Annotated in this window: 106 protein-coding genes and 1 riboswitch (2 of these 107 cut by a window edge); of the genes, 70 read left to right on the plus strand and 36 right to left on the minus strand. The window is 53.8% G+C overall.

Annotation, left to right across the window (positions count from 1 at the left end; translation table 11 throughout):
• The 6 genes in view from AC6CHM_RS10535 to lpxK are tightly spaced (at most 45 nt apart) and all read left to right on the plus strand, a layout consistent with a single transcriptional unit that may run on beyond the window.
• A protein-coding gene (locus AC6CHM_RS10535; protein WP_336440546.1) for a TldD/PmbA family protein crosses the window boundary here: on the plus strand, window positions 1-198 show its final stretch. Its footprint begins 1,146 nt before the window's first position; 198 of the gene's 1,344 nt are visible here — the last part of the coding sequence; its start codon lies off the left edge, out of view; the stop codon is at window positions 196-198.
• Entirely contained in the window at window positions 185-994 is an 810-nt protein-coding gene (locus AC6CHM_RS10540) for a 3'(2'),5'-bisphosphate nucleotidase CysQ (RefSeq protein ID WP_307283013.1), read from the plus strand. The genes AC6CHM_RS10535 and AC6CHM_RS10540 overlap by 14 nt, the downstream gene beginning before the upstream one ends.
• A 45-nt stretch (window positions 995-1,039) precedes the next feature.
• Window positions 1,040-1,288: a DUF4170 domain-containing protein gene (locus AC6CHM_RS10545; RefSeq protein ID WP_115055200.1), complete on the plus strand. Its 249-nt coding sequence runs from the start codon at window positions 1,040-1,042 to the stop codon at window positions 1,286-1,288.
• 43 nt (window positions 1,289-1,331) lie between these two features.
• Window positions 1,332-2,093 (plus strand): DUF374 domain-containing protein, encoded by a 762-nt coding sequence (locus AC6CHM_RS10550; protein WP_115055271.1) that lies wholly within the window; start codon window positions 1,332-1,334, stop codon window positions 2,091-2,093.
• Complete coding sequence (gene waaA / locus AC6CHM_RS10555; RefSeq protein WP_354342439.1) at window positions 2,090-3,412, plus strand: lipid IV(A) 3-deoxy-D-manno-octulosonic acid transferase; 1,323 nt, start codon at window positions 2,090-2,092, stop codon at window positions 3,410-3,412. Before AC6CHM_RS10550 ends, waaA begins: the two co-directional genes overlap by 4 nt.
• Window positions 3,409-4,440: a tetraacyldisaccharide 4'-kinase gene (lpxK, locus tag AC6CHM_RS10560; RefSeq protein ID WP_354342438.1), complete on the plus strand. Its 1,032-nt coding sequence runs from the start codon at window positions 3,409-3,411 to the stop codon at window positions 4,438-4,440. The genes waaA and lpxK overlap by 4 nt, the downstream gene beginning before the upstream one ends.
• Here the strand turns inward: lpxK and AC6CHM_RS10565 are convergent.
• The 3 genes from AC6CHM_RS10565 to mutL form a co-directional block, all read right to left on the minus strand.
• Complete coding sequence (locus AC6CHM_RS10565) at window positions 4,435-4,887, minus strand: hypothetical protein (RefSeq protein ID WP_336440543.1); 453 nt, start codon at window positions 4,885-4,887, stop codon at window positions 4,435-4,437. The genes lpxK and AC6CHM_RS10565 overlap by 6 nt on opposite strands.
• Window positions 4,884-5,120: a DUF2093 domain-containing protein gene (locus tag AC6CHM_RS10570; protein WP_498173094.1), complete on the minus strand. Its 237-nt coding sequence runs from the start codon at window positions 5,118-5,120 to the stop codon at window positions 4,884-4,886. The genes AC6CHM_RS10565 and AC6CHM_RS10570 overlap by 4 nt, the downstream gene beginning before the upstream one ends.
• Before the next feature lie 96 nt (window positions 5,121-5,216).
• Window positions 5,217-7,079, minus strand: a complete 1,863-nt coding sequence (gene mutL / locus AC6CHM_RS10575; protein WP_498173095.1) for a DNA mismatch repair endonuclease MutL — start codon at window positions 7,077-7,079, stop codon at window positions 5,217-5,219.
• Between the two features lie 147 nt (window positions 7,080-7,226).
• Here mutL and AC6CHM_RS10580 point away from each other — a divergent pair, with 147 nt between their 5' ends.
• Window positions 7,227-8,417: an acyl-CoA dehydrogenase gene (locus AC6CHM_RS10580; protein ID WP_337353648.1), complete on the plus strand. Its 1,191-nt coding sequence runs from the start codon at window positions 7,227-7,229 to the stop codon at window positions 8,415-8,417.
• Window positions 8,418-8,434: 17 nt separating this feature from the next.
• On the opposite strand, the gene tolA is transcribed toward AC6CHM_RS10580, so the two are convergent.
• Window positions 8,435-8,869 (minus strand): cell envelope integrity protein TolA, encoded by a 435-nt coding sequence (tolA, locus tag AC6CHM_RS10585; RefSeq protein ID WP_498173100.1) that lies wholly within the window; start codon window positions 8,867-8,869, stop codon window positions 8,435-8,437.
• 5 nt (window positions 8,870-8,874) lie between these two features.
• Window positions 8,875-9,213 (minus strand): protein tyrosine phosphatase family protein, encoded by a 339-nt coding sequence (locus AC6CHM_RS10590; RefSeq protein WP_336440539.1) that lies wholly within the window; start codon window positions 9,211-9,213, stop codon window positions 8,875-8,877.
• A 129-nt stretch (window positions 9,214-9,342) separates the two neighbouring features.
• Between AC6CHM_RS10590 and AC6CHM_RS10595 the strand changes: the two genes are divergently transcribed.
• The 9 genes from AC6CHM_RS10595 (at window position 9,343) to pbpC (ending at window position 25,818) form a co-directional block, all read left to right on the plus strand.
• Window positions 9,343-10,239 carry a LysR family transcriptional regulator gene (locus AC6CHM_RS10595; RefSeq protein ID WP_498173102.1) on the plus strand — a complete coding sequence of 299 codons (897 nt, stop codon included), beginning with the start codon at window positions 9,343-9,345 and terminating at the stop codon, window positions 10,237-10,239.
• A 102-nt stretch (window positions 10,240-10,341) separates the two neighbouring features.
• Window positions 10,342-10,815, plus strand: coding sequence for a formate dehydrogenase subunit gamma (locus tag AC6CHM_RS10600; RefSeq protein WP_498173103.1), 474 nt, complete (start codon window positions 10,342-10,344; stop codon window positions 10,813-10,815).
• The gene (locus tag AC6CHM_RS10605) at window positions 10,812-12,368 is read left to right on the plus strand and encodes a formate dehydrogenase beta subunit (RefSeq protein ID WP_498173105.1); all 1,557 of its coding nucleotides are present in this window, start codon (window positions 10,812-10,814) and stop codon (window positions 12,366-12,368) included. The genes AC6CHM_RS10600 and AC6CHM_RS10605 overlap by 4 nt, the downstream gene beginning before the upstream one ends.
• A gap of 9 nt (window positions 12,369-12,377) precedes the next feature.
• Window positions 12,378-15,254 (plus strand): formate dehydrogenase subunit alpha, encoded by a 2,877-nt coding sequence (fdhF, locus tag AC6CHM_RS10610; protein WP_354342428.1) that lies wholly within the window; start codon window positions 12,378-12,380, stop codon window positions 15,252-15,254.
• 2 nt (window positions 15,255-15,256) lie between these two features.
• Entirely contained in the window at window positions 15,257-16,192 is a 936-nt protein-coding gene (fdhD, locus tag AC6CHM_RS10615) for a formate dehydrogenase accessory sulfurtransferase FdhD (RefSeq protein WP_498173107.1), read from the plus strand.
• Window positions 16,185-16,433 (plus strand): formate dehydrogenase subunit delta, encoded by a 249-nt coding sequence (locus AC6CHM_RS10620; protein ID WP_115055188.1) that lies wholly within the window; start codon window positions 16,185-16,187, stop codon window positions 16,431-16,433. The genes fdhD and AC6CHM_RS10620 overlap by 8 nt, the downstream gene beginning before the upstream one ends.
• 49 nt (window positions 16,434-16,482) lie before the next feature.
• The gene (locus tag AC6CHM_RS10625) at window positions 16,483-18,138 is read left to right on the plus strand and encodes an OFA family MFS transporter (RefSeq protein ID WP_498173111.1); all 1,656 of its coding nucleotides are present in this window, start codon (window positions 16,483-16,485) and stop codon (window positions 18,136-18,138) included.
• 157 nt (window positions 18,139-18,295) lie between these two features.
• Window positions 18,296-23,734 (plus strand): alpha-2-macroglobulin family protein, encoded by a 5,439-nt coding sequence (locus tag AC6CHM_RS10630; RefSeq protein ID WP_498173113.1) that lies wholly within the window; start codon window positions 18,296-18,298, stop codon window positions 23,732-23,734.
• A complete protein-coding gene (gene pbpC / locus AC6CHM_RS10635) occupies window positions 23,734-25,818 on the plus strand; it encodes a penicillin-binding protein 1C (RefSeq protein WP_115055185.1) in 2,085 nt (694 codons plus the stop codon). Before AC6CHM_RS10630 ends, pbpC begins: the two co-directional genes overlap by 1 nt.
• Before the next feature lie 39 nt (window positions 25,819-25,857).
• Here pbpC and AC6CHM_RS10640 read toward each other — a convergent pair whose 3' ends face one another.
• The 6 genes from AC6CHM_RS10640 to AC6CHM_RS10665 form a co-directional block, all read right to left on the minus strand.
• A complete protein-coding gene (locus AC6CHM_RS10640) occupies window positions 25,858-26,046 on the minus strand; it encodes an RcnB family protein (RefSeq protein ID WP_498173115.1) in 189 nt (62 codons plus the stop codon).
• Window positions 26,047-26,349: 303 nt separating this feature from the next.
• A complete protein-coding gene (locus AC6CHM_RS10645; RefSeq protein WP_498173116.1) occupies window positions 26,350-27,606 on the minus strand; it encodes a D-amino acid dehydrogenase in 1,257 nt (418 codons plus the stop codon).
• A 416-nt stretch (window positions 27,607-28,022) separates the two neighbouring features.
• Window positions 28,023-28,232 carry a cold-shock protein gene (locus AC6CHM_RS10650; protein ID WP_091881096.1) on the minus strand — a complete coding sequence of 70 codons (210 nt, stop codon included), beginning with the start codon at window positions 28,230-28,232 and terminating at the stop codon, window positions 28,023-28,025.
• A 326-nt stretch (window positions 28,233-28,558) separates the two neighbouring features.
• Window positions 28,559-28,831, minus strand: coding sequence for a hypothetical protein (locus tag AC6CHM_RS10655; protein ID WP_115055182.1), 273 nt, complete (start codon window positions 28,829-28,831; stop codon window positions 28,559-28,561).
• 50 nt (window positions 28,832-28,881) lie between these two features.
• Entirely contained in the window at window positions 28,882-29,079 is a 198-nt protein-coding gene (locus AC6CHM_RS10660) for a hypothetical protein (protein WP_115055266.1), read from the minus strand.
• Window positions 29,080-29,205: 126 nt separating this feature from the next.
• Window positions 29,206-29,346, minus strand: a complete 141-nt coding sequence (locus AC6CHM_RS10665) for a hypothetical protein (RefSeq protein ID WP_307283087.1) — start codon at window positions 29,344-29,346, stop codon at window positions 29,206-29,208.
• A gap of 761 nt (window positions 29,347-30,107) precedes the next feature.
• Here AC6CHM_RS10665 and AC6CHM_RS10670 point away from each other — a divergent pair.
• The 3 genes from AC6CHM_RS10670 to AC6CHM_RS10680 all read left to right on the plus strand — a co-directional run bounded on the left by AC6CHM_RS10670 (window position 30,108) and on the right by AC6CHM_RS10680 (window position 33,417).
• On the plus strand, window positions 30,108-31,034 hold the full coding sequence (locus AC6CHM_RS10670; protein WP_336440530.1) for an NAD-dependent epimerase/dehydratase family protein: 927 nt from the start codon (window positions 30,108-30,110) through the stop codon (window positions 31,032-31,034).
• Window positions 31,035-31,191: 157 nt separating this feature from the next.
• Window positions 31,192-32,661 (plus strand): Ppx/GppA phosphatase family protein, encoded by a 1,470-nt coding sequence (locus AC6CHM_RS10675; RefSeq protein WP_498173120.1) that lies wholly within the window; start codon window positions 31,192-31,194, stop codon window positions 32,659-32,661.
• A 45-nt stretch (window positions 32,662-32,706) separates the two neighbouring features.
• Entirely contained in the window at window positions 32,707-33,417 is a 711-nt protein-coding gene (locus AC6CHM_RS10680; protein ID WP_115055179.1) for an RlmE family RNA methyltransferase, read from the plus strand.
• A gap of 3 nt (window positions 33,418-33,420) precedes the next feature.
• On the opposite strand, the gene AC6CHM_RS10685 is transcribed toward AC6CHM_RS10680, so the two are convergent.
• Window positions 33,421-34,824, minus strand: a complete 1,404-nt coding sequence (locus AC6CHM_RS10685) for a DHA2 family efflux MFS transporter permease subunit (protein ID WP_115055178.1) — start codon at window positions 34,822-34,824, stop codon at window positions 33,421-33,423.
• A gap of 190 nt (window positions 34,825-35,014) precedes the next feature.
• Between AC6CHM_RS10685 and AC6CHM_RS10690 the strand changes: the two genes are divergently transcribed.
• The 4 genes from AC6CHM_RS10690 (at window position 35,015) to AC6CHM_RS10705 (ending at window position 40,570) form a co-directional block, all read left to right on the plus strand.
• A complete protein-coding gene (locus tag AC6CHM_RS10690) occupies window positions 35,015-35,998 on the plus strand; it encodes an MBL fold metallo-hydrolase (protein WP_115055177.1) in 984 nt (327 codons plus the stop codon).
• A 197-nt stretch (window positions 35,999-36,195) separates the two neighbouring features.
• Window positions 36,196-37,701 (plus strand): IMP dehydrogenase, encoded by a 1,506-nt coding sequence (guaB, locus tag AC6CHM_RS10695; protein WP_115055176.1) that lies wholly within the window; start codon window positions 36,196-36,198, stop codon window positions 37,699-37,701.
• Between the two features lie 20 nt (window positions 37,702-37,721).
• Entirely contained in the window at window positions 37,722-38,258 is a 537-nt protein-coding gene (locus AC6CHM_RS10700) for a DinB family protein (protein ID WP_307283102.1), read from the plus strand.
• Window positions 38,259-38,383: 125 nt separating this feature from the next.
• Window positions 38,384-40,570: a mechanosensitive ion channel family protein gene (locus AC6CHM_RS10705; protein ID WP_498173121.1), complete on the plus strand. Its 2,187-nt coding sequence runs from the start codon at window positions 38,384-38,386 to the stop codon at window positions 40,568-40,570.
• 2 nt (window positions 40,571-40,572) lie between these two features.
• Here the strand turns inward: AC6CHM_RS10705 and AC6CHM_RS10710 are convergent, their stop codons facing one another.
• Complete coding sequence (locus AC6CHM_RS10710; RefSeq protein ID WP_498173122.1) at window positions 40,573-41,631, minus strand: SDR family oxidoreductase; 1,059 nt, start codon at window positions 41,629-41,631, stop codon at window positions 40,573-40,575.
• Window positions 41,632-41,751: 120 nt separating this feature from the next.
• On the opposite strand from AC6CHM_RS10710, the gene AC6CHM_RS10715 reads away from it, so the two are divergent.
• Both AC6CHM_RS10715 and AC6CHM_RS10720 read left to right on the plus strand, forming a co-directional pair.
• Entirely contained in the window at window positions 41,752-42,651 is a 900-nt protein-coding gene (locus AC6CHM_RS10715) for a LysR family transcriptional regulator (protein WP_498173124.1), read from the plus strand.
• Window positions 42,652-42,737: 86 nt separating this feature from the next.
• On the plus strand, window positions 42,738-43,163 hold the full coding sequence (locus AC6CHM_RS10720) for an MAPEG family protein (protein WP_498173127.1): 426 nt from the start codon (window positions 42,738-42,740) through the stop codon (window positions 43,161-43,163).
• Between the two features lie 2 nt (window positions 43,164-43,165).
• Here AC6CHM_RS10720 and AC6CHM_RS10725 read toward each other — a convergent pair whose 3' ends face one another.
• Window positions 43,166-44,095, minus strand: a complete 930-nt coding sequence (locus tag AC6CHM_RS10725) for a hydrogen peroxide-inducible genes activator (RefSeq protein ID WP_115055170.1) — start codon at window positions 44,093-44,095, stop codon at window positions 43,166-43,168.
• A 135-nt stretch (window positions 44,096-44,230) separates the two neighbouring features.
• Here AC6CHM_RS10725 and katA point away from each other — a divergent pair, with 135 nt between their 5' ends.
• The 5 genes from katA (at window position 44,231) to guaA (ending at window position 50,075) form a co-directional block, all read left to right on the plus strand.
• Window positions 44,231-45,727, plus strand: coding sequence for a catalase KatA (gene katA, locus AC6CHM_RS10730; protein ID WP_354342406.1), 1,497 nt, complete (start codon window positions 44,231-44,233; stop codon window positions 45,725-45,727).
• Window positions 45,728-45,848: 121 nt separating this feature from the next.
• The gene (locus tag AC6CHM_RS10735; RefSeq protein WP_115055168.1) at window positions 45,849-47,138 is read left to right on the plus strand and encodes an RsmB/NOP family class I SAM-dependent RNA methyltransferase; all 1,290 of its coding nucleotides are present in this window, start codon (window positions 45,849-45,851) and stop codon (window positions 47,136-47,138) included.
• Window positions 47,139-47,176: 38 nt separating this feature from the next.
• Window positions 47,177-47,635, plus strand: coding sequence for a TspO/MBR family protein (locus tag AC6CHM_RS10740; protein WP_498173130.1), 459 nt, complete (start codon window positions 47,177-47,179; stop codon window positions 47,633-47,635).
• 1 nt (window position 47,636) lies between these two features.
• Window positions 47,637-48,275, plus strand: coding sequence for a 5'-methylthioadenosine/S-adenosylhomocysteine nucleosidase (locus AC6CHM_RS10745; RefSeq protein WP_115055166.1), 639 nt, complete (start codon window positions 47,637-47,639; stop codon window positions 48,273-48,275).
• A 237-nt stretch (window positions 48,276-48,512) separates the two neighbouring features.
• Window positions 48,513-50,075, plus strand: coding sequence for a glutamine-hydrolyzing GMP synthase (guaA, locus tag AC6CHM_RS10750; protein WP_115055165.1), 1,563 nt, complete (start codon window positions 48,513-48,515; stop codon window positions 50,073-50,075).
• On the opposite strand, the gene AC6CHM_RS10755 is transcribed toward guaA, so the two are convergent.
• The 3 genes from AC6CHM_RS10755 to AC6CHM_RS10765 all read right to left on the minus strand — a co-directional run bounded on the left by AC6CHM_RS10755 (window position 50,017) and on the right by AC6CHM_RS10765 (window position 52,236).
• On the minus strand, window positions 50,017-50,259 hold the full coding sequence (locus AC6CHM_RS10755; protein ID WP_498173134.1) for an ester cyclase: 243 nt from the start codon (window positions 50,257-50,259) through the stop codon (window positions 50,017-50,019). The genes guaA and AC6CHM_RS10755 overlap by 59 nt on opposite strands.
• Window positions 50,260-50,359: 100 nt before the next feature.
• Window positions 50,360-51,133 (minus strand): LytR/AlgR family response regulator transcription factor, encoded by a 774-nt coding sequence (locus AC6CHM_RS10760; protein ID WP_115055150.1) that lies wholly within the window; start codon window positions 51,131-51,133, stop codon window positions 50,360-50,362.
• Window positions 51,130-52,236, minus strand: coding sequence for a sensor histidine kinase (locus AC6CHM_RS10765; protein ID WP_498173137.1), 1,107 nt, complete (start codon window positions 52,234-52,236; stop codon window positions 51,130-51,132). The genes AC6CHM_RS10760 and AC6CHM_RS10765 overlap by 4 nt, the downstream gene beginning before the upstream one ends.
• A gap of 211 nt (window positions 52,237-52,447) precedes the next feature.
• Here AC6CHM_RS10765 and AC6CHM_RS10770 point away from each other — a divergent pair, with 211 nt between their 5' ends.
• On the plus strand, window positions 52,448-53,095 hold the full coding sequence (locus AC6CHM_RS10770; protein ID WP_307283136.1) for a response regulator transcription factor: 648 nt from the start codon (window positions 52,448-52,450) through the stop codon (window positions 53,093-53,095).
• Window positions 53,096-53,127: 32 nt separating this feature from the next.
• On the opposite strand, the gene AC6CHM_RS10775 is transcribed toward AC6CHM_RS10770, so the two are convergent.
• Window positions 53,128-53,661, minus strand: a complete 534-nt coding sequence (locus tag AC6CHM_RS10775; RefSeq protein ID WP_115055148.1) for an invasion associated locus B family protein — start codon at window positions 53,659-53,661, stop codon at window positions 53,128-53,130.
• Window positions 53,661-57,026, minus strand: coding sequence for an autotransporter domain-containing protein (locus AC6CHM_RS10780; protein ID WP_498173141.1), 3,366 nt, complete (start codon window positions 57,024-57,026; stop codon window positions 53,661-53,663). The genes AC6CHM_RS10775 and AC6CHM_RS10780 overlap by 1 nt, the downstream gene beginning before the upstream one ends.
• 1,199 nt (window positions 57,027-58,225) lie before the next feature.
• Between AC6CHM_RS10780 and AC6CHM_RS10785 the strand changes: the two genes are divergently transcribed.
• The 16 genes from AC6CHM_RS10785 (at window position 58,226) to derI (ending at window position 75,032) form a co-directional block, all read left to right on the plus strand.
• Entirely contained in the window at window positions 58,226-59,188 is a 963-nt protein-coding gene (locus AC6CHM_RS10785) for a sugar-binding transcriptional regulator (protein WP_370878857.1), read from the plus strand.
• A gap of 94 nt (window positions 59,189-59,282) precedes the next feature.
• Window positions 59,283-60,725 carry an extracellular solute-binding protein gene (locus AC6CHM_RS10790; RefSeq protein WP_115055144.1) on the plus strand — a complete coding sequence of 481 codons (1,443 nt, stop codon included), beginning with the start codon at window positions 59,283-59,285 and terminating at the stop codon, window positions 60,723-60,725.
• 146 nt (window positions 60,726-60,871) lie between these two features.
• Window positions 60,872-61,741, plus strand: coding sequence for a carbohydrate ABC transporter permease (locus AC6CHM_RS10795; RefSeq protein ID WP_115055143.1), 870 nt, complete (start codon window positions 60,872-60,874; stop codon window positions 61,739-61,741).
• A 10-nt stretch (window positions 61,742-61,751) separates the two neighbouring features.
• Window positions 61,752-62,609 (plus strand): carbohydrate ABC transporter permease, encoded by an 858-nt coding sequence (locus AC6CHM_RS10800; protein ID WP_307283147.1) that lies wholly within the window; start codon window positions 61,752-61,754, stop codon window positions 62,607-62,609.
• Window positions 62,610-62,613: 4 nt separating this feature from the next.
• Complete coding sequence (locus tag AC6CHM_RS10805; RefSeq protein ID WP_115055141.1) at window positions 62,614-63,726, plus strand: ABC transporter ATP-binding protein; 1,113 nt, start codon at window positions 62,614-62,616, stop codon at window positions 63,724-63,726.
• Window positions 63,723-64,847 carry an ATP-binding cassette domain-containing protein gene (locus AC6CHM_RS10810; protein WP_115055140.1) on the plus strand — a complete coding sequence of 375 codons (1,125 nt, stop codon included), beginning with the start codon at window positions 63,723-63,725 and terminating at the stop codon, window positions 64,845-64,847. Before AC6CHM_RS10805 ends, AC6CHM_RS10810 begins: the two co-directional genes overlap by 4 nt.
• Entirely contained in the window at window positions 64,847-66,397 is a 1,551-nt protein-coding gene (locus tag AC6CHM_RS10815; RefSeq protein WP_498173143.1) for an FGGY-family carbohydrate kinase, read from the plus strand. Before AC6CHM_RS10810 ends, AC6CHM_RS10815 begins: the two co-directional genes overlap by 1 nt.
• A gap of 17 nt (window positions 66,398-66,414) precedes the next feature.
• Window positions 66,415-67,455 (plus strand): 2-hydroxyacid dehydrogenase, encoded by a 1,041-nt coding sequence (locus tag AC6CHM_RS10820; RefSeq protein ID WP_498173144.1) that lies wholly within the window; start codon window positions 66,415-66,417, stop codon window positions 67,453-67,455.
• 10 nt (window positions 67,456-67,465) lie between these two features.
• On the plus strand, window positions 67,466-68,140 hold the full coding sequence (locus tag AC6CHM_RS10825) for a class II aldolase/adducin family protein (protein WP_307283159.1): 675 nt from the start codon (window positions 67,466-67,468) through the stop codon (window positions 68,138-68,140).
• Window positions 68,137-69,651: a glycerol-3-phosphate dehydrogenase gene (locus AC6CHM_RS10830; RefSeq protein ID WP_354346892.1), complete on the plus strand. Its 1,515-nt coding sequence runs from the start codon at window positions 68,137-68,139 to the stop codon at window positions 69,649-69,651. The genes AC6CHM_RS10825 and AC6CHM_RS10830 overlap by 4 nt, the downstream gene beginning before the upstream one ends.
• Window positions 69,648-70,697 (plus strand): class II aldolase/adducin family protein, encoded by a 1,050-nt coding sequence (locus AC6CHM_RS10835; RefSeq protein WP_498173146.1) that lies wholly within the window; start codon window positions 69,648-69,650, stop codon window positions 70,695-70,697. The genes AC6CHM_RS10830 and AC6CHM_RS10835 overlap by 4 nt, the downstream gene beginning before the upstream one ends.
• Complete coding sequence (locus AC6CHM_RS10840; protein WP_498173147.1) at window positions 70,694-71,974, plus strand: FGGY-family carbohydrate kinase; 1,281 nt, start codon at window positions 70,694-70,696, stop codon at window positions 71,972-71,974. Before AC6CHM_RS10835 ends, AC6CHM_RS10840 begins: the two co-directional genes overlap by 4 nt.
• Window positions 71,971-72,819 carry a TIGR01459 family HAD-type hydrolase gene (locus AC6CHM_RS10845; RefSeq protein WP_498173148.1) on the plus strand — a complete coding sequence of 283 codons (849 nt, stop codon included), beginning with the start codon at window positions 71,971-71,973 and terminating at the stop codon, window positions 72,817-72,819. Before AC6CHM_RS10840 ends, AC6CHM_RS10845 begins: the two co-directional genes overlap by 4 nt.
• 7 nt (window positions 72,820-72,826) lie before the next feature.
• Window positions 72,827-73,771, plus strand: coding sequence for a sugar phosphate isomerase/epimerase family protein (locus AC6CHM_RS10850; RefSeq protein ID WP_498173149.1), 945 nt, complete (start codon window positions 72,827-72,829; stop codon window positions 73,769-73,771).
• Entirely contained in the window at window positions 73,768-74,568 is an 801-nt protein-coding gene (locus tag AC6CHM_RS10855) for a triose-phosphate isomerase (protein WP_498173150.1), read from the plus strand. Before AC6CHM_RS10850 ends, AC6CHM_RS10855 begins: the two co-directional genes overlap by 4 nt.
• Before the next feature lie 26 nt (window positions 74,569-74,594).
• Complete coding sequence (derI, locus tag AC6CHM_RS10860) at window positions 74,595-75,032, plus strand: D-erythrulose-4-phosphate isomerase (protein WP_337353672.1); 438 nt, start codon at window positions 74,595-74,597, stop codon at window positions 75,030-75,032.
• Between the two features lie 189 nt (window positions 75,033-75,221).
• Here the strand turns inward: derI and dhaL are convergent, their stop codons facing one another.
• From dhaL to AC6CHM_RS10885, 5 genes are all read right to left on the minus strand, one after another.
• A complete protein-coding gene (gene dhaL, locus AC6CHM_RS10865; protein ID WP_337353673.1) occupies window positions 75,222-75,860 on the minus strand; it encodes a dihydroxyacetone kinase subunit DhaL in 639 nt (212 codons plus the stop codon).
• 3 nt (window positions 75,861-75,863) lie between these two features.
• On the minus strand, window positions 75,864-76,871 hold the full coding sequence (locus AC6CHM_RS10870; protein WP_307283185.1) for a dihydroxyacetone kinase subunit DhaK: 1,008 nt from the start codon (window positions 76,869-76,871) through the stop codon (window positions 75,864-75,866).
• 31 nt (window positions 76,872-76,902) lie between these two features.
• Window positions 76,903-77,376 (minus strand): 6,7-dimethyl-8-ribityllumazine synthase, encoded by a 474-nt coding sequence (locus AC6CHM_RS10875; RefSeq protein ID WP_115052168.1) that lies wholly within the window; start codon window positions 77,374-77,376, stop codon window positions 76,903-76,905.
• A 93-nt stretch (window positions 77,377-77,469) separates the two neighbouring features.
• Window positions 77,470-77,619: riboswitch (FMN riboswitch) on the minus strand.
• A 100-nt stretch (window positions 77,620-77,719) separates the two neighbouring features.
• Entirely contained in the window at window positions 77,720-78,196 is a 477-nt protein-coding gene (locus tag AC6CHM_RS10880) for an SRPBCC family protein (RefSeq protein WP_498173153.1), read from the minus strand.
• Complete coding sequence (locus AC6CHM_RS10885) at window positions 78,193-78,549, minus strand: ArsR/SmtB family transcription factor (RefSeq protein WP_498173155.1); 357 nt, start codon at window positions 78,547-78,549, stop codon at window positions 78,193-78,195. Before AC6CHM_RS10885 ends, AC6CHM_RS10880 begins: the two co-directional genes overlap by 4 nt.
• A 182-nt stretch (window positions 78,550-78,731) precedes the next feature.
• Between AC6CHM_RS10885 and AC6CHM_RS10890 the strand changes: the two genes are divergently transcribed.
• Entirely contained in the window at window positions 78,732-79,895 is a 1,164-nt protein-coding gene (locus AC6CHM_RS10890; RefSeq protein ID WP_115052165.1) for a YbfB/YjiJ family MFS transporter, read from the plus strand.
• Window positions 79,896-80,235: 340 nt separating this feature from the next.
• Entirely contained in the window at window positions 80,236-81,486 is a 1,251-nt protein-coding gene (gene sbmA / locus AC6CHM_RS10895) for a peptide antibiotic transporter SbmA (protein WP_354346873.1), read from the plus strand.
• Window positions 81,487-81,506: 20 nt separating this feature from the next.
• Here the strand turns inward: sbmA and AC6CHM_RS10900 are convergent, their stop codons facing one another.
• Window positions 81,507-82,544, minus strand: a complete 1,038-nt coding sequence (locus AC6CHM_RS10900) for a polysaccharide deacetylase family protein (protein ID WP_498173158.1) — start codon at window positions 82,542-82,544, stop codon at window positions 81,507-81,509.
• A gap of 140 nt (window positions 82,545-82,684) precedes the next feature.
• Between AC6CHM_RS10900 and AC6CHM_RS10905 the strand changes: the two genes are divergently transcribed.
• From AC6CHM_RS10905 to AC6CHM_RS10950, 10 genes are all read left to right on the plus strand, one after another.
• Window positions 82,685-83,266, plus strand: coding sequence for an NnrU family protein (locus AC6CHM_RS10905; RefSeq protein WP_115052162.1), 582 nt, complete (start codon window positions 82,685-82,687; stop codon window positions 83,264-83,266).
• Between the two features lie 111 nt (window positions 83,267-83,377).
• Entirely contained in the window at window positions 83,378-84,058 is a 681-nt protein-coding gene (locus AC6CHM_RS10910; RefSeq protein WP_307283208.1) for a tetratricopeptide repeat protein, read from the plus strand.
• A gap of 24 nt (window positions 84,059-84,082) precedes the next feature.
• Window positions 84,083-85,558 (plus strand): ribosome biogenesis GTPase Der, encoded by a 1,476-nt coding sequence (gene der, locus AC6CHM_RS10915; protein ID WP_115052160.1) that lies wholly within the window; start codon window positions 84,083-84,085, stop codon window positions 85,556-85,558.
• A gap of 148 nt (window positions 85,559-85,706) precedes the next feature.
• Window positions 85,707-86,906 carry a cell wall hydrolase gene (locus AC6CHM_RS10920; RefSeq protein ID WP_498173160.1) on the plus strand — a complete coding sequence of 400 codons (1,200 nt, stop codon included), beginning with the start codon at window positions 85,707-85,709 and terminating at the stop codon, window positions 86,904-86,906.
• Between the two features lie 514 nt (window positions 86,907-87,420).
• On the plus strand, window positions 87,421-88,305 hold the full coding sequence (locus AC6CHM_RS10925) for a bifunctional helix-turn-helix transcriptional regulator/GNAT family N-acetyltransferase (protein WP_498173161.1): 885 nt from the start codon (window positions 87,421-87,423) through the stop codon (window positions 88,303-88,305).
• 406 nt (window positions 88,306-88,711) lie between these two features.
• Window positions 88,712-89,122 carry an AtpZ/AtpI family protein gene (locus tag AC6CHM_RS10930; protein WP_307283218.1) on the plus strand — a complete coding sequence of 137 codons (411 nt, stop codon included), beginning with the start codon at window positions 88,712-88,714 and terminating at the stop codon, window positions 89,120-89,122.
• Between the two features lie 48 nt (window positions 89,123-89,170).
• Window positions 89,171-89,923 carry a F0F1 ATP synthase subunit A gene (locus AC6CHM_RS10935; RefSeq protein WP_115052157.1) on the plus strand — a complete coding sequence of 251 codons (753 nt, stop codon included), beginning with the start codon at window positions 89,171-89,173 and terminating at the stop codon, window positions 89,921-89,923.
• 67 nt (window positions 89,924-89,990) lie between these two features.
• A complete protein-coding gene (locus AC6CHM_RS10940; protein WP_008125314.1) occupies window positions 89,991-90,218 on the plus strand; it encodes a F0F1 ATP synthase subunit C in 228 nt (75 codons plus the stop codon).
• Between the two features lie 86 nt (window positions 90,219-90,304).
• Window positions 90,305-90,955, plus strand: a complete 651-nt coding sequence (locus AC6CHM_RS10945) for a F0F1 ATP synthase subunit B (RefSeq protein WP_115052156.1) — start codon at window positions 90,305-90,307, stop codon at window positions 90,953-90,955.
• An 11-nt stretch (window positions 90,956-90,966) separates the two neighbouring features.
• A complete protein-coding gene (locus tag AC6CHM_RS10950; RefSeq protein ID WP_115052155.1) occupies window positions 90,967-91,452 on the plus strand; it encodes a F0F1 ATP synthase subunit B in 486 nt (161 codons plus the stop codon).
• 397 nt (window positions 91,453-91,849) lie between these two features.
• Here the strand turns inward: AC6CHM_RS10950 and rnhB are convergent, their stop codons facing one another.
• Window positions 91,850-92,509 (minus strand): ribonuclease HII, encoded by a 660-nt coding sequence (gene rnhB / locus AC6CHM_RS10955; RefSeq protein WP_498173164.1) that lies wholly within the window; start codon window positions 92,507-92,509, stop codon window positions 91,850-91,852.
• A gap of 120 nt (window positions 92,510-92,629) precedes the next feature.
• A complete protein-coding gene (locus AC6CHM_RS10960; protein ID WP_498173165.1) occupies window positions 92,630-93,787 on the minus strand; it encodes a PA0069 family radical SAM protein in 1,158 nt (385 codons plus the stop codon).
• A 102-nt stretch (window positions 93,788-93,889) separates the two neighbouring features.
• Between AC6CHM_RS10960 and AC6CHM_RS10965 the strand changes: the two genes are divergently transcribed.
• Window positions 93,890-94,426 (plus strand): glycosyltransferase family 2 protein, encoded by a 537-nt coding sequence (locus AC6CHM_RS10965; RefSeq protein WP_115052152.1) that lies wholly within the window; start codon window positions 93,890-93,892, stop codon window positions 94,424-94,426.
• Here AC6CHM_RS10965 and moaB read toward each other — a convergent pair.
• The 6 genes from moaB to AC6CHM_RS10995 form a co-directional block, all read right to left on the minus strand.
• Window positions 94,423-94,971: a molybdenum cofactor biosynthesis protein B gene (moaB, locus tag AC6CHM_RS10970; RefSeq protein ID WP_307283244.1), complete on the minus strand. Its 549-nt coding sequence runs from the start codon at window positions 94,969-94,971 to the stop codon at window positions 94,423-94,425. The two genes, AC6CHM_RS10965 and moaB, sit on opposite strands and share 4 nt — an antisense overlap.
• Before the next feature lie 2 nt (window positions 94,972-94,973).
• Window positions 94,974-95,858, minus strand: coding sequence for a 4-(cytidine 5'-diphospho)-2-C-methyl-D-erythritol kinase (locus AC6CHM_RS10975; RefSeq protein ID WP_440806881.1), 885 nt, complete (start codon window positions 95,856-95,858; stop codon window positions 94,974-94,976).
• A gap of 5 nt (window positions 95,859-95,863) precedes the next feature.
• Window positions 95,864-96,049: a hypothetical protein gene (locus AC6CHM_RS10980; protein WP_115052149.1), complete on the minus strand. Its 186-nt coding sequence runs from the start codon at window positions 96,047-96,049 to the stop codon at window positions 95,864-95,866.
• Window positions 96,050-96,132: 83 nt separating this feature from the next.
• The gene (locus AC6CHM_RS10985) at window positions 96,133-96,990 is read right to left on the minus strand and encodes a S49 family peptidase (RefSeq protein ID WP_498173167.1); all 858 of its coding nucleotides are present in this window, start codon (window positions 96,988-96,990) and stop codon (window positions 96,133-96,135) included.
• Window positions 96,991-97,061: 71 nt separating this feature from the next.
• Window positions 97,062-97,835 (minus strand): methyltransferase, encoded by a 774-nt coding sequence (locus AC6CHM_RS10990; protein ID WP_115052147.1) that lies wholly within the window; start codon window positions 97,833-97,835, stop codon window positions 97,062-97,064.
• 3 nt (window positions 97,836-97,838) lie between these two features.
• Complete coding sequence (locus AC6CHM_RS10995; protein WP_115052215.1) at window positions 97,839-98,060, minus strand: putative signal transducing protein; 222 nt, start codon at window positions 98,058-98,060, stop codon at window positions 97,839-97,841.
• 259 nt (window positions 98,061-98,319) lie between these two features.
• Between AC6CHM_RS10995 and AC6CHM_RS11000 the strand changes: the two genes are divergently transcribed.
• The 4 genes from AC6CHM_RS11000 to glyS all read left to right on the plus strand — a co-directional run bounded on the left by AC6CHM_RS11000 (window position 98,320) and on the right by glyS (window position 104,665).
• Window positions 98,320-99,336: a polyprenyl synthetase family protein gene (locus tag AC6CHM_RS11000; RefSeq protein WP_307283260.1), complete on the plus strand. Its 1,017-nt coding sequence runs from the start codon at window positions 98,320-98,322 to the stop codon at window positions 99,334-99,336.
• Between the two features lie 135 nt (window positions 99,337-99,471).
• Entirely contained in the window at window positions 99,472-101,274 is a 1,803-nt protein-coding gene (locus AC6CHM_RS11005; protein ID WP_440806873.1) for a tetratricopeptide repeat protein, read from the plus strand.
• A 161-nt stretch (window positions 101,275-101,435) separates the two neighbouring features.
• Window positions 101,436-102,371 (plus strand): glycine--tRNA ligase subunit alpha, encoded by a 936-nt coding sequence (locus AC6CHM_RS11010; RefSeq protein WP_370878858.1) that lies wholly within the window; start codon window positions 101,436-101,438, stop codon window positions 102,369-102,371.
• Complete coding sequence (gene glyS / locus AC6CHM_RS11015; RefSeq protein WP_498173170.1) at window positions 102,371-104,665, plus strand: glycine--tRNA ligase subunit beta; 2,295 nt, start codon at window positions 102,371-102,373, stop codon at window positions 104,663-104,665. Before AC6CHM_RS11010 ends, glyS begins: the two co-directional genes overlap by 1 nt.
• A gap of 41 nt (window positions 104,666-104,706) precedes the next feature.
• Here the strand turns inward: glyS and AC6CHM_RS11020 are convergent, their stop codons facing one another.
• On the minus strand, window positions 104,707-105,078 hold the full coding sequence (locus AC6CHM_RS11020) for a hypothetical protein (RefSeq protein ID WP_115052142.1): 372 nt from the start codon (window positions 105,076-105,078) through the stop codon (window positions 104,707-104,709).
• Between the two features lie 183 nt (window positions 105,079-105,261).
• On the opposite strand from AC6CHM_RS11020, the gene AC6CHM_RS11025 reads away from it, so the two are divergent.
• The 3 genes from AC6CHM_RS11025 (at window position 105,262) to AC6CHM_RS11035 (ending at window position 108,463) form a co-directional block, all read left to right on the plus strand.
• A complete protein-coding gene (locus AC6CHM_RS11025; RefSeq protein WP_442958556.1) occupies window positions 105,262-106,254 on the plus strand; it encodes an L-threonylcarbamoyladenylate synthase in 993 nt (330 codons plus the stop codon).
• Window positions 106,251-107,666 (plus strand): FAD-binding oxidoreductase, encoded by a 1,416-nt coding sequence (locus AC6CHM_RS11030; protein WP_307283268.1) that lies wholly within the window; start codon window positions 106,251-106,253, stop codon window positions 107,664-107,666. Before AC6CHM_RS11025 ends, AC6CHM_RS11030 begins: the two co-directional genes overlap by 4 nt.
• 224 nt (window positions 107,667-107,890) lie before the next feature.
• Window positions 107,891-108,463 (plus strand): DUF6101 family protein, encoded by a 573-nt coding sequence (locus AC6CHM_RS11035; RefSeq protein ID WP_115052139.1) that lies wholly within the window; start codon window positions 107,891-107,893, stop codon window positions 108,461-108,463.
• 11 nt (window positions 108,464-108,474) lie between these two features.
• Here the strand turns inward: AC6CHM_RS11035 and ubiA are convergent, their stop codons facing one another.
• Window positions 108,475-109,470: a 4-hydroxybenzoate octaprenyltransferase gene (gene ubiA / locus AC6CHM_RS11040; protein WP_307283274.1), complete on the minus strand. Its 996-nt coding sequence runs from the start codon at window positions 109,468-109,470 to the stop codon at window positions 108,475-108,477.
• A 138-nt stretch (window positions 109,471-109,608) separates the two neighbouring features.
• Between ubiA and purD the strand changes: the two genes are divergently transcribed.
• Window positions 109,609-110,886, plus strand: a complete 1,278-nt coding sequence (purD, locus tag AC6CHM_RS11045) for a phosphoribosylamine--glycine ligase (RefSeq protein ID WP_498173172.1) — start codon at window positions 109,609-109,611, stop codon at window positions 110,884-110,886.
• Window positions 110,887-110,891: 5 nt separating this feature from the next.
• Here purD and AC6CHM_RS11050 read toward each other — a convergent pair whose 3' ends face one another.
• On the minus strand, window positions 110,892-112,082 hold the full coding sequence (locus tag AC6CHM_RS11050) for a glycoside hydrolase family 25 protein (RefSeq protein WP_498173175.1): 1,191 nt from the start codon (window positions 112,080-112,082) through the stop codon (window positions 110,892-110,894).
• A gap of 186 nt (window positions 112,083-112,268) precedes the next feature.
• On the opposite strand from AC6CHM_RS11050, the gene AC6CHM_RS11055 reads away from it, so the two are divergent.
• Window positions 112,269-114,044: an acyl-CoA dehydrogenase family protein gene (locus AC6CHM_RS11055; protein ID WP_498173177.1), complete on the plus strand. Its 1,776-nt coding sequence runs from the start codon at window positions 112,269-112,271 to the stop codon at window positions 114,042-114,044.
• A 10-nt stretch (window positions 114,045-114,054) separates the two neighbouring features.
• Window positions 114,055-114,691: the 5' portion of a crotonase/enoyl-CoA hydratase family protein gene (locus tag AC6CHM_RS11060; protein WP_498173179.1), read on the plus strand. The gene runs 116 nt beyond the window's last position; only the first 637 of its 753 coding nucleotides appear in the window; it begins with the start codon at window positions 114,055-114,057; its stop codon lies beyond the right edge, outside the window.

The following is a 114,691-nucleotide window of genomic DNA, read 5'->3' on the forward strand; positions in this document are numbered from 1 at the left end:
ACCGGCCAATATAGCCGTGGCGCTAGCGGATACTGGATTGAAAACGGTGAGCTGTCTTACCCGGTAAGCGAGGTAACACTGGCATCGAATTTGAAAGAAATGTTCCTTAATTTAACGGTAGCCAATGATATTGATCGCAATTTCAGCGTTGCCAGCCCAACGCTCCTTATAGAAGGCATGACTCTTGCCGGAAAATGACCAAAACAGAGCAGATCTTGACCTGATTCGTGAGGCAGCAATAGGCGCTGGCCGCGTAGCCCTGTCCTTTTATGGGCAATCGCCCCAGATATGGCTCAAGACCGGTAATTCCCCTGTTACCGAAGCGGATCTTGCCGCGGATAAATATCTCAAGGATGTGCTGCTGACCGCACGGCCTGATTATGGCTGGATATCTGAAGAGACGCTTGATGAGCGTATAGATTCACCCAGGCAACGCTTTTTCGTTGTCGATCCAATAGATGGAACCCGTGCTTTCATAGAAGGTGTTGATGTTTGGTGCGTCAGTGTCGCCGTCATTGAGAATGGCCGTCCGGTGGCGGGCGTTCTTGAGTGTCCGGCTCGTCATGAGACGATAAGTGCCTTGCCGGGTGAGGGCGCTGATCAGAACGGCAGTCCCATCCATGCCCAGGCGGAAAGCCGGCCATTCAAAGTTGCTGCGCCGGGAGGATTTCTCAATAAGCTGCCGGAATCATTTCTTGGCTCTATTGAACGCGCCCCTCATATAGCGTCGCTTGCCTATAGGCTGGCGATGGTAGCGCGGGGCGACCTTGCTGGGACCTTCGTAAGACCGAACTCCCATGATTGGGATCTGGCGGCTGCCGATCTCATTTTGTCTGAAGCGGGCGGCAATGTCTTGACAGCAAAAGGCAAAGCACTCACCTACGGTCTGCGCAATACTCAAAGAGGCGATTACCGGCACGGCGCTTTGGTTGCGGCAAGTGGTCTACTAATGGATAACATGCTGAACATTGTAGCGGACACTGCCTTCGGTTAAACAGACTGACATCTTCCAATCTGGCAAATCATCTGGATAATAATTATGAGCGAAGAAACCTCGGATACAAAACAACTGCTGCATCTGGTTTTCGGCGGGGAGCTTAAGAAGTTAGGCGGCGTCGAGTTCCGCGATCTCGACAATCTCGATATTGTCGGAATTTATCCGAACTTCGAAACCGCACAGCGCGCCTGGAAATCCAAAGCACAGCAAACAGTCGATAATGCGCATATGCGTTATTTCATCGTCCATATGCACAAGCTGCTTGATCCGGTAACGGGCAAATCAGGTTGATCGTGTGACACGACAAAACGATGAAATGCCGACCAGCGAAATTATGTTAGCTTCCAAATCTTCGCCTAAGAAGAAAAACGGGTTGCTGAAGCGGTTCTGGCGTTCTGTCCGTGGTCCTTTGGCAAATTCGCCGGTTGTGCGGACGATGATAGTTTGGCTTATTACCCAGTTTTTCCGGCTGGTGAATGCTACAAATCCTCGGCTCGCCGGTTCGTCTGATGTCGAAGATATGAAGCGTGGCGGCGAACCTTTTATTGCGGTTGCATGGCACGGCCAGCATTTGATGGCACCGTTTCTCATGCCCCGCAATGTCCGGTTTGTTGCAATGTTTTCGCGCAGCAAGGATGCCGAATTGAACGCGCGCGTCGCTGAAAGTTTCGGTGTTGAGATCATTCGCGGTTCAGGCGGTAGGGACCGCGCAAAGGGGGCTGAAAAAGGCGGTGCACGTGCATTGCTTGCCCTAAAAAAGGCATTGAAGGATGGCAAGACTGCTGCAATGATTGCTGATATCCCCCATGGTACGCCTCGCCAATCAGGCATAGGCGTTATTCTGCTTGCAAAATTATCGGGCCGTCCAATTCTCCCAATTTGCTACCTGACCTCGCGACGGAAAGTTCTTGAAAAGAGTTGGGATAAGACAACTGTTCCATTGCCTTTCGGCAAGTCAGGACTGATTGTCGGAGATCCGATTTTCGTTCCCCAGGATGCTGATGATGCCATGCTTGAAGCTAAGCGCGTTGAACTGACGGACAGCCTGAATGCGAATACGCTTCGTGTTCATACACTGGTGGATGGCGCGATATGAGTGAGAAGTGGGCCAGATTGGCACTCAGCACCTACCGGTGGGCGGGTGCTATAATTTTCCCCGTAGTGGGAGCCTATGTTGCTTTCCGTGCGAGCAAGGGCAAGGAAGAGCGCGGTCGTCAAGGCGAGCGTTATGGTGTTGCCAGCGTGGCTCGACCCTCTGGACCATTGGTCTGGGTTCATGCCGCCAGCGTTGGCGAAACATCGGCTGTCACGCCATTGGTCGAAGCAATCGTCGAAATGGGCATCCATGTCGTCTTGACCACCGGCACGGTGACTTCGGCGAAAATGGTTCAGGATCGTCTTGGGGATCGTGTCATTCACCAGTATGTGCCACTTGATCTCAAGCCTGCGGTTGATCGTTTCCTGACCCACTGGCAGCCTGATCTTGCGGTAATATGCGAGTCTGAAATATGGCCGATGACGATCCTCGAGCTTGGAACAAGGCGTGTGCCGCAGGTTCTCGTTAATGGACGCCTGTCGGACCGTTCCTTCGCGGCGTGGAACAAGCGTGCATCGATCGCAGAGGCGTTGTTTGAAAATCTCGCTCACGTTGTCGCGCAGTCAGATGTTGATGGTGAGCGGTTCCGTACGCTTGGCGCACGACCGGTGACAGTATCAGGCAATTTGAAGGTTGATACGGCCGTTCCGCCGGTGGACAATTCGCAATTGGTCGCACTTCAAAAGATGATCGGCCCGCGCAAGACATGGGCTGCCATCTCTACGCATCAGGGCGAAGAGGAAATCGTCGCTCAGGTGCATCAAATGCTCAAGGCCCGGCATCGCGACTTACTGACGATCCTGGTGCCCCGGCATCCGGATCGCGCTGCTGAGGTAGCAGCTCTGATAGAAACGATGGGAATGAAGGTTGCATTGCGCAGCCGAAATGATCCGATCGATGCGGACACAGATATATTCATAGGCGATACAATCGGCGATATGGGTCTTTATCTGCGGATGGCAGAGATTGCCTTCGTCGGCCGCTCACTGACTGCGCAAGGTGGCCAAAATCCTCTTGAACCGGCTATGCTGAAATCGGCCATTCTCTCGGGTCGCAATGTGCAGAATTTCCGTGACTCCTATCAACGCTTGATCAAAAATGGCGCTGCCAAACTTGTACGCGACAAGGATATGCTGGCAGGGGCGGTAAACTACCTGTTCAACAATCCGGCAGAACGGCAGATTATGATTGATGCGGGGCTGAAGACAGTCGAGGACATGCGCGGATCACTGTCGCGAACCATGACAGCCCTTGAGCCCTATTTGCAGCCTTTGGTGCTGCAGGCTCGACTCTCCAATCGCGAAAGCGCTTGGAAATGACGTCAGAAGCGCCTCCATTCTGGTGGGAAAAGCCGGATTGGCGTGCGCGAGCCTTGAGTCCTCTTGCCAACATATACGGCGCAGTTGCCGGTCGCCGTCTTCGGCGCGCCAAGCCGCCATCCGTCTCTGTTCCGGTGCTATGCGTCGGTAATTTTACTGTTGGCGGTGCGGGCAAGACACCAACATCGATTGCTCTGGCCAAAGCAGCGACCTCAATGGGCCTGAAGCCAGGAATTGTATCGCGTGGCTATGGCGGTGCATTTTCCGGCTTGCACAAAGTCGACCCGGATAAAGACAGCGCGCGCCATGTTGGCGATGAGCCGATTCTGCTGGCGCGTCATGCACCCGTTGTCGTGTGCGCCGACCGCGTGGCTGGCGCGAAAGCGCTTATCGCGTCGGGTTGTGATTTCATCATCATGGATGATGGTTTTCAGAGTGCCCGCCTGCATTTTGACTATGCGCTTATGGTGGTCGATGCGGGCCGGGGAATTGGCAACGGGAAAGTCCTGCCTGCCGGGCCGCTACGAGCACCGCTCACGGACCAATTGGTCCGAACCGATGCCTTGCTCAGAATAGGCACTGCCAGCGGTGCCGACCAGCTTGTTCGCAGCGCTGCGAGGGCGGCAAAACCGATTTATGAGTCTGTGCTTCAACCACAAAACATTGCGCAGATAAGCCAGGGGCGCTTATTGGCTTTTGCTGGCATCGGCGATCCGTCCAAGTTTTTCAGGACCTTGCACGAAGCCGGACTAGATGTGGCACAGACCAAATCCTTTCCAGATCACCATCCCTATACGGATGAGGACGCTGCTGATTTGATGAAGGACGCAGCCAAAGACCAGCTTACCTTGATCACGACCGCAAAGGATCATGTCAGATTGTTTGACGGAAGTGCTGTGACCAAGGAATTGGCGAGGCAAACACTCGTTCTGGATGTGGAACTTCTTTTCAGCCATCCGCAAACCGCGCATAATATTATTCGCGATACAAGGGAACGCGCCAAGGCGCGCATCCTTAAAACTCTATAGATAGTTGCGCGTTCTGACCCTTGGCGGTGCTTCTCTTACGGGTATGTCGAGATTACGTCCGGTCGTTTGACTATATTGTCGATCATTGGTGAACGTTACCCTGCCATATTGGCGCATTTCAACGGCAAGCGAAATGCGGGGAGCGGCATGACTCGCGGGAATCTCTATCTCATAGGCAATCGGGAAATAGCCATTGCGATTCAGGGTAAAGCTTGTCGCGCCGATCTTTGGCATGGAACCTGTTACGCCACCTGTCGCATCATAAGCCGTTATGAAAACAACGGTGCTTGCACCAAGCCGGGCATAAGGCGGTCCCTGCAAATAACCGCGAATAGTCTTGGTTGGTCCGCTATAGGTCGGCGGCTCCTTGCTGGTGGCACAACCGCTAATGGTAAGGCCAATGCCGATGAGCGAAAGCAGAAGGGTTCGACGATTATACACGCTCAAGCCTTATTCCGCTGACGCAGGTCAGGATTTTTCTGCAATTCCCGATTGAAAGAAGTATGTGCGTCCACATAGGGCTCCTGTCGCGCGACGCTCCAGTACCTCAATTCATCAATAGCAATCTTTTCCCCAGTGACGGCGCACAGGACATAGGCCCCCGGAGACAGGACTTGAAAGTCACCGTCTAGATAGCGAATTTTGGCTTCGCGAGAGCCGGGGCCTTCAAATCGGTTCATTGCATTTATTCCAGTTCGTTCATTTACCGCTATTTACGGCTTTGCGACTTTCGCGGTCAAGGTCTGCCTGAATGGTTCCATAGAATGGAAAACGCTTTAGCGCCGGCCAAACAGCCGTTCAATATCCGTCAACTTCAGTTCAATATAGGTCGGGCGTCCGTGGTTGCACGTACCTGAACCCGGCGTTGCCTCCATTTGACGAAGTAACGCATTCATCTCGTCGGGCTTAAGCCGCCGTCCAGCCCTGACTGAACCGTGACACGCCATGGTAGCAGCCACGTGGTCGAGTATGGCTTTCAAGCCATCCGACGTGTCGTGTTCTGCAATCTCATCTGCAAGGTCTCGCACCAGCTTTTGCGTATCGATCTCGCCCAGCATGGAGGGGGTTTCGCGAACGGCGACAGCACCAGGGCCGAAAGCTTCCAGACCAAGCCCGAAGCGTTGCAGCGTTTCAGCATGGGCAACAAGCCGCCCCACATCTTCCTCGGGAAGATCGACAATCTCCGGGATAAGCAGCATCTGCGCCGCCAAAGGACGTGAGTGCAGAGCGCTTTTTAAAGCCTCATAGACGAGACGTTCATGCGCTGCATGCTGGTCAACAATAACGAGGCTGTCGTCAGTTTGTGAGACGATATAATTTGCGTGAACCTGTGCCCGGGCAGCGCCGAGCGGCATGGCAAGCAATTCTGGCGAAGCACTGATCGTGCTGGCGCGGGCATCAGCGCTTAGAGCGGCAGCGCCATCATAGAGGAATTCCTGCACGGTTTCAGCAAACCCGTTGCCGTGACTCGAGGCGCTGGCGACACTCTCAAAAGGACGGAACGGCGATTGCTGCACCGAATAGTTCAGATTACCGGGAGAGACAGTTTCCTTGCCCCATATTGGCGCTGTTGAGCGAGGTTCGAATCCGCCGCCAGGTCGAAAAGAGTGCAGCATGGCTTCCGCACCCGTGGTCGCCGCCCGAATACCGGATTGCCCGAGCGCTTCCCGTATTGCTCCAACTATCAAGCCGCGAACAAGACCAGGATCGCGAAATCGCACATCGGCTTTTGCTGGGTGGACATTCACATCGACGAGTTCCGGATCGAGATTGAGGAAAAGAACGACAAGGGGGTGACGGTCGCGCGACATAACATCCGCATAAGCTCCGCGAATTGCGCCCCATATCTGCTTGTCGCGAACCGGGCGGCCATTCACATAGGCGAATTGATGAAGGCTATTTGCACGATTAAAAGCAGGAATACCGGCAAAACCGCTTAGCCGAACGCCATCGCGCATTGCATCAATGCCTATGGCATTTTCTGGAAACTCTTTGCCCAACACTTGCGAGATTCGCTCCAGCATCCCCTCTGAGCCAACCCCCGTTGCGGCCATTTCAAATGGTGTCCGGTCGCTCCCGGTCATGGAAAAGCGAATATGCGGAAAGGCGATGGCAACACGTTTGACCACATCGCTGATCGCAGAGGCTTCAGCGCGGTCCGTTTTCATGAATTTGAGGCGTGCGGGTGTGGAAAAGAAAAGATCCCGCACCTCCGCGATTGTTCCGCCGTTCATGCCCGTCGGGCGCGGGCCGTCCATGCGCCCGCCATTAACGGCGATCTCAAATCCAGAATCGGCATCGGCCACACGCGACTTTAGTGACAATCGCGAAATTGAACCAATGGAAGGAAGTGCTTCGCCGCGAAAACCAAGCGCTCTGATATCGTGCACATTATCGGTCAGTTTCGACGTGCAATGGCGGGAAACCGCCAATGAAAGTTCATCGGCGGGAATGCCAGAACCATTGTCAATTATGCGGATAAGGTTCTTTCCACCGCCCGCAGTGACAATATCAATGCGTGTTGCGCCGGCATCGATTGCATTCTCAACGAGTTCTTTCACCACGCTGGCTGGCCGCTCGATAACTTCGCCCGCCGCGATCTGATTGATGATTGTTTCGGTGAGATGTTTAATGGCCATTACACAGATATAGTGGATTCGGCTGCGTATCGAAATGCGCAAATCATGCGCGTCGCTCATCATCCAAGCAAATTTTAGCAATGCCGCGATCTGGTCACCGGTGCGGATTTGATGCTAGGTCTTGTCGCCTATTTGAGGAGAATACCTATGGCAAACTCCAAGCCATCCTTTGTCTGGACGGATCCTTTTTTGTTGGAAGACCAACTGACAGAAGACGAAAGGATGATTCGCGACAGCGCGCGTAGCTTTGCCCAAAGCGAACTTCAGCCGCGAATCGAGGAAGCCTATATCCAGGAAAAGACTGATCCTGAATTATTCCGCCTTATGGGACAATCAGGATTGCTCGGGGTCACTTTGCCGGAGGAATATGGCACGGCAGGTGCGTCATATGTTGCCTACGGACTTGTTGCCCGCGAGGTGGAGCGTGTGGACAGTGGTTATCGGTCGATGATGAGCGTGCAGTCCTCCTTGGTCATGTATCCTATTTATGCCTATGGTTCGGAAGAACAGCGCAAGAAATATCTGCCGAGATTGGCGTCCGGTGAATGGATTGGTTGCTTTGGATTGACAGAACCGGATGCAGGCTCCGACCCGGCGGGTATGAAGACCCGTGCGACCAAAGTTGCGGATGGCTATAGTATTTCCGGCTCGAAGATGTGGATTTCAAATTCCCCTATTGCCGACGTTTTTGTAGTTTGGGCCAAGTCCGACGCGCATGACGGCCAGATCAAGGGATTCGTGCTGGAGAAAGGCATGAAGGGGCTTTCCGCACCAAAGATTGACGGCAAGCTTTCCCTTCGCGCTTCGATCACCGGCGAGATTGTCATGGATGGCGTTATTGTTGGAGAAGAACAGTTGCTGCCGAATGTGGCTGGTCTGAAAGGTCCATTCGGATGCCTTAATCGCGCACGCTATGGTATTTCCTGGGGTGTCATGGGCGCCGCTGAAGATTGTTGGCAGCGCACGGTACAATATGGCCTCGACCGCAAGCAGTTCGGTCGTCCACTGGCTGCAACACAGCTTTTCCAGAAGAAGTTTGCCGATATGCAAACCGAAATTGCGCTTGGTTTGCAGGCTTCATTGCGCGTTGGCCGTCTCATGGACGAGGACCGCATGGCGCCGGAAATGATCAGCCTGGTTAAACGCAATAATTGCGGCAAGGCTTTGGACATCGCGCGCATGGCTCGCGATATGCATGGCGGCAATGGAATCCAGATCGGCTATCATGTCATGCGGCACTCGCAAAATCTCGAAACGGTGAATACTTATGAAGGTACGCACGATGTGCATGCTCTCATTCTGGGTCGTGCACAGACCGGCATTCAGGCGTTTTTCTAGTCAGTGAAAACCGGCAATTACAGCGAAGACGGCTGAAAGTTGAGTATAATCGTTCGAAGGTTTTCATAAGAACCGGGATTAGCTTTTACCGTTTTGAAGGGTGCGCAGCGCTTGATGGCGCGCACGGCGCTTAGAGCAAGCTGTTTGCCTATGGTGCCCTTTCCGGTCTTCAAAACTTTGGGGTCTTTGAGTAGCGTCCCGTCTTTCCCGACGCTAACAGCTACCTTTATTTCTGGCAGAGTATCGCCCCGCTTGAAGATGGGCTGAACCCAGCACGCCTGAATCTCTTGCTTCAACCGATCTTCGACAGTGCCGCTCGCCAACGGCATTGGAGCGCTGTTTTCCAGCATATTATCTATATTGTCGGCAGAAAATGGTTTCTCCTGTGCGCTGCCAGCAACAACGGGCAGCGTCATAAAGAAGACCACAGTCAGCGTGCCGAACAGGCGCACCAACTCTAACCCTTCTGCTGTTGCACAATCCCGTAAATATTGGTTGAGCGGGCGCCTGAGCGACAATAGGCGAGAACCGGGCCTTCAGCTTGTTCAAGCGCGGAAGCCATAGCATCGACATCATCTTGCGTTAGCTGTCCGGCTATAATCGGCACGTAATAAACGGGAATACCGGCCTTTTCTGCGACTTTGGCGATCTCTGCAAAATCTGGCTGGTCTGGTGACTCGCCATCCGGCCGATTGCAGATGAGCGCGCCGTAGCCAGCGGCAACGATATCGCGAACGTCGTCTGGTGAAATCTGACCCGTCACGGCGTAGCGATCGTCAATCTGACGAATATCCATTTTCATGTCCTTGGAAATCGTGGATGTTGAGCGCAACATACATCAAACAAAACTCTTTGCCAGACCAAAGCGGCCCAGCATTAGAAGGCTTGCTCATTTGCTCTAGAGTCTTTGTGGAGGAGAGTCTGGATGATCGACAAGTTGGAATTTTTTATCGCATTGGCTCGCCATAAGCATTTTGGCCGCGCTGCGGAAGAATGCGGTGTGACACAGCCGACGCTTTCAGCAGCAATTCGTCAGCTTGAAAATACGCTGGGCGCTGTTCTTGTTCAGCGCGGCTCGCGGTTCAATGGTTTGACATCCGAGGGTCAGCGCGTGCTCGAATGGGCGCGGCGAATTGTTGGCGACACGAAAACAATGCGTGAAGAAATCCGCGCAGCGCATTTTGGACTGGCCGGACACCTGAAGATTGCCGCCATTCCAACCGCATTGGCCATGGTGTCCAAGCTCACCACGCCTTTCAGAGAGAAGCACCCCCATGTCACCTTTTCCATTACGTCGCGAACATCATTGGAAGTCTTGACGCTGCTCAGTAATTTCGAGATCGATGCCGGTATTAGTTATCTTGATAATGAACCTCTCGGGCGTGTGACCTCGGTCCCGCTTTATTCCGAGCGCTATCAATTGATTACTGCAGCGGGCAATACCTATTCGGACAGGACGTCCGTCACATGGGCCGAGGTGGGTCAACTGCCGCTATGTTTGCTTACGAAAGATATGCAGAACCGCCGGCTTATCAACAAGCACTTGCAGGATGCTGGCGTGGAGGTTCACCCGACACTCGAATCCAATTCGATGATTGTCCTCTTTTCCCATATCCGCACCGGAAAATGGGTTAGCATCATGCCGCTTAACCTCTCTGAGACCTTGGGTTTTGCCGAGCCAATCCGGTCCATTCCGATTGTGGAGCCGGATGCGCGTCATTTGGTGGGTTTGGTCACGGCAGATCGGGAGCCTCACACGCCGCTTGTATCAGCCCTCCTTCATGAGGCACGCGCTTTGGCACTCACAATGGAAGTTTTTTGATAGAAGTATTCTATCGTTCAACGAGACAATGATATTGATTATATATCAGTTTTTTGATCTGTTCTAAGTCACGAGGAGAAATTAGGGAGGGCGCTGCACAAAATGCAGAGCGCAAGTACCAATATCGCAGCTAGAGCGATAGGCATTATCGATCAATTCAAGGGCAAAGAAGGGCCGCTATTGCCCATCTTGCACGAGTTGCAGGGTGAGTTTGGTTATGTGCCACAGGAAACGCTTCCTTTGATCGCACATGCCCTCAATATTTCCCGTGCCGAAGTTCACGGCGTATTTTCATTTTATCATGATTATCGCGATCATCCAGCTGGCCGACATGTCCTGAAGCTTTGCCGGGCTGAAGCCTGTCAATCAATGGGCAGCGATGCATTGGCGGATCGCGCGCGCCAATTGCTTGGCATTGACTGGCATGGCACCACGACAGATGGCGCGGTAACGCTCGAACCGGTTTACTGCCTTGGCCTGTGCGCCTGTGCGCCTGCCGCGATGCTGGATGGCGAAGTTATTGGTCGCCTGGACGCTGAGCGCCTCGATGAAATTGCTGCGGAGGTGCGACTATGAGCATCACCTTCTATGTCCCGCGTGATTCCGGTGCCTTGGCACTCGGTGCTGAAAAAGTCGCAAAGACGCTCGAAAACGAAATCACCGCACGCAAGCTGGATGCAAAAATCATACGCAATGGATCGCGTGGCATGTACTGGCTTGAGCCGATGGTCGAGGTCGAAACGCCCGCCGGCCGTGTAGCCTATGGGCCGGTCAAGGCCTCTGACGTTGCAGCCTTGCTCGATGGCGGGTTGGCCGAGGGCAGGGTGCATCCGCTTTGGCTTGGTCTTACAGAGCATCTCCCGTTCTTGTCCAAACAGACACGCCTGACATTTGCGCGTTGTGGCATCACTGATCCAGTCTCGCTTGATGATTATCGCGCCCATGATGGCTTGAAGGGGCTGCAGAACACTCTGACCTTATCGCGGGCCGAGATCGTGGCTCAGGTAACCGAATCCGGATTGCGGGGACGCGGAGGTGCTGGCTTTCCGACCGGCATCAAATGGAAAACGGTGCTCGATACTTTGGCACCGCAAAAATATATTGTCTGCAATGCGGATGAGGGCGATAGCGGCACTTTTGCTGATCGTATGATCATGGAAGGCGATCCCTTTGTTCTCATCGAGGGCATGGCGATTGCCGGCATCGCTGTTGAGGCGACCAAGGGCTACATCTACATTCGTTCTGAATATCCGCATGCCGTTGCAGTAATGAATGAAGCCATCGAAGTTGCGCGGAAGGCTGGAGTACTGGGAGCCTCTGTGCTCGGTTCGTCATATGCTTTCGATATCGAGGTTCGCGTCGGCGCCGGGGCCTATGTCTGCGGCGAAGAAACGGCTTTGCTTGAAAGTCTTGAAGGGCGTCGCGGTATCGTACGCGCCAAGCCACCGCTTCCCGCGCATAAGGGCCTGTTTGGCAAACCTACCGTCATCAATAATGTGATTTCCTTAGCCTCGGTGCCTGTCATCATGGACAGGGGTGCGGCGTTCTACAAAGATTTCGGCATGGGCCGCTCACGTGGCACCATTCCGCTGCAAATAGCTGGCAACGTCAAATATGCCGGTCTGTTTGAGGCTGCCTTTGGTCTTACTCTTGGTGAGATCGTGGATGATATTGGCGGCGGCACTGCCACGGGCCGTCCGGTAAAAGCGGTGCAGGTCGGCGGTCCACTGGGTGCTTATTTCCCACGTTCGCTTTTCGACACGCCGTTTGACTACGAAGCCTTTGCAGCCAAGGACGGTCTTATCGGTCACGCCGGATTGGTCGTCTTTGACGACAGTGTCGATATGCTGAAACAGGCACGCTTTGCCATGGAATTCTGCGCTGTGGAATCCTGCGGCAAGTGTACGCCATGCCGTATCGGTTCTACCCGCGGCGTTGAGGTTGTGGATCGCATTTCAGCCAATATCGAGCCGGAAAAGCAAATCGCGGTTCTCACTGATCTTTGCAATACGATGAAATTCGGCTCGCTCTGTGCCTTGGGCGGTTTCACGCCTTATCCCGTTATGAGCGCTCTTAATCATTTTCCTGAAGATTTTCGCCCGGCCCCCGTTGCCGTTGCGGCGGAATAGGAGTTCACCATGTCACTGGTTCACGAGATCGACTACGGCACGCCAGCTTCCCTTTCGGAGAAGATGGTCACGCTTACCATCGACGGCAATGAGGTGACGGTTCCCGAAGGAACTTCCCTGATGCGTGCTGCGATGGAAGCAGGCATTCAGGTGCCGAAACTCTGCGCCACCGATATGGTTGATGCATTTGGTTCCTGCCGTCTTTGCCTGATTGAAATCGAAGGCCGCAACGGTACTCCGGCTTCCTGCACCACGCCTGCAATGGAAGGTCTGGTGGTCCATACGCAGACCAAGCGCCTGAAGGATATCCGCAAAGGCGTGATGGAGCTTTATATCTCCGATCATCCGCTCGATTGCCTGACTTGCGCTGCCAATGGCGATTGTGAGTTGCAGGATATGGCAGGTGCGGTGGGGTTGCGCGATGTTCGCTATGGTTACGAAGGCGACAACCATGTTTTCACCAAGGCAGAGGGCGTCGCCAATGATCGCTGGATGCCTAAGGATGAAAGCAACCCCTATTTCACCTATGATCCGGCGAAATGCATCGTTTGTTCGCGCTGTGTCCGTGCCTGTGAAGAAGTGCAGGGCACATTTGCACTGACGATTGAGGGCCGTGGTTTTTCCAGTCGCGTTTCTCCGGGCATGCACGAAAAATTTCTGGATAGTGAATGTGTTTCCTGCGGTGCCTGCGTGCAGGCATGCCCTACCGCGACACTGACGGAAAAATCGGTCATCCAGATAGGACAACCCGAGCACTCCAAAGTCACGACCTGCGCCTATTGTGGCGTTGGCTGCTCGTTCAAGGCAGAAATGCGTGGTGAGGAACTTGTTCGCATGGTTCCCTACAAGGATGGCAAAGCCAATCGTGGTCACTCCTGCGTCAAAGGCCGCTTTGCCTATGGTTATTCCACACACAAGGATCGCATTCTCAACCCAATGATCCGCGAGAAAATTACAGATCCTTGGCGCGAAGTGAGCTGGGACGAGGCATATAAGTACGTCGCTAATGAATTCCGCCGTCTGCAATATCAATATGGGCGCAATTCCGTTGGCGGCATCACTTCGTCCCGCTGCACCAATGAAGAAACATACCTCGTACAAAAGTTGGTCCGCGCCGGTTTCGGCAACAATAATGTCGATACCTGCGCCCGTGTCTGCCATTCGCCAACCGGCTATGGTCTCAAGACAACCTTTGGTACATCTGCCGGTACGCAGGATTTCGACAGCGTTGAGCATACGGATGTCGTTATGGTCATTGGTGCAAATCCGACCGATGGTCATCCTGTCTTCGCCTCGCGTCTGAAGAAGCGTTTGCGCAAGGGCGCAAAACTCATCGTCGTCGATCCACGCCGGATTGATCTGGTGCGCTCTCCCCACGTCTCTGCAGCCCAACATCTGCAACTGCGCCCGGGCACGAATGTCGCTGTGGTCACATCGCTGGCTCATGTGGTTGTTACAGAGGGTCTTTTCGACGAAAAGTTCATTCGCGAGCGTTGCGATTGGGAAGAGTTCCAGGATTGGGCCGCTTTCGTCTCTAGCCCGGAACATAGCCCGGAAGCCATTGAAGAACTGACAGGTGTGAACCCGCAAACCCTGCGCGAAGCAGCACGCCTGTTCGCCACTGGTGGCAATGGAGCCATCTATTACGGCCTTGGCGTAACAGAACATAGCCAAGGTTCTACTACGGTCATGGCCATCGCCAATCTGGCAATGGCAACCGGTAATATCGGCCGCAAGGGCGTCGGCGTTAATCCGCTGCGCGGTCAGAATAATGTGCAGGGTTCCTGCGACATGGGTTCGTTCCCGCATGAACTTCCCGGCTACCGCCATGTTTCCGATGAATCGACACGAGATATTTTTGACAAGCTGTGGGGCGTCAAAATTCAGGACGAGCCGGGCTTGCGCATTCCAAACATGCTGGATGCCGCCGTCGACGGCACGTTCAAGGGCATTTACATTCAGGGTGAAGACATCCTGCAGTCAGATCCCGATACGAAACATGTTGCTGCCGGTCTGGAAGCAATGGAATGTGTAGTCGTCCATGACCTGTTTTTGAACGAAACCGCAAACTACGCCCATGTGTTTCTGCCGGGTTCTACATTCCTCGAAAAGGACGGCACTTTTACCAATGCCGAGCGCCGGATTAACCGGGTGCGTAAAGTGATGAGCCCGCTCAATGGCTATGCGGATTGGGAAGTTACACAAAATCTTGCCAAAGCGATGGGCCTCAATTGGAACTATACCCATCCGTCACAGGTCATGGATGAAATTGCCATGACCACACCCAGTTTTGCTGGTGTCAGTTATGAGCTGCTTGAAAAAGAAGGTTCGGTTCAGTGGCCGTGCAATGAAAAGGCCCCTCTTGGTACGCCAATCATGCACATTGATGGCTTTGCACGGGGCAAGGGCAAGTTTATCCGCACGGAATATGTTGCCACTGATGAGCGGACGGGACCGCGTTTCCCGCTTTTGCTCACCACGGGCCGTATTCTGTCGCAATACAATGTCGGCGCACAAACACGCCGCACAGACAATGTCATGTGGCATGAAGAGGACCGATTGGAAATTCATGCGCATGATGCGGAAAATCGCGGCATCCGTGATGGCGATTGGGTGAAGATCAGCAGCCGGTCCGGCGAAACCACCTTGCGCGCGCTTATTACGGATCGTGTCTCGCCCGGCGTGGTCTACACGACCTTCCACCATCCCACGACGCAGGCAAATGTGATCACGACCGACTTCTCCGACTGGGCAACAAACTGTCCGGAGTATAAGGTTACTGCGGTTCAGGTCGGTGCGTCCAACGGACCAAGCGATTGGCAGGTTCAATATGATGAACAGGCCCGCCAAAGTCGCCGGATCAAAATACTCGACGCGGCAGAATAAACGTGGAACAGCGCCCCGCACGCCAACTCGTACCGCGGATCACTCGCCGCTTGAATGGCGCAGTCGCCAGCTATGCCAGCGGCGACCGTGCCGTGCCGGAAGAGACACCGGTCGCCTTCAGCTATAACGGCACGACCCATGCGGTCATGATGGCAACCCCTTCTGACATGGAAGATTTTGCCGTTGGTTTCAGTCTTTCCGAAGGCATTATCTCGCGGCTTGAACAGATCGATGAAATCAACATTGAAGACCATGCTGAAGGCATTGATATCCAGATCAGGCTTGCAGGCGAGGCAGGGCAGGATTTGAGTGATCGCCGCCGCCGCATGGCGGGGCCCGTTGGTTGCGGTCTTTGCGGAATTGAATCAATCGAGCAGGCATTGAAACCGGTCTCCTCCGTCGACAAGGTGAAATTGGAACTGGCACCAGATGACATTGCGCAAGCAGTAAGACTGCTTTCAGAAATACAGCCTCTTCACAAGGAAACGGGAGCTGTTCATGCCGCTGGTTTCTATCAACCGGGAAAAGGCATTGTAGCGGCGCGTGAAGATGTCGGAAGACACAATGCGCTCGACAAATTGGCTGGCAATCTGTGCCGCTCGCGCATTGAAGGCAGCAGCGGTGCTATTGTGATAACCAGCCGGGTTTCCATTGAAATGGTCCAGAAGGTAGCGATCATTGGTGCTTCAGTATTGATTGCGGTTTCTGCCCCGACAGCGCTTGCTATTCGCACGGCCCATGCCGCCGGACTAACGCTCGTTGCCTTGGTTCGCGGCGATGAATTTGATGTGTTTACGCGCCCGGAACGTATCCCGGTCGCCGCAGCGCAAATCGGCTCCGACACAGATGAAAAGCCGCAGCGGCCGCATCTCAATCCCGATCCTGCTGCCTCGACTCTTATACAAAGTCCAACTGTTAGATTGGTGCAATATGGATAGTGAAAGCCATAAAACCACGGCGGAAAAACTGGTCTATATGGCCAATCAGATTGCAACCTTCTTTCACTCTCAACCGATGGATGAGGCAGCGGCGGGTGTTGCCGAGCATATCAACCACTTCTGGGAACCGCGCATGCGCCAGCAGCTTTTCGACATACTGGAACAGCCGGACAACGGTCTGGATCCCTTGGTCCTTGAAGCTGCAAAGCAGATACGCAAGCCGGGCACCGTTTCGGCCTGATCCAACTTAATCGCTTGTTTTCTAATGCAAACCTTGGGAGGGGCATTGTATGTCTGCAATTGACCAAACAGCAGGAGGTTCGGTAGGAACCGCTGGAATTCTCGACCGCGAGCGCATTGTCGCCAAGGCGGGTTTCAATCGATGGCTCGTCCCGCCAGCCGCTTTGGCAATTCATTTATGTATCGGCATGGCCTATGGATTCAGTGTTTTCTGGCTGCCATTGTCCCGCTCGATCGGGATTGAACAATCCGTCGCCTGTGCTGATCTCAACCTTGTAACGGCTCTCTTTACGACCAGTTGTGACTGGCGTGTCAGCGATCTCGGCTGGATATACACGCTGTTCTTTGTGCTCCTAGGCTGTTCCGCAGCAATTTGGGGCGGTTGGCTGGAGCGCGCAGGCCCTCGCAAGGCGGGTCTTGTTTCAGCCCTCTGCTGGTGCGGCGGCATGGTCATAGCAGCCATCGGCATCATGACACATCAATTGTGGCTGATGTGGCTTGGCGCAGGCGTTATCGGCGGTATCGGCCTTGGGCTTGGCTATATTTCTCCGGTGTCGACCTTGATCAAATGGTTTCCGGATCGACGCGGCATGGCAACAGGCATGGCGATCATGGGCTTTGGTGGCGGTGCGATGATCGGAGCGCCACTGGCCAATCTTCTGATGAATTACTTCAAGACACCGGAATCTGTTGGCGTTTGGCAGACTTTGCTTGTCATGGCTGCCGGCTATTTTATCTTCATGATGTGCGGCGCATTTGGCTATCGTATCCCACCTGCAAATTGGCGCCCGGAGGGCTGGACCCCGCCCGTTAACGGCAAGGCCATGATTACCACGCGTCACGTCCATTTGCGGGATGCGCACAAGACCAAGCAATTCTGGCTCATTTGGGCCGTACTATGCCTCAACGTATCGGCTGGCATCGGCGTGATCGGCATGGCTTCGCCAATGCTTCAGGAGATATTTGCAGGCAAGCTGATTGGCTTTCCCGATGTCAGTTTTACGCAACTGGACGCATCGCAAAAAACTGCGGTCGCAGCTATTGCGGCTGGTTTTACCGGTTTGCTTTCACTGTTCAACATTGGCGGGCGCTTCTTCTGGGCGTCACTTTCCGACCGTCTCGGCCGTAAGGCAACCTACTACACCTTCTTTGCGCTGGGCATAGCGCTGTATGCCTTGGCACCAACCGCAGCACATATGGGTAGCCAGGCGCTGTTTGTTGCTATTTTCTGCGTGATCTTGTCGATGTATGGCGGTGGCTTTGCTACTATACCGGCCTATCTCGCCGATATATTTGGAACGCAGTTTGTGGGAGCTATTCATGGCCGCTTGCTGACCGCTTGGGCGACTGCCGGTATCGTGGGACCCGTCGTGGTCAATTACATCCGTGAATTCCAGATCAGTGCGGGTGTCCCGCGTGATCAGGTCTATGATCGAACAATGTATATCCTGGCTGGCATGTTGGCGCTCGGTTTGGTAGCTAATCTGTTCGTGCGGCCATTGGCAGACAAATGGTTCATGTCGGATGCAGAAGTTGCTGCGCTACAGGCCAAGACAAAGGTCGTGGAAGCGGGCACAAGCGGATCATTCGGCATAGGTCATGGCGGTCTCGACGCAAAGGCGGCAATTGCCTGGGCAGCTGTTGGTATCCCGATCTTGTGGGGTGTTTGGGTTACCATCAAACAGGCCATCATTCTCTTCCAGTGAGCAATTGCTCCAGCTCGAAGTAAAAAGGCCCTTCGGGACCTTTTTACTGTAACAATGTCATAGATTTCAGCCGTAAGTTGCATGGTCTGTTGACAAGTCACGACGAAGTTTAAAGAGTGCCCAACATCAGGATCAGTAGTGGCGTTGGGAGGACGATATGTCTGTGCGCGCAAGGTTTGGGCTTCTTGCTCTTCTCCTCACATTTTTTACCTCCATCTTACCCGTGGGGGCCGCGGAGATTAACCGCGATATCGTCACTACGAAGGACAGCGATTATTTCGGGTTTGATCTGCGCACGGAAGAAGATGTTACGCTGGATCAATGCGAAACCGTCTGTCTTGCAGATCAGGCGTGTAAAGCCTTCACCTACAATCCCAAGGTAAAGTGGTGCTTCCTGAAATCAGACTTCAAGGAGCTCAAGAGCTTCCCGGGTGTCTTTGCCGGAAAGGTCGTGGAGACCTCAGTCGAACCGGATATTGGCGCCGCTCCTAAAGTGCAGTTTGTTTCGGAGCAGTTCATCACCGATGCACGTGAGATCAAAGCCAATCTGTCGGCAACCGATGCTCAAAAAGCGATGGGTTTTGACAAGCTTATCGAGCTTGCAAGAAACAGCGCAGTTCCTACCTCCCTCGAGAACTATATAGCAGCTTTGTCGCTCGCACCCGGCAATGAAGACATATGGCTGGAGCTTGCAAAAGCTGGAAATGTTGGAGGCGATCGCTACAGGGGTGGTCAGTCTGCGTTAGCTGCTTTTAATGCCTATCAATTGTCACGCACCACACAAAGCCGCGCAGAAGACCTTTCCGTCTTGGGAACGTCCCTGGAGATTGCGCAAAATTACCGGGCGGCAATCAATGCCTATAAGGCAAGCTTGGAACTGGTTGAAGCAAAGACAGTTCGGGCAGCACTCAATGATCTGCAGGCGCGTCAGGGCTTCCGCGTGGTCAATCACACGATTGATGCTGACAGTGCGACAGCACGTGCCTGCGTTCAGTTCTCAGAACCATTGGTAAAAATGGGGACGGATTACACGCCCTTCGTCACACTGAACGGCGTGCCGGCCAAAAGCGTTGAAGCCAAGGGTAGTGAAATCTGCGCCGAAGGTCTGACGCATGGTGAGCGCTACAAGCTCGCGTTGCGTGCCGGTCTTCCTTCATCGGTGGGTGAATCTTTGGAGCGGCAAGTCGACCTTGATATTTACGTCAAGGACCGCACAGCCATGGTTCGGTTTACGGGTGACAGTTTCGTTTTGCCCAGCACGGCCCGTCGCGGCATTCCTATTGTGTCTGTCAATACCAGCAGCGCCAAGCTGAAACTCTACCGCATCGGCGATCGCGGTATTGCGCCTTTGCTGACGAGTTCGCAATTCCTTACGCAATTGGAAGGTTACAGCGCTCAAAGACTGCAGGACGAGGCGGGTGAAGCCATTTGGGAAGGCACGATTGATATTCAGACCGATTTGAACAAGGACGTTGTCACCAGCTTCCCTGTCGATGAGGCCTTGCCGCAGCGCAAGCCCGGCGTTTATGTGCTAACTGCCGTATCACCTGAAGCAAAGCAGGATGATTGGGCAGCGCTGGCAACCCAATGGTTCGTCGTTTCAGATATTGGTTTGTCGACATATACAGGTACTGATGGTCTGAACGTATTTGTGCGCTCGCTTGCCAGTGCCCAGCCGCTTATCGGCGTTGAATTGCAACTGCTCGCCAAGAACAACGAAATCCTTGGTACAGCGACAACCGATACGGATGGTCGTGCAACGTTCAGTGCGGGGCTAATGCGCGGCACTGCAGCCATGGTTCCCGCCGTGATCACCGCCCGCAACGGTGATGCCGATTATGTCTTTCTGGACATGACCCGAGCCGGTTTCGACCTTTCGGATCGCGGTGTTACGGGCCGCGCGGCTCCTGGCGCTATCGATATTCTGGCTTGGACCGAGCGTGGCATCTACAGGGCAGGTGAAACGGTCCACGTTTCGGCTCTCGCGCGTGACAACGCTGCAAATGCTATCGAGAAACTGCCACTCACTTTCGTATTCAAGCGTCCAGATGGCGTAGAAGACCGCCGAATGGTTAGTGATGGAGAGAATTTGGGCGGCCACACGCTGGATCTGGCTTTGCAGGCCAATGCCATGCGCGGCACGTGGACGATGCAGATATTCACCGACCCAAAGCGGTCTTCAATTGCGGAAAAGCAATTCATGGTCGAGGATTTCGTGCCCGACCGTATCGAGTTCGATCTGACAAGCGACGCCAAATCATTGGAGATCGGCCAGCCCGCATCTGTCATTATTGACGGGCGCTATCTATACGGCGCTCCCGCTGCGGGTTTGTTTGCGGAAGGCGAGGTCATTCTTAAGCCCACGCGCGAAAGAGAGGATTTCAAAGGTTACTTCTTCGGGTTGGCCGACGAACAGGCAAGTGAACCAATAACCGTGCCGATCGAAGCTGCCGAAGCATTGGACGAAAACGGCAAGGCGACGTTTGACGTGACCATTGCCGATGCTCCTTCGACAACACAATTATTGAATGCAAATGTTGTTGTACGATTGAAGGAAGCAGGCGGACGCGCTGTTGAGCGTTCATTGACGCTGCCAGTCAAATCCGAAAGCTCGATGATTGGGATCAAGCCGGAGTTTTCCGGCGATCTCAGCGAGAATTCCGTTGGCAAGTTTAACGTCATAGCGCTTGATGCAAATGGGCAGAAGCAGGCCATGCAAGGTTTGTCATGGAAGCTGCTGAGCGTCGAGCGGAACTATCAGTGGTATCGCGACGGCAGCTCGTGGAAGTACGAGCCTATTTTGTCGACCAAGCAGGTTGCCAATGGCACAGTTGATGCCACCACGGATGGCGGGGCGATTTCAGTTCCCGTGACATGGGGACGTTTCCGGTTGGAAGTGGAAACAGCCGCTGCGGATGGTCCCACATCAAGCGTCGAATTCGACGCTGGTTACTATGTTGAAGCCGCATCGACGGAAACACCTGACGGCCTCGAAATTGCGCTGGACAAGGAGCAATATGCGCCTGGTGATACCGCCAAGCTGAAAGTTTCCTCGCGTTTCGCGGGCGAATTGCTGGTGACAGTCGGCGCTGAAAGCCTGCTGGCAACGACCAGAGCCAGCATTGGTGCGGAAGGCGGCGAAGTTGATATTCCTGTCACCGCCGATTGGGGTGCAGGAGCCTATGTCACGGCCACGTTGTTCCGTCCGGGCGATGCACAGGAAACGCATATGCCCATGCGAGCCATCGGTATTAAGTGGCTGAATGTGAATCCCGGCGATCGCAAGCTGGCAGTCAAGCTTGAAGCTCCGGAAAAAACCGAGCCACGCCAACCACTCAACATCGCATTGCAGGTTGCAGGCGCTGGCGCAAATGAGAACGCATTTGTTTCCGTGGCTGCAGTGGATGTCGGAATTCTTAATCTGACTCGTTACGAGGCTCCTGATCCTGATAACTGGTATTTTGGCCAGCGTCAGCTTGGGCTCGAAATCCGCGATCTCTATGGGCGTCTGATTGATAGTTCGCAGGGCGCAACAGGGAAACTGCGTACCGGCGGCGACGGCGCTCAAATGCCGATGCAGGGTAATCCTCCAACTGAAAAGCTCGTCGCATTCTTCTCCGGGCCCATAAAGCTTGATGCGGAAGGTAAGGCGAACGTCAGTTTTGATATCCCGCAGTTCAATGGCACGGCGCGGGTCATGGCTGTCGCCTGGTCCAAATCCGGCGTTGGGCATGCCACCTCTGACGTGATTATCCGTGACCCGGTGGTAGTGACAGCAAGCCTGCCAAAATTCCTGACGCCTGGCGACAAAGCATCCTTGCGGCTTGATATAGCCAATACCGACGCGCCTGCTGGTGAATATCAGGTGCAGGTCACCGGCAATCCTGCCGTCGAGGTAGAGCAGCCCGGCGTATCGCAGGCGATCAACCTGACCGCTGGCGGCAAATTCGACCTTACCTTGCCGCTTGTTGGCGTTCATCCCGGCGATGGCGTTGTCTCGGTGAAACTGTCAAATACCGCCGGCATGTCGCTTGAACAAACGCTGAATCTTCCGGTTCGTCCAGCAACATTGCCGATGACTGTGCGCAAGCCAATCAAGCTTGCACCCAATGCCAGTGTCAAAGTGGACAGTGAATTGCTTGCCGGGAGTATCCTGCAGGGCGCTTCGGTTAGCCTCAACGTTACACGATCAACGGCGTTCGACATTCCTGCTCTGCTGATGACGCTTGATCGCTACCCTTATGGCTGCGCCGAACAGACCACCAGCCGCGCCTTGCCTTTGCTATATATGAGCGAACTGGCAAAGAAATCGGGTATAGCTGATGATGGCGATGTTCAAAAACGCGTTCAGGAAGCCATATACCGCGTGCTTGCCTATCAGTCTTCGTCCGGCAGTTTCGGCCTGTGGAGCCCAGGTTCGGGCGATCTTTGGCTCGATGCCTATGTCACGGATTTCCTGACACGAGCACGCGAACAGAAATATGACGTGCCGGAACAGGCGTTGGTTCAGGCGCTGGATAATCTCCAGAATTCGTTGAGCTATGACGTGAATGTCAAGGATCAAGGAAATGAAATAGCCTATGCGCTCTACGTATTGGCCCGCAATCGCAAGGCCGCAATCAGCGATCTTCGCTACTATGCCGATACGATGCTTTCGGAGTTTCCGACGCCCCTTGCAAAAGCACACATAGCTGCTGCGCTTTCGCTTTATGGCGATGGTCAGCGCTCGCAAAGCATTTTCACCGATATTGTCGGTAAGACATCGTTGTTGAGCAATGTCAGCCTGGTGCGCTCCGATTATGGTTCATCCTTGCGTGATGGCGCTGCCGTTCTTGCTCTGGCAGCCGAGAGCCGCCCGGTTCCGGCTATCATTCCGCAACTGTCAAAAATCGTTGCTGAACAATGGGAAAGCGCTCGGTACACCAGCACCCAGGAACAGACATGGATGCTCCTTGCTGCGCGTGCAATTCAAGACGGAGACAGCGATCTGAAGCTCGATATTAACGGTGTAGCCCATGCAGGTAGTTATGCGTCGCAGCTTACAGGCGAAGAACTGATTGCGTCGCCCGTGACAGTTACGAACACCAGCTCCGCTCCGCTTTCCGCAGTTGTCACTACGGTTGCTGCACCGTCGCAGCCCCTGCCGGCGGGCGGTGATGGGTTTAATATTGAACGCACCTATTACACGCTTGATGGTAGCGAGGCCAACGTCACAGAGGCCAAGCAGAATGAGCGCTATGTCGTTGTTTTGAAGATAACAGAGAACAATAGATGGCCCTCGCGTGTTCTGGTTACGGATCTGTTGCCCGCTGGTTTTGAGATCGACAATCCCGGCTTGGTCAATAGTGCCAGCTTGACCAATTTTGACTGGATAGGTGAGGTCGAGGCGGCTCACACGGAGTTCCGTAGTGATCGTTTCGTTGCTGCGTTTGATCGGGTCGCCAGCGATAATAGCGAAATTACGCTTGCTTACGTTGTTCGCGCCGTCACACCGGGCAATTACAGCCATCCTGCCGCTAGCGTCGAAGACATGTATCGCCCGCAATTTTCTGCCCGCACTGCCTCTGGCCGCATGGAGGTCGTCGAAGCACAATAATGCTTACGTGGCGGACATTCTGCATCGGCGTTTCTGCCAATCTTGTATTGGCGACCCTGTTGGCCTTTGGACTCGACGCGGCGGATCATGCGTTCCCGCCGCCTCTTGAAAAAGCGCGCGAGGTCTCAACTGAAGTGGTTGACGCGGATGGCCAGTTGTTGCGTGCCTTTGCAACTACTGAAGGCCGGTGGCGACTGGGTACAAAGACCAAGGATGTTGACCCGCAATTTGTGCGCATGCTGATTGCCTATGAGGATCAGCGCTTCATGGACCATCGGGGCGTTGATCCTCTGGCCTTGGGACGGGCTGCCTTCCAGCTGGTCACCAATGGACGCATCGTCTCTGGTGCGTCTACCTTATCAATGCAGGTTGCCCGGCTTATCGAGCCTCGTGAAGGCCGGTCGCTTACGGCAAAGTTTCAGCAAGTCGTGCGGGCGTTGCAGATCGAGCGCCGCTTAAGCAAATCGCAGATTCTCGATCTCTATCTGACGCGCGCTCCTTACGGAGGTAATCTTGAAGGCGTTCGCGCGGCAAGCTTGAGCTATTTCGGCAAGGAACCACGTCGCTTGAGCGTTTCGGAAGCAGCATTGCTGGTTGCCCTGCCGCAATTACCGGAAAAGCGAAGGCCAGACCGTAATGCTGGTGCGGCGACAAATGCGCGAGAACGCGTTCTCAAACGCATGGCGGTGGAAAAAATTGTCGGGGAGGGCGAGGCTGAACGCGCAGGCTTGATCCCCGTCTCCTCCCGCCGTCTGCAACTCCCCGCCCTTGCAGCTCACCTTGCAGAAGCTGCCGCAAAAAAAGAACCGCAAGTCAAACGTCATCAGACCACCCTGCGCCGTAAGGTTCAGGAGGGACTGGAAACTGTTGCGCGTGATGCAGCTGTGAAGCTCGGTCCGAAACTGTCTGTCGCCATGGTGATGGCTGATGCCCGCACTGGCGAAATCGTTGGAGAAGTTGGTTCCGCCGATTATTTTAATGCCAGCCGTTCGGGCTGGATAGATATGACGCGCATCAATCGTTCGCCGGGATCGACGCTGAAGCCCTTCATTTATGGGCTTGCCTTTGAAGATGGTCTGGTCAGCCAGGAAACGATGATTGAAGATCGTCCCACAGACTTTTTCGGCTATCGGCCGCGCAATTTCGATATGAGCTATCAAGGTGATGTCAGCGTCAGGCAGGCATTGCAATTGTCGCTGAATGTGCCAGCGGTGCGTCTGCTCGATGTGGTTGGGCCAACGCGTTTGATGGTTCGTTTCCGCCGCGCTGACGTGCGTCCGGTTCTGCCAGCCAATGAGGCCCCCGGATTAGCAATTGGACTTGGCGGCGTCGGTACGACGTTGAAAGATCTTGTCCAGCTCTATGCTGCGCTGGCCAATCAGGGCAGGCCAGTACAGTTAGGGGACGGTATCCGGGAAAAGCCCGCGGTCATTGAGGGTGAGCCTTTGCTTGAACCTGTCGCTGCCTGGCATATTGCCGATATCCTGTCCGGCGTCATGCCGCCTTTGGGCGCGGGCCAGCGTGGCATCGCGTACAAGACTGGTACAAGCTATGGTTATCGTGACGCTTGGTCAGTGGGCTTTGATGGGGCTTATGTACTTGGTGTTTGGGTAGGGCGGCCGGATAATGGGGCTGTCCCGGGCATAACAGGGTTCGCCTCCGCAGCGCCTATCCTGTTTGAGGGTTTTGCCAAATCCGGCATTGCAATAACGCCTTTGGCCCGTGCACCGGCTGGAGCAGCGCGAGTTGCACAGGCGGAATTGCCCATAAGTCAACGCCGGTTTTCCATGACGCCAAGCGGGCTTCTCGCCTCTTCAACACGGGAACCCGCGCCGCAGATAATTTATCCACCGGAAGGTGCGCGAGTCGATCTTGGTGCCAAGCACGGAGGCCAGATAAACCCGCTCATATTGAAGCTGCAAGGCGGCAGAGCGCCGTTCCGTTGGCTGGCCAATGGCAAGCCTTTGCCGGATATGTCGCGCAGACGGGTCAATCAATGGACGCCGGATGGTGGAGGATATTCGACTTTGACGGTTGTCGATTCGATGGGGCGGGCGGCTACTGTTCGCGTTTTCATAGACTGAAAAAGCGGCGCTGGAGGTCGCCGCTTTTCAGTCTTCTGTTTATCGGGCTTGAACCAGCGCCGAAATGATGCCGGATGTAATGCCGATCAGCACGTAATTATCGTCAGCTCTTACCCAGTGATAACCACGTGGCGGGGTCCGCAGGTGATAGCGATGATAGTCGCGCACCACGTTGCGACGATAGCTTGACGGTAATGCATGACCGCGCGACCAGCGTGTTTTCTTCACAACGACCTTCTTGGTAACGATGCGCTTTTTGACGACATGTTCGCGTTACTGGTCGTAATGGCGACCTTGGTCGTGTCGCTGCTGGGCGAAAGCTGCGGGCGTGGCTAGAAGTGATATGGCAATTGCTGCCAGAGCGATTTTTTTCATTTTCGTTTCCTCGTGAGCTGCATGGTTTGGGAAAGACCATGACTATTCAGACACGCAATGGTTGTATCTCTGGCGAGATGAACGAAAACTGAATGTGAACCTAAACAATTTGTAATGTTTTAAAGCACTTAGTGCGGATTGAACGTGGTCTTAACATCAGCCGTAGCGGCTGATGTTAAGTGGCGATGGGTCGACATCCGGGGATTTGCCAGATACCAGATCGGCAAGAACGCGGCCCGACCCGCATGCCATGGTCCATCCTAGCGTCCCATGGCCGGTATTGAGATAAAGATTGGAATATTTTGTCCCGCCGCCGATGATTGGCGGGCCATCGGGCGTCATTGGGCGCAGGCCTGTCCAGAAACTTGCTTTTGAAATATCGCCGCCCTTGGGGAACAGATCGCCGACCGAATGAGCCAATGTTCCCCGGCGTGCTTCGCGCAATGTCAGGTCATAGCCGGAAATCTCAGCAGTGCCGCCGACGCGAATACGATCACCAAGGCGAGTGATTGCAACCTTGTAGCTTTCATCCATGACGGTCGAAACCGGCGCGCCAGCAGGATCGGTGATCGGAACGGTAATGGAATAGCCTTTCACCGGATAGACGGGAATATGCACCCCGATGCGACGTAGCAGGAAGGGAGAGTAGCTGCCAAACGCGATCACATAGGCATCAGCGGTCAGTTCTTCTGTTTCCGTCGAAACACTGGCGATCTTGTTCGTGCTCGTATTAATGGACGTGATCGTCGTGTTGAACCGGAAGGTCACACCCGCTTCGGCACAACGCGCCGCCAGCTTTTCGGTAAACATCTGGCAATCACCCGTTTCGTCGCCAGGCAATTGCAAGCCGCCGACAAACTTTCCGCGCACATTGGCCAATGCGGGCTCGGCTGCAATGCAGCCTTCTGGGTCAAGCAGATTATAAGGCACGCCAAACTGCTTCAGAACATCAATATCACCGCTGGTGCCATCATATTGGCTCTGGGTGCGGAAAAGCTGCAGCGTCCCTTGCGTGCGCTCATCATAGGTGATGCCGGTTTCTTCGCGAAGCGCCTTGAGACTATCGCGGCTATATTCTGCAACAGGCACCATCCGAGCCTTATTGCGCGCATAGCGTGCAGATGTGCAGTTGCGCAGCATTTTTGCCAGCCATAACGCCATGTAGGGATCGAATTTCGGCCGCACGACGAGCGGGCCAAAATGCATCAGCATCCATTTGATGGCTTTTACCGGGACACCGGGACCTGCCCAAGGTGATGAATATCCCGGTGAAATTTCTCCGGCATTGGCAAAGCTGGTTTCCTGTGCGGGTCCCGATTGGCGATCCACCACCACAACTTCATGTCCTGCCTGCGCAAGATACCAGGCCGACGTGACACCGACGACGCCACTGCCAAGGACGAGAACTTTCATGAATGGGAACTCCTTCGAACCACACATCAGCCGCGAAAAGCAGGCTGTCAAACCGAATCGTACCTTGTGGGTTAGAACGCAGTCTTTCCAGTGTTTTCTTGGTGCTTGCGCTGAAATGTCATGGAGAATGCAGCCTTTTCCCAGGATGCCCAGAGTTTGCGGCGTCAAGCGCGTTGAAGTGGGGCAACACGGTGCAAAGCTGGCGAGACGCTTGGGTTCATAAACCTGTCCATCGCGGATGTGACCGCAAATTCTGCGTGAGGCAATGACGGTTGAACAAAGTCTGCCGACCGTAGCTATAAGGCCGCTAGAAATCCAGGCAAAATAAAAGGCCGGGAAAACCCGACCTTCTCAAATTCATCTTTGCTATCAGTGCCAGTACATCCGTGGTCAAAGACCGCGAAGACGAATTATAATCAACCAGCCTGAAGCTGATCAGCAGTCATCTTGCCGGACTTGTTGTCACGAACCAATTCGAAGCTGATCTTCTGACCGTCATTGAGGCTGCGCATACCAGCGCGCTCAACTGCGGAGATGTGAACGAACACGTCTGCCGAACCGTCATCAGGTTGAATGAAGCCGAAGCCCTTTGTGGAATTGAACCACTTTACTGTTCCAGTGCTCATGATGAACCCTTTCAATGGAAATATCTTAATACAGGGCACGACGCGCCATGCAGTTTTTAGCTCGATTTTTGAAGAAGGATCTTTCAGAGCGCCTGAGACGCAATAAAACTGTTAACTAACTACCAAATACCGATATCACACATATAAGGCGAAGCACCTGTTTCGTCAATGCGGACCGCCAGAAATAAATATAAAGACTTTGCCAAGCCTAATATATCAATTAGCACATAAGAATTTTAACTGAAAACTATTTCTCGATTTCTGCGTGCAGAAAATCACAAATAGCTCCTTCAGTCTCGGCCTTCAGGTGCTCTGGCAGGCAGTAACTACTTGGCTTTTGTCGCCCGGGAGACTTTCGCCTTGGCTTTGGATTTAGGCGCTGCTTTTGGCGGTTGCGCCGCAAGTTCGGCTTCGTCGGCAGCTTCTTTCGCAAGACGAAGCGCTTTTAGCCGAGCTGTCTTGCTCTCCCACTTATTGGTCTCATCATTGATGATGGCGGAGGCGGCAGCTGTGGTAGCCAGACTTTTCTGCTCTGAGGGGCTGAGCACCCGCTTCGGGCGCACACCGACTTCGGGCAATTGTTTTGGACTATGTTTCATCGTGTCTCACATTGTTAGCTTACAATAATGACACGCGACGGCTGCCAAGTCTATCTTACAATCTTTTGACCGGACGGCCGCCATCCCCTGGCGAAACCATATGACATTGCCAAAGCTGCATATTCGATTTCGCGCAAAAGAAAGTCGCGCTCAGCTAAAAGAGCAGCCACGGTCGCCCTTGCATCACCCTGATGATAAGCGAGAGCTTCATCAATTTCATCCTCTGGTTGTCTCAAGATGGCGTTCATAGGAATCTCCTTTTCAAAAATACTGCCACAACCGAACATATTTGAAAAGGATTTTGTTCTCCTTTTGTTCCATAAAATGAGAACGTGCCGGAACATGGTTTGCCATGTTGGCCGGCACATATTGATTCAAGCTTTCGGCTTGCCCTTAGGCGTGGTTGCCTCTGCCTTTTTCATCATCGAGCTAAAAGGAACTTCTGCTTTCGCTGCGACCTTTTCCTTTTTTGGCTTGCGCGTTTCTTTGTTGCTGCGTTGCTGACCCTTGGCCATGGTGCCTCCTACCGGTTATACCAGGATACTTCACGGAATCAGTCGTTTGGAATGAATTGGCGGCCGAAACCTCTGACGCCGCGAAAAGCCAAGCCTGGCCAAAAGACGATTTACAATACAGAAGCTTAGAGGTTTAATTCGGGCGTGTCACGGGCTCAGTTTTTGATTGCGGCAGCCCTGCCGCTCTTATTTGCTCAATTTAGGAATATTATTACGGATTGAGCATAAGCAGCAGTGCAATAAACACAGCAAATATTGCAAAATTGAACCAAAAATTGGCTGTTCGTGAGTACATTTTCGATCTCCTGCCTAGCCGCGCCGGGAGCATGCGCTTAACCCGATGCGGAGCGTTCAGCCTATGATAACGCCCACTACGCCAGACTTGTTCCAGCTTTGCGGAGCCGGCGGAGTTTCAGACCGAACAAAAGTCGAACCAATTAGCCATACAATGATTAAAAATATCACAGCGATTGCAGCCAAGAACAATAATCCAGTTAATTGTACTGGCTGCTGGTCATTATCGAGCATGGGATTCGTCTCAAAATTGTGACAATGGTCTAATACAACTTATGCGCGAATTATCAATCAGAACATCTGTCAATCTTCAGGATCAAAAGCACTGCCTTTTGATATTTGGCCTCGTACAACGTGATTGAAAATCATTTGTTCCGATGAGGTATTGGAACATGAGTTAAAATTACTGACTTCTATTGCTCGTTCTATTTTGCTCTTAATAGGAGTTCTTGAAAGGGATGAATCACATGGCTTCGGCTACTGTTCTTGTTACCGGGGCCACGGGCTTTGTCGGAACTGAGCTTGTTCCGCTTTTGCTGGCATCGGGATATCGGGTGGTTGCCGCTGTGAGAGACGGAGCAACGGGTGTCGTTGCCGGAGTAAAAACTGTTCGTTTGCCAGTTCATGATGAGCCCGACGCCGCTTTCGAGACTATTCTGGATGGCGTCGATCATGTGGTTCATCTGGCAGCCATTGCGCATACAAGGCTGGAAAATGGCGCTGAAATATACAATGCAGTAAACCATGTTCTTCCAGCCAGACTGGCGAAGGCCGCGGATAAAGCCATTACAGGCAAGTTCATTTTCATGTCATCAATAAGGGCGCAATGCGCCAATATTGCTCAGGGTGTCGTGCTTGAATCAGATGATCCACAGCCCACTGACGATTACGGGCGGGCGAAACGACACGCAGAAATCGACATAGCCAAATTCATGCCCCGGCGAAACTATACGATATTGCGGCCAGTCCTGGTTTACGGTGCCGGTGTAAAGGGCAATCTGGCGGCTTTGATAAAACTTGCGGCATTGCCGATCCCGCTTCCATTCAAATCCCTCGCCGGCAAAAGGTCTCTTGTTCATCGTTCGTCACTTTGTGACGCTGTAATTCATTGCCTCAATCAACCAAAAACCGATGGCGGAACCTTCATCGTCGCCGATAGTAGCCCGGTCACAGTTGCGCAGATACTTGTCGCCCTGCGTCGGGGTGTCAAAAGAAACCCCTCATTGTTCACATGTCCTGTCTGGATCATGGATATTGCGGCACGTATCACGGGGCAGCGCGATCGTTGGGCCACGTTGAACGGCGACCTTGTTGCCAGTTCAATGCTGTTGCAATCCACGGGGTGGAAGGCAGTAGAAAATACCGAGGGCGAGATTGAAAAACTGGCTGGCTGAACGAGCCAAAAGGTGCGATGCGAGCCTTCTCGACAGTTAGGCGGTAAAACGTCTCTTGGATATTCGCCAATCCGTGTTACATTATCTCCAACATTAATTGAAAAGCGCCTTGCTTTGCGTCCTTCGATGGTTCGCGCGGTGCTCAAAGGATAAAAGAGTGAAAGACCCCGAACTGGGTGCCTCATTGGCGCCGCATGGGGCGTCTGGTGGAATCAATGTGCCAAATGGTGCAAGTGATTCTGCCAAGAACGGGTCCGGACAACATGGTAATCCCGTGCAAGAGGTACAGGGTAGCCTTTCCGGTTCCGAAGAACGGCGCTTCGACCCGAACCCCAAGAAACGTGCGCGCCGCAGACGGCGTGGCAAGTCAAAGCAGGCTCCTGTTTTGGCGGAGAATGCCGTATCGACGGCTGCATCTGCGCCCGCCGCTGTCAGTCCAGCGGCCGCAGCCGCCAAACCAGCTAAAAAGCGACGGCCAAATCGCTTTCGCCGTCGTGGGCGCGCAGGCAATAAAGGCCCTGTGCAGAGCGCTGAAGCCAGCGTGGTCACCTTGCAAGTTCAGCCATCGGTAGCGGCACAGCCTGTAATTCAAGATGCGGTCCGTAAAGACAACCGGCACTCAGGAGCCGCGCTCTATGCCGCGCTGGATCTGGGTACGAATAATTGCCGGTTGCTCGTTGCTTCTCCCACGCGCCCCGGCCAGTTTCGGGTCGTGGATGCGTTTTCCCGCATCGTTCGTCTGGGCGAAGGGCTTGGCGCCACAGGCCGGCTGAACGAGAACGCAATGAATCGTGCCATTGAGGCATTGAAAGTTTGCCGGGACAAGCTTGATAGCCATGATGTGCGGCGTGCGCGCCTGATTGCAACCGAAGCCTGCCGACAAGCTTCAAATGGTGAAGAGTTTTTGGCGCGGGTAAAGGATGAAACGGGACTCGATCTCGAAATCATCAATCGCCAGACTGAAGCCCGGCTCGCTGTTTCCGGTTGCGGCACATTGGTCGAGCGGGAGACTGACGCGGTGGTCCTGTTCGACATTGGTGGCGGATCTTCCGAAATCGCATTGATTGACGTTTCCGAGCGTCGCTCACCCCGGTTGGCGGAGCACATCATAGCCTGGACCTCGCTGCCGGTTGGCGTGGTAACACTGGCGGAGCGCTTTGGCGGCCGCGACGTGACGACGGATAATTTCGCGGTCATGGTCGATCACGTTGCTGAACTCATCAATGAATTTACAGAGCGTCACAAGCTTGGCGATCTGGTAAAAAGCCAGAATTTCCATTTGCTTGGAACGTCCGGCACCGTAACGACGCTGGCCGGTATTCATCTCGGACTGGAGCGCTATGATCGCCGCCGTATTGATGGCATCTGGATGCAAAATGACGATGTGACTGAAATGACGAGCAGACTATTGTCGTGGAGTTTTGACGAGCGTGTCGCAAATCCTTGCATTGGTGCTGATCGTGCTGATCTTGTACTTGCCGGTTGCGCAATTCTGGATGCCATCCGCAATGTGTGGCCCAGCCAGAAATTACGCGTTGCGGATCGTGGCCTTCGCGAAGGTATTTTAACCGAACTCATGTCGCGCGATGGCGCGTGGCGCAATCGCTGGCTTCGTCCCAGCGCATAAGCAAGATTAGGCGCGATTGATATAGCGCGGAAAACAGGGGCCCAGATGGCTAAGACGACAACAGGCGGACGCGGCGGCACAGGCACGCGCGGGCTGCACACCAAGATCAAGAAGAAGGCCGGGACGATCAAGGAATCCTCGCGCCGTTGGCTTGAGCGCCACATTAATGATCCCTACGTCCAGCGATCAAAGGCTGATGGCTATCGGTCGCGCGCCGCGTATAAACTCATCGAAATCAATGATCGTTACAAGATCTTGAAAAAGGGTCAGCGCATTATCGATCTCGGCGCTGCTCCGGGCGGATGGAGCCAGATAGCTGCTTCCATCGTGGAATCGCCCGCACATCAGCCGACAGTCGTTGGCATTGACTATCTGCATATTGATCCGCTGCCGGGTGTTACCTTGCTTGAGATGGATTTTCTCGACGACGCTGCACCGGAAAAACTGATTGAAGCTTTGGGTGGGGAGCCCGATATCGTGATGTCTGATATGGCAGCTCCAACAACGGGCCATCGCCGTACCGATCATATCCGTACAACGCACCTATGCGAAGTTGCCGCCGATTTTGCGGTGTCTGTTCTGCGCCCGGGTGGCCACTTCCTGACCAAGACCTTTCAGGGCGGCACGGAAAATGAGGTACTGACACTTCTCAAGAAGCACTTCAAATCCGTGCATCATGTCAAGCCGCCAGCTTCCCGTGCAGAGTCGGTCGAACTTTATCTTTTGGCCCGAGACTTCAAGGGCAGAGACGTCTGATTGCTATTCGGCAGGCGAAACAACCTTGATTCGTGGCCGATGGCCGGAAACCTCCGCCCCGGCGTCCGCTTTCAAGCCGCGAAATGACAGGCAAGCAAGTCCGGAAACCGCGGCAACGATAAAGAATGCCGTATGAAAGTCTGATAGTTGCAGCGGCCCTCCATGCAACTTTGTAGACACTTCAAGAATGCCGCCAGCGACAGCAACACCCAGGGCTATCGAAATTTGCTGTGCGACAGAACTGATTGGAGTGGCCTGACTGGTCTGTTCATTGGGAATATCCGCATAGGCCAGCGCATTTGTTCCGGTGAAAAACAGCGAACGGAAAAAACCGCCGGCGAGCAATAATAGGATCATCAGCCAATAGGGCGTTGCCGGCGTGAAAAGCCCGTTGACCGCGATAAAGACCGCCGCGACGACGGACCCATACATGAGCGAGTTGCGAAAACCGGTCTTGGCGTAGAACCATTTTGTCACAAGCTTCATGCTCATCGCTCCCAAAGCTGACACGAATGTAATCATGCCTGACTGGAAGGGCGTCATGCCGAAGCCGATCTGAAACATGAGCGGCAGCAGGAAAGGGACAGCGCCAACGCCAATACGAAACAGGCTGCCACCAACGATGGATGCCCGGAACACCTGGTTTTTGAAAAGATCGAGCGCCAGCAAAGGCTCTGGCTTGTTGCGCGCGTGAAAAAGATAAAGAACGGTAGATACAAGTCCAACGGCAAGTGTTGTCAGCCCTACCCATGAGGGCAGCGCAGGCAGGCTGACAACCGACAACCCAAATACGACACCGGAAGCGGCGATTCCGCTCAAAAAGAAACCGATAACATCAAGCGGCCGCCGTACCAGTGTTTCCACGGAAGGCAGGTAGCGTGTGGCAAACCAGATCCCGATTATTCCAATCGGCACGTTGATCAGGAAGATCCAGTGCCAGCTGAAATAGGTCGTGAGAAAACCTCCGACGGGCGGGCCCAATAGCGGTCCGATCAGCGCAGGCATGGTCAGCCACGCCATTGCCCCCACAAGCTCATTGCGCGGCGTTGATCGCACAAGAACGAGACGCCCCACCGGTGTCATCATTGCGCCGCCGACGCCTTGAAGAAAACGCGATACGACAAAGGCCAGCAGCGAATTTGATACCGCGCAGGCGATGGAACCGAGAACAAACACCACGATCGCGGCACGAAACACGTTTTTTGCACCGAACCTGTCTGCCATCCACCCGCTTACGGGGATGAAAACCGCAAGCGAGACGAGATAGGCCGTCAATGCCAGCTTCAGTGCAATGGGGCTCGTCCCAATGTCCGCCGCGATGGCTGGCAGGGATGTCGAAATAACAGTCGAGTCCATCTGCTCCATGAAGAGGGCGACGGCGAGGACGAGTGGAATGACACGGTTCAAAATCTAATCCAGTTCTCAAAGCATTGAGAAAGCGGGTCCGGCGCTGGACAACAGCTCATGAGCGATGCGATAGCACCGGCATTGCTGGTGCTCAAGCCGCGATCAAACAGAAGTGATCTACGCATGTCTTTGTTTTTGGTCTTTCCGCGCTACAACCTGAAAAGCATTCGCACCTCAAGGAGATTGATCCATGTCGACATTTGAGATTTCGCGCCGCGATCTGTTTCTGGCTTCCACTGCGATGGCTGGAGGACTGGCATCAGCCAGTATTATGGGCACCGCTGAAGCTGCCGTGCCGCATTCGGATATACAATCCCCCGGCTTCAAGCGTTTCAAACTTGGTGACTTTGAAATAACCACCTTGCTTGACGGTTTGCGCCCGGGAGACGGGCCTCATCCGACTTTCGGAGCCAATCAAACCCAGGAAACAGTTGCAGAGCTTATGCGCAATAATTTTCTGCCGGAGACCAAGTTCGTCAATGGCTTCACCCCTGTCTTGATCAATACCGGTTCTGACGTCGTGTTGGTTGATACCGGTTTTGGCGTTGGCGGGCGTGAAAATGGTCTGGGCCAGTTGGAAAACAACATGAAAGCAGCCGGATATACGCCGGATGCGGTCACCGTCGTTCTCATCACCCATATGCACGGAGATCATATTGGTGGGCTGATGAATGGCGATAAACCGGCTTTTGCCAATGCGCGTTATGTAGGCGGCCAGATCGAATATGATTTCTGGACAGATGCCGCACGCACAGGAACGCCCGCTGAAAATAACGCGAAAGCGGTCAATGCCAAGGTCAAGCCGCTTGCCGACAAATTTACCTTTATCAAGGCTGGCGATGAGGTTGTGCCGGGTATTACCAGTGAAGCAGCCTATGGCCACACGCCGGGTCACATGATTTTTCATGTAGAGTCGGCAGGCAAGCGCCTGGTTTTGACAGCCGATACCGCCAATCACTATGTGGCGTCGCTGCAACGTCCTGAATGGGAAGTGAGCTTTGACGGCGACAAGGCAATGGCCGCAGAGACCCGTAAGAAGGTTTTCGATAAGATTGCCGCTGATAAAGTACCCTTCATCGGCTACCACATGCCTTTCCCGAGTGTTGGTTATGCGGAAAAGCTGGAAACGGGCTATCGCTTCGTGCCTGCGACCTATCAATTCGACGTTGGGTGACGGGCATTTCTGCTTTGGCAATTGCAAGATTATGTGTCTGAACAGGGCGTAAAGGGCCAGCAGTTGCGTTTACGGCTTTTCAAACTGACATAAGCATGTTACCAGCCCGTGCCAATTCACTTGAATAGACCTTGATCGACGCTCCACCTCACGTGGCGCGTCCTTTAGTCGTATTAGCCGTATGTTAGGAATTGGTAATGGCAAAAATCGTTGAATCCGCAACAGGCGCACTGGCACTGACATTTGATGATGTCCTGCTGCAACCCGGTCATTCCGAAGTTATGCCTGGCCAGACGGATATCCGCACCCGTATCGCAGCTGATATTGAGCTGAACCTGCCTCTCTTGTCTGCCGCCATGGATACTGTCACCGAGTCGCGCCTTGCAATCGCTATGGCGCAGGCTGGGGGCATGGGTGTCATCCATCGCAATCTGACACCGGAATTGCAGGCTGAAGAAGTCCGGCAGGTCAAGAAGTTCGAATCCGGTATGGTCGTAAATCCGGTCACCATCGGCCCGGATGCAACGCTCGCCGATGCGCAGGCGTTGATGCGTGCCCATGGCATTTCCGGCATTCCGGTTGTCGAGAATGCGGGTGAGGGTAGCCGCAAGCCTGGCCGCCTCGTCGGTATCCTGACTAATCGCGATGTGCGTTTCGCATCGGATCCGGCGCAGAAAATCTATGAGCTTATGACGCGCGAGAACCTGATTACTGTTCGCGAGAACAATGTTCAGCACGAAGAAGCCAAGCGATTGCTTCATCAACACCGCATTGAGAAGCTGCTGGTCGTCGACAATAAAGGCCACTGCGTCGGCCTGATTACCGTCAAGGATATGGAAAAGTCGCAGCTTAACCCGAATGCAGCAAAAGATGCGCAGGGCCGTTTGCGCGTTGCCGCTGCTTCCAGTGTTGGCGAAGATGGTTTTGAACGCGCCGAACGCCTCATCGCCGCAGGTGTGGATATTCTTGTCATCGACACAGCGCACGGTCATTCCCAGCGTGTGCTTGATGCGGTTACCCGCGCCAAGAAAATGTCAAATGCCGTGCGGATCATTGCCGGTAACGTCGCCACCGCTGCCGGAACACAGGCTCTGATCGATGCGGGCGCCGATGCGGTCAAGGTTGGAATTGGACCCGGCTCAATCTGCACCACGCGTATCGTCGCCGGTGTTGGTGTGCCGCAGCTTTCCGCCATCATGTCGGCGGTGGAGGCTGCACAGAAAGCCGATATTCCAGTTATTGCCGATGGCGGTATCAAGTATTCGGGCGATTTTGCCAAGGCGCTGGCTGCCGGCGCATCTGCTGCCATGGCCGGCTCTGCGCTTGCCGGCACCGAAGAAAGCCCCGGTGAAGTCTATTTGTATCAGGGCCGTTCATTCAAAGCCTATCGCGGCATGGGCTCCGTCGGCGCAATGGCACGCGGCTCGGCAGATCGCTATTTCCAGGCGGAAGTGCGCGATGAGCTAAAGCTTGTTCCAGAAGGCATTGAGGGTCAGGTCGCCTATAAGGGCCCGGTTTCTGGCGTTCTGCATCAGCTTGCTGGCGGCCTGCGCGCTTCCATGGGTTATGTGGGTGCAAAAAATCTGGAAGAATTCCGCGAAAAGGCTACATTCGTCCGTATTACCAATGCTGGTCTGCGCGAGAGCCACACCCATGATGTCACCATCACCCGTGAAAGCCCGAACTATCCTGGCGGCAACTGATCATCTGAAAGGTGAGGGCGATGTCTGACATCTCCCTCCAAGCCCATTTTTCGGCCATGGCGCGCAACAGCGCCTGGTCAAATCATCGATTGCTGACTGCCTGTGAGCAGTTATCACCTGCCGAATTTGCTCAAGAGCGCACCAGTTTCTTTCCCTCGATACAGCTGACCCTTAATCATAACCTGATCGTCGATCACATATATATGGCTGATATGATCGGCGTTGGTCGGGCGAATATTGGTTTGGAAGGCGACGTACCATTTCCTGCTGCCAGCGACTTGAAGAAGGCACAGGAGGAATTTGATAAGTCACTTATCGATTTTTGTGACGGGTTGAGCGCTGCTGACCTTGCCCGGGTTATATCCATCACATGGAGAACCGGAGACACATCTCGCGAACCGATTTCTCTCGTCCTGTCGCATCTGTTCGTGCACCAGATTCACCACCGCGGGCAGGCCCATGCCATGCTGGCCGGGACAAACGTTCCGCCGCCGCAGCTTGATGAATTCTTTCTCAATTACGACGAGCCACGAAGAACAGGCGAGCCCTATACTTGAAATGCCGCAACCTTCTTTGTTGACAGACAAGACCTGCCGGATTGTGTTAGATAATTCATAATACTGCTGGGGTTGGCCATAACCAATCCATGCAGGCGTGTCACTCTTTGCGTTGATGGCAGCCCATGACCGTTTTACCTTCTTCATTGCTGAAAGTACTGATCAGTGTTTTTGCGGTGCTGTTCTTATTGACGTCACCAGTTTTTGCTCAGAGTGCACCAGCTGCCGAGCCGACCACACCGACGAAAGTTGACCAGTTTATCCAGCTGCTGTCCGACCCCGAAGTGAAGACATGGCTGGAAAAGGAGCTGGCAAAACCGACACCTCCTGTGGCTACCGGTACAGTGACATCAGAATCCGCGACCATGACAAAATCCATGGTCTCGTCTTCTCTCGACACGGTGAAACAGCATATTGAACGTACCGCCAGAACAATCCCGGACCTGCCGAGACAGTTCATGCAGGCGCGTTCCACAATTATGTCCGAGCTGAGCGACCGCGGTCTCTTGGGTGTATTCCTGCTGGTAGGTATTTTTATTGCTGCCGGTATCGCATTGCAGAGACTGGTTTACCGCCTGACAGTGCGATATCGTCGATGGCTCATCAGCTTATCGAAGGATACGCCGCAGGGCAGGGCGAAGAAAATCAGCGCCCGTTTTCTATACTCCGGCCTCATGATCCTCGCCTTCAGCGTCGGCAGCACAGGCGCTTTCATGATTTTCGAGTGGCCGCCATTATTGCGTGAGATCGTGCTTGCTTACTTGACCGCTGCAACCGGCACCTGGGCTGTCAATGTGTTCTGCAAGGCAGGATTGATCACATCCAGCATGCAGGTCGCGCACTCGGAGGAAGTGCGAGCATTGCCAATATCAGACGAAACGGCCGATCACTGGAGCCATTGGCTTGTCATCATTGCCGGCTGGTTCCTGTTTGTGGATGCAACCTTCTCGCTGCTGCCGCTTTTGGGTCTGACCTCAGACGGGATTGTCGCACTGGCCATACCGGCAAGTTTTGTCCTGTTGTGTCTTGGGCTGGTTGCTATATGGCGCCGTCCGCGCGCTTCGGTTGCGGAGGGCAAAAAGCAGTTGGTCAGTCATGTTGCCGCGACATGGCTGATGACGGTCTATTTTATCGGACTTTGGTTGCTCCAGCTGACGGGAGCCTGGGTGCTTTTCTCGGTTGTCGCGCTTGCATTCGTGATCCCACTGCTCGTCATCATAGCGCACAAGGCGGTCCATTTCATATTGCGGCCTGCAACAGCCGAAGCAGGGGGCGCAACTGTTCCCGCCGTTACGCTTGCGGTCGTTGATCGCGGCATTCGCGTCGCGTTGATCTTGCTTGCCATATTCATTACGGCCCGCATGTGGGGCGTCGGCATGTCCAGCATGCAGAACCTCCAAAACCCGACAACGACGCTGATTGTTCGCGGTATTGTCAATACGCTGGTCATCGCTCTTGCTGCAGACTTCGGCTGGAGCATCATAAAGGCATTGATCGAGCGCAAGCTTGGTGTCCATCATCACGCACAGGAAGAACATGCCGAGATCGATCCGCAGCAGGCACGGTTGCGTACTCTGTTGCCGATCATTTCCAATATTCTGTTCGCTTCTCTTCTGATCATGGCAATCCTGATGATCCTCTCTTCGATTGGTATTCAGATCGGACCGTTGATTGCCGGTGCAGGCGTCGTCGGTGTTGCTATCGGCTTTGGTGCCCAGACGGTCGTGAAGGATGTTATTTCAGGTGTTTTCTACCTTCTGGATGATGCTTTTCGCATTGGAGAATACATCAGCAGCGGGAAATATATGGGCACGGTTGAAAGTTTCAGCCTCCGCTCGATCAAGCTTCGCCACCATCGTGGTCCGGTTTTCACCATACCCTTCGGCGAGTTGGGAGCAGTGCAGAACCAGAGCCGCGATTGGACGATGGACAAGTTCAATATCACCGTAGGCTTTGACACAGATATTGAAGCTGCGCGAAAGTTGATCAAACGTGTGGGAGCTGAGCTTGCAACTGATCCAGAATTTGCCCCTTGGGTCATTGAACCAATCAAAATGCAGGGTATTCAGGAATTTGGCGAGTACGGCATAGTGCTGCGTATGAAGATGACGACAAAACCTGGCGGAGCCTTCGCAATGAAGCGCAAATTCTTCATCGCCGTGCGCAAGGCTTTCAAGGAAAACAACATTGAACTGCCTGTCCCAACTGTCCACGTGCAGAAAGGCGAAGAAACCGCACCGGTCGTGGCTCAGAACCATACTGCGCGCCGCAAGCGCGCAGCCGTATTAAAGGCAGCTGAAGACGCCGCCTGATCTTATGGGATAATTTTGCGTGCCTTCAGATCATCGAAGACACGCAGAAACATTTCCTCCGTGTGGATATACTCATGAAAGCCGGCGCGCCGCAGTTTTGTCCCGTCGGCAAAGAAATCATAATCCCAGCCGAAAACGAAATCGCCAAAGCCCCACGCGGAGACGTCGGAATAGGGCGTTGGCGCAAGACCGTGCTTTTCCACCATCTGCTCCCACAGTTTCGCTTTGTCAGCCATGATGACATTAAGTGACATGGGCAAAGGTGGGGCAACATCCAAGCCGAAATATTGCGCAATTCTGGGCCATAATTCGCTCCAACGGAATAAATCGCCATTATTGATGTTGAAGGCCTGATTGCCGCATTGCGGATTAGTCGCAATGAATACAGTCGCGCGTGCCAATAGACCGGCATCCGTCATTTCCAGGAGGCTGTGATATGCGCCGGGCTTTCCTGGAAAACGCAATGGAATACCAAGCTCCTTCGACATGGACGCATAGACAGCAATGACCGACGCCAGATTCATGGGATTACCCAGAGCAAAGCCGATAACCACAGAAGGGCGCAATGCCGACCAGTTCCAGCTTTTGCCCTTTTGCAACGCTTCAAGGAAATCCTGCTGGTCGATGTTGAATTCCGGCGGCATGTGATTGGCGTCGGTTTCGCGTGCCGGCGTTTTGAACGGGCCCAGATGTGCACCATAGACCTTATAGCCTTGCATGAGACTGATATGTTCAAGGCTTGGCGCAATCGGCTCGATTGCATTCACCACATTGACCAGCATTGCCAGATTGGGCGCGACCAGCTCGGCCCAGCTTGGACGATCCTGGTAGGCCGCATAAAATATGTGAGTGATATTGGTCAGATGGGAAAGCTTGGCTTTTGCCTCTGCCGCATTAAGAAGATCGACGGCGATATGACTGACTTTCCCTACCGTCTCACCGCCTCGCCGTGACAGACCAACAATATCCCAATCGCCAAGCTCGACCAGATGCGCAATAAGATTGCTACCGATAATGCCATTGGCACCGACAACAACTGCCTGCTTCGTTTTTTCCGTCATTTGAACCGCTCCATTTTGCTGGAGGGAATATCATCCATGCAGAATTGTTTGTGTAGAGCGTCAATAATGATATGATTCATAAGAGAAACTTTGAGGTTAGTGATGGATCGGTTATCGGCGATGAAAACTTTCGTGCGCGTCGCAGAGCTTGGAACTCTGTCCGCCGCTGCACGTGAGCTTGGCCTGACACAGCCCGCCGTCAGCCAGCAGATCGCTGCTCTTGAACGTCATCTGGGTATCAGCCTTTTTCATCGTTCGACGCGTCAGCTTGTCGTGACTGAGGGAGGCGAAACCTACTATCGGCGCGCCCTTGCAATATTGCATGCGGTGGATGAAGCGGAAGAGGGCGCCACCGCCTATTCCACTGCGTTACGAGGTAGTTTGCGTATCCACGCGCCCGTCGGCTTTGGCCAAATGTACCTCGCTCGCTTTGTAATCAATTTCCAGCAGCAGCATCCGGATTTGCGGTCTGAACTGGTCCTCGACGACCGCATTGCCGATCTGATCACCGATAATGTCGACGTGGCTATCCGGTTCGGCGCAATGAAATCATCTGACTTGATTGCACGTAAACTCGGCTCATTTGACAGGGTTCTGGTCGCCTCTCCAGACTACATCACCACACATGGCAGCCCGGTCACGCCGGATGATCTCGTCAAGCACGGGTTTGTCCGTTTCATTTGGTCCCCGCCGGGAGAAATGGTGCCTTTGATAGGGCCAGATGGTTCGGTCGATGCGGCAATCAGGTCTGTTTTCCTCGCCAATAACGCATTTGTGCTCAATGACGCTCTCTGCGCAGGCCTTGGTATTGGTGCCGCACAGCTGCCGCTTGTTCAACCCTTGATCAATGGTGGAAAGTTGGTTCGCATATTGCCGGATTATGGATATGCGCCGATGGACATCCATGCCGTATATGCCAGCGGGCGTTTCCTGCCACGCAAGATCAAGCTGTTCGTCGAATATCTTTTGGCGGAAATGAGATCGATACCGGGCTTGCATATGGTCAATTCCCGCACATAAGCACCGTCAGTAAATTATGCATAGGGACGATGGAGAATTTCCGCAGTCTCCTTTATTGGGAACATTCCGGACAGCAGGAGAACGCCATGTCACAGACACAAATTTTCTGGCCCATGATCACTTTGACCTTTCTGATCTATTGCGTTTATTTACTGCTCTTTCTTCGGCGCCGGCGGGCGGTCATGAGCGGTCAGGCCAAGCTTCAAGAGTTCATCATTCCAACGAGCGAGCCGGAAATCAGCGCAACGACGATCCGCAACCTGGGCAATCTCTACGAAGTGCCACTGTTGTTCTATGTCGTTTGCCTGTCACTCTATGTGGTCAACGGCGTATCATATCTCGCTGTGGTCATCGCCTGGCTCTTTGTCGGCGCGCGGCTGGCTCATACGTTTATTCACGTCACGACGAACCGGCTTCGTTATCGGCAGCCGATTTTCGTATTGGGCTTTATTCTCAATGGCGTTCTTTGGATCATGCTGGCAATGCACCTTCTGCTGCCACCAGTGGTTTAAGTTTAAGCCACCAAATCAGCCAATTCTTTTTCTGAAACGGTCAATTTGCGGCCGCAATCCATGATGACAGCCGCAAGCGCCTCAAAATCTTCGCGTCGTTTGCTCTGCTTTCGCCAGATCAACCCTATTTCACGGGCGGGTTCAGGAGCGGCAAAAGATGAAATCCTTACATTATTGCGGCCAGCCTCGGTCCGAACGGCTATTTCCGGAATTAATGTGAGACCCATGCCGTGGCTGACCATCTGCAATAATGTCGCCAGACTGGTCGCGCCATAATTGACGAGTTGTCTTTGCTTGACGCTGGTACATACAGCCAAGGCCTGATCGCGCAGGCAGTGGCCTTCTTCCAGCAGCAGCAGGCGCTCAACAGCAACATTCTCCTGCGTCATGGGCGATGAAAGAATATCCGTGTCGTTGCTCGATGTGGCGATCAGAAAACGATCACGGAAAAGCGGCATCGAGACTGTGCCCTCGCCATCGATAGGCAGCGCGGCGATCAGGACATCGAGATCACCAAGCCGCAAATCCTCCACCAGCTTCGAGGTTAAAGCTTCGCGCAGTTCAATGGAAAGATCCGGATAGTTGTCGTGCAGGTGCGGGATGAGTATCGGCAGCAGATAGGGCGCTATGGTTGGAATGATTCCGAGACGCAGGCGACCCAGCAAAGTGCCGCGCTTTTCCAATGCCAGATCTTCCAATGAGCGGATTTCATCAAGAATGCTCTGGATTTTAGGCAGCAATTTGCGACCCATATCTGTCAAAACAACCGAGCGACGGGTCCGCTCAAACAATGTCGTACCAAGTCGCGTCTCCATTTCCGCTATTTGGGCTGAGAGAGCAGGCTGCGATATACGCGCCGCCTCTGCTGCCTTGCGAAAGTGCAGCGTGGTGGCGAGGATATCAAAATAGCGCATTTGCCGTACAGAAAACATGATAGGTAAATCCTATCAATAATAATTCTAAATACAATTGGAAACTATGATTGGAATAGTTCTATTCTGGAATCAGAGGTCAGCTGAAGCTGCGCCGATCATTTCAAAGCTCGAGACAATCAAGGGAGAAGCCCCATGGCTGACCGTCCAACATTGACGACAACCGCCGGTGCACCGGTATCGGACAATCAGAATTCCAGAACTGCAGGTGAGCGTGGTCCGGTACTGCTTGATGATTATCAGCTGCTTGAAAAGCTCGCGCATCAGAATCGCGAGCGCATTCCTGAGCGCGTGGTTCATGCCAAAGGTTGGGGCGCATTTGGTACATTGAAGATCACCGGCGATATTTCGCGTTACACCAAAGCCAAGGCTCTGCAGCCCGGTGCAGAAACTCCATTGCTTCTGCGTTTCTCGACTGTTGCCGGTGAGCTTGGCGCTGCCGATGCTGAGCGTGATGTGCGCGGTTTTGCGTTGAAGTTCTATACAAGCGAAGGCAATTGGGATCTCGTCGGCAATAATACGCCGGTATTCTTCGTTCGCGATCCACTGAAGTTCCCGGATTTCATTCACACGCAGAAGCGTCATCCACGCACCAATCTGCGTTCTGCCACTGCCATGTGGGACTTCTGGTCGCTTTCACCCGAAAGTCTGCATCAGGTAACAATTCTCATGTCGGATCGCGGCCTGCCAGTCGCGCCGATGTATATGAATGGCTACGGCTCCCATACCTATTCTTTCTGGAACGATGCCGGTGAACGTTTCTGGGTCAAGTTCCACTTCAAGACGCAGCAGGGTCACAAGTTCTACACAAACGCGGAAGCCGAAACCCTTATCGGCAAATCTCGTGAAACCTATCAGGAAGAACTCTTCGGCGGCATCGAGCGCGGTGAATTCCCGAAATGGACTGTTCAGGTTCAGGTCATGACCGAAGCTGAAGCCGAACGTACGAGCTATAATCCATTTGATCTGACCAAGGTCTGGCCGCATGGTGAATTCCCGCCGATTGAAATTGGTGTGATGGAACTCAACCGCAATGCGGACAATTATTTCGCCGAAATCGAACAGGCTGCTTTCTCGCCATCAAACGTTGTTCCGGGCATCGGCCACTCACCTGACAAGATGTTGCAGGCACGTGTTTTCTCCTATGCTGACGCCCATCGCTATCGTCTTGGCACGCATTATGAGGCGCTTCCGGTTAACCAGCCGAAATGCCCTGTTCATCACTATCACAAGGATGGCCAGATGAATTTCTTCGGCCAGAAAACCGGCAATGTGGATGCTTATTATGAGCCCAACAGCTTTTCCGGCGCAGTAGAACAGCCTTCGGCCAAAGAGCCGCCGCTCAAGCTTTCGGGCGATGCGGACCGCTTCAACCACCGCATCGGCAATGATGATTACGGTCAGGTAACCGCATTGTTCAACCTCTTCGATGCTGGTCAGCGCTCGCGACTCTTCTCTAACGTTGCTGCGGCAATGGGCGGCGTTCCAAGCGAGATCATCGAGCGCCAGTTGGTGCATTTCGCCCGTGTTCACCCGGATTATGAAGCCGGTGTGCGTGCCGCTTTGAAAGAGGCACATGGCTATGAGGCCAATGCTATCTCCAACGAGGAAAAAGACGTCGCTGCCGAATAGGCCGACGCGAACAACGAACAATAGAAAGCCGGGGCGCAAGCCCCGGCTTTCTTTTATTGTCGCAGCCATGTATGCGACAGTGAAAGAGTTGGAAAAGCTCTAAGGCTAACAAGGAATTCATATGCGACTTGGCGGACGCCTGCAGGCGGCAATCGAAGTTCTCGAAGATATTGAAAATCGCAAGCGTCCCGCCTCGGATGCTTTGAAGGATTGGGGGTTGTCGCATCGTTTCGCCGGAGCTGGTGACCGTGCTGTCATTGGTAATATTGTCTATGATGCGCTGCGCCGGAAATTGTCGCTCGGTTGGCGCATGGATAGCGATGCGGCACGCCATATCGCTTTTGGTGTTCTGCTGTCCGATGCCGAACTGAATATTGAAGATATCAATGCCGCGCTTGAAGGCGACAAGTTTGCTCCAGAACCTCTCGATGCAGATCGTTTGGCTATTTGGGAATCGCGTGATTTGGTGTCTGCCCCCGATCATATTCGTGCCGATGTGCCGGAATGGTGCGTGCCACATTTCCAGGCGATCTTCGGCGATAAATGGGTGGAAGAAGCGGCAGCATTGAGCGACCGGCCTCCTGTTGATCTTCGCGTCAATACGTTGAAGGCTGACCGCGAAAAGGTGCTGAAAGAACTGGCACGCGCTGGAGCTAATCCCGCGCCGCTGCTGGAAACGGCTATTCGTGTGCCGCCTTTACGCGCCATGGGTCGTCATCCAAACGTACAGGCTGAGCCAGCCTTCCAGCGCGGATTGTTCGAGGTGCAGGACTTGGGCTCGCAGATTGCAGCCAAGCTCAGCAATGCTAAGCCAGGCGAACAGGTGCTGGACTACTGCGCCGGTGCAGGCGGCAAGACGCTTGCCCTGGCTGCCGAGATGAATAATAAGGGACAGATCCACGCCTATGATGCGGAACGCGCGCGTTTGGCACCTATATTTGACCGCCTCAAGCGGGCAGGGGTACGCAACGCACAGGCCCATGCCAATATAAGCGATCTCGTTCCGCTGGAAGGCCAGATGGATCTGGTTCTTGTTGACGCGCCATGCACCGGTTCAGGAACATGGCGGCGCAGGCCGGATGCAAAATGGCGATTGAGCGAGCAACAGCTGGAGCGGCGCGAAGTTGAGCAGCGCCAGGTGTTGGATGCCGCCAAGGCTTATGTGAAGCCGGGTGGACGTTTGGTCTACATTACCTGTTCGCTTTTCGCTCCCGAAAACGGCAATCAGGTTTCAGCATTTCTAGCGGCAAACCCCGAATACGGCGTCATCGACAGCCAGCCGATCTGGAGCCAGGCTGTGTCTGAAGACAAGGACCTCAGACCATTGTTTAAAGATGGAACCACGATCCTCTCTCCGTTTTCAACATCAACCGATGGCTTCTTCATTTCGGTTCTCAGGCGGGAAAAATAAGGCTACAACCGGCGCAAGTCATTCACAGGAATATTCCTATGTCTCGTTCCATGGTGCTTTTGCTGTTTTTGGTTTTAGTCGTTGGTGGTGGGCTTGCAATTGGTTACATAACCCTTCCGGGTGAATGGTATGCCAGTCTGGTCAAGCCATCATTCAATCCGCCGAACTGGCTTTTTGCTCCCGTCTGGACAGTTCTTTACGTCATTATCGCTCTTGCTGGCTGGCGCGTATGGGATCGTGGTCTGGCATCCCCCCAGCAATTCTGGTGGGCACAACTTCTATTCAATTTTCTTTGGTCGCCGAGTTTTTTCGGGCTCCAGCAAATGGGTCTTGCACTGGTCGTCATCGTGCTTCTGCTGATTTCGATTATAGGCTTCATCAAAGTGAGCTGGAGCAAAGAGCGCACATCGGCAATTTTGTTTCTCCCTTATCTGGCATGGGTGGCCTTCGCGACCCTGCTTAACGCTTCCCTTTATTGGCTGAACCCGGCAGGCTGAAATGTTTGATTATGTGACCCCGATTGCTGGCAAACGCGTTCTGTTTGCCATGGCCGCAACTGCCGAATATGGCCATCACTTGCAAAAACTTTTTACGCCGCTGATCACTGGCGTCGGCCCCGTGGAATCGGCCGTCAGCGTTTCGTCCGTTCTCGCACATTTGGGGGCCACATCGTCCTTGCCGGATTTGGTCGTATCGTTGGGTTCTGCCGGATCCCGCATTCTTGAACAGACCGAAATCTATCAGGCGACCAGTGTGTCCTATCGGGACATGGATGCCTCGCCGCTAGGGTTTATCAAGGGTGCCACGCCATTTCTTGACCTGCCGGTGAAGCTCCCACTCGATTATCGCATTCCGGGTATAAAGGAAGCGACACTGTCCAGTGGTGCCAACATCGTCTCGGGCAAAGCCTATGATCTAGTTGACGCGGATATGGTGGAAATGGAGACGTTCTCCATCCTTCGTGCCTGCCATCGTTTCAATCTCCCTTTGATCGGTCTGCGTGGAATTTCCGATGGCGCAGAGGAGCTTCAGCATCTCGGGGATTGGACTGAGTATCTGCACGTAATCGATGAGAAACTGGCAGTGGCTGTTGAGACCATGGCTGATGCAATCGAAGATGGAACAATCAATTTATAATGCAACATTTAAAACAGGCTTCCCTTCTGAAACCCATTGCTTCATTGCATTGAGAAGTTCTTTGGTTGGGAAATCTAAAATATCTTCGTCGGAGAAACTGGCTTCTAGTTGCCTCTCGTAATGGATGCAAAAGAAACACCAGTGCTATTAATCCACCCTGTTAACAATCGGAATCAGTTTGTCAGTAAGCTTTGACAACCCATTGCGCCTAACCGACATTTGCTTTAAAGGCCCGCCATGAACACTCCCACTCATCCCGATACAGTCCTCATCGTCGATTTCGGCAGCCAGGTAACACAGCTGATTGCGCGTCGCGTTCGCGAAGCCGGTGTCTATTCCGAGATCGTTCCCTTCCAATCAGCTCAGGAAGCGTTCCACCGCATCAAGCCAAAAGCGGTCATTCTTTCCGGCAGCCCGCATTCAACTGTCGATATTGGCAGCCCGCGCGCGCCGCAGGATGTATTCGATTCCAATGTCCCGGTTCTTGGCATCTGCTATGGCGAACAGACCATGTGCGCACAGCTTGGCGGCAAGGTTGAAAGCGGGCATCATCGCGAATTCGGCCGCGCTTTTCTTGATATCCAAGAAGAATGCGCGCTATTCGACGGTATATGGGCCAAGGGCACGCGTCATCAGGTTTGGATGAGCCATGGCGATCGTGTCGTCTCGATTCCTGAAGGCTTCAAGGTTGTCGGCACCTCGACTGGCGCGCCTTTCGCCGCCATCGCAGACGAAGCCAGAAAATATTACGCCGTGCAGTTTCATCCTGAAGTCGTGCATACGCCTGATGGCGCAAAGCTCCTCCAGAACTTTGTCCATCGTATTGCAGGGATTGAGGGTGATTGGTCCATGTCGGCCTACCGCGAAAAGGCGGTCGATCTCATTCGCAAACAGGTTGGTGACAAGAAAGTCATCTGCGCCCTATCAGGCGGGGTTGATTCGTCCGTAGCGGCTTTGCTCATCCACGAAGCGGTTGGCGATCAGCTTACATGCATCCTTGTGGACCATGGTCTGATGCGTAAGGGCGAGGCGGCAGATGTCGTCAGCATGTTCCGCGAGCACTATAATCTGCCGCTTATTCTTGTGAATGCACAAGATCGTTTCATTGACGCGCTCGAGGGCGAAAGTGATCCGGAAAAGAAACGCAAGACGATCGGCCGGCTCTTCATTGAAGTCTTCGAGGAAGAAGCCAAGAAACTTGGCGGCGCGGATTTCCTTGCTCAAGGCACGCTCTATCCAGATGTGATTGAAAGCGTTTCCTTCACCGGCGGTCCTTCAGTGACGATCAAGTCGCATCACAATGTTGGCGGCTTGCCTGAACGCATGAATATGAAGCTCGTCGAGCCTCTGCGCGAACTTTTCAAGGATGAAGTGCGTGTGCTCGGTAAGGAGCTTGGCCTGCCGGATCATTTCATTGGCCGTCATCCTTTCCCGGGTCCAGGTCTGGCAATCCGTTGCCCGGGCGGCATTACCCGCGAGAAGCTTGAAATCCTGCGTGAAGCAGATGCCGTCTATCTCGACGAAATCCGCAAGGCCGGACTCTATGATGTGATCTGGCAGGCTTTCGCTGTTCTCTTGCCCGTGCAGACTGTTGGCGTCATGGGTGATGGACGCACCTACGAATTTGTCTGCGCCCTGCGCGCGGTGACATCGGTCGATGGCATGACGGCGGATTTCTATCACTACGATATGAACTTCCTCGGTCAGGCAGCAACTCGGATTATCAATGAGGTTAAAGGCATTAACCGCGTCGTTTATGACGTGACATCGAAGCCCCCAGGCACAATCGAATGGGAGTGAAGGCGCGTACTGAAGAGTAGAGCGGGATCGAGCAGCGTGTTAACAGCGATGTTGTCCCAGCATAGGTGAAGCGAGCCGCAACATTGTCGCCTTCGGCGATCGTTTCCTCTAGAGTCCACTGGATGTCAGGAAAGCCGCCGCGCATCATTTCGATGATCTCGAGATATCCAGCAGGTCCGACCACCGGCTCGGGACGTGTTAAACAATTGAGCGGCCTTTGTCTTGCCGATCTTCACAAGATCGGCTGGGGGATCAGACCTTCTCGGCGCCCTATTAGGTAAGTCTCATGTGCCTGCGAACATGCGGACGGTTCTTGAGTATGTCCGACCGACCCGAATTTCGCTACCGTCGACCAAAACCGCAATCAATGCCGAGAAGGGCGCTTGCTTCAGTTTGGCAATGCAGTTCCGACGCACGATTGCGCCACGATGAATGCGCATGAACTCGGAAGCGTCAAGCCGCCGTTCCATTGATGCAAGGCTTTCATGGTGTAGAAAATATCGATCCGTGGTGTGTATCCGTACATAGTCCCGGTCGGCTTCGATCCAATTTATCTTTTCCAGCGGCAGCCGAATGGCATCGCCTTGATGCTTGAGCCAAAGATCGGTCTGCCGCGCCTCGTCTTTGCGCAAGGCCAGGCGCAGGGCAAGAATTGTTTCCTGAAGTTCTTCGACACGTTCGACACTATTGCGTGCCTCGACGGCAAGGCGAGCGCGAACCATGGCAGAATGCAACCGGGATGGTTCTATGGGCTTGGTCACATAGTCGACCGCGCTTGCGTCGAAAGCGCGAAGAGCGTGATGATCAAATGCCGTCACGAAGATAATAACGGGCACATCTGTTCCCAGTTGTTCAAGCACATCGAACCCGCTGCCACCCGGCATCTGAATATCGAGTAGCATGATGTCGGGCATTAACTCACGGGCATGGTCATAGGCCTGACGGACGTCGCCTGCTTCTCCTATTGTCCGAAATCCCGGCAGGGCATCGAGCATGCGAACCAACCTCCGGCGCGCCAATGGTTCGTCGTCAACGATGAGTACCGAAAGGTCCTTCATGCGAGCCTCAAAGGCATGGTCAGGGAGGCCTTGAAGCGGCTCGGGGTGATATATCCCGCCACGCACGAGCCTGAACCCGGAAAGCGGGTTTCCATGCGATGGGCAACGTTTTTCAACCCTATTCCCATGCCGTGCGTACGGCGCGGATTTGGTGCATCAGAAACATCATTCTCGACGGAAAGGTTCAGAACCTCGCCAACGCGACCGGCGCTGATCAAAATCTCGACCATTCCAGGCTTGTCGCTGACGCCATGCTTGACGGCATTTTCGATGAGCGGTTGCAGGATGAGGCTCGGGACGAGCGCATTCTCCAATTCCCGTGCCACATCGACACGCACCTTCATGCGATCCGAAAAGCGCTCCCCTTCAATATTTAAATAGCCGGTTTGCAATGTCAGCTCGTCCGCCAGTCTTACATCGTTGAGAGGATCAAGCTCCAGGGTGGTGCGCAAGAACGATGAGAGGGATAAAACCATGCGGCCTGCTCCCACGGTATTTCCTTCTTCAACCAGACCCGCAATCGAATTGAGCGTGTTGAAAAGGAAATGCGGGTTTACCTGGTATCGCAAGGCCCGCATCTGAGCTGACAGGGCTTCCTCACGCGATGCAGCCAGACGCCGCTCGTTTTCCCTTATCTCGAAGCTGTAGAGCAAGGCGACGAAGAGGCAGGACCAGCCCAGGAAAACAGACATGCCATAAACCAGGGTGTAACCGAAATTCGTCCAGTTGAATGTAACCGTTTGAGGCAACATGTAGACATAATATATCGCAAAATCGATGTAGGCGTTGATCACGGCGGCAACGAGGGACAACGTGAAACAGGTCATGATTTTGACCGCCAGATGCACATTGTGCAGCCGGTAAATGATGAAGGAAATCGCGAATGTCATTGCGATGCTGAACAGCATCAAAATGAGTTTTCCTATAGCAGATTCGAGGGGGTCGACGCCGAGAATTCCCCACAATATGCTGCTGATGATAAACTCGGTTGACCAGTAAAAAATGCCGAGCCAAACCGTGGCACTGCGCACCTTGGCACCATAGAACCCACCATCCGCCAATTTTGCTTCGCTCACTTGCCCCATATGCTCTTTATCTTCCAATGCGTCCCTCGTGTCGAGAACCGCTCGTCGATCAAAAGCAGCCGTTCATAGAAAAGCCAAGCGCTTCGTCCGATAGCGGCGTCGTTGGTAGAAAGGCGATTCTTCCCCGTTGGGTTTTGCGGTAGCCGTTTGTGTATGGTGCTTCCCCGTGCCGTTATTATCGGGGGCATTTCAATTCTTGATCGAAGCCCATAACGCCTGTGGAATAAATGTGACGGAACGACCAGAAAAAAGTCGAACGATTATAGCGGATGATCATCCACTGTTTCGCGAAGGGTTGCGCCGCATTGTCCAACGCCTTTATCCATTTGCTGAAGTGCAGGAAGCGGGCAGCCTGGGTGAAATGTTGGCCTTGGCCCGCACCGGACCAGCGCCAAGCACATTTATTCTTGAGTGGGTTTTTCCTGGTCTCGATCCTGCCAGATCAATCGCGGATTTACGGCAGGAATTCAGGGATTCTTCTATAATCCTTCTGTCAATGCTGGATGATGCAGCAATAATCGACCGAATTGCCGACATGGGCGCGAATGGCTTTATCAGCAAAGCCGTGATGCCTGACGAAGTAAGCGCCGCGATACGCAGCATCGAAGACGGAGAGTTTGTTATCAAACGATCATCGTCGGTAACATCATCTCCCAGCAGCCATCGATCTGACTTTTCTTTTCTCACAGCACGGCAACGCGAGGTCTTGCGGTTGATTGCAGAGGGAAAAACCAACAAAGAAATTGGCCGGAAACTGGACATTTCTCCATACACCGTAAGCATTCATGTATCGGCGCTTTTGCGGGTTTTGAATGTAAGCTCGAGATCGGCAGCAGCCGCCAAGGCGGTCATTGGAGGTTTCGACAGTCGAGCATAGCCGCAAGTCCGGATAAACCTTGGACAAACCTGCTATTGCCGCTGAAGCTCGACTGTTCGTTTGAGGGCGGTTTCGAAGCCTTTGAGCGATACCGCGAAGGTGAGGTCCTTTTCTGTATCGCTGGCAAAAACGCCGAGGTTCAAAACCTTTCCTTTACGCAACACATTGGCGGTGGCGCCGGTGAATGTCAGCGGGACAATGCAGCCTCCCGGCATACAGGTGCGGAACCGCGATGGCTTTCCCGCTGGGCTATCATCAATACGGAACGAGACACCTTTCTCAAGATAAAGGCCGAAGGGCAGGGCGAGATTGCCCTTCAGCCCGGTTTCGCCTTCGGGCGTGAATTCGAGTGTCAGAACCCGTTGGCCGTTCTTGTGCATTTGTTGTTGAAACAGGATGCAATGGCGTTTGGCCTCCCGAACCTCGCAATTCACGCTCCAGTCTTCATAGGTTTCCGCAAGAGAGGAAGGGGCGGCTGCTGGCTTGGTTGCGTCTGTCTGGGCATGAAGCGGAGTGGCAGCGAGTATACTCGCCGCCACTCCGAAAGTCAGATGCTGCAGACGCATCAGAATTTTACGCCGAGCTTCGCATCGACGGCATTCTGGGTGAGGCCGGAGCCGAACTGGCCGGTATAGCTCACGCCCAGCGTGGCCCGGTGGCTGAGCTTGAAGTCAACGCCTGCCTCGACAAGAGCCGTATCCTCGGCAATCGGTACGCCTGCTGTCGAGAAGGCATTGCCGGTAGCAAAGGCAAGTGTCGAGGATGGTGTGATATCGCCGAAGGCGTGCTGCCAGCCGAGCGTGCCGCGTATCTCGACATCCGTTGCTCCCAGCGAAAAGGGAGCCGACGCCCGTAGACCCAATGTAGTGAAGGTCGTGTCGGTTGTCTCGCTGTGTGCCCTCAGTCCGGCAATGCCGCCTGTTTCGCTGAAGCCATCGGTCTTCACGCGGACATGTGCCAGATTGGCAAAGGGCTCAAACGCGACCCTTTTTGTGTCGATCCGGTAGCCCAGTTCACCAAAGGCCTGGAATGTAGCCGCATCATAATCAGCGCTCAGATGTTCTTCGAAGCCGGAGAAAGCTGCCGTGCGAGACGTTTCGATCGAGTGCCAGCTATAGCCAAGGCCGGACCGCAAGGACACGGCACCCCAATGACCACCGCCATAGACACCGACATGATAATTATCGCTGTCGCCGGACGAGCCTCGGCCGTCCATATCGAAGCTGGAACGGCTGTATCCTGCCATCACACCCAGACGCCAGCTTTCAGCAAGAGCAGCATCAAAGCCGGTAACAAAACCGCCGGTCGACTGGTCGAGCTTTGACGCATTGCCATTTGACTTTGTCTCGCTCCATGCACCAAATGCCTGCCCCCACGCAGCCATTACCGGCACATCTGCCGGTGCAAGCGCCTTGGCGTCCGGGCCATAGCCCATGACGGGCACATCCACTGCAGCCACATCGCCAAAGGCTGCGCGGATACGGTCATTGATGGCATTGCGCAGTTGGTGGCTGTCATTGATCAACGCCGTCTTGGTTGAGGCATGCACCTCGCCAGACAATTGATTGTAAGCAACACGGGCGTTGTCGGCACTCAAAGACGCTATCCGATTGAATAGCGCTAGTGATGGACCGCTTTGGGCAAGGCTGCCCAAGGCTCCTGCCGTGTTGTACTGATTGTCTGTCTGCGCGACTGTCTGGAATATATGGTTGATCGGACCTGGCTGTGTTGGTTTTCCCGGTCCAGGTTCACCCGGCTTGGGTTCGGTGGGGCCTCCCGGGTCGCCTGGGCCACCTGGATTGCCCGGTTCACCCGGATTGCCTGGTCCCGGGCCGGTGCTCTTGACTGCGATCTTCAGATCAACCTGGTTTGCCTTTTGATCCAGTGACACGTCCAGAAATGCTGATTTCGACACGGCTTGAGCAAATTGCCCATCAATGCCTTTCTCTGCCGTCAGTATCGTATAGGTCTGGCCGTTCTGGTAACTCGTTGCAGAATCGAGGGCATTGACCTCGACATTCACATTATTTCCGATTTGAGCTACGCCGCTGGGCCGGAAAAGCCCGATAACCGCATTTGGACCAATATCCTTGACGACGATCTTATCGCTTGAGCCGTTGCCTGCGACATCGGCCTCATAGACCGAGCCGTCCTGAAACTCCAGCGCACCCATGACAGTCAGTGTTCCAGCCGAGTTGTTGCCTGGAGCAATTCGTGCGTTCGTTTCCAGCGTGACGGAACCAACCGTACCCGAACCCCCAAGTCGTCCGAAAAGGGTAGGATCACGATCGGCATTTTCATTGTTGGACTGGGCACCCCAAACCTGAATGTCATTGCTGTAACGCGTGAATTCGTCCGCGCCAGAGGTCGTTTTATAGGTGCGCCCCGCAATGCCATCGACAATCAACGTGCCACTTTTAACAGCGAATTTTGATTGGCTTTGCTCTCCCACATCCTGGTCAAGATTGGTCGTGTCCATATTGCTCTTGATGACAAGTTTCGCGTTCTTGCCATCCACATTGATGGTGCCATCACCGCCATTTCCGGTATAAAACTGCGAAAGATCACCTGTCACAATTGTTTCGCCCGAATAGACGTCAATCTGACCGCCACCGGTCAGCGTGTTGGAGAACATGTATCCGCTGTTTGTATGGTTGAAGACCAGCTTGTTATTGGAAAGCGGGTCATTCACGAATTTGATGGCCGTTTCTGAATCTATCCGGCCAGCGGCTTTTGCATCGGCCAGCACGGTATTTCCGTTTTGATCTTTTTTGACGCCGCCGCCGATAAAGAGAATGCTATTGAGGCTCATCCCGCTTGTGGTTTTTACGAGCCCTCCATCCGAAACAGTGACAAATCCCTCGGCTGTCAGTTTGCCGTCAATATCGAGCAACGAGCCGTCACCGGCGACAGACAGAGAGCCCAGATCGTTCACCCTCATCGACTTGGTGGTTACAAGACCACCGCTTTCGAGGCCGATGGATCCCACATCAACCAAGATGTTTGCAGCTTCAAGACGCCCGCCATCGGAAATGATTGTTCCACCTTCACCGAAATCTGCGTCTTGAACAAATGTCTCATCGACGTGGAGGAGAGACCCTTGTCCTGTCACCTTGCTCACTGACTCAAGGAGCAACGACTTGGTCTTGACCTCGCCGCCGTTTTCAACCCTTAGTCCGCTGCGGTTTGCCATGTGACCGCTGTTCAGCCATTGGGAGCCAGCACCACTGACGAGTGCGGCGCCACCTTGCCTGTTTAAAGAAACAGTGTTGGTGATGATCTTCCCCTTGTCCAGAACTGAGATCGGATCAGTAATCGCGTCAGATCCATCAAGGCCGGTAAATTCGTTGGCGTTGAGAATTGAACCTTCGCCCGTAACGACCAGAACGCCTTGCGAACCATCGAAAATAGCGCTGCTCAATTGTAAAGAATTGACATCAACCTTGCCGCCATTCTCAATAATCAACTTGCCCTTGCCGTAGGTATTTCCCAAGCCGCCAATATAGAGGAGGTCACCTGTAAGGTTCCATTCTGCACCGGGTCCCGAAACGGTCACAACGCCGGAGTATGGATTGTCCCGGCTGCCGCCTTGGCCGATATAGCCATTTCTGCTGTAAGCTTTGACGCCCGAAATCAGCAAGTCCGCTTGAACGCCGTTGACAGTGCCCACGCGCAAATCGCCGTTGATAGCGCCATTCGTTCCGTTTGCAGATGTCCAATTATCAGCACCCGAGGCCAAAGTGCAGTTGGTAATCGCGTTGCTGCCCGTGCCTGTCGTCACACATTGTGTCTGCGCCTGCGCTGGAGTGAAACTTGCCCCCAATATAAGTGTCGAGAGGGTCAGTCCCGAAACGATGCCTGTGCGCATGTGCGCCAAAGTTGTTGTGCTCAGGAGATTGCGTTTCAATGTTTTCGGTCTGGTAGTGCTCAAGATGCTGCCCCTCGAAGTCTGTCGAATCTACATGTGTCAGCCGGGCAACGGCATTCAGAGCAAACAACTCTTATACCGCATCCCGGCTCACTGATTCAAAGTATAGGGAAGGGGCTTGGCGTTAAGCCATTAGTGCAAGTTCACTACTGTGGATGTTTGTATGCTTTTGAAGTACGCGCTTGCGGAGGCATCCATGTAAAAAAATGGCAGGCCGCAATTCAGCGGCGGCTTGTCGCGGAAATTGTTTTCTTGAAAATTGTAGCCTTAAAACTGGTCTGGTCGCCTGCGCATGATTGCTTATCAATCGCACGCAGGCTGAGTATCTCATTTCGTCAGCCGTGCAACTTGTCATTCAAACCAATTGGCTTGCGCAAGATGCACCGGCTTTCGATGTATTCTTAGTAATAGCAACCCCAGGGACCACAACGCCGATAATAGCCTGGGTAATGATTCCGCTCGGCTGCAACTCCGAGCGCTACGCCCCCGAGAACGCCCACTGCGGCCCCAAGAGCCGCGGCATTTCCGGCCTCGTTGGATTGCCGGCGGTTTTGCTCATAACTTGCGGATACGCAACGCCGATGCGCTTTCGAACCCGATTTCAATCCGGCGGAATCACATGTTTGCTTTGCTTCCACAGCGGATTCCTGCGCAGTCTGACACCCAGCCAACATCAGTGCGATGCAGCTGATAAATATAATATTTCGCATAAGTTCCCCCAATAGCGATGTATAATAATACTTTTAACTCCCTAGTTTATGGGGCAACTCAAGGTCAACGAAGTTCGTATAGTGAAGATTTGCTATTGATTTACTTGAAAATATTCTTGTCGAATAAATGAGACTTAAATTTAAGCATTTGAGATTAATAAAGAGGCTATGCTTTTGGAGAGTGGTGATTTGTAAAGGTCATCGCATCAATATGCCAGGCTGTTTTCCGCGCCACCGCGCATCCACCAACGCTCTTTCCAAAAATTTATGTTCCGGGTGAAAGGCGCCCCGATTGTTGCGTGCATTGCGGGAAGCCCCTGAAACGCTTCGCTATTCCTTTCTAAAACGCTCTTGCATGAAGGTTGCCCAGTCCGATCCCGACTATCGGAAGGTCCAAACTCAATTTCTCTCGCTTGACAAATTTTGCAGCAAGTGAAATTATTTTCACTAAGAGATAAAAATATCAAAATTGCTCAGGGTGGAGACATGGCAATGGTGAGTGGCAGTTCTCTTCGCGAAGAAGAGTCCAGCATGGCAGCGCGCGCTGCCTGGCTCCATTACGCCGGTGGTTTGACCCAGTCCGAGGTTGCAAAGCGTCTCGGCCTAACATCGCTCAAAGCCCATCGTCTAATCATGAAGGCCAATCAGGAAGGGTTGGTAAAAGTCTATATTGATGGCGAAGTTTCAGAATGCGTCGAGCTGGAGCAAAAGCTGTCCACCCGTTACGGGCTCGATTACTGCGAAGTAGTTCCAGATTTTGATCCTGAGGAACTGCCGCTAAAGGCTCTTGGCATTGCCGGAGCTCAATTTCTTAAGCGTGAAATCGAGCGTGATGGCGAACTTCTTATTGGCATGGGGCATGGGCGGACGCTTGCGGCCTGCGTTGATTATCTGCCGCGCATAGCCAGCAACAATGTGCGTTTCGTCTCGCTGCTTGGCGGCTTGACCCGAAAGTTTTCCGCCAATCCGCACGATGTTATCCATAGGCTGGCAGAGCGTATTGGTGCAGAGGCCTATGTCATGCCTGTTCCGTTCTTTGCCAATACGGTCGAAGACATGGATGTCTTGTTCAGTCAACGCGGCGTGCGCGAAATATTCGACATGGCAAAAAGCGCCAATCTCTCAATGGTCGGTATCGGCACTGCTGAGCGCGAAGCCTCGCTGGTTTCAACGGGCATGATCGAGAAAAGCGAGATTGAGGACATTAAGAATGCGGGAGGAGCGGGAGAGCTTCTCGGCCATTTCTTCGATGATGCCGGTCAGGCGATACAGACAACCTTGTCTGATCGCACATTCACATTGAGCCGGGAGGACCTGAAAAAGCAGCGATTGATTGCCGTTGCAGGTGGCAGGATGAAGGTGCGGGCCATTCGGGCAGTGCTCGAAAGCCGGTGCCTTAACGGACTGATAACAGACGAGAAAACGGCACAACAGCTTGTCGCCAACGTTATCTGACGCATGTCGGAAAGGGTGCGGGAAATCGCATCCAGGAGGAAATACCGGTGGGGTATCCGGTCCATAATACCCGATAAAAAGGAGGAGAAGACCAATGCATGACAAGGAAAAAGACCTTATCAGCGCTTTCCTGCGCGGATCGGTTGACCGCCGCGGCCTGTTAAAAGGGCTGGGCACAATGGGCATTACTGCGGCCAGCGCCGGCACATTGATGAATATGATGTCGACCAATGCGCAGGCAGCCGATTTTGACTGGAAGAAACATTCCGGCAAATCCCTGAAGCTGCTTTTGAACAAGCATCCCTATGCGGATGCGATGATCGCAAATCTTCAGAATTTCAAGGATCTGACGGGCATCGACGTCAAATATGATGTATTTCCGGAAGACGTCTATTTCGACAAGGTAACGGCAGCTCTGTCATCGGGTTCGACCGAATATGATGCGTTCATGACCGGTGCCTATATGACGTGGACCTATGGTCCTGCGGGCTGGATCACCGATCTGAAGGAATGGATCAATGATCCGGAGAAAACCAATCCGAACTATGCATGGAACGACTTCCTGCCCGGCGTGAAAAACTCCTGCGCATGGAACGGGATTCCAGGTGGCGCACTTGGTTCGGAAGACGCCAAACAATGGTGTATTCCATGGGCGTTCGAACAGAACAACATCACCTATAACCGCGATATGTTTAAGAAAGCCGGAGTCGAGGTTCCGGGCAATATTGATGAGATGATCGCAACTTCTGCCAAGCTTCAAAAGGATATTGGCGGCATTTACGGCATCGGCGTGCGCGGTTCACGCTCATGGGCAACGATTCATCCGGGCTTTCTGTCCGGCTATGCCAACTTCAACCAGAAGGACCTGAACGTTTCTGCTGATGGCAAGCTTTCAGCAGCCATGAACACGGCGGAGTCAAAAGCGTATCACACCAAGTGGGTGCAGATGATTCAGGAAAGCGGCCCGAAGGATTGGTCCACCTATACCTGGTATCAGGTAGGTACGGATCTTGGCGCCGGTGCTTCTGCCATGATTTTCGATGCTGATTGCCTCGGATACTTCATGAATGGCGGCGACAACAAGATGGCCGGGAAGCTTTCTTATGCGGCGTTCACAGCCAATCCGGAAGCCAAAGCATCGACACCGAATATCTGGATCTGGTCGCTCGCCATGTCCAATTTCTCCAAGGACAAGGACGCAACCTGGTACTTCCTGCAATGGGCTTCTGGTCCAGAGCATGCATTGTTCGGCGCAACCAAGATGGACTTTGTTGATCCGGTTCGCCAATCGATCTGGAAGGATGAAATGTTCCGCGAGAAGCTGAACAGCAAATATCCGGGCTATGTCGAAATGTTCGACGCATCGGCCGCTGGCGCAAGCATCAAGTTCACGCCGCAACCGCTCTTCTTCGACGTTACCACCGAATGGGCCTCGACGCTCCAGAAGATGGTCGCCAAGGAAGTGCCGATTGATGAGGGTCTGGACCAGCTTGCTCAGAGCATTGATCGTCAGCTCAAGGAAGCAGGCCTCGGCTGATCTTCATCCCGCCAATACCCGGCACCCAAAGTGCCGGGTATTCCGGTGCGCGACAAGCGTAATTGCCCTAAATAATAAGGAGCTTTAAATTGGCTTCACCATCCATTCCCAGAAAGCCTGCTTCAAGGTTCAGAATCAGCAGGAAGATGCTTCCCTATGTGCTGAGTCTGCCAGCATTGCTTGTCTGCATCGGTATTCTGATTCCGTTCGTCACCGCCGTCATTTATTCATTTCAGCGCTACCGGTTGAGCCAGCCATGGAGCCGCCAGTTCAACTGGGGCGAGAACTATTATAACTTTCTGTTCAATGATCCGGGCTTCTGGAACACGCTGAAAATATCGCTGCTCTATGCCGGTATCACTGTAACGTTGGAGCTTTTGCTCGGACTTGGCATTGCCTTGCTTTTGCAAAAGCGCTCCCGCGTCAATAATTTCATTTCGATCATGCTTCTCCTGCCACTGATGATTGCGCCAGCGCTCGCGGCGCTGATGTGGAAGCTGATGACCAATCCGGGTTTCGGCATTCTCAGCTATCTGGCAAGTTGGGTCGGGCTGCATAATTTCCGTTGGGCCTCATCGCCCGATACGGCGCTCCTGACGGTCGTGCTGGTCGATATCTGGGTCTATACGCCCTTTATCATGATCCTGCTTTTGGCCGGTCTGCGCTCGCTGCCGACCCAACCCTTCGAAGCTGCCGCGCTTGATGGTGTGCCGCGCACCTTCGTGTTCTTCCGCATTACCTTGCCGATGCTGACGCCCTATATTTTGACCGCGACGCTGTTCCGCCTGCTCGACTCCATTCAGCAGTTCGACATCATCTATGCCATGACGCAGGGCGGCCCCGGCAACGCGCTGACGGTGTTTCAGGTCGAAGCCTACCTGAACTTCTTCCAGTCGACGAATGTTGGACGGTCAGCGGCTCTGATGGTCATCCTTTGGGCGATCACCTACCTGCTCTCCAATATCTTCATCAAGAACTGGCTGCGGCTGCGCGAACGCGCTCGCGGCGAGGCGTGAGGAGTACATTATGGAAACCACATCCACACTCGAAAAATCCCTGCGCTTCCTTGCGCTGTCGCTGGTCGTTATCTTCTTCATGTTCCCGATCCTCTGGATATTCCTTATGTCGTTCCAGACGAACGAGACCATTTTGCAGATACCGCCATCCATTGTGTTCACGCCAACACTGTCCAATTATGCAGCGCTCATTACAGGCAAGCTGACGACCTCCGCTGGTACACTTGATATTGCCTTCATGCGCAATCTCGGCAATTCGGTCTTTCTCTCGGTCACCTCGGTTGCACTGTCTCTGGTGCTTGGCGTCCCTGCGGCCTATGCCTTTGCCCGCCACAAGTTCCGTGGCTCGGAAGATATTGCTTTCACGCTGCTGTCTTTCCGCTTCGCGCCGCCGCTTCTGGTATTGCTGCCGCTAACGCAGTATTTCCAATGGCTTGGTCTGTCGGATACTTATTTCGGTCTCATCTGGGTTTATCAGTTGATCTGCCTGCCATTGATCCTGTGGATTGTGCGCGGTTATTTCGAAGATATCTCGGCTGATGTTGAATATGCCTATCGCATAGCGGGCCACTCGTGGTTTGCCACGTTCCGCAAGATTGCCTTGCCTCTGGCTGGTCCCGGTATTGCGGCAGCAGGCCTGCTCGCCTTTATTTTCGCCTGGAATAATTTCGTCTTCGCGCTGGTCCTGGCATCTGCCGATAAACAGCCGGTCACAGTTGGCGCTCTCGCCTTTGTTACCTCATCCGGCATCCAGTACGGCCAGATCGCCGCGGCAATTGTGCTTTCAGTCACTCCGACGCTCGCGCTCGCTCTTTATGCACAGCGCTACCTCGTCGAGGGGCTCTCGCTTGGCGCGGTGAAGGGATAATCCTATGACCACTTTACAACTCAAGAACATCGTCAAGCGTTACAAGACCAATACGGTCCTCGATGACCTGTCGCTTGACGTAGCAGATGGCGAGACGCTGGTCCTGTTCGGCCCGTCCGGGGCCGGAAAGACCGTCCTCCTGCGTCTCGTCGCCGGTGTGATCGATCCAGATGAGGGAAAAATCCTGATTGGCGGCGAAGACATGACCGATGTCGATGCGGAGCATCGCGGCATTGGCATGGCGTTTCAAAATTTCGCGCTATTCCCCCATATGAGCGCTCACGACAATATCGCCAGTCCTCTGACGGCAACCCGCTCTTCCGCCGAAGCGATCAAGGCTGGCGTCGGCAAAGTGGCGAAACTGCTCAAGATCGACCATGTGCTGTCGCATCATCCCAAGGCGCTTTCCAACGGGCAGAAGCAACGTACTGCACTGGCCCGAGCCTTAGCTGGTTCGCCGCCGCTGCTATTGCTGGATGACCCTTTGCGCAATGTCGATGCGAAGCTCCGCTTTGAGATGCGGCTGGAACTGCCGCGTCTTCTCGCTTCGCAAGGCGCGACAGTTGTCTATGTGACGCAGGACTATAAAGAAGCCATGGCACTTGGTGACCGCATTGCAGTCATGGCCAATGGCAAAATTCGCCAGATCGGAACGCCGGAGGAGATCTATAATGCGCCTGCCGATATCGGGATTGCCAGCCTGTTCGGCGACCCGACGATCAACCTCCTTGATGTCGTGCCGCAAAAGGATGCTGGTGGCATTTATGTTGAGATTTCCAAGGTGCGCGTCCCTCTGCCGGGTATGCCGGATAATGTTGTGGGACAAGCTTGCGTCATTGGCATCCGGCCGGAATCAATTACCTTTGCCAAGGACACGGTGAAGGGTGCCGTTCCCATTGAGGTCGAGGCTGAAACCCCGCTGAATGAAAAGACTGTCACGCTGGTCGTAACAGTCGGCAAGCGCGAGCTTTTGGTTTCCCGTCCTGCGGGAACACCAGGCCCCGTATCGGGGCCCGCTTTTATCCTTATCGACGGCAAAACCACATTTCTTTTCGACAAGGCCAGCGGCGCATTGATCCGCAAGGCAGGCACGACAGAGCAGGGAGTGGCAGCATGAGTGATACTGCTCTGTTGATCAAAAATGTCGACAAATTCTATGGCCCCATTGACCACGGTGTTCATGCGGTCCGCAACATCAGCATGGATGTGAAAAAGGGTGAGATTATCGCTCTCCTTGGCTCATCCGGTTGCGGCAAGACATCGACATTGCGCATGGTTGCCGGTTTTGAAGCTGTATCGCGCGGTACCATTTCGCTGAAAGGCCGCGAGGTTCAAACCTTCGCCCCGGTCCGGCGCAATGTTGCCATGGCCTTTGAAGGCTATTCGCTCTATCCGCCTTTGACAGTGAAGGAAAATATCGCCTTCGCGTTGAAGTCTTCCAAGCTCTCGCAGTCTGTTGTCGAAGAGAAGGTCGCCTATATCGCCAAGCTTCTGGAGATCGAGGATATTCTTGGGCGTTATCCAAGTTCAATCTCCGGTGGTCAGCAGCAGCGCGCCTCCCTTGGTCGTGCCTTGATCCGTGATGCCGATCTGCATTTGCTTGATGAACCAATGGGACAGCTGGAGCCGCAATTGCGGGCGGTGCTGCGTGGCCGTATCAAGCACTATATCAAGGAGCGGGGACTAACCGCCATCCTCGTGACCCACGACCAGACCGAGGCGAATGCGCTTGCAGATCGTATTGCCGTCATGGAAGGCGGTGAGTTGCAGCAGTTCGATACGCCGCAAATGATCAAGGAGCGACCGGCCAATCTGTTCACCGGCACCTTTGTCGGTGAGCCGCCCATGAATGTCTTCGAGGCGACGGTCTCGAACAGTGACACCAGGATTACTTTCGGTCTTAATCAAGGTGTGAAGCTGGAATATGCCGCTTCTGACTTTTCGCCAGCCGTGCGCGAAGAGTTGAAAAAACACCAAAAAGTCGTTGTTGGCATTCGGCCCTATGCGGTTCGCCGTAGCGAAGGCGGCGTTCATGCACGTGTTTCGGTCAATCAATGGCTGGGCGACCAGACCCATATTGCGGCAGACTTTGCCGGTGGATCGTTGGTACTGGTCGAGCATGATCGGACGGATGTGGCAATCGGCGATACGATTGCGGTTCGTCTCGATCCGGCCAGCCTGCATGTATTCAACGGCGAAACCGGCGTCGCTATTAGTCACGGTCAGGAGCTTGCGTGATGACACGCGATATCCTCATAGGGATTGATGCGGGAACCTCCGTCATCAAATCCGTGGCCTTCGATCTTGCCGGTCGTCAGATCGCATTTGCCTCTACCCCCAATAGCTATGAGACTATCGGCAGGGCAGGGGTTGTGCAGGATCTGGCACGCACTTGGGCCGATGCAGCCAAGACGCTGCTTGAACTTGCCGGGAAGGTTGAAAATCTGGCCAGTCGCACTGTGGCTGTCTCGGTAACGGGACAGGGCGATGGGACATGGATGATCGACAAGAATGGCGAGGCTGTTGGCAAGGGCTGGTTGTGGCTTGATGCGCGTGCCGGTAATGTAGTTGACAATCTGCGCAAGGAACGCGGCGATCTTGGCCGCTTCACCCATACTGGCAGCGGGCTTGCCGCCTGCCAGCAGGGTTCGCAATTGCGCTGGATGATGAATGAGGCTCCGGAGCTTTATGCCGGTGCGACGACGGCGTTCCATTGCAAGGACTGGCTCTATTTCAAATTAACCGGCAAGCGCGCCACCGATCCGTCGGAGGCCGTGTTCACCTTTGGCGATTTTCGCACGCGCGCCTATTCAGACAGCGTGATTGACTTTCTGGGGCTGGAGAAACTCAAATATCTTCTGCCGGAAATCGTCGATGGCTCTACAACCCATCACAAGCTTGAGGGCGAGGCTGCACGAAGCACGGGCTTGCTGGAAGGCACGCCTGTCGTTCTGGGCTATGTGGACGTGGCGTGCACCGCGCTTGGTGCTGGGCTTTATGAACCGGGAACAGATACGGGATGCTCGATCATCGGGTCGACCGGCATGCATATGCGCCTTGCGACCAGCCCCGACGATGTGCAGCTGAACCGCGATCTGACGGGGTATACAATGTGTATGCCGATCCCTGGAATATATGCGCAGATGCAGTCCAATATGGCGGCAACCCTCAATATTGATTGGGTATTGTCTGTCGCCGGCGACCTTTTCAAAAGTGTCGGGATTGAGAAGTCGAAAACGGAATTGCTCGCTTATGTGGAGACCTGGCTCGCCGATGCGACAGCCGCTTCGGTCATTTATCACCCCTATATTTCCGATGCGGGTGAGCGGGGTCCCTTTGTTGACGCGACAGCCCGTGCTTCCTTCATAGGTCTTTCTTCGAGCCATCGGTTCGGCGATCTTGTGCGCTCTGTGTTTGATGGCTTGGCGCTGGCTGCCCGCGATTGCTACTCGGCGATGGGACCTTTGCCAAAGCGGGTTCGAATAACGGGCGGCGCGGCGCGCAGTGCTTCGCTGCGCAAAATTTTGGGCGGGGCTCTCGGTGCCTCGGTACAGACCAGCGAGCGTGAGGAGGCAGGAGCCGCAGGTGCGGCCATGATCGCAGCCGTATCCCTTGGTATTTATGGCTCAATGGCAGATTGCGTCAAAGATTGGGTAACGCCTTTCCAGCGCCAGCCGGAAGCTGCCGATGAAGAACTGTCCCTGATTTATGAAAAGGCTTTCCCGGCCTATCGCCAGTCAAGGCTGGCGCTGCAACCGACATGGCACATGCTAGCCAGCAGCAATTGACGAATAGGAAGACCGCAATGACCAAGAAAATAGCCATTATCGGCGACAGGTTCATGCTCCCGGAAGTGTTCCGGGAAAAGATCGTGGAGCTATGTGGTGACGAGCACGATATTCGCACGCTGCAACAGCCCTGGCCGGATGTTCCAATGGAACATGGCTACGCGGTCAAGGGCATGGACGGGCTGAAGGAATATCTGGGTGATCCTGATGAGGTTGTCGAGTTCATCGGCGATGCCGAGCTTTTCATCACCCAGCTCGCTCCCATGTCGGCCGGTATGCTGGAACGGCTGCCGGATCTGAAATTCGTGGCCGTTTCCCGCGGTGGTCCGGTTAATATCGATATGAGGGCTGCACGCGATGCGGGTGTCCTTGTCGTCAATACGCCAGGCCGCAATGCCAGCGCCGTTGCCGAGTTCACCCTGGGTGCCATTCTGGCGGAAACGCGCCTTATCCGCAGCGGCCATGAATCCCTGCGCAAGGGTGAGTGGCGCGGCGAGTTGTACCGCGCTGACAAGACTGGTCGTGAGCTTTCCGAAATGACTGTCGGCGTTATCGGTTATGGCAATATAGGCACAAAGGTCGTGCGGTTGTTGCGGGCTTTCGGCACGAAAGTTCTGGTGCACGATCCCTATGTCCAGCTATCGGCTGATGACCGCAATGCGGGCGTTGAGCATGTAGCACTGGATGATCTGCTCTCCCATTCTGATGTTGTAACCCTCCACCCGCGTGTGACGGAAGAAACCAAAGGCATCATGAATGCCGAGGCCTTTGCCAAGATGAAGCAGGGGGCGATTTTTGTGAATACTGCGCGCGGCCCGCTGGTTGATTATGATGCGCTGTATGAAGCGCTCACCAGTGGCCATCTTGGCAGTGCAATGCTCGAAACATTTGCCGTGGAGCCGGTTCCAGCCGATTGGCCACTGCTGCAACTGCCCAATGTAACGCTCACGCCGCATATTGCAGGCGCATCCGTGCGCACGGTCACCTATGCGGCTGAAATGGCCGCAGAGGAGGTACGGCGCTATATAGCTGGCCTGCCGCCGGTCAATCCCTGCTGAGGCTATCATCATGCAAGAACAAAAGCTCAGACAATCGATCATCGACCATTGCCGCCAGATGAATGCAGCCGGCATAAATCAAGGCACGTCCGGCAATATCAGTGTGCGCTTTGAAAATCGCATGCTCATTACGCCATCTGCCGTTCCTTATGATGAGATGACGCCGAACATGATCGCCTCCATGCCGCTTGATGGCGAGTATGGCTCTTGGCAAGGCCCAAAGAAACCTTCCACCGAATGGCGCTTTCACCTCGACATTCTGCGCACACGGCCTGAAATCAACGCGGTCGTTCATACCCACGCGACGTTTTCGACGATCCTTGCCATCGCCCATAAATCCATTCCGGCATGCCACTATATGGTTGCGGCATTTGGCGGCGACGATATCAGGCTGTGTGACTATGCCCGCTATGGCACAAAAGAACTGTCCGATAATGTGTTGAAGGCGTTGAAAGATCGCACTGCCTGCCTGATGGCCAATCACGGTATGATTGCAACGGGTAGCAGCCTTGAAAAGGCTATGTGGGCGGCTGTCGAGCTGGAAACAATCGCCAAGCAATATTACCACGCGCTGCTTTTGGGCGGAGCCGTCATTCTGCCTCCAGAAGAGATCGAAGGTGTCCGTCGCGGCTTTGCGAGCTATGGACTTCAGGACAAGCCTTCACCGCAGGGGGCAGAACATTGAACAAAGGCACGGATATCTACGACCTGTTCATTATCGGCGGCGGTGTCAACGGTGCGGGCATTGCGCGCGACGCAGCAGGCCGTGGTCTGTCAGTCATCCTTTGTGAAAAAGATGATCTCGCCCAGGGCACAAGTTCGCGCTCCGGCAAGCTTGTCCATGGTGGGCTGCGTTACCTCGAATATTACGAATTCCGGCTGGTGCGCGAGGCGCTGATCGAGCGCGAGGTCCTGCTCGAATCCGCTCCGCATATTATCTGGCCAATGCGCTTTGTCTTGCCACATAATCCGGCGGATCGTCCGGCCTGGCTCGTGCGTCTCGGCCTGTTCCTTTACGATCATCTTGGCGGGCGCAAACGCTTGCCGGGAACGCGCACGCTTAATTTGAAGACTGCCCCGGAAGGTGCGCCGTTGAAAGACGAGTATGGCAAGGCATTCGAATATTCCGATTGCTGGGTTGATGATGCGCGGCTGGTGCTTTTGAATGCGCTCGATGCCGCTGGCCGCGGCGCTGAAATCCATACGCGAACCGCATGCAACTCGATCCGCCGCGAAGAGGGTATCTGGATCGTTGAAATGACCGACACGGCTTCGGGCACCAAAAGAACCGTGAAGGCGCGCTGCGTGGTGAATACCGCCGGTCCATGGGTCAATGACATTATCCGGCGCGTGGCAGGCTTGAACTCCAGCCGCAGTGTCCGGCTGGTCAAGGGCAGCCACATTATTGTACCGAAATTCTGGGAAGGACGGCAGGCCTATCTGGTCCAGAACCCGGACAAACGGGTTATCTTCATCAATCCCTATGAAAATGATCTGGCGTTGATCGGCACCACGGATATTCCTTATGAAGGGCATCCGGAAGATGTGGCGGCCGACAGCAATGAAATCGACTATCTGCTGAAATCCGTAAACCGCTATTTCAAGCAGCAATTGGTGCCTGCCGATATTGTCCATAGCTTTTCCGGTGTGCGTCCGCTCTATGATGACAGTGCGGAAAACCCCAGCGCCGTTACCCGAGACTATATTTTTGAAGTCGATGCAGGCAACAACAAGGCACCGCTTCTTTCGGTGTTCGGCGGCAAGATCACAACATTCCGCAAGCTTTCCGAACATGCGCTTGACCGCCTGAAGCCATTTTTCCCCAATATGCGCCCGGGCTGGACTGCCAAGGCGCAGCTTCCGGGAGGCGACATGGCGAATGCGGATTTCGAACAGTTTCTGGGTGATATGCGAGCCAAATATCCCTGGCTGCCCTTTGATCTCGCCAAGCACTACGCCCGGCTTTACGGCACGCGCATGCATGACCTGCTTGGCTCGGCGCGATCTGTTTCAGATCTGGGCACACGGTTCAGCAAGCTTTTGTATGAGCGGGAAGCGCAGTTCTTGCGCACGACGGAATGGGCGCTTTGGCCAGAGGATGTTCTGGAGCGGCGCACCAAACACGGCTTGCACATGACTGAGGAAGAGCGCGTGGTTTTCACGAATTGGTGGACAAGCCAGCAGGTGGCGGCATGAGAAGCGCGGAGTTTGAAGCCCTGCTCGACCTATCGGCCCGTATTGGCGCCGATCCGGCGCTGGTACAAGCGGCAGGCGGCAACACATCCATCAAAGAAGGTGGCACGCTCTGGATCAAGGCGTCCGGCCTCTGGCTGATGAATGCGCGAAATACCGATATTATGGTGCCTGTCGCGCTGGACCCTTTGCTGGATGCGCTGGGCCGCTATGATCCCTCTGCCGAGAAAGCGCAGGATTATGTGATTGCCGAACGCAATCCCTCCGGCCTGCGCCCATCGATTGAAACCACCGTCCATGCGCTTATGCCGCAAAAGGTGGTGGTGCATGTTCATTGCGTCGAGACTATTGCCTTGGCTGTTCAGGCCGATGGCCCTGCCTTGGTTGTATCGCGTCTGGGCGATATTCCTTATGCATTCGTGCCCTATGCCCGCCCGGGATTGCCGCTGGCCCGAGCCATAGCCGAACGTCTGGAAGAAGACACATGTGTTCTCATTTTGGGCAATCATGGTCTCGCGGTTGCGGCCGAAACAGTCGATGAAGCGGAGGTCCTGCTTCATCGGGTCTCCCGCCTTTTGTCTGTCACGCCGCGTCAGGCACCGGACGCGGATATTGCCGCACTGCAACGCCTTGCAGTCAATAGTCAGTACAGGCTTCCCGAGGATGCATCGATTCACCGCGTTGCGACTGATCTGACCAGTTGCCTGATCGCGGCAGGTGGCAGTCTCTATCCGGACCATGTCATCTTTTTGGGGAAAGGTTCGGTGATCGCCTCGCCAACGGATACCGCTTTGACCATCGAAGAGAAACAGCAAGAGGGCATGGCGCTGCCGCCCGCGATCCTGTTCCCCGGCAGGGGCGTTCTGGTGTTGAAAGAAGCAACATCAGGGGCTCTTGCCATGGCGCGCTGCCTTGCGGACGTTACCTCCCGGATTCCGCAAGGCGCGCGTCTGAATTACCTGACAGATGAGGAAAATGCCGAGCTCCTTGGCTGGGATGCGGAGAAATACCGGCAAACACTCAATCGTGCAGGTCAGGCATTGCAATGACAGGTGAAGCACTGTTCATCGGCATTGATATAGGCACGTCCGGCGCGCGCGCTGTGGTGATGACTGCCTCGTTTGACGTTGTTGCCAGCGCTTCAGCCCGTCTGGACGCCTTCTCGCCAAATCACCGCGATCCTGCGGCTTGGTGGTCTGCTGTCCAGTCGGCGCTGTCACAGGTGCTCGTGTCGGTTGAACGCAAACAGATCCGCGCGATTAGTATAGACGGTACTTCCGGCACAGTATTGCCGGTCGATGCCAGCGGCGCGCCTCTGGCTGAGCCATTAATGTATAATGATCCGGTGTCAGACCGAGCTATTGTCGACGCGATTGCGGCCAATGCTCCTGAATCCAGCGCAGCGCATGGAGCCACTTCCGGCCTTGCCAAGCTTATGCATTTTCAAACCATCCGCAGTGTTTCGCATATTATCCATCAGGCTGACTGGCTTTCAGGGCATTTCACCGGCCTTTACAATGTCTCCGACGAAAACAACGCGTTGAAAACGGGCTATGATCCTATCGAACGGCGGTGGCCGCTCTGGATAGGCAGTACCGGTACCCATATGGAAATGCTGCCGCATGTTCTGCCGGCGGGTTCGCCGATTTCGATCATCTCTGCGCAAGCAGCTGCCGCATTTGACTTGCCTCCATCGGTGGTCATCGTTGCGGGAACGACGGATGGTTGTGCGTCTTTTCTGGCGACAGGCGCTGATCAGCCCGGCGATGGTGTCAGCGCGCTTGGCACAACATTGACGGTCAAGGTGCTCTCGGATCGTCCTCTGTTCGCGCCCGAGTTCGGGCTCTATAGCCACCGCATCGGCAATATGTGGTTGGCTGGCGGCGCGTCCAATACGGGCGGCAATGTGCTGGCGCATTATTTCGATAATGCGCAGATAGAAAGGCTCTCCGCCAGCATCGACCCGGCAACGGACGCTGGCCTTGATTATTATCCGCTGCTGCGTGATGGCGAGCGTTTCCCCATCAATGATCCTGCGATGAAACCGCGTATGGAACCGCGTCCTGACAGTGATGCGCAGTTCCTTAAAGCAATCTTTGAAGGCATCGCAAATATTGAGCACATGGCTTATGGACGCCTGGCGGGACTTGGCGCACCCGAGCTTCGCTCGGTTCGTAGTGTCGGTGGTGGTGCGAAGAATGTTGTCTGGTCCGCCATTCGCGCCCGCAAGCTTGGCGTTCCCATGCCGCCCGTCCTGTCGGAAGAAGCGGCAGCGGGTGCAGCACGGCTTGCGATTCAGGGCGCAAAATCGGCGGGTGTTCTATGACACAGCCAACACAATTATCTGGTCTACGTGATCTGCAAGAACGTTTTGACGCTTTCCTCATCGACCAGTTTGGTGTGCTTCGCGATGGCCGCGGACCCTATCCCAATGCAGATTCAACGCTTGCCGCCCTGAAGCAGACCGGCGTTCGGATCATTATCCTTTCCAATTCGGGAAAGCGCTCCGCTGAAAATAACCGGCGTCTGGCAAAAATAGGCTTTAACCCTGCAAGTTGGGACTGGTTCCTCACATCTGGTGAGGTGGCGTGGCAGATGCTGGCCGCTGAAGCAACAAAAGCACAGGGTGGGCCCGCCCGCCGCTGCCTGCTTATCAGCCGTGATGGCGATACGTCGCCGCTGGATGGCCTTGATCTGGAACGCACGGCAACTGGCGAGAACGCGGATATTGTTCTGATCGCTGCCAGTGAAGGGGATATCCATGATCTGGATTATTACCGGAACTTGCTGGAACCGGCAGCAAGACGTGGCGTTTCATGTCTCTGCACCAACCCGGATAAGATCATGCTGACAGCTGAAGGTACTGCCTTTGGTGCTGGCCGCATTGCGGAGCTTTATCAGGAACTGGGTGGCACAGTGCGCTGGATAGGCAAACCTTTCGCCGATATTTATGCCGCTGCCATAGACTTTCTCGGTCATCCGAACCCGGAGCGGGTCTGTTGCATCGGTGACAGTATAGAGCATGACATTGCCGGGGCCGCCGGGGCTGGACTGAAATCCGTGCTGGTCAAGACCGGCATATTGGCTGGTTCAAACACGCAACAGCTGCAGAGCCTTTTTGCTGAACATGGCGCATCGCCTGATTACACGATTGACCGCTTTATCTGGTAGGAGACTAATGGCTTTCACCCTCTCGCTCAACACCAATCCTTTGGTGAACCGCTTCGCTGAAGCCGATGATCTGATTGATACAATCGCAGAAAAAATTCGCATCGGTTATGTGCAGCTGACGCACGAATTCATCAATCCATCGTGGCCGCAACCGACAATCTCCAAACATGTAAAGCAGTTCCAGAAAGCGCTCTCGCGCACGGGTGTGAATGTCACGTCGGGTATGACAGGGCCCTATGGGCGTCTCAATCATTTTGGTCATCCAGATGCGGATGTCCGGCAATATTATGTCGACTGGTTCAAGACATTTGCGAATATCTCTGCTGATCTTGGCGCGGCGTCGCTCGGCACGCAGTTCGCGATCTTTACCCATAAGGATTATGACGACCCGGTACGCCGCGAAGAATTGATGAAAATCGCCATTGATTGCTGGCGGGATGTGGCAGCGCATGCAAAGGCTGCCGGCCTTACCTATCTCTTTTGGGAGCCCATGTCGGTCGGGCGCGAATTTGGCCACACGATCGCGGCTTGCCGTGAGCTTCATGATCGCTTGCAAGCATCAGACTTGCCAATTCCCCTTCTGATGATGGTTGATATCGATCATGGCGATGTCACATCGAGCAATCCTGCCGATATTGATCCCTATGCCTGGGCGGAAGCTTTCCCCAAGGAATCCCCGATCATCCACATCAAGCAATCTTCAATGAACAAGGGTGGTCATTGGCCGTTTATCGCAGCGCATAACAAGGATGGCCGGATCACACCGGAAAAATTCCTTGAAACGGTGCGTCGAGGCGGCGGCACGGATAATGAAATCTGCCTTGAACTATCGTTTCGCGAGCGCGAACCAACCGACCATATGGTGGTGGATATGATCCGCGAGTCCGTGGAGTTCTGGGAGCCCTATATTGACACGGGGTTCAATGGAGCAAACTCGGGAAAAGTGAAATGAGCGATTTCTGGATTGGCACGAGTTTCAAGATGAACAAGACGCTGGCGGAGGCTTTGGCCTTTGCCGAAGCTCTTGCTGCCGGTGATGAAAGCCGCGATCAGCGGGTTCAGCGCTTTGTCATTCCGCCGTTCACAGCGGTGCGCGAGGTCAAAGCCGCGTTGAAAGACACAAGCGTCAAGGTCGGTGCCCAGAACATGCACTGGGATGACGCCGGCGCATGGACTGGTGAAATATCGCCGCTGATGCTGAAGGACTGTAATCTCGATCTGGTCGAGCTTGGACATTCCGAGCGCCGCGAGTTTTTTGGTGAAACCGACCGCACGGTTGGCCTCAAGGTCGCGGCAGCCGTGCGTCACGGATTGACCCCGTTGATCTGCATTGGTGAAAGTCTGGCTCAACGCGAGGCCGGAGAGGCCGACGCCGTGCTTGCTGCGCAAGTGCAAGCTGCCCTCGCTTTGCTTGAAGGTGAGGCAAGAAAGCAGCCGGTCCTTCTGGCCTACGAACCCATATGGGCAATCGGCGTCAATGGCATTCCGGCAACGTCTGAATATGCAGATGAACGCCATGGGAAGATCGCGGCTGTGGCCAGGTCGGTGCTCGGCACTGCTGTACCTGTCCTTTATGGCGGCAGCGTCAATCCTGAAAACTGCGCCGAACTGATTGCCTGCCCGAATATTGATGGCCTGTTCATTGGTCGCTCTGCTTGGGCAGCAGAAGGCTATCTTGATATTTTACAGCGGGTCGCAAAAGCAATTCCAGGAAAAGTGGGAACCGGTTTTCCGTCCGGAATTGCGTAAAGAACAGATCTAGAAAGGAAAAACTCATGAAAATAGCAATTGGAGCTGATAGTGCGGGTAAGCCTTTGCTCGATATCATTGCTGCGCATCTTGCGACAAAGCCGGAACATGTCGTTGCAGACCTCAGCCAGTCCGGCTTTTATGCGGATCTTTCGCAAAAATTGGCACAGACAATTGTCGATGGAACCAATGAGCGCGGCATTCTCATCTGCGGTACAGGCATTGGCGTCAGTATTTCAGCAAACAAGGTGCCGGGCATTCGCGCCGCGCTGACCCATGATACCTATTCCGCCGAGCGCGCTGCCAAATCCAACAATGCGCAGATCATCACCATGGGCGCCCGTGTTATCGGCCCGGAACTTGCCAAGGCTATCGTGGATAAATGGCTGGAATCCGAATTCGATCCCCAAGGCGCATCAGCAGGTAATGTTGAAGCAATCGATAGGTTGGATGCGGGGAAGTAAATAGCGAGCAGCCTTAGCTTTCTTTGTGCGTGGTTCGCCCTTCGACAAGCTCAGGATGGCTCACCATGAGGGAAGTTGTTGGTTGCAATAACCTCGCAAAACTTGCTCCCTGCAATCAGCTTTCTTCCTCATGGTGAGCCATCCTGAGCTTGTCGAAGGGCGAACCACGCATTCTACTAATGCAATTTGCTAACCCAATCCCTTGCCCATGGCTCTGATGAGTATGGCTGCTGAAGCGGCGCCCGGATCAATATGACCAATGGCGCGCTCGCCAAGACGGGCGGAGCGCCCCTTTGAAGCGATCATCGCCTTGGTTGCTTCTGCTCCGGCCTCGGCGGCTTTACCCGCTTTGTCCAATATTTCCGCCAATGAAGCCCCTTGTGTCTTTGCGCTCTCCACTGCCTCGGCAGCGGGCACCCATGCGTCGATCATCGTCTTGTCGCCAATTTCCGCCTTGCCGCGATCCTGAATGCCCTTCGCCATGGCGATGAAGGCATCGGCAAAGTCCGATGCAGTTAGTACGGTTTTGCCCTTAACACTTGCTCCAGCGCGCATGAAGGCTGTCGCATAAAGCGGGCCGGAGGAAGCGCCGACAGCGTTGAGAAACGACTTGGCCGCTGTGTTGAATACGGTTGTGGGATCGGCTGCGGTAATATCCGGCGCCGCGAGATTGGTTGCAACTGTCGAAAAGCCCAGATCCATGGCTATGCCGTGATCGGCATCGCCAATAACGCCATCCAGCTCGCACAAATGTGCCTTGGATTCAGCCATGGCCTTGGCGATTTCCGCAAACATGGAAATCAGATTTGCAGCGGTAATTTCGCTCATTGATCAGCCCGCCCGAAACATGGCGCAATCGCACGGATGATCGATCATCTCCTGCAATTCCGCGTCCAGATGCATGACGGTAATCGAAGCGCCGGCCATCTCCAACGAGGTGCAATAATTGCCGACAAGGCTCAAGTGCAGCGCAAGCCCGGCCTGATCCAGCCGTTTTTTCACCTGCCGCATCATGATATATAATTCCATGAGAGGCGTTGAGCCGAGCGAATTGACAATCACAGCCACGCGGTCCCCTTTCGGTGCGGCCATTTCATCCAATATCTTGTCCATCAATTCATCGGTGATGGCATCAGCCGGTTTCAGCTTTTCTTTGGAGATACCAGGCTCGCCATGGATTCCCATGCCGACTTCCATTTCATCTTCACCAAGCGTGAAATTTGGTTTGAGTGTCTGGGGGAGTGAACAGGGCGAAAGCGCCACGCCAAAGGTGAAAGTGCGGTCATTGGCCTTGCGGGCAATCCGCTCGCATTCATCAATCGGCAGCATCTTGTCGCAAGCGGCTCCGGCAGCCTTGAACACGAAGACGTTGCCGGCAACACCGCGTCGCTTGTCCCGCTGATCGGCAGGGGCTGAAGCGACATCATCGGTCGTCAGCACGGTACGAACTTCAATATCCTCCATGGCGACCATTTCTGCCGCCATGTCGAAATTCATCACGTCGCCAGCATAATTGCCATACATGTAAAGCACCCCGGCGCCATTATTGACTGCCTTGGTGCATTCGATGATCGGGTCAGGCGGCGGCGAGGCAAAGACATTGCCGATAGCGGCGGCATCAGCAAGACCCTTGCCGACAAATCCGAGAAATGATGGCTCGTGTCCCGAGCCGCCGCCGATCACCATGCCGACCTTGCCGGGGCGGGGGCCGTCCCGGGCAATAATTGAGCGGGGAGAATGATCGAGCGCAAAGACCTTTGCGGAGTGGGCGGCAAGCACCCCTTCCAGCATTTCGTCGACAGCATTGGCGCCGTCATTGATAATCTTCTTGGTCTTCACGTCGATCCTCCCAGATGCATATTCTGCCTTGTCAGGCGTCAATCATCGCAAGCTTAGCGCGGGCCTGCAATATCTGCGAGCATGCATTGGCAGCTTCCACACCCTTGATGACAAAATGATCCTTGAAGAAGGCGATATGGGCTGCCGACTCCTGGAAATTATGGGGAGTGAGAACTGCGGATAGTACGGGAATGCCGCTGTCGAGTTGAACGCGCATCATTGCATCCAGCACGGTTCCGGCAACGAAATCATGGCGATAAATACCGCCATCAACCACGAAAGCCGTGCCGAGAACGGCCGAGAATTTGCCGGTTGAGATCAATGTCTGTGCATGGAGTGGTATTTCGAGCGCGCCCGGAACGTCGAAGATTTCGACATCGGAGCGATCACCGCCAAGTGCCGCCCATTGCTCAACGAATGAGTTGACGCACTGGTCAACAATATCCGCATGCCAGCGTGCGCGGATGATGGCGATTTTAGTAGAAGGATGGGAAACAATAGTCATTTATCAGGCCTTTCAGGGTTTTGCCATTTTTCAATGATCCCTTTGGGCGAACACGCACAGATCAGACCCCACCTGTGGCGGGATCTTGCCAATGCTTGCTCTCTTTCATCCGGACTATACCGTCGGCTCCGGAATTGGACCGGATCTGCTGACCTTCCAGCGGGTGCTGGAAGCGCTCGCGGGCTTCAGGCATTTCTGCCTGCTACCGCCGGTGGGGAATTACACCCCGCCCTGAGAACGTGCAGGTTGAATATAGGCACGCCGTGGCGAAGGTCAATCCGTCCAGCGACAAGACTGACGCTAAAGGCGACGATCCGTTGAATCACCCCTTGGCATTTCTAAATCAGAGGGTCTTCGAATATTCGATCATCTGGTCCAGCACCGTGCCCCAGCCGTCATAAAAGCCCATTTCCTCGTGCCGGTCGCGCGTGGTTTGATCGCGGTGAATCGCCACGGCGGTATAGCGCGTGCCGCGTCCTTCGTCCTTGAGCAGAAGAACGGCGGTCAGGAATGGATTTTCGGCAGGGCGGTATCCAGGCAACAGGGCGTCGGTCCAGATCAAACGTTCATTTGGCACTATATCCAGATAGCAACCATAATTGATCGACTGTTCTCCATCGGGACCATTCATTACCGTGCGGAAAATCCCGCCCGGACGCAGATCAATCTCACAATCGGAAATTGTCCAGGGTTTCGGCGTAAACCACTTGCTGACATGTTCCGGCATCGTCCAGCACTTCCATACGAGCGCGCGCGGCACATCGATAGTCCGCTCCAGAACGAGATCGAGCTTTGGATCAACTTTCAAATCATAAGTCACGTGTTTTCCTCCTTGAGTGTAATCATGTAATCGTCAAGTTGATCGAGACGGCGTTCCCACAGGGTCCGTTGCTTGGACAGCCAATTCTCGGCAAGTTTCATTGGTTCGGTTTGAATGCGATAGGTTCGAACGCGTCCCTTTTTTTGCGAGTTGACCAAACCACTGCTTTCAAGCACCCGCAAATGCTCGACAAAGGACGGCAACGCCATGTTGAAAGGTTCGGCGAGTTCGCTGACCGAAGCCGGGCTGTTGACAAGCCGTTCAAGCACTTGCCGCCGCGTCGGGTCTGCCAGCGCGCGAAAAACGGCATCAACGGGAACGGGTGGAGCAGCCAGTGCGGTAGCGGTGGGCATGGATCTGCGAGTCCTCATATGTCGATTGAGCAATACTTAGGTAAAGTCCTAAGTATTGCAAGCGAAAAATATCGAAGCGCTCGTGCTGGCAACTCGTTGCTATCAGCAACCATCAATCGGGGTCGATGCAGCTATCAAATTAATTGTCTTGTCTCTGCGGCAAGCAGGGATAATGTCCGCGCATGAATTCAGGCACCGCATCTCCACTTCGCTTCGCCCTCGGCGGGCTGGTTGCTATGGCTATTGGCATGGGTATCGGTCGTTTTGTCTATACGCCTATTCTACCCGGCATGATGAGTGATCTTGGTCTTTCCGCCGGTGATGCAGGCATCATCGCCTCGGCGAATTTCCTTGGCTATCTCGTTGGTGCGATTGTTGCCGGTTACGCGTGGGCGGCAGGCATTGAGCGCAAAGTCATGCTTGGCTCGCTTGCCGCAAGCGCCGCCTTGTGCCTGGCAATGAGCCTTACGGAAAATGTGCTGCTGTTTTCTGTCATCCGCTTTCTCGCAGGCATGGCCAGCGCTTTCATGCTGGTCTTCGCCGCGACGATTGTATTCAGTCACCTCGGCGCTGCAGGCAGGTTGGATCTGCAAGCTCTGCATTTTGGCGGTGTCGGTACCGGTATCGCCTTGTCAGCTATGCTGGTGGCGCTGGTCGCATTCACCGGCTATGGCTGGCGTGCCGATTGGGTAGGCGCGGCAGTCCTTTCCACGCTTGGCTTGATCGCAGTTGCCTTGTTAATCCGCGAAGGACCGCTGCGCACCGGCGCGGACATCAAGGAACCGGCCATCGCCTGGACGGCAGAATTCATCAAGCTCAATATAGCCTATGCGCTGTTCGGCATTGGCTATGTCATCACCGCAACCTTCATCATGGCCATTGTCCGGGCCAATGAGGGCAGCGCCTCGACAGAAGCTTTCGTGTGGCTTTGCACCGGCTTTGCGGGCATATTCTCAGTCTGGATCTGGAACCCCGTGCTGCGCCGCGCCGGTCCCTTTACATCCCTTGCTTTCAGCCTGCTTGCACTGGCCGGTGGTGTTGCAGGCAGCGTCATCCTGCCATCTCCCATTGGCCCACTTATCGGGGGCTTGCTGTTAGGTCTCACGATCATGGTCATTACCGCCTTCGTGTTTCAGGCAGGGCGTCAGCTCGTACCGCAATCCCCACGCCGGATGATGGCGATCACAACGGCAGCCTTTGGTATCGGACAGATCGTTGGACCTTTGATTGCCGGTTATCTTGCCGATATCAGCGGTAATTTCACCTCATCCACGCTGCTAGCAGCAGCGGGGCTGGTGATTGGCTCATTCTTTGCATTTTCTGCGGGTCGGAAAGTGGCGGGCTGATCCAAACGGCATTTCTATATTGCGTGGTTCGACAAGCTCACCATGAGGAGGGCGGGTGATTGCAGGGAGGGTTGCATTTGCGATGTAGCTGAAACATTGATGATAAGCTTGCAACCCACCCACTTTCCTCATGGTGAGCTTGTCGAACCACGCATAACGCGAATGCCGCTGGACAGCTTTCGGAATTCGAAGTGCATTCTTCAAACATGCAATAGCTGTCAAGAACACCCATCATTACGGTAATTTAATTACGCCAACTCACGGTTTGCCCTATTCGTGCTGGAAAACTTGTGCAACTCGTAGCACTGCGATTTGCATAGTTTTTACGAGGGTCACGACGGTGTTCGTTTCATTTTTTCCCAAGCCCAAGCTGTTTTTTACATTGGCCATACTGTGGGCGCTTGCGGCCATATTTTTCTGGTATTTTGGTGGAGAGCAGCTTGGCGCTTATTTCGGCCTGCCGCCAGCTGCACCTGACGCGCCGCCTATCGTGGGTATAGGTCTATTTGTGTCCCCACCGTTCCTATGGTTTTACATCTATTATACGGTATTCACATTAGTATTTTATGCTTTCTGGGCGGCCTACAGCCCCCATCCATGGCAAAACTGGTCTATTTTGGGATCAGCTCTAATCATATTCGCTACTTATTTCTCTGTTCAGGTAAGTGTCGCGTTCAATGTTTGGTATGGGCCATATTATGATTTGATACAGGCAGCCCTCGCCAAGACCAGACCAGTAACCGCACAAGAGCTTTACATGGGACTGGTCGATATATCCGGCATCGCATTCGTGGCCGTTACTATTGGCGCTATAAACGGATTTTTCATCAGCCATTATATCTTTCGCTGGCGAACGGCTATGAACCGCTTCTACATGGAGCATTGGGACAAGCTCCGGCATATTGAAGGGGCATCACAACGCGTTCAGGACGATACAATGCGTTTCTCGACGACAGTGGAGAGTCTCGGAGTCAGTCTGGTCCGGTCATTCATGACTCTAATTGCCTTTTTGCCCATACTTTTTGTTCTCTCGAAAGAGGTAACGAAATTGCCGGTCTTTGGTGAAGTGCCCTACGCACTCGTCGTGGCAGCCGTCGGATGGGCCGTGTTCGGTACAGTCTTTTTGGCGATTGCGGGCTATAAACTACCGGGGCTTGAATTCAAAAACCAACGTGTCGAAGCTGCCTATCGTAAAGAGTTGGTCTATGGTGAGGATCATGCAGACAGGGCGCAGCCGCCTACGGTTGCGCAACTCTTTGCGAATGTGAGAAAAAACTACTTCACACTTTATTTTCATACCCTTTATTTCAATGTGGCTCGTATCTTCTACCTTCAGGCCGATAACATCGTTTCGACCCTAATTCTTATTCCATCTATCGCCGCAGGTAAGCTTAGTTTGGGGCTGATGACACAAATTCAGAATGTGTTCGGACAAGTGAGTACTTCTTTCCAGTATCTCGTAAATTCCTGGACAGTCATTGTGGAGCTGATTTCGATTTACAAACGACTTCGGGCATTTGAAGCAGTCATTTATAATGAACCGTTACCGGCTATAGATGAGCATTATTTGCAGACGCAAACAGAGGTATAAGTCCATTTAAAGGGCGGTGGCTAAGTTCCGCCGCCCTTTTGCGGCTGTGCCAGATCCGGTGCCGAAGCTGCCTCCACACTGCCGGTTTCTTTCAGATAATCGCTATAGGTCGTGCAGCGTACGTCGGCTTTCGTACACACCTCGGCAGTAAAGCGCTCCAGCGCGCGCCAATAGGCATCGCCATTCATCAATGTGAAATGTAGTCCGATCTGGAAAGGAATGCGTTTGCCCTGATATTGCCGCTCAAACGCGCCTTTAAATGCCTCATAGGCCCGATTCTCAAACTCGCCCATGTGGTCTGTACGCTCGAAGCCGCCGGAGTGACGTACGAACATATTATAATCCATGGCAATGACGGGCCGGTTCTGAGGTCCTTCGGCGATTGTCGGTAGGCCAAACTGGTAAAGTCCACCCGCATACAGCGGCAAAGCGGGACCTTTGGAAACGCCGCTGCCATCAAAGGTGAAGCCTTGATCTTTCAAAGCAGCAATCAGGGCCGGGCTTTCTGAAAGATAAGGCGCGCGAAAGCCGCGAATCTCCTTTGCAACGAAATTCTTCCAGCCTTCCGGTTCGGGAGAGTTGCCATATTTTGTCCAGGCATCGCTCAACACTTGTCGATAGGTGACAAGCTCACTTTCCCATTCGGCCTTGGTCCAGTTCTTGCCATCGAAATGGCCGCAGGCATGGCTGCCAATCTCATGGCCTTCATTGCGCGCCCGCCAGATATTATCGAGACGCTTTGCAATATCTTCTTTTGAAGAGGCAAAGCCAATATTGGAACGGCCAGAAGCTTTGCCCGGTGCCTGATAGCTCTTGCGGTCGGAATGATCGATCAGAAAGACGCAGGAGAGAAAATAGGTAAATTTGGCGTTGGAACGCTGCGCAAGATTAAATGCACGGTCCCAAAGTGCATTGCTACCGGCATTGTCAAATGAGATCAGCACATATTGTGGTTTTACACCAATAGAGCCGCGTAGTCCGGTCGCACCATCAGCATAAGCAGGCGAAGCCATTGCAAAAGCTGCCGATGCGGCAACGATCCGGGTAAAAATTTGCATGATGTCAGGTCAGCTCCACAGGGAGCACTGTCGCTACAGGTCAATTGTGGCGATGATCGGACGCGGCGATCCACCGCAATGCTTTACGTTGGAACCATTCTAATCACCCTGTAGAGTGCCGTTACAAAAGGGGACAAGCCATGCTGGTCATGATTATCGGAATCATCATTTTTCTGGGAATACATTCAGTGCGCATTGTCGCGCCGCGCTGGCGGCTTGCCAAGATGGAGCAGTGGGGAGAAGGCAAATGGAAAGGCCTTTATTCTCTGGTGTCTGTCGTCGGCCTTGCCCTGTTGGTTTGGGGCTTTGGCATGGCCCGGCTGGAGGCACCGATACTCTACGAACCTCCGGTCTGGATGAAACACATCACCTTGCTGCTGATGCTGTTTGCCTTCGTCTTTCTTGGCGTTTTCATTGCAAAGCCCGGCCGTATCAAGCCCGCGCTGAAGCACCCCATGTTGATATCCATCAAGACCTGGGCGCTCGCGCATCTTCTGGCCAATGGCGATCTTGCTTCGCTTATCCTGTTTTTGTCCTTTCTTGCCTGGGCGGTGTTTGATCGTATCGCGCTCAAGCGTCAGGCGCGCGCTGGGCTTGCCCCTGCAGTCATTACGCCCGGACCCGTGACCAATGATGTCATCGCCATTGTCATTGGCCTTGTGCTTTACGTCCTGTTTATCTGGAAATTGCACGTTCTTTTGATCGGTGTTTCACCAATGTGACGGCTAATTTAAGCAAGCCCCTTACATCGCGCGCAGTTTCCGACTAAAAGCCCCCTGAACTCCTTGCGTGACTGCCCATGGCCGTCGCGCGATAACTATTCATGAGGCACCATGACTGACGACGGCTTTTTCCGTGAAGTAAATGAGGAACTGCGCTCCGATAAGATGCGGGCGTTCTGGGCGCGCTATAGCACTTTGCTAATAGGCGGCGTTGTCGCGATCGTCATCGGTACCGCTGGTTTTGCCTTTTACGAATACTGGACTGAAAGAGAAGCTTCAAAGTCCGGCGATCAATTCCTGGCAGCGCTTAACCTTGTCCGTGATGGCAAGAATGACGAAGCCCTGAAGACCCTCGATCAGCTTGAAAAAGATGGTTATGGCGCTTATCCGGTGTTGGCTCGCATGCGCGCCGCCGGTGTGATTGCGCAAAAGGGTGATCTTGCCGGTGCAGTTGCTGCCTTCGACAAGGTTTCTGCTGACACATCCGTGCCGCAGGCCATTCGTGATCTGGCAAAGCTGCGTGCCGCCCTCATTCTGGTGGATACGGGTTCTTATGATGATGTGGCAAGCCGTGTTGAAGCGCTGTCGTCGGATAGCAACCCGATGCGCCACTCCGCGCGTGAGGCTCTTGGTCTTGCTGCCTGGAAAGCCGGTCGCGGTGCTGATGCAACCAAACTCTTCAAGCAGATTTCCGATGATCAGGCGGCTCCCGCCAATATACGTCAGTTTGCTGATACAATGCTGGACATGCTTAAAAGCACTGGCGCCACGCCCGCTGCGGCCGCTGGCTAATTAAGAATTAGGAATATTAAGCCGATGAGCTTTACCCTTGCAATTATCGGCCGTCCGAATGTCGGAAAGTCCACTCTGTTCAACCGTCTGGTCGGTAGGAAAATCGCGCTCGTCGACGATCTCCCCGGTGTTACCCGCGATCGCCGCGTCAATGCGGCCAAGCTCTACGATTTGAGATTCGATGTCATCGATACGGCGGGTCTTGAAGAGGTCGCATCCGATTCGCTCGAAGGCCGCATGCGCGCCCAGACGGAGCTTGCCATTGGTGAAGCCGATCTCATTCTTTTCCTTGTCGATGCCAAAGCGGGTGTGACGCCAACAGACGTTACCTTTGCCGATCTTGTCCGCCGTTCAGGCAAGCCGGTTATTCTCGTTGCCAACAAAGCCGAAGCACGCGGCGCCGAATCCGGCATGTATGACAGTTATCAGCTCGGACTTGGCGAACCATGCCCGATTTCTGCCGAGCATGGTCAGGGCTTTCCGGATCTGCGCGACGCCATTGTCGAGACCATGGGTGAAGAGCGGGTCTTCCCGGACGAGTATCTGCCTGTCGATGCCAATGCAGATGATTCCGTCGCTGTAACCATCCCGGCTACGCCGCGCGGTATGGATGATCTGATCGGCGATGATATTGACGATCCGGACGCCGAAGACATTCCGAGCTATGATTCGTCAAAGCCGCTGCGCATCGCCATTGTCGGGCGTCCAAATGCCGGCAAGTCGACGCTGGTCAATACGATGCTTGGCGAGGACCGTCTGCTGACAGGTCCGGAAGCTGGCATTACGCGCGATTCCATCTCGGTCGATTGGGAGTGGAATGGCCGCAAGATCAAGCTTTTTGACACGGCAGGTCTGCGCCGCAAGTCGCGCGTTCAGGGCAAGCTGGAAAAGCTTTCCGTGGGCGATGCGCTGCGCGCCATTCGCTTCGCCGAGGTCGTCATTATCGTCCTCGACGCGACAATTCCTTTTGAGAAGCAGGATTTGCAGATTGCCGATCTGATCATTCGTGAGGGCCGCGCGCCGATCATCGCTTTCAACAAGTGGGATCTCGTCGAAAATCGCCAGATGGTTCTGGCCGATTTGCGTGAGAAGACCGAAAGGCTTTTGCCGCAGGTTCGCGGTATTCGCGCCGTGCCGATCTCGGGTGAGCGCAATCAGGGTATCGACAAGCTCATGGCCGCTGTCGCCTCGACTGACGAAATCTGGAATCGCCGTATTTCCACCGGTCGACTCAATCGCTGGCTGGAAGGGGTACTTGCCCATCATCCGCCCCCCGCCGTGGCGGGTCGCCGCCTGAAGATCAAATATATAACGCAGGTCAAGACACGCCCGCCGGGTTTTGTCATTTCATGCTCGCGTCCCGACGCGTTCCCCACCTCCTATGTCCGCTACCTTGCCAATGGCATCCGTGAAACCTTTGATATTCATGGCGTGCCTATCCGGCTTGTATTGCGCACATCGGACAATCCCTTTGCGGGCCGGGCGAAGAAAAAGCGCTAAGGCTGGTAGTTTTCCGTGGCACGAGGAGTTGCTCAAGCCACGGAAACTTTAACAACACATCGTTTCAGCGGCCTTCGTTAACTCTCCATCAAGGTTAATGCTTCATTTTTATGACCATAGTGTTCGGTCGTGAGTGTGGGGTATCGGCGTGCGTTTCTATAAGGTTTTGCGGGATTCCAGTGCCCGCCGCAAAGGCCAGCCATTTTCAAAACAGGCAAATCGCAAATATCTAGGTCCAGTCCTTATTGGTGCAGCGATATATTTGTTGTCTCCGACAGTGGTTGCCTATCAGGATATGGCAAGCCTGCTTTCCGGGTCCGAATCAGGGCAGGGGCGCTGGTCGTCTTACTTGGAAAAATCTCCGGCAGGCTCCGTACAAAAGGCAAATATGTCCTTTGTGGACAGGATAGCCACCGGATCAATTCCCGCCAGCGGCGCCAATGCACCGGGAATAGGCTCAGTGGCCATCAATGGCTCGAGCAAGGCATTGGGCGCCACTCCTGACGAGGCACGTATCAACCGGGCGGAAAAGCAGGGGCGTATTGTTTCGATCAGCAAGAAAGCGCCACCAAAAGCTTTCAGCGCCGGATCGATATTGCAACGTCAAAGCATGATCATCCGACCGACGCATGGCATTGAAGTCGATATGGCTTTTGCCAAGCCAAAAATCGCGGGCAAGGAAATCGAGATCGCTCTTGCGTTTCACAATCGCTCGCCTGAGAAAATCGAGCCGGACGCTCCGATGCTGGCAAGCCTGATCAATAATGACAAGCCCGATGTGCTTGCCCTTGGTTATGCTCCGGCTGCTCCCGATTATTCGAAAACATCACCGTTTGATTCCATTCTTGCCGAACCAAACCAGGCAGGCCGCTTCATTCCGCAACTTGGAAAAGGCGATCATGATTGGCTGGCTACTCCCTTGCCTCCGATTGTCTTCACTGCTGCGGAGCAAAAATGCCTGGCAACGGGCATTTATTTTGAGGCAAGAAGCGAGAGTGTAAAAGGCCAGGCTGCGGTGGCGCAGGTTATTCTCAACCGCGTGCGAAATCCTGCCTATCCGAAAACAATCTGTAACGTCGTTTATCAGAATGATGACTGGATCAATCGCTGCCAGTTCTCGTTTGCCTGTGAAGGCCGCAAGCTGCATGTAACCGAACCCAAGCAGTGGAAAGTCGCGCAGGAAATCGCCATGGCTGTTACTTCGGGCCGTATATTCCTACCCGAAATTGGTTCGGCCACGCATTATCATGCGACCTACGTGCGGGCAAATTGGGCCCATACAATGAAGCGCATCGATAAAATCGGGCAGCATATTTTCTACCGCACTTATGGCGGCGGCTGGATTTAGACCGCTTGGAAATCGCCAAAACAATGATATAAATGTTTCTGGAGTGGAGAATGAGCTTTCGCTCATCCTCCGTTTCTCATTTATGAAAATGAACCCGGAACGTTAGCGTCCAGCCTGTCCGGGTTCTTTTCATGATGAGCGTGAAGCTAAATGGCTTGTACCACATAGATTCACCTCCAGTTTTGAGAGCAAGGCCCTTTCCAAGGTCGGAGAGGCCAATCTTCTCCGATGCACTGGCTGGTTCGGTGCTTCCGCTTTTGCTCCCAAATTCCTGTGTTTGACCCGTCTCGATCTATTCTTTGAAATCGTGCAACCCGCAAGAAATGCAGGGTTGAAACTGCGTGGATCAATATCCCCGTGCCGCATTTTGCACTTTCAATACCATTTACAAACTCGCAGGTTAGGCATATAGTTGTATGATGCAACTATATTTACGAGCCACACAATGAGTATCCTCCCGGACACTGCTCAAATACGGAATTCTTCTAGGCGCATTGTTCGAGAGTTAGGTTTTATGCGCCCGACCCTTGCGGGAACGAATCTCGCTCCATCCTCCGTTCATGCACTCATCGAGATTGGCAGAAATGATAAGCTGACCGCTGCCGAATTATGCGCTGTACTCGACCTTGAAAAATCCAGTGTTAGCCGAATGGTGCGCAAGCTTGTTTTGTCGGGCGAACTGATTGAACAGCCTAATGGGCAGGACGCCAGGTCCAAGGTGCTTTCCTTGACCAGCAAGGGGCATAATACGCTCGCCGCGATCAATGCCTTTGCCGATGATGTGGTGTCCTCTGCGCTGGGTAGTCACTCCGCTGCTGTGCAGGAAAAGGTGCGGGATGGACTTGCAGCCTATGCTGATGCGCTGGAACAGCGGCGCGCAGGCAAGGTGCCGCAATCGTCGCCGGCACTCTCCATCCAAAGTGGATATCAGCCGGGTATTATTGGACGGTGTGCCGAGATGCATGGCTGCTACTATGCTCGAACAAATAGTTTCGGTCATTTTTTCGAAGGCAAGGTTGCCACTGGCATCGCAGAATTTTCCGGGCGATTGGAGCGGCCTGTCAATCAGATTTGGGCAGCGGTAGATGTGGAAAAAATCGTCGGTACGGTGGCGATTGACGGCGAAGATCTCGGAAATAATGTGGCTCATCTGCGCTGGTTCATTATGGAGGATGGTTATCGCGGCGCCGGCATTGGCAGGCAATTGCTGAATAAAGCGATCTCGTTTTGCATCGAGCAACGGTTTTCCGAAATACAGCTTTGGACGTTCAAGGGATTGGATGCCGCACGGCGCCTATACGAGGCGCACGGTTTTGTTCTTGTAGAAGAGGAGCCCGGTGGGCAGTGGGGTAAAGAAGTGCTCGAGCAGCGGTTTGTACGCAAAATCGTAGGGGCGTAGGCAATTGGCGGCCCCGAACCATTGGAGCAGCGATAGTTTGCACCGATGGGCCCGAAGGCGACGCGCAAAACTGGTCAGGTATTTGATACGACGCTTCTGGTTCCGGTTAATGGGGAGTTCCCCCTGTTATTGCCTTCGAAGCCCTTCAAAAACTATAACCATGGAACCTCCTAACTAGCTGAATTGCGCAATCTGTATCCACAGCCAAACGCCAGATTCGCATGCAAAATTGTCACTCAGTGATGAGCAGGAAAGTCATATTTACCTAAGGCATTGAATTCTAGTAAAAAAATTACCTTGGAGAGTCGTGACTCTTCGCCTTGACTAGCGAGGATCAGGACAATATGTTGCGCGCGACTTCGAAGCGGGGATGAAGCCTCGCATTCAGTGTGTAAAGGACATGCCATTGGCAACGGGTAACGATCCCGATAAGTCAGGTTCTGTCGGTGACACGCCGGGTGCTGGCGGGGGACTAACTTCGGAAGAGCTGGAGCTTCGGCGCCGCAATCTGGAAGCAAAACTTGTTTCCAAGGGTGCAGCCCGTAAAGCCGGTTCACAAGACAAGGGGACGGAAACCGCCTCCGGTGTCGCGCAGGCCATGAAATTGTCGAGCGAATTTATCGCCGGCGTTCTGGTTGGTGCGGGGTTGGGCTGGTTAGCTGACCGATTTTTGGGTACATCGCCATGGGGGCTCATCATACTGCTCCTGCTGGGCTTTTGTGCTGGAACGCTGAATATCCTGCGCTCTGCAGGACGTGTGGCGGAAAACAGTGGGCTGGATTTCACTAAGAAATCCGACCATGAAAAACCGGAATAGGGCTCATCGAGCACCGTTCGTGAGAACAGAATTAGAGACGAGGTAATAGTGTCCAACGATCCGATTCATCAATTCCACATTTCGCAATGGGTTCCCTTGCATGTGGGCGGCGTTGATCTGTCCTTCACCAATTCCTCTGCCTTTATGGTTGCCACAGTTGGCGTTGCCTCGGCATTTCTTTACCTTACATCGTCAAACCGTGGCCTTATCCCGACCCGTCTTCAGTCGGTTTCAGAGATGGCCTATGAATTCGTCGCATCAACATTGCGAGAATCGGCAGGCAGCGCGGGAATGAAGTTCTTTCCCTTCGTGTTCTCGCTCTTCATGTTCGTGCTCGTTGCCAATATGCTTGGCATGTTCCCATACTTCTTCACCATCACCAGCCAGATCATCGTGACCTTTGCGCTTGCGGTTCTGGTCATCGGAACAGTGCTTGTTTATGGCTTTGCCAAACACGGTTTCAAGTTCCTCGGGGTCTTTGTGCCCTCGGGTGTGCCCGGGCCGCTCTTGCTGCTCGTTGTTCCAATCGAAATTATCTCTTTCCTTTCCCGTCCGATCAGCCTTTCGGTTCGTTTGTTCGCCAACATGCTTGCTGGCCACATCACGCTGAAGGTGTTTGCCGGCTTCGTGGCTTCGCTCAGCGCATTCGGCGCAGTGGGAATTGGCGGCGCAATTCTGCCGCTGGCCATGACTGTGGCATTAACGGGTCTGGAATTCCTGGTGGCTTTCCTTCAGGCCTACGTCTTCACCGTGCTTACCTGCATGTATTTGAACGACGCAGTTCATCCCGGCGGTCACTAAAAAGTTCACCGGCGGATGTCCGCCTAACGCAAATCTATTCTAACGATCTACCCTCAAGGAGTTTAATATGGATCCCGTAGCAGCAAAGTACATCGGTGCAGGTCTGGCTTGTTTTGGTATGGCCGGTACGGCTCTTGGCCTTGGCAACATTTTCGGCAGCTATCTTTCCGGTGCATTGCGCAACCCATCAGCAGCTGATGGCCAGTTCGGCCGTCTGGTATTCGGCTTCGCCGTTACTGAAGCTCTGGGCATCTTCTCGTTGCTCATCGCTCTTCTGCTTCTCTTCGCTGTATAATAACGGCTTACGATATTGGCTGCGTCCGGTCGTTATTCGGACCAACGCAGCCAGTATGATTTGAAGTTCAATCAAGGGGACAACGCATGTTCGTGTCTTCGGCTAATGCCGCATCCACAACAGATACAATAGTCGCTCAGAGCGAAGCACCGGCCCATACCGAAACGGTTGCGCCCGGAACAACGCCTGATGCACATGCTCCGGCAGATCCGACAGCGGGAACGCATTCGGAAACCGGTCATGCCAAAGCCGTGTTCCCTCCCTTTGATTCCAACCATTTCGCTTCACAGCTTCTTTGGTTGGCAATCACATTTGCAGTTTTCTATGTTTTCCTGTCCCGCGTGGTTCTCCCGCGTATCGGTGGTATCATCGAAACGAGGCGTGACCGTATCGCTACTGATCTAGATCAGGCGGCGCGGATGAAACAGGAGTCTGATGAGGCTCTGGCCGCCTATACCCAGGAACTCGCCGACGCAAAGAACAAAGCCGGCGCAATTGCGCAGGAAGCGCGTGATCAGGCAAAGGCGAAAGCCGACGCCGAACAGGCCGAAATTTCCGCAGCTCTCGAAAAGAAGCTGAGTGACGCTGAAGCCAGCATTGCCACGATCAAGAACAAGGCTATGCAGGAAGTCGGCTCCATCGCTGAAGATACAGCCGCTGAAATCGTCAAGAAGCTGTTTGGCGGTGCCGTCGACAAGCCCGCAATCTCCGCTGCTGTCAAAGCAGTGCGAGGCTAAGGAGAAACGTCATGGAATTGGATGCAACCTTTTATGCCCTCGTTGGCCTTATCATCTTCCTGGCGCTTATCGTCTACTTGAAGGTTCCAGGTGTCGTTGGTAAATCCCTTGACGCCCGTGCAGACAAGATTCGCGACGAGCTTGAAGAAGCCCGCCGCCTGCGTGAAGAAGCGCAATCGCTGCTGGCTGAATATCAGCGCAAGCGTAAGGAAGCCGAAAAGGAAGCTGGTGAGATCGTTGCCATAGCGCAGCGTGAAGCACATGGCCTCCTTGAGGAAGCCAAGAAGAAGACTGAGGATTATGTTGCCCGTCGCAACAAGCTTGCCGAGCAGAAAATCGCTCAGGCAGAGGTTGAAGCTGTCAACGAGGTTCGCGCTTCGGCTGTAGATATCGCAATTGCTGCTGCCAGCAAGATTTTGTCGGAAAAGGTGGATGCCAAAACATCTGCCGATCTCTTCAAAACATCGCTTTCGGAAGTCAAATCCCGGTTGAACTAAAAAGCAGATTATATAAACGAATTTTAGTAAAGCCGCTTTTTAGCGGCTTTTTTTTGTGCGAAGCATAATGCTCGATATGCAAACCAAATTTCGTTACGATGAGCGAAATATCGAGAAAAAATCAGAATAATTCCCAAAAAACACGGATTTTTGCCGAAAAATTGCAAGTACAAATTGCAGTTTAGTTGCATGCGGTTGAACTAAGCGATCCCCGGCATGTAAAAACCCGATCTATATCGGGAATTGTGAGGGGATGGAGTTAGAGCATTTCTGCGGCTCTGGTGTGAGCGAAACGTGCTTTATCCATCGGGCTTCACCCTCGTCCTATGGAACATCGGCCTTGCTGAACCCCTCGACCTTGTTCGCGAATCCCTCCGGCAGGGAAACAGAGCTTGCTCTAGGCTTGCCGTTCTTTCAAAGGCGAGAAACTGAAGCGGTGCAAGCCGACGACAGGACCGTGTGCCTCCATCGCGTTGCGATGGATTTCAGTTCCGTAACCCGCATGGGATTCCAGTCCATAGAGAGGATAATATTTGCCAGTCTGGCTCATCATTCTGTCTCGCGTTACCTTGGCAAGTATGGATGCCGCGGCAATGGAAACGGAGCGTTGATCTCCTTTGATCATCGCCGTTGCAGGGCAGAGCAGCCCGGGAGCGATGTCCCGGCCATCAATCAGCGCATGATGAGGAATAATCGCAAGACCGCGTGTCGCACGGCGCATGGCTTCAAGCGAAGCCTTCAGGATATTAGTCGCATCAATTGCTGGCGCCGAAATGCTGGAAATAGAGCAGGCTAAGGCGGTTTTGGTAATGATATCAAACAGTTCTTCACGGCGTTTTGCCGTCAGACGCTTTGAATCATCAAGACCATCAGGAATTTTCTTTGGATCAAGAATGACCGCAGCCGCAACGACTGGCCCTGCCAGAGGCCCTCTGCCTGCCTCGTCAATACCGGCCACAAACTGGACACCGGAGCGCATGAGCTTCTTTTCACTGGCAAAGTCGGGCTTGTCAGCGGGCAAGGAAAGCAGCAGAGAATCAGAACGTAATCGAGACATCTTGCGGCGACTCTCGCATCCGTCCTGATTCTCTGCAAGTCCCCGGGTAGCAGATGGGGCAAAGCTACCCAGGGTAACCATCAGGCGGGGATGGGGATCGCACCTGATGGAAGAGCGTGTCTAAAACAAGGATAACTGCTCGTTTCCGGGCGTTGGCTCGAACAGGTCGGTGCGCAGGCGTCTCTTGTTAATGTTGATTCCGAGCCGCTTTGCAGCAATTTCAAAACGCCGCCCGATCTGCCAGGCATAGGGGCCATCACCCCGCATGCGCTTGCCCCATTCGGCATCATAATCCTTGCCATCGCGCATGGAACGAACAAGCGAAAGCACATGCCGGTAGCGATCGGGATAATTTCGAAGCAGCCACTCCTTGAAAAGCGGGCTGACCTCAAGCGGCAAACGAAGCAGAACATATCCAGCTTCCAGCGCACCCATGGCACGGGCACTATCGAGAATCCGTTCGATCTCATGATCGTTCAACCCGGGAATGACGGGAGCCACCATGACACCAACAGGCACGCCTGCATCGGAAAGACTGCGCAGGGCTTGCAGTCTGCGCGTAGGCGTTGAAGCCCGGGGCTCCATCGTGCGCGCCAGCTTTCCATCAAGGGTCGTCACTGAAAGACAAACCTTGGCGAGGCCCTTCTCAGCCATGCGCGCCAGAATGTCCTGATCCCGCATAACCAACGCGGATTTTGTAACGATTCCAACGGGATGTTGATGAGCCTCCAGAACCTGAAGAATATCGCGCATAATGCGCCATTTCTTCTCGATGGGCTGATAGGGATCGGTATTTGTGCCGATGGCGATTGTCTTTGCAGTATAACCTGGCTTGGACAATTCCCTGTCCAGCATCTTTGCTGCATCAGGCTTGGCAAAGAGTTTTGATTCAAAATCAAGTCCGGCGGACAATCCCATATAGCTGTGTGTCGGGCGGGCAAAGCAATAGATGCAACCATGCTCGCAACCGCGATAAGGGTTGATTGACCTGTCGAAACTTATATCAGGCGAGTCATTGCGTGTGATGATTGTCCGGGGCTTTTCGAGTTGTACGTCAGTCTTGAATGGTGGTAGATCTTCAATTGTTTCCCAACCATCATCATAGACATGGCGGCTTTCCGCCTCGAAACGGCCAGTGGGATTCATACCCGCGCCCCTGCCGCGTCTGCGTTCGCTGTCTATGCGCAAACCAGCATCTTCAATCAATGCGTTGGCATGTTGTGCTCGGCCGCTTCCGAAAGCAGCCTTATCAGCCTGCACTACAATGTTCATCTGCATTCTCCCTGCCAGGGTGGTACCGATTCGGTGGCACCTTCGAGCGTGAATCTATTCCTATCAAATAATGAGAACAAATCAAGAACAATTTAGGTAAAAGGATGGATGGAAATTCTAGTCACATTGATATATTGGCTAGGTATGATTTCCGTCCTGATTGAAACCCATAATTCAGACGAATTGTTAGCCAGAACCCTTGCCGGGCTGGTCGGTGGAGCCGTCGAAGGGCTTCTCAGCGACGTGATTATTGTCGATTACGGATCGTCGGATCAGACCCACCGCGTGGCTGATGCCGCTGGCTGTATCTTTCTGCAGGACCAGACATTGATTGATGGGTTCCGGCGGGCACGCAGCGAATGGTTTTTGCTGGTGGAACCCGGAGCAAGATTGCTCGATGGATGGATTGAGCCGGTCGCTGTTCACGTCGAGCGCTCCCAAGGCCCGGCCTGCTTCTCTTGCTCCCATGTTCACCGTAAGCCGCTGTTTAACAGGCTATTTTCAAAACGCAGCCCCATTGCCGATGGCCTGTTGATCTCCAAGCGGCAGGCAATGGCCTTATTGAAGCCGGAAAAGAAGGCGGCTGATCTGGCCCGTGGTTTGGCGATGAAACGTTTACGCGCGGAAATCATTCCAGCAGCTTAGCTCTTACCACCGCGTTTCAAATGTTCATCGAGCCGAGGCATGATCTCGACAAAATTACAGGGCATGTGACGATAATCGAGCTGGTATTGCAGAATATTATCCCAGGCATCCTTGCATGCGCCGGGAGATCCCGGCAGCACAAAGACGAAAGTGGCGTTTAACACTCCACCCGTTGCTCGTGACTGAATCGTGGACGTGCCGATTTTGTCATAGGAAACCCTGTGAAAAATGGTAGAAAATCCGTCCATCCGCTTTTCGAATATGGGCTCGAGTGCTTCCGGTGTCACGTCGCGGCCAGTGAAACCCGTGCCTCCGGTGGTGATGATGACGTCAATCTCGTCATCCTTTGACCAGGAAATGACACGCTCACGAATTTTTGTAACATCGTCTGTCACAATGTCTCTGGCCGCCAATATATGGCCTGCCGCTGTGATGCGCTCGGCAAGCGTTTTGCCCGATTTATCATCATCAAGCGAGCGTGTGTCTGACACCGTAAGGACAGCGATTTTGACCGGAACGAAAGTGCGTGATGAATTGTCGGCCAAGGTCAGTTTTCTCCTTCGCCGCTATCTGTCTTGACCACAAACCACAATGGATAGGCATTGCTTATCAGAGATGCGGCAGCAGATGCGGCCTCATCGGTGTCATAAATCGCAAAGCAGGTAGCGCCCGAACCTGACATTCGGGCCAGACGCGGCGATGTAGAATATAGCGCGTCCATGGTGTCGCCAATAATGGGGAGCAGTTCGACCGTGGCAGCATACAAATGATTGTCCGTCTGTTCAAGATAGGCGCAGACATCGTTCACGCTGCCGAACCTTGGCAAGTTGGGCAATCCCGGATTGTTTCGCTTTTTCAAGGCGCCAAAGACCTGTGGCGTCGACACGGCGGCGCCATTGTTGACCAAAACCATTGGCAGGCGCGGGATAGCTGTGACCGCCTCCAGTTCTTCGCCGATACCGCGAGCAATCAAGGGCCTTCCATGCAGGCACATGGGCAGGTCTGCGCCCATTGCCAACCCAATATTATTGAGATCGACAGGATCAATATTGATGTTCCAGAGCGAGACCAGCGCTTTCAAGGTTGAAGCAGCATCGCTTGAGCCACCGCCAACACCAGAGGCGATGGGCAAGTGTTTTTCCAGTTCGATTGAAACAGGAAAAGCCCGGTCCGGAAATTCTGCACGCAGCCTGTCCCGGGCTTTTAAAACAAGATTGGAAGCGTCGGCAGGTAAGGAATGTCCATAAGGTCCTGTTATGCGAAATGAATCCGCGCTGCTGCGTGCGATGCTTATTCGGTCACCATAACCTGCAAAAACCACCAATGTATCCAGGAGATGATATCCATCGTCCCGTTGGCCGGTAATATGCAGTGCCAGATTGATCTTGGCAGGCGCAATCAGGCTGATCGCTTGATCAAGACTGTCAAGCATCTCGGTCAGTCTTTACGCAAGCGGTATTCACCAGTTTCCGGATCCTGGACCAAAGTGCCTTGAGAGCGGTTCTGGACTTCTTTTTCCGCTTCGCGAACACGCTTTGATACACGCTGGGCTTCGCGTTTGAACGAACGATAGCCGTAATAGGCGGCAATACCGATAAGCAGAAAAAAGATGAGTTGTGGCATCGTCCTAGACCCCGAAAATGACAGGCACCGATATTTTCGTAATCATAACACGGTGCGTCGCTCTTGCCAAAATACACACAAGGTTAAAGGCCAAAACGTGACCAAAGCGCCCGTTCTTCTGCAGCATTGACAATGCCTTCGGCAAAACCCGCCCCTATTCCACCAAATCCGATTTCAGCAGAAGGGAGTTTGCGACCAAACAATCCCCGTGGCGGGGCTATAAGTTTGAGTTTGGTCTTAGGGCCATATTGAGATTGCAAATGTGATCGCATATCGCCCAACCCGTCAATCAGGCCAAGTTCCAATCCGCGTATCCCTGTCCAGAACAGCCCTGTAAACAGGTCTGGATTGTCACTGAGCTTTTCACCGCGCCGTTCCTTTACCAGATTGATAAAGGTCTCGTGAATCTCCAATTGCAGCGCTTTGAGATGCTCAATATCCTGCTTGTTTTCCGGCTTGAACGGGTCAAGGGTTGACTTGTTCGAACCGGCGGTATGAACACGCCGCTCAACGCCAATTTTCTTGATCAGTTCGGTAAAGCCAAAACTTGCCGAAACAACGCCGATCGAGCCGACAATGGATGAGGGGTCAGCGACGATCTCGTCGCCCGCAACTGCAATCATGTAACCGCCGGAGGCTGCGACATCCTCAACGAAAACATGAACCTTCTTGTTCTTTTCCGCCGCCAGATCACGAATACGCCGATAGATCAGTCGCGACTGAACAGGCGAGCCGCCGGGAGAATTGATCGAAATCGCAACGGCTGGAGCATCTTTATCGCTAAAGGCTTCTTCAAGCATGCCGGCTGTAGAACTGAGCGACAGGTCATTACGAAAGCGGCTGCTTCCCGCCATGATCGTACCATGCAAGCGTACCACTGGGATTTCGATATGGTCTGGGCGCCAACGGCGGGGCAATAACTTGCGGATAAATCGAGCCAAGCGGGTCTCCTTTACGTGCTCATCTCAAGACCATGTAAGCGGTGCAGAGAAAATCACAATGGTCCCAAAGTCTAAAACAGCGAAGCGACTCCGTTATTGATCGCTATTGCGCGCTCGGTGAAATCATTGCCGGTTTCATGGTGCATCACCAAGGGAGGATGAAAGGTAAGCCCCGCGCGGCTGCCTTTTACACCTTTAATGATGATCCTGATCGCCGCCTCTTGAGGTCTGGGCTGGACAGGAACGATAATGAGCCCGCCAAAGCGCCTTTGCAAAGCTGTCAGCAGGTCAAGCATGGACGCTGGCCGCGCGATAATGGCGATTGATCCGCCGGGTTTGACGATGGAAGCGGCGGTTTTAATCCATTTTTCCAACATACCATCGGTCATGACATGAGCTTCCGCTTTCAAAGCATCCGGCGTTGCGCGGTCCTTTGCCTCGTTGAAAGGCGGATTCATGATGGCAAAATCGAAAAAGTTGTCATGGATTCCGGCAGCCATGCGCGTTTTGCCCATAGCTGTTACATCAGCCTGAACAATATCGCACCGGCCTGAGAACAGGTGGTTCTCTGGTAAAGCCAGAGACAAGCGGGCGCACTGCGCCATGAGTTCGGATCGCTCGATAAGAGTTGCACTGGCTTTGCCGCAGCGGGAAAGAACCGCAAGACCAGCAGCCCCAGCCCCGGCACCCAGATCTGCGATACGACCGCTGAATTCATTGGGCACTACGCTCGCCAACACCATGGCATCTACGCCGGAGCGATGACCTTTGGCAGAGGGTTGAATGAGGCGGAAACGACCGCGATGGAAAGCGTCGATCGTATGAGGGATATCCAGAACAGACATGAACTAGCCGCGAAGCTCCTGCTCGATTCCCGCGTCTGTCAGCAACTGGCGCGCCTCTTTTTCAAATTCTGAATCGACCATCACGCGCCGGGCGAGAACACCAAGCGACCCTTCAAGTACGCTCATATTGGCATCAGCGATAAAATATTTGATCTGTGCATCTTTCAATAATGATTCGACGAATGAAATCAGAACAGGGTCGTTGAGGCGCATTATTTCGATCATCTGAACTACCGTTTCGAAAGGGATGGGGCGAAGGGCCACTGGCTTTATCACGAATTTGTGGCCTGTACCAATTCTGCGCGCCAATTCGCCGCTTGCGGGTTATAGGCAGTCAAAATAAGGTGTCGCCGCATTGCAGCGCCGCGCATCTTGCAAGATTTTACCGGGCGTAGTGATATTTTGATTTGGCTCGCAATCCTTTCTGAAGATCAAATCTGGTCCTCGGAATCAGGCGCAAGGCCAAGACAGTAGGAGTTTCATTTTGGGCGTTGTTGTCAGTCTTGAAGAGAAGAAAAGCAGTTCTGGGTCGGTTCAGCCCCTGGTCGATTTGACCAAGGCGGATATGGGGCGGGTCAATGAACTGATTTTGTCTAAAGCAGGATCTGATGTTGAAATGATCCCCGAAGTTGCCAATCACCTCATTTCCTCAGGTGGCAAGCGTTTGCGCCCAATGATCACACTGGCTGCCGCACGTATGTTCGGCTATGAGGGCGATGGCCATGTGAAGCTGGCGACCAGCGTTGAATTCATGCATACCGCTACGCTGCTTCACGACGACGTGGTGGATGAGAGCGATCTGCGCCGTGGAAAAAGTACTGCGCGAATGATCTGGGGCAATCAGGCAAGCGTTCTCGTTGGCGACTTCCTGCTTGGTCAAGCCTTTAAAATGATGGTGGAAGTTGGTTCGCTGGAAGCACTGGATGTGCTCGCTACCTCTGCATCGGTCATTGCTGAAGGCGAAGTGATGCAGCTTTCGGCGGCAAAAAACCTTGAAACGACTGAAGACGAATATCTTGCCGTCATCAAAGCGAAGACTGCGGCGCTCTTCTCTGCTGCTGCGGAAGTGGGGCCGATAATTGCCGCTGCGTCGAAGACCGATCGGCAGGCGCTACGTTCATATGGCCTCAATCTCGGACTTGCCTTTCAGCTTGTCGACGACGCGTTGGATTATGGTGGCAATGCCAAAGATCTAGGCAAGAATACCGGCGATGATTTCCGTGAGGGCAAGATCACGCTTCCAGTCGTCCTTACCTATCGTCGGGGTAGCTCGGAAGAGCGGCAATTCTGGAAGGAAGCGCTTGAAAACGGCGTTAATGACGACAAGGGCTTGGAAAAAGCCAAGGGCTTGATGACTCGCTATGGTGCATTGAGCGACACGATCCAGCGAGCAAGGCACTTTGGCGGAATAGCACGTGACGCGTTGGCTCCGCTGGACCACTCGCCGCAGAAGGATGCCTTGCTGGAGGTAATCGATTTCTGCATCAGCCGGGTAAATTGAAGCCCGCTAGATAAGGGGTGCAAGCTAACCCCGTGCTAGTCTTTGGGAAAACTTGAGCGAAAACCGTAAAAAGGCCATGGTTCACTTGAGGATTCGCAGTATCGTTTCAAATTAGGCAGTAAAGAGGAATTTGTCATGCAGCGCAGTAAAATGCTCGGCTCGATTGTAGGAGCTACACTGGCTGCCATGATAGGCGGTGCGATCCCCGCAGCAGCGACCACGACACAGACGCCAGTCATAAATACCGGAAACCTGTCGGGCGCTTTTCTTTCAGCTCGGACTGCAGAGCGCGACAATGATTTTGATAGCGCCATAGCGTTTTATCGGCAGGCACTGACCTATGATCCCAAAAATACGGAGCTGCGTCAAAGCCTCCTGCTTGTTCTTTTGACGAACGGCCAGTTCAAGGAAGCATTGCCGCTGGCTGCCGAGTTGAAGGCTGTGCCTGAAATAGAGCGTTTCTCGCGTCTGGCGCTTGGAATTGATGCTCTCAACAAGAAACAATACCGCCAGGTCGAAACATTGATGATGCTGTCGCTCCAGTCTGATCTGGATCGTATGGTGACTGGACTGATTGCAGCTTTTGCCAAAGCTGGTGCCGGCAAGCCCAACGAGGCTTTGGCAATGATTGACAAGTTGAAGGGGCCGGAAGGCTTCACGCTTTTCAAGGCCTATAGTTCGGCGCTGATTGCGGACATGGCGGGTCAGAAGAAAAAGGCGGCAGAGTTTTATCAAAGCGCCCTGGACAACAAGGCCAATATAGCTGCTGCTCCTGACACGTATGAGCGCTTGGTCGAGGCATATGCTTCGTTCAAAATTCGCAATGGTGACAAGCCAGGCGCTGAAGCACTGGTCAAGGAAGCAATTGATGTTCTGTCGGGACGCATGGTTCTTGTCGAATTTGCCAAGCAGATAGCGAGCGCAAAAACGATCAAACCTCTGATTGAGACCCCGCAACAGGGGGCATCCGAGGTATTATATGTCGTTGCGACAGCAATCGATAATGGTGGCGCGGAAGCCTTTTCGAAATTATATCTGCAAATGTCCCTGCCACTTCGCCCGGACCATGATGCTACCCTTTATCAACTGGGTGATCTGAGTGCGAAGCTTGAACAGCCGGAGAAAGCAATCGAGTATTTTGGCAAAATTGCCAAGGATTCCGCCTATCGGCGCGATGCCGAAATGCAGCTTGCGATTAATCTCGCCGTTCTGAAACGAAATGACGAAGCTATCAAGCATCTTGGTGTTTTGCTTGAAAGCAATCCGGAAGACATGCGTACATATCTGGCTATTGGCAGCATTTACGCCCAGGATAAAAATTTCAAGCAGGCAGCTGAAACCTACGACAAGGCCGTTGCCGTTTTAAAGCAGCCTACCCGAAATGACTGGACGATCTTCTATCAGCGTGGAATTTCCTATGAGCGCCTGAAGGAATGGGACAAGGCGGAGCCGAATTTCCTGAAAGCGCTGGAACTCTACCCCGATCAGCCACAGGTCCTGAACTATCTTGGATATTCGTGGATTGATATGAATATCAAGCTCGAACAGGGGCTGGATTTGATCAAGAAAGCCGTAGCAGCAAGGCCACAGGACGGCTATATCGTCGATTCATTGGGCTGGGCCTATTATCGTTTGGGCCGGTACGATGAAGCCGTCACTCAGCTTGAGCAGGCAGTAAAACTGCGCGCCGAAGATGCTACAATCAATGATCACCTTGGTGATGCTTACTGGCGTGCGGGCCGCAAGCTTGAGGCGACTTTCCAATGGGCGCATGCGCGCGATTCCAAGCCTGAGCCTGAAGATCTGGTCAAGATCGAGGAAAAGCTGAAAAACGGACTTCCAGAAGAAAAGAATCCCGGTGTGGCAAAGAACGGCGTTCAGGTACCTGAGCCACCAACGCCGCCAGCTCCGGCTCCAGCACCCGACAAGAAGGGCTGATTTCTTCGTTCCACTTGACCGGTCTGTATGCACGTCTTAGAGCATGATCCCGAAAAGTTGCATGACTTTACGGACAAGATCATGCTCCAAACGAAACACGCATTCTCTGTTATTTCCAGTAATGAAAAGGCCGCACGGTGACTTCTCCCTTGCCAGATCATATGCACCCGACCCGCTCGTTTCAGGGGCTTATCCTGACGCTCCACAACTATTGGGCGCAGCATGGCTGTGTAATCCTGCAGCCCTATGACATGGAAGTTGGTGCTGGCACATTCCACCCCGCAACGACTTTGCGTTCGCTTGGACCAAAGCCGTGGAAGGCTGCCTATGTGCAGCCGTCACGCCGCCCGAAAGATGGTCGTTACGGCGAAAATCCAAACCGGTTGCAGCATTATTATCAGTATCAGGTGATCATGAAGCCATCGCCGCCCAATCTGCAGGAGCTTTATCTCGGCTCGCTGCGGGCTATCGGCCTTGATCCTTTGATGCACGATATCCGTTTCGTCGAGGATGACTGGGAAAGTCCGACATTGGGTGCCTGGGGGCTGGGCTGGGAATGTTGGTGCGATGGCATGGAAGTGTCGCAGTTTACCTATTTTCAGCAGGTTTGCGGCATTGAATGCTCGCCGGTGTCGGGTGAATTGACCTATGGTCTGGAACGTCTTGCCATGTATGTGCAGGGCGTGGACAATGTTTACGACCTCAATTTCAATGGTCTTGAGGGTGACGAGAAAGTCACCTATGGCGACGTATTCCTACAGGCCGAACAGGAATATTCACGGCATAATTTTGAACATGCAAATACAAGCACCTTGCTCCGTCATTTCGAAGATGCGGAAGCGGAATGTGAAGCGCTATTGCGCGCTGGCGCTCCAAAAAACGGCGATAACAGCCCTCAGCATAAAATGGTCCTGCCTGCCTATGATCAGTGCATCAAGGCATCCCACGCATTCAATCTTCTTGATGCGCGTGGCGTGATTTCGGTAACGGAACGTCAGAGCTATATATTGCGGGTACGCAATCTTGCCCGGCAATGCGGCGAGGCCTTCCTTCTCACGGAAGCAGGTGGCGTGAATTTCAAGAGTGAGTCCGTATAATGCCTGATCTTTTGCTCGAACTCCGTTCGGAAGAAATTCCGGCACGTATGCAGCGCAAGGCTGCTGGCGATTTGAAGAAGCTGGTTACCGACGCTTTGGTCGAAGCCGGGCTGACCTATGAGGCAGCGGGAGACTATTGGACGCCGCGCCGTCTTACGCTCGATATACGTGGCCTTACAGCGCGTTCCAAGGATGTGCACGAAGACCGCAAGGGCCCAAGTGTCAATGCGCCTGAGCAGGCAATTGCAGGCTTTCTGCGTTCAGCAGGCTTGAATGATATTTCTGAAGCGCATGTCCACACCGACCCTAAGAAGGGTGATTTTTATGTCGCCCATCTGACGAAACCCGGGCGCGGCGCTGAAGAGATCATTGCGGAGCTGATGCCAAAGATTATCCGCGAATTCCCATGGCCAAAATCCATGCGATGGGGCGCGGCGTCTTCCAAATCCGGAAGCTTGCGCTGGGTTCGTCCGCTACAGTCTATTGTTTGCACGTTCGGTCCTGAAACCGAGGAGCCGGTTGTCGTCGATTTTGAGATCGATGGTCTGAAAGCTGGCAATGTAACCTATGGTCATCGCTTCCTGAGCGATGGCAAGCCGATCACCGTCCGCCGCTTTGACGACTATGTTGCCAAGCTTGAAAAGGCGAAGGTCGTGCTCGATGCGGATCGCCGTAAGGAAATTATCCTCTCCGACGCCCAGAACATCGCTTTTGCATCGGGACTTGAGCTTGTTGAAGATGAGGCGCTTCTTGAAGAAGTGTCTGGCCTCGTCGAATGGCCGGTGGTGTTGATGGGCGAATTTGAGGAGGAGTTTCTTGCAATTCCGCCTGAGGTTATCCGCCTTACCATCAAGACCAATCAGAAATGCTTTGTTACACGTAAACAGGGCGAAGCGGACAAGCTTTCCAATAAGTTCATCCTCGTTTCCAATATCGAAGCGACTGATGGCGGTCGCGAGATTGCCCATGGCAATGGCAAGGTCGTGCGGGCACGCCTCTCGGATGCGCTATACTTCTGGAATACCGACCAGCATGATTTGCCAGATATGCACACGCTGGCGCCAGCTGCCATCAAGTTTGACCTTGATCTGAGCAAGCCATTGGACCAACGCATGGCACGTTTGGATGCGCTGAATGTTACTTTCCACGCAAAGCTTGGTACACAAGGCGAGCGCGTCACGCGGATTAAAAATCTTGCACGCGCACTTGCGATTCGGATAGGCGCCGATCCAGTTTTGGCAAGCCGCGCATCGGTTTTGGCTAAAGCCGATCTTACAACCGAAATCGTTGGCGAGTTTCCTGAGTTGCAAGGTGGCATGGGCCGGAAATATGCACTTCTGCAGAATGAGCACCCATCAGTGGCTGCCGCCATTGAGGAGCATTACAAACCGCAAGGACCATCCGATTTTGTACCAAGCGATCTGGTTTCGGTTGCTGTTGCACTGGCGGACAAATTGGATACGCTGGTCGGCTTCTGGGCTATTGATGAAAAGCCAACCGGTTCGAAAGATCCGTTCGCATTACGGCGCGCGGCGCTCGGCGTGATCAGGCTTCTGCTTTCAAGCGATTGGAAGATTGAACTTTTGCCCATTTTCCAAGACGCTTTCATTCAATTGCGCGAAGAGAAAATCGAGCAGCGGATCGAGCATTTCGAGGAAGCGCAGGCAGCCCAGAATTCGGGTGATGTGGATGGTGAGGAAGATGTCACCAACGCGATATCCGGTTTTGAAAAGCGGATACGCGGCCGCCTTTCGGAGCGGTCACAACCCATCCTTCTTGATCTCTTGGCGTTCTTTCACGACCGACTCAAGGTACATCTGCGCGACCTCGGTGCGCGTCATGATCTGATTGATTCTGTGCTTAAACCAGACGCGGATAATCTCTTGCTGATCGCACGGCGTGTCGAGGCGCTTGTTGTTTTCCTCAACACGGAAGACGGTAAAAATCTTGTTGCCGGAACCAAGCGTGCCGCCAATATTTTGAGCGCCGAGGAGAAGAAGGGGACAGCCATTTCAGACATGGTAAACCCCGATCTTTTCAATGATGATGCGGAAAAGAACCTATACGTCGCGGTGAATCAAGCTGAGAGCCAAGCGGCGCAAGCGATTCAAAAAGAAGACTTTTCCGGCGCGATGATCGCACTTAGTGCTTTGCGTGAACCAGTTGATTCATTCTTTGAAAAAGTGCTGGTTAATGACGACAATGCCGATATTCGCGCAAATCGTCTGGCATTGCTTTCGCGTATCCGCGCGGCGACGGATGCCGTCGCTGATTTCTCGAAAATTGTTGGATGACAGGAAGATAGGTAGCAGTTCTCAACTGTCTTAGGCGTTTCCTAATTCACGCCTGCGCGCATCGGTGCTTCTGCTAAGTCGGGGGCAGGCATTGATTTGCCAGCGGCTATAGGTTCCGATGCTTGCGCGGCAAGCAAGGGATTTGCCGGCGCCGCATTGCCTTGCATGCGCGCCATATACTCCCGGGAACGAGCACGTCTTTCCGCATAAGCTTTCAAGCGTGCTGCTTCCTCCGCAGTCTGTTCAAGGCATGATGTGCAGACTGGATTGCCGTTGGCATCGAAGCTGTCATAACCAATATAGGATACCGAATTCGGCTTGGCCGTTTCTCCGCTGACAATAATTGAATCTGCTAAAGCGGAGGCGCTTATCAGGGCGATGGCTGACGCTGCAATGAACTGGCGTAGAAGCATGGCTGATCAATCCTGGATTCTCTATATAAACAAACGCTCCAGCCTTCTCTATTTGGGATTCATTGCCAAAGCTTTCTCACGATGGATTCAATTTTAGGCATGACATCATTCGAGCTGTTCATCAGCCAATACTTGCAGCGCGCCACCTCATTCGTGTAGGCAGGGCGACCACTGGAGGCTATCTTGGCTACAATCTTGGGTATGGACGAACAGGCGATCCTCGCTGCAGCCGATACGTTGGCTCAGGGGAAGCTTGTGGCTATCCCAACGGAGACCGTATACGGCCTTGCAGCCGATGCGACGAACGGAAGCGCAGTTGCCGGTATCTTTGAGGCCAAAGGCCGCCCGCACTTCAATCCGCTGATCTGCCATGTCTCGGATGTTGCCATGGCCGAACGTTATGCAGAGATCGATCCGGTTTCCCGTCAATTGATCAATGCTTTCTGGCCGGGGCCACTTACCCTCGTCCTTCCATTGAAACCGGACTGCGGAATCCATCCCCTGGTAGCGGCCGGACTCGACACTATTGCTCTGCGTATGCCCCGTGGCGTGGCAGGAAAAATCATCGCGGCATTGGATCGACCGCTTGCAGCACCGAGCGCCAATACTTCCGGAAAGATAAGCGGCACCAATGCTTTGTCTGTAGAAGGCGATTTGGGGTCAAAGATTGCGATGATCCTTGATGCAGGCCCGTCAGAAGTCGGACTCGAGTCGACGATTGTCAAAGTTGATGGTGATACAATCCTGATGCTACGCCCGGGCGGCCTCGCGGCTGAAGAGATTGAGGCTGTGATTGGCCGGAAGCTTGGCCGCATAGATCAGCGCGCAGCAATTCAGGCACCGGGGATGATGGCTTCCCATTATGCTCCCTCTGCCGCAATGAGGTTGAACGTCCATGACGTAATGGCAGGCGAGGCTTTGCTTGCTTTTGGACCGCACCGTGCAAATGGATACTCAAAAGCCGCTGCCATTCTCAATCTCAGCGAAACGGGCAGCCTGCACGAGGCTGCAACCAACCTCTTCGACTTCATGAAGCGCCTCGACGCGGTTGATTGCACAATGATTGCCGTCGAACCCATACCTTTCAACGGCCTCGGTGAGGCTATCAATGACCGCCTTGTTCGCGCCGCAGCGCCCCGCTCGTTGTCGGTAGCCGAAATGGAACAGATAAAATGACGCTGACGCAGAATTTGATTGAACGTTTTGTAGCAATAGTAGGTGAAGCTTATGCTTTACGCAGTGCCAATGACATTGAGCCATACCTTATCGAGCCGCGGGATAAATTTGGCGGCAAGACCTCGCTGGTATTGCGCCCCTCAAATGTCGATGAAGTTTCGGCCATTCTCAAATTGGCGACCGAAACGGAAACCGCCATCGTCCCACAAGGCGGGAATACTGGCCTTGTGGGGGGGCAAATACCAGATGGTAGTGGAACTCAAATTGTCCTGTCGCTTTCGCGGTTGAACAAAATCCGCAGCATCGATCCTGCTGGAAATCTGGCCATTGTGGAAGCCGGGGTTGTATTGCAGAAACTTCAGGAGGCCGCTGCCCAGGCGGGCAAGCTGTTTCCGCTATCCCTGGGGTCTGAAGGCTCTTGTCAGGTTGGAGGAAATCTTTCTTCCAATGCTGGTGGTACGGCAGTTCTGGCCTATGGCAACACGCGGGAACTCTGCCTCGGTGTTGAAGTTGTTTTGCCTACCGGCGAAATTCTGAACGATTTGCGTACCGTCAAGAAGGATAATACCGGTTATGATCTGAAAGACCTCTTCATAGGGGCTGAAGGAACGCTTGGCGTTATCACTGCTGCGGTCATGAAACTGTTTCCGTTGCCGAAAGGCAAAGGCGTTGCCTATGTTGGGCTATCCAGTCCCGATAATGCCTTGCAATTGTTGAACATGGCCCAGAGCCACGCAGGCGCATCCTTGACGGGCTTTGAGTTGATGCCGCGGATAGGTGTGGAGTTCTCGGTTGCCCACACGGAAGGTGTACGTGATCCGCTGCAGGAGCCGCATAACTGGTACGTTCTGCTTGATATTTCTTCATCGCGTTCCGCCGAAGACGCGCGGGAAACCATTGAAGCAATCCTGACCGAAGCATTCGAGGCCGGTCTGGTGGATGATGCAACCATCGCCGAGAGTACTGCGCAGGAAAAATCGTTCTGGCATATGCGCGAGGCCATGTCTCATGCGCAGAAACCCGAAGGCGGTTCGATCAAACATGATATTTCCGTACCCGTCGCCAGAATTCCGGACTTCATCAAAGAAGCTGATCAGGCGGTTCTCGACCTCATTCCTGGCGCCCGTATTGTTTCATTCGGCCATATGGGCGATGGCAATCTGCACTATAATATTTCGCAGCCTGTCGGCGCCGATAAACAAGCCTTTCTTGATCGCTGGGCTGAGGTAACGAAGCGCGTTCACGATATCGTCCGCGCCTATAACGGGTCGATCTCGGCGGAACATGGCATCGGCCAGTTAAAGCGACAGGAATTGTCTGAAACCAAGTCACCCATTGCGCTCGATCTCATGCGCCGCATCAAGAAATCGTTTGACCCTGCAGGCGTTATGAATCCCGGCAAGGTCATCTGAAATCGCAACCCTTTATTCACGCTCCTTACCAAAGTCTTGGGGCAGGTCGGGTTTCGATAACCATTCCATCTAATCAGAAAGAGTTAACCCAGTTCGTTAAGCGGTATTGGGAAAGTTGACGCTACTGTGTCCCTAACGAGACCAGAAAATGGTCCGTCCTTACAGGGAAATAAACATCAGAGAAGACCGGAAAACCGGCTCTCAGGATCGACAGAAGGCGTCAAATGAACAAAGCCGGAGCAAAGCCGGTTTGGGCAGGTCGGGAATTCCGGCTTGACCCATTCCACCTGCCACAGACAGTAACTTATGCGACACGCGATGATCGCGGCGACATCACCTTCACACTGCATGAACGGGGCGCTGTGGTGAAACGGATTCTTCCAGCCAGCAATCTACCCGTTTCGCTTGCTCTTCCACCATGTGCCTTCCGCGGCGTTACGGCCCGCGCAACGGAGGATGAGCTTGGCGATATCACTGTCACGCTTGAACTCATGCATACGGACCCGCATCTTTCAGTCCCATTGCTTGTCGCCCATGACCTCAACGATGTTGCTGCCGATTGGCGCGCATGGTCGTCAATGTTCAAGCTGCCGATGATGATGGTGGAAGAAGATGGAGTTGCTCGCCAGCTCGACCACAATATTGGCCCCGTCGCTGTTTCTGCTCCGACACCCCGTCGGCAGGGCCGTGAGCCGCGCCGCCGCCGTCCGCGCTTTCTTGCCCGCCGCAAAATGGGCGATCTTGGCCTGCGTCTGGTTATAAGCGGCGAAGAGATTATTGCGCAGGGTTCAAAATAACCCTGCAGCTCTTAAAACATTGGTTTGACCACGGTCCACAGCCCACCGGCGACCAAACCAAGAAAAATCACCCAGCCGACAATAGTATTGGATTTAAACAGCCGCAGGCATTCATCTGGATTGTCAATGTCGAGTGTCATGATCTGGCGGTACATATGCGCGCCTGCCGCCAGGAGACCGGCGACGGCGGGCATAGGAACTTCAGCCACTGCAAAAGCGCCGAGAAAAAGCGCTAGCGCCCCACCATAAAGAACCATGAGGGCTTCCCGCGTGCGGCTGCCAAACAGCCGCGCAGTAGAGCGCACGCCAACCAGAGCATCATCTTCCTTGTCCTGGTGGGCATAGATCGTATCATAGCCGATGACCCAGAGGATCGATCCGGCATAAAGCAGGATTGCCGGCCAATCCAATGAGCCGAAATGTGCTGACCAACCGACCAGCGCGCCCCATGAAAACGCCAATCCAAGCACAAATTGCGGCCAGTTGGTTATGCGTTTCATAAATGGATAGATGGCGACAATCGCCAATGATCCGATTGCAAGAATGATGGTAAAAAAGTTTAGCTGAACCACCACCGCAAAACCAACCAGTGCCTGTAGCACCAGAAATATTTTGGCTTGTTTTCTGGTTACCTGGCCGGAAGGCAGCGGACGCGAACGTGTCCGCGCCACCTTGTTGTCGATATCCTCATCGGCAAGATCATTATAGGTGCAGCCAGCCCCGCGCATGGCAATTGCCCCGATGAGAAAAAGTATAAGGTGGTAGGGCGAGGGGAGAACGGACCATAATGGCTCGCCGACCTTGGCGCCAGCTGTTGCGGCAAGTGCCGTCGCCCACCAGCACGGCCACAGGAGAAGCCACCATCCGATTGGTCGGTCCCAGCGCGCAAGTTGTGCATAAGGCCAAAGCCAGTTTGGTAAAATGCGATAGACCCAATGACCCGATGGCGCATCGAACACGCGACCACGGCTGTGCCGGGATTGAATATTATCTTTTTCTGTAATCATGATTTGACCTTGCAGCGGTTAACCGCACAGTCAAGCACCCTGTGTGCATTTTCAGGGCAAATTCTTATTGCGTGCTTGACCCATGCGCGTCTAAGCCATACCGACACCGCAATAATTCTTTATAGGAGCGGAATTTCGATGAACGTCTTGCTGATAGGTTCCGGCGGTCGCGAGCATGCGCTGGCATGGAAAATGGCTGCATCGCCCGCCCTTACAAAGCTTTATTGTGCACCCGGTAATCCCGGCATTGCGAATGTTGCAACATGTGTGGAGCTTGATCCCTCGGATCACGCGCAGATCATTGCCTTTTGCAAAGACAAATCAATCGATTTCGTGGTTGTCGGCCCGGAAGCACCTTTGGTAGCGGGTATTGCAGACGATTTGCGCGCTGAAGGATTTTCCGTGTTCGGACCGTCGAAAGCTGCGGCACGGCTTGAGGGATCGAAGGGATTTACCAAGGATCTCTGTGCGCGTTTCAATATTCCAACAGGTGCCTATCAGCGATTTTCTGAAGCCGATGCCGCAAAAGCATATGTCAGACAGGAGGGCGCTCCCATCGTCGTCAAGGCGGATGGGCTCGCAGCGGGCAAGGGCGTCGTCGTAGCCTTCGAGATTCAGGAGGCGTTGGATGCAGTGGACGCGTGTTTTGAGGGAGCCTTTGGTGGTGCCGGTGCGGAGGTCGTCGTCGAAGAATATCTCGATGGAGAAGAAGCCAGCTTCTTTTGCCTGTGCGACGGAAAAGTCGCGCTGCCATTTGGGACAGCACAGGATCACAAACGTGTTGGTGATGGTGATACGGGGGTCAATACCGGTGGCATGGGAGCCTATTCGCCTGCACCTGTTATGAGCCAGGAAATCATTGACCGCACCATGCGCGAACTAATCGAGCCGACCATGCGCGGCATGGCTGAAATTGGCGCGCCGTTCAGCGGCGTTCTCTTTGCCGGGCTTATGATCACCAAGGATGGTCCGAAGCTGATTGAATATAATACGCGTTTCGGCGATCCGGAAACGCAGGTTCTGATGCTGCGCTTGAAAGATGATCTTCTGTTGCTGCTTAAAGCGGCGGCCGATGGTGCTCTGGACCAGATGTCCGTACGCTGGAGCGATGACTCTGCGTTGACGGTCGTTATGGCAGCAAAGGGCTACCCGACCTCCCCGGAGAAGGGCAGCATCATCAAAGGTGTGGAGGCAGCGGCTGAGGCTGATGCGGTTGAGGTTTTCCACGCAGGCACCACTTTGAAAGATGGTGATCTGGTAGCTAATGGCGGGCGCGTCTTGAATGTGACGGCAAGCGGTAAAACTGTGCAACTCGCCCAAGAAGCAGCTTACAAAGCCATTTCAAAGATCGATTGGCCTGAAGGTTTTTATCGTCGCGATATTGGATGGCGGGCAATTGAACGGGAACGTAGCTAGTCTTCCTATCGTGCAGCGATACAATGTCTGCCGGGTGCTGTCAGAGGCGTCCAGTTCGCGCTGTGGGTTGGCTGTTTCAATCCACGAGCGATAGCTGCAAGGTTTATCGCCTCATTGATATTCATGCTTTTCTGCGGCTTGGTAACAGAAGCAGTCAAGGTTTCATCAATTCCCGTATCCGGAGCAGGGGCGAGCAATTGATGAACACCGGCAATGAGTCCTTCTGTCGTAATAGCGGATTGCGCCAATTCCCATAAAGCCCGGTAGTCAATCAGCGGGACTTCTGCCGCTGCCATAAGAATGTCGTCCTCAGGGTAGGGGCGATTCCCCGGTGTCGGCAGATTGTCCGGCGGAAGAGCACGAACCAACTCGCCCAAAGGCCAGGCGTTTTTTAGCTGGGCAACAGTCATGTCAGCTACGTTTACATCAATGTCGCGATTGGTTCCGGCTGGCCTATAGGGGCAACGCTGCTCGGTGCAATTACTCTGGGAGGTAAATTGCCAAAGAGCGTAATCTTGCCAGTTTCCTTTCGGAAAATGCGGAGCGATGTTAGATTCATATCGCGCATACCATAGTTGCAGGCGCGACAAGATCGGAAATTCCAGTCGCCGGTCTGCAATATATTTTGCCGTTGTACCATTGGTATAGAGGACTGGATAACGACCAGTCCGCAGCTTGATCTGCTCGGCGAAAATCTGCGCGTCTCGCAAGGACATGAAGCGTTCGGGATCATTGTCCTCAATGTCAATTGCGATCAACTCGTCATCGCTTGGTTCGGCATAATCAATAAAGTGATTGGCTTGTTCGATCGGATTGCCCGGACGGCCAAGGTGATATGCTCCCCATTTCAGTCCAAGAGTTTTGGCGAGCATGCGACGTGTCTGATAAAGTTCTCGGGAAACCGCATAGTTGCGCCATATGCGCCTGCATAGCTCCTGTTGCATCTCATCGTCGATTCGTTTGCAATGGTAGTTTGCAGGCAGGCCATCGGAACCTTTATGGATGAAGGCTGCTATACGTGGGTTTTTGACGATTTCTGCAAGATTAAATGAATTTTGCTCGTAGCCATCAAGTACGATTGCACGCGCTTTATTTGACCAAGGTGTCGTAAACTCGGAAGTAGCGCTCGCACTGCCGTTGAAACACATTCCCAGAAGGGCAGCCGCAAGAGCAGATATGGATCGCCGGGTCGCCAATATATTGCCTCGTAACGGAGTTTCCCAAGATACCAGACGGATGGTGGCCGTAATGGGTTAACATGGTGTTAACCATAGGAGAGCGGTCCATCAGAGATAAATACTTACGTTTACGTAAAAATCCTCTTGCCTTTCGGTACCTGGGAGTTGCAATGTCATCCCGCATCACGATGAGGAGACTGTGATATGTACCGCGCGCCTGTCGAGGATATCGCTCACACTTTAAAAGACATCGCTGGCTTGGCCGCGGCAATGGAGCAGGGCCGTTTCGGCGATCTCTCCGGTGATCTGGTGGATGCTATTCTTGAAGAGGCAGGAAAATTTGCAAGCACACGCGTTGCACCTTTGCTTCAGGTCGGCGACAAGCACGGTACCCCGCTCAAAGATGCTGAAATCAGCATGCCACCCGGTTGGAAGGACGTTTATCAGGAATGGGTTTCCGGCGGATGGAACGCCCTGACCGGCAAGGAAGAGTTCGGCGGCCAAGCTTTGCCCATGATGCTGGCTATTGCGACATTTGAAATGTGGAACTCGGGGTCGATGGCATTTGGCATCGGGCCGACACTGACCCTGGGGGCGATCGAGGCGCTGGAAGCGCACGCCACCGAAGAATTGCAGCAGACCTATCTTCCCAAGCTTGTTTCCGGCGAATGGATGGGCACGATGAATTTGACCGAGCCACAGGCGGGCTCCGATGTGGGTGCATTGCGCACGCGTGCTGAACGCGCCGATGACGGCACCTATAGGATCTTTGGAAGCAAGATTTTCATCACCTATGGCGAGCATGATCTTACCGACAATATTATCCATCTGGTCTTGGCGCGCTTGCCCGACGCTCCCGCCGGAACCAAAGGCATTTCGCTGTTTCTGGTGCCCAAATATCTTGTCAACGAGGATGGCTCGCTTGGAGCGCGCAATGATGTGTTTTGCAGCAGCATTGAGCACAAGATGGGTATCCATGGCTCGCCCACTTGCACGATGATTTATGGCGATGGCTTTGCAAAGGGCAGTGAGCCCGGCGCAATTGGCTGGCTCATCGGTGAGGAAAATCGTGGCCTTGCCTGTATGTTCACGATGATGAACAATGCCCGCCTTGCGGTGGGCATTCAGGGCGTTGCCGTTGCCGAAGCTGCCTATCAGAAAGCGCTGACCTATGCTGAGGATCGCCGCCAGATGCGCGCGCCCGGCTGGAGCGGTGAAGGCATGAGCCCGATCATCGAGCATCCGGACGTGCAGCGCAATCTGCTGACAATGAAGGCTCTCACAGGCGCCGCCCGCTCTATCTCCTACGCCTGCGCTTTTGCCTTGGACATGGCAAAAACGGGCGCCATTGAGGAAGCCCGCTATTGGTCTGACCGAGCAAATTTGCTCACGCCAGTAGCCAAGGCCTTCTCAACTGATATCGGAGTCGATGTCGCGTCGATCGGCATTCAGATTCATGGCGGTATGGGCTTTATCGAAGAAACTGGCGCGGCCCAGTTTTTGCGTGATGCGCGGATTGCGCCGATCTATGAAGGCACAAACGGAATTCAAGCCATTGATCTTGTGCAGCGAAAGCTCGCGCTTGGCGGTGGCAAACATATCAAGGGCTATATAGACGAGCTTCGCACCATTGCCGATGCAGTTGCGGCTTCAAACAATCCCACTTTGGGAGAAACTGCAGACCGGCTGCGGGCCGCATTGAACGATTTGGAAGCTACAAGCATATGGTTGCAGGAGGCATTGGCAAATAAGCAGATCAGCGAGGCGCTTGCAGGTGCAACGCCCTATTTGCGTCTGTTCGGTTTGGCCGCAGGAGCGACCTATCTGGCGAAAGGTGCGCTGGCAGGTGGCGATGATCGTCACAAGGTACTGGCGCGATTTTTTGCGGAAAACCTTCTCAATGAAACCGTCGCTTTGAAAGACCGTGTCCTCAATGGCGCAGCCAGTATGCTCGGCGCGCGCTCCGCTCTCAGCCTTTAAGGAAAGCCTCATGTCAGAACATATTCAGGTCGAACGGCAAGGTGCTGTCCAGATCATCCGGTTCAACCGGCCGGAAAAGAAAAACGCGCTCACCCGCGCCATGTACGCTGCCATGACAACAGCCTTGGTAGAAGGCGATGGCGATGCAGATATTCGGGCAAATGTGTTTCTTGGTACTCCCGGTGCATTTTCTGCGGGTAATGACTTGCAGGATTTTATGGCTTTTGCCATGTCGGGGCAGATGGGCACTGAAGTGTTTGATTTTCTCATTGCCTTGGCCAATGCAACAAAGCCGCTATTGGCGGGTGTCGATGGACTGGCGATAGGCATAGGATCAACGATCCATTTCCATTGCGATTTGACGTTTGCGACGCCGCAATCTTTGTTCAAGACGCCATTCGTTGATCTGGGTCTTGTTCCCGAGGCAGCATCAAGCCTTCTTGGTCCGGGACTAATGGGGTCTCAGCGGGCATTTGCTTTTCTTGCCAATGGTGATGGATGGAGTGCGGCTGAAGCAAAGGATGCGGGACTGATCTACAAGGTCGTTGAGGCTGCCGATCTGGAAGCGACTGTTTTGAAAGCCGCAACCGATATCGCTGCCAAGCCACCGGAAGCAATGCGAATAACCCGCGATCTTCTGCGCATGC

The sequence above is a fragment of the Phyllobacterium sp. GQ127 genome (genome assembly GCF_059758635.1).

What these genes read in the sequence shown, in the direction of transcription:
- AC6CHM_RS10545 (WP_115055200.1), top strand. Translation starts at nt 1,040, where the DNA reads ATGAGCGAAGAAACCTCGGATACAAAACAACTGCTGCATCTGGTTTTC.
- AC6CHM_RS10550 (WP_115055271.1), top strand. Translation starts at nt 1,332, where the DNA reads ATGTTAGCTTCCAAATCTTCGCCTAAGAAGAAAAACGGGTTGCTGAAG.
- waaA (WP_354342439.1), top strand. Translation starts at nt 2,090, where the DNA reads ATGAGTGAGAAGTGGGCCAGATTGGCACTCAGCACCTACCGGTGGGCG.
- lpxK (WP_354342438.1), top strand. Translation starts at nt 3,409, where the DNA reads ATGACGTCAGAAGCGCCTCCATTCTGGTGGGAAAAGCCGGATTGGCGT.
- AC6CHM_RS10570 (WP_498173094.1), bottom strand. Translation starts at nt 5,120, where the DNA reads ATGAACCGATTTGAAGGCCCCGGCTCTCGCGAAGCCAAAATTCGCTAT.
- mutL (WP_498173095.1), bottom strand. Translation starts at nt 7,079, where the DNA reads ATGGCCATTAAACATCTCACCGAAACAATCATCAATCAGATCGCGGCG.
- AC6CHM_RS10580 (WP_337353648.1), top strand. Translation starts at nt 7,227, where the DNA reads ATGGCAAACTCCAAGCCATCCTTTGTCTGGACGGATCCTTTTTTGTTG.
- AC6CHM_RS10590 (WP_336440539.1), bottom strand. Translation starts at nt 9,213, where the DNA reads ATGGATATTCGTCAGATTGACGATCGCTACGCCGTGACGGGTCAGATT.
- AC6CHM_RS10595 (WP_498173102.1), top strand. Translation starts at nt 9,343, where the DNA reads ATGATCGACAAGTTGGAATTTTTTATCGCATTGGCTCGCCATAAGCAT.
- AC6CHM_RS10600 (WP_498173103.1), top strand. Translation starts at nt 10,342, where the DNA reads ATGCAGAGCGCAAGTACCAATATCGCAGCTAGAGCGATAGGCATTATC.
- AC6CHM_RS10605 (WP_498173105.1), top strand. Translation starts at nt 10,812, where the DNA reads ATGAGCATCACCTTCTATGTCCCGCGTGATTCCGGTGCCTTGGCACTC.
- fdhF (WP_354342428.1), top strand. Translation starts at nt 12,378, where the DNA reads ATGTCACTGGTTCACGAGATCGACTACGGCACGCCAGCTTCCCTTTCG.
- AC6CHM_RS10620 (WP_115055188.1), top strand. Translation starts at nt 16,185, where the DNA reads ATGGATAGTGAAAGCCATAAAACCACGGCGGAAAAACTGGTCTATATG.
- AC6CHM_RS10625 (WP_498173111.1), top strand. Translation starts at nt 16,483, where the DNA reads ATGTCTGCAATTGACCAAACAGCAGGAGGTTCGGTAGGAACCGCTGGA.
- AC6CHM_RS10630 (WP_498173113.1), top strand. Translation starts at nt 18,296, where the DNA reads ATGTCTGTGCGCGCAAGGTTTGGGCTTCTTGCTCTTCTCCTCACATTT.
- pbpC (WP_115055185.1), top strand. Translation starts at nt 23,734, where the DNA reads ATGCTTACGTGGCGGACATTCTGCATCGGCGTTTCTGCCAATCTTGTA.
- AC6CHM_RS10645 (WP_498173116.1), bottom strand. Translation starts at nt 27,606, where the DNA reads ATGAAAGTTCTCGTCCTTGGCAGTGGCGTCGTCGGTGTCACGTCGGCC.
- AC6CHM_RS10650 (WP_091881096.1), bottom strand. Translation starts at nt 28,232, where the DNA reads ATGAGCACTGGAACAGTAAAGTGGTTCAATTCCACAAAGGGCTTCGGC.
- AC6CHM_RS10655 (WP_115055182.1), bottom strand. Translation starts at nt 28,831, where the DNA reads ATGAAACATAGTCCAAAACAATTGCCCGAAGTCGGTGTGCGCCCGAAG.
- AC6CHM_RS10660 (WP_115055266.1), bottom strand. Translation starts at nt 29,079, where the DNA reads ATGAACGCCATCTTGAGACAACCAGAGGATGAAATTGATGAAGCTCTC.
- AC6CHM_RS10665 (WP_307283087.1), bottom strand. Translation starts at nt 29,346, where the DNA reads ATGGCCAAGGGTCAGCAACGCAGCAACAAAGAAACGCGCAAGCCAAAA.
- AC6CHM_RS10670 (WP_336440530.1), top strand. Translation starts at nt 30,108, where the DNA reads ATGGCTTCGGCTACTGTTCTTGTTACCGGGGCCACGGGCTTTGTCGGA.
- AC6CHM_RS10680 (WP_115055179.1), top strand. Translation starts at nt 32,707, where the DNA reads ATGGCTAAGACGACAACAGGCGGACGCGGCGGCACAGGCACGCGCGGG.
- AC6CHM_RS10690 (WP_115055177.1), top strand. Translation starts at nt 35,015, where the DNA reads ATGTCGACATTTGAGATTTCGCGCCGCGATCTGTTTCTGGCTTCCACT.
- guaB (WP_115055176.1), top strand. Translation starts at nt 36,196, where the DNA reads ATGGCAAAAATCGTTGAATCCGCAACAGGCGCACTGGCACTGACATTT.
- AC6CHM_RS10700 (WP_307283102.1), top strand. Translation starts at nt 37,722, where the DNA reads ATGTCTGACATCTCCCTCCAAGCCCATTTTTCGGCCATGGCGCGCAAC.
- AC6CHM_RS10705 (WP_498173121.1), top strand. Translation starts at nt 38,384, where the DNA reads ATGACCGTTTTACCTTCTTCATTGCTGAAAGTACTGATCAGTGTTTTT.
- AC6CHM_RS10710 (WP_498173122.1), bottom strand. Translation starts at nt 41,631, where the DNA reads ATGACGGAAAAAACGAAGCAGGCAGTTGTTGTCGGTGCCAATGGCATT.
- AC6CHM_RS10715 (WP_498173124.1), top strand. Translation starts at nt 41,752, where the DNA reads ATGAAAACTTTCGTGCGCGTCGCAGAGCTTGGAACTCTGTCCGCCGCT.
- AC6CHM_RS10720 (WP_498173127.1), top strand. Translation starts at nt 42,738, where the DNA reads ATGTCACAGACACAAATTTTCTGGCCCATGATCACTTTGACCTTTCTG.
- AC6CHM_RS10725 (WP_115055170.1), bottom strand. Translation starts at nt 44,095, where the DNA reads ATGTTTTCTGTACGGCAAATGCGCTATTTTGATATCCTCGCCACCACG.
- katA (WP_354342406.1), top strand. Translation starts at nt 44,231, where the DNA reads ATGGCTGACCGTCCAACATTGACGACAACCGCCGGTGCACCGGTATCG.
- AC6CHM_RS10735 (WP_115055168.1), top strand. Translation starts at nt 45,849, where the DNA reads ATGCGACTTGGCGGACGCCTGCAGGCGGCAATCGAAGTTCTCGAAGAT.
- AC6CHM_RS10740 (WP_498173130.1), top strand. Translation starts at nt 47,177, where the DNA reads ATGTCTCGTTCCATGGTGCTTTTGCTGTTTTTGGTTTTAGTCGTTGGT.
- AC6CHM_RS10745 (WP_115055166.1), top strand. Translation starts at nt 47,637, where the DNA reads ATGTTTGATTATGTGACCCCGATTGCTGGCAAACGCGTTCTGTTTGCC.
- guaA (WP_115055165.1), top strand. Translation starts at nt 48,513, where the DNA reads ATGAACACTCCCACTCATCCCGATACAGTCCTCATCGTCGATTTCGGC.
- AC6CHM_RS10760 (WP_115055150.1), bottom strand. Translation starts at nt 51,133, where the DNA reads ATGAAGGACCTTTCGGTACTCATCGTTGACGACGAACCATTGGCGCGC.
- AC6CHM_RS10775 (WP_115055148.1), bottom strand. Translation starts at nt 53,661, where the DNA reads ATGCGTCTGCAGCATCTGACTTTCGGAGTGGCGGCGAGTATACTCGCT.
- AC6CHM_RS10785 (WP_370878857.1), top strand. Translation starts at nt 58,226, where the DNA reads ATGGTGAGTGGCAGTTCTCTTCGCGAAGAAGAGTCCAGCATGGCAGCG.
- AC6CHM_RS10790 (WP_115055144.1), top strand. Translation starts at nt 59,283, where the DNA reads ATGCATGACAAGGAAAAAGACCTTATCAGCGCTTTCCTGCGCGGATCG.
- AC6CHM_RS10795 (WP_115055143.1), top strand. Translation starts at nt 60,872, where the DNA reads ATGCTTCCCTATGTGCTGAGTCTGCCAGCATTGCTTGTCTGCATCGGT.
- AC6CHM_RS10800 (WP_307283147.1), top strand. Translation starts at nt 61,752, where the DNA reads ATGGAAACCACATCCACACTCGAAAAATCCCTGCGCTTCCTTGCGCTG.
- AC6CHM_RS10805 (WP_115055141.1), top strand. Translation starts at nt 62,614, where the DNA reads ATGACCACTTTACAACTCAAGAACATCGTCAAGCGTTACAAGACCAAT.
- AC6CHM_RS10810 (WP_115055140.1), top strand. Translation starts at nt 63,723, where the DNA reads ATGAGTGATACTGCTCTGTTGATCAAAAATGTCGACAAATTCTATGGC.
- AC6CHM_RS10815 (WP_498173143.1), top strand. Translation starts at nt 64,847, where the DNA reads ATGACACGCGATATCCTCATAGGGATTGATGCGGGAACCTCCGTCATC.
- AC6CHM_RS10820 (WP_498173144.1), top strand. Translation starts at nt 66,415, where the DNA reads ATGACCAAGAAAATAGCCATTATCGGCGACAGGTTCATGCTCCCGGAA.
- AC6CHM_RS10825 (WP_307283159.1), top strand. Translation starts at nt 67,466, where the DNA reads ATGCAAGAACAAAAGCTCAGACAATCGATCATCGACCATTGCCGCCAG.
- AC6CHM_RS10835 (WP_498173146.1), top strand. Translation starts at nt 69,648, where the DNA reads ATGAGAAGCGCGGAGTTTGAAGCCCTGCTCGACCTATCGGCCCGTATT.
- AC6CHM_RS10840 (WP_498173147.1), top strand. Translation starts at nt 70,694, where the DNA reads ATGACAGGTGAAGCACTGTTCATCGGCATTGATATAGGCACGTCCGGC.
- AC6CHM_RS10845 (WP_498173148.1), top strand. Translation starts at nt 71,971, where the DNA reads ATGACACAGCCAACACAATTATCTGGTCTACGTGATCTGCAAGAACGT.
- AC6CHM_RS10850 (WP_498173149.1), top strand. Translation starts at nt 72,827, where the DNA reads ATGGCTTTCACCCTCTCGCTCAACACCAATCCTTTGGTGAACCGCTTC.
- AC6CHM_RS10855 (WP_498173150.1), top strand. Translation starts at nt 73,768, where the DNA reads ATGAGCGATTTCTGGATTGGCACGAGTTTCAAGATGAACAAGACGCTG.
- derI (WP_337353672.1), top strand. Translation starts at nt 74,595, where the DNA reads ATGAAAATAGCAATTGGAGCTGATAGTGCGGGTAAGCCTTTGCTCGAT.
- dhaL (WP_337353673.1), bottom strand. Translation starts at nt 75,860, where the DNA reads ATGAGCGAAATTACCGCTGCAAATCTGATTTCCATGTTTGCGGAAATC.
- AC6CHM_RS10875 (WP_115052168.1), bottom strand. Translation starts at nt 77,376, where the DNA reads ATGACTATTGTTTCCCATCCTTCTACTAAAATCGCCATCATCCGCGCA.
- AC6CHM_RS10885 (WP_498173155.1), bottom strand. Translation starts at nt 78,549, where the DNA reads ATGCCCACCGCTACCGCACTGGCTGCTCCACCCGTTCCCGTTGATGCC.
- AC6CHM_RS10890 (WP_115052165.1), top strand. Translation starts at nt 78,732, where the DNA reads ATGAATTCAGGCACCGCATCTCCACTTCGCTTCGCCCTCGGCGGGCTG.
- AC6CHM_RS10900 (WP_498173158.1), bottom strand. Translation starts at nt 82,544, where the DNA reads ATGCAAATTTTTACCCGGATCGTTGCCGCATCGGCAGCTTTTGCAATG.
- AC6CHM_RS10905 (WP_115052162.1), top strand. Translation starts at nt 82,685, where the DNA reads ATGCTGGTCATGATTATCGGAATCATCATTTTTCTGGGAATACATTCA.
- AC6CHM_RS10910 (WP_307283208.1), top strand. Translation starts at nt 83,378, where the DNA reads ATGACTGACGACGGCTTTTTCCGTGAAGTAAATGAGGAACTGCGCTCC.
- der (WP_115052160.1), top strand. Translation starts at nt 84,083, where the DNA reads ATGAGCTTTACCCTTGCAATTATCGGCCGTCCGAATGTCGGAAAGTCC.
- AC6CHM_RS10925 (WP_498173161.1), top strand. Translation starts at nt 87,421, where the DNA reads ATGCGCCCGACCCTTGCGGGAACGAATCTCGCTCCATCCTCCGTTCAT.
- AC6CHM_RS10940 (WP_008125314.1), top strand. Translation starts at nt 89,991, where the DNA reads ATGGATCCCGTAGCAGCAAAGTACATCGGTGCAGGTCTGGCTTGTTTT.
- AC6CHM_RS10945 (WP_115052156.1), top strand. Translation starts at nt 90,305, where the DNA reads ATGTTCGTGTCTTCGGCTAATGCCGCATCCACAACAGATACAATAGTC.
- AC6CHM_RS10950 (WP_115052155.1), top strand. Translation starts at nt 90,967, where the DNA reads ATGGAATTGGATGCAACCTTTTATGCCCTCGTTGGCCTTATCATCTTC.
- rnhB (WP_498173164.1), bottom strand. Translation starts at nt 92,509, where the DNA reads ATGTCTCGATTACGTTCTGATTCTCTGCTGCTTTCCTTGCCCGCTGAC.
- AC6CHM_RS10960 (WP_498173165.1), bottom strand. Translation starts at nt 93,787, where the DNA reads ATGCAGATGAACATTGTAGTGCAGGCTGATAAGGCTGCTTTCGGAAGC.
- AC6CHM_RS10965 (WP_115052152.1), top strand. Translation starts at nt 93,890, where the DNA reads ATGGAAATTCTAGTCACATTGATATATTGGCTAGGTATGATTTCCGTC.
- AC6CHM_RS10975 (WP_440806881.1), bottom strand. Translation starts at nt 95,858, where the DNA reads ATGCTTGACAGTCTTGATCAAGCGATCAGCCTGATTGCGCCTGCCAAG.
- AC6CHM_RS10980 (WP_115052149.1), bottom strand. Translation starts at nt 96,049, where the DNA reads ATGCCACAACTCATCTTTTTTCTGCTTATCGGTATTGCCGCCTATTAC.
- AC6CHM_RS10990 (WP_115052147.1), bottom strand. Translation starts at nt 97,835, where the DNA reads ATGTCTGTTCTGGATATCCCTCATACGATCGACGCTTTCCATCGCGGT.
- AC6CHM_RS10995 (WP_115052215.1), bottom strand. Translation starts at nt 98,060, where the DNA reads ATGATCGAAATAATGCGCCTCAACGACCCTGTTCTGATTTCATTCGTC.
- AC6CHM_RS11005 (WP_440806873.1), top strand. Translation starts at nt 99,472, where the DNA reads ATGCAGCGCAGTAAAATGCTCGGCTCGATTGTAGGAGCTACACTGGCT.
- AC6CHM_RS11010 (WP_370878858.1), top strand. Translation starts at nt 101,436, where the DNA reads ATGCACCCGACCCGCTCGTTTCAGGGGCTTATCCTGACGCTCCACAAC.
- glyS (WP_498173170.1), top strand. Translation starts at nt 102,371, where the DNA reads ATGCCTGATCTTTTGCTCGAACTCCGTTCGGAAGAAATTCCGGCACGT.
- AC6CHM_RS11020 (WP_115052142.1), bottom strand. Translation starts at nt 105,078, where the DNA reads ATGCTTCTACGCCAGTTCATTGCAGCGTCAGCCATCGCCCTGATAAGC.
- AC6CHM_RS11030 (WP_307283268.1), top strand. Translation starts at nt 106,251, where the DNA reads ATGACGCTGACGCAGAATTTGATTGAACGTTTTGTAGCAATAGTAGGT.
- AC6CHM_RS11035 (WP_115052139.1), top strand. Translation starts at nt 107,891, where the DNA reads ATGAACAAAGCCGGAGCAAAGCCGGTTTGGGCAGGTCGGGAATTCCGG.
- ubiA (WP_307283274.1), bottom strand. Translation starts at nt 109,470, where the DNA reads ATGATTACAGAAAAAGATAATATTCAATCCCGGCACAGCCGTGGTCGC.
- purD (WP_498173172.1), top strand. Translation starts at nt 109,609, where the DNA reads ATGAACGTCTTGCTGATAGGTTCCGGCGGTCGCGAGCATGCGCTGGCA.
- AC6CHM_RS11055 (WP_498173177.1), top strand. Translation starts at nt 112,269, where the DNA reads ATGTACCGCGCGCCTGTCGAGGATATCGCTCACACTTTAAAAGACATC.